Annotated in this window: 97 protein-coding genes and 1 pseudogene (1 of these 98 only partly in view); 50 read left to right on the top strand and 48 right to left on the bottom strand. The window is 61.7% G+C overall.

Annotated features, from left to right (window positions below; translation table 11 throughout):
- From ABX74_RS14475 to ABX74_RS14470, 3 genes are all read right to left on the bottom strand, one after another.
- Positions 1–1,023: ATP-binding protein (locus ABX74_RS14475; protein ID WP_047889065.1), on the bottom strand; the 1,023-nt coding region annotated here is incomplete at its 3' end.
- Positions 1,024–1,141: 118 nt separating this feature from the next.
- Positions 1,142–1,489: a hypothetical protein gene (locus tag ABX74_RS30620; RefSeq protein ID WP_223257914.1), complete on the bottom strand. Its 348-nt coding sequence runs from the start codon at positions 1,487–1,489 to the stop codon at positions 1,142–1,144.
- A complete protein-coding gene (locus ABX74_RS14470; protein ID WP_223257913.1) occupies positions 1,486–2,190 on the bottom strand; it encodes an NAD(P)/FAD-dependent oxidoreductase in 705 nt (234 codons plus the stop codon). The genes ABX74_RS30620 and ABX74_RS14470 overlap by 4 nt, the downstream gene beginning before the upstream one ends.
- Before the next feature lie 123 nt (positions 2,191–2,313).
- Between ABX74_RS14470 and ABX74_RS14465 the strand changes: the two genes are divergently transcribed.
- Positions 2,314–3,168: a hypothetical protein gene (locus ABX74_RS14465; RefSeq protein WP_047889064.1), complete on the top strand. Its 855-nt coding sequence runs from the start codon at positions 2,314–2,316 to the stop codon at positions 3,166–3,168.
- 76 nt (positions 3,169–3,244) lie between these two features.
- Here the strand turns inward: ABX74_RS14465 and ABX74_RS14460 are convergent, their stop codons facing one another.
- Genes ABX74_RS14460 through ABX74_RS14450 form a run of 3 tightly spaced genes read right to left on the bottom strand, consistent with a single transcriptional unit; the run spans position 3,245 to position 4,785 of the window.
- Positions 3,245–3,685 (bottom strand): MaoC/PaaZ C-terminal domain-containing protein, encoded by a 441-nt coding sequence (locus ABX74_RS14460; protein WP_047889063.1) that lies wholly within the window; start codon positions 3,683–3,685, stop codon positions 3,245–3,247.
- The gene (locus ABX74_RS14455; RefSeq protein ID WP_047889062.1) at positions 3,682–4,131 is read right to left on the bottom strand and encodes a MaoC family dehydratase N-terminal domain-containing protein; all 450 of its coding nucleotides are present in this window, start codon (positions 4,129–4,131) and stop codon (positions 3,682–3,684) included. Before ABX74_RS14455 ends, ABX74_RS14460 begins: the two co-directional genes overlap by 4 nt.
- A 9-nt stretch (positions 4,132–4,140) precedes the next feature.
- Positions 4,141–4,785, bottom strand: coding sequence for a TetR/AcrR family transcriptional regulator (locus tag ABX74_RS14450; protein ID WP_047889061.1), 645 nt, complete (start codon positions 4,783–4,785; stop codon positions 4,141–4,143).
- A 112-nt stretch (positions 4,786–4,897) separates the two neighbouring features.
- Between ABX74_RS14450 and ABX74_RS14445 the strand changes: the two genes are divergently transcribed.
- Positions 4,898–5,779 carry an alpha/beta fold hydrolase gene (locus tag ABX74_RS14445; RefSeq protein ID WP_047889060.1) on the top strand — a complete coding sequence of 294 codons (882 nt, stop codon included), beginning with the start codon at positions 4,898–4,900 and terminating at the stop codon, positions 5,777–5,779.
- A gap of 73 nt (positions 5,780–5,852) precedes the next feature.
- Positions 5,853–6,299, top strand: a complete 447-nt coding sequence (locus tag ABX74_RS30615; protein WP_223257912.1) for a hypothetical protein — start codon at positions 5,853–5,855, stop codon at positions 6,297–6,299.
- Positions 6,300–6,333: 34 nt separating this feature from the next.
- On the opposite strand, the gene ABX74_RS14435 is transcribed toward ABX74_RS30615, so the two are convergent.
- Complete coding sequence (locus ABX74_RS14435) at positions 6,334–6,708, bottom strand: hypothetical protein (protein ID WP_003940398.1); 375 nt, start codon at positions 6,706–6,708, stop codon at positions 6,334–6,336.
- A gap of 1,346 nt (positions 6,709–8,054) precedes the next feature.
- Between ABX74_RS14435 and ABX74_RS30400 the strand changes: the two genes are divergently transcribed.
- Positions 8,055–8,192 carry a hypothetical protein gene (locus ABX74_RS30400; RefSeq protein WP_021345701.1) on the top strand — a complete coding sequence of 46 codons (138 nt, stop codon included), beginning with the start codon at positions 8,055–8,057 and terminating at the stop codon, positions 8,190–8,192.
- A 302-nt stretch (positions 8,193–8,494) separates the two neighbouring features.
- Positions 8,495–10,450, top strand: coding sequence for an ABC1 kinase family protein (locus ABX74_RS14425; RefSeq protein ID WP_223257911.1), 1,956 nt, complete (start codon positions 8,495–8,497; stop codon positions 10,448–10,450).
- A 14-nt stretch (positions 10,451–10,464) separates the two neighbouring features.
- On the opposite strand, the gene ABX74_RS14420 is transcribed toward ABX74_RS14425, so the two are convergent.
- The 4 genes from ABX74_RS14420 to ABX74_RS14405 form a co-directional block, all read right to left on the bottom strand.
- On the bottom strand, positions 10,465–11,196 hold the full coding sequence (locus ABX74_RS14420; RefSeq protein ID WP_047889058.1) for a hypothetical protein: 732 nt from the start codon (positions 11,194–11,196) through the stop codon (positions 10,465–10,467).
- A 38-nt stretch (positions 11,197–11,234) separates the two neighbouring features.
- Positions 11,235–11,519: a hypothetical protein gene (locus tag ABX74_RS14415; RefSeq protein ID WP_003939785.1), complete on the bottom strand. Its 285-nt coding sequence runs from the start codon at positions 11,517–11,519 to the stop codon at positions 11,235–11,237.
- 127 nt (positions 11,520–11,646) lie between these two features.
- A complete protein-coding gene (locus ABX74_RS14410) occupies positions 11,647–13,254 on the bottom strand; it encodes an AMP-binding protein (protein WP_047889057.1) in 1,608 nt (535 codons plus the stop codon).
- A gap of 103 nt (positions 13,255–13,357) precedes the next feature.
- Positions 13,358–13,549, bottom strand: a complete 192-nt coding sequence (locus ABX74_RS14405; protein ID WP_047889056.1) for a hypothetical protein — start codon at positions 13,547–13,549, stop codon at positions 13,358–13,360.
- 25 nt (positions 13,550–13,574) lie between these two features.
- Here ABX74_RS14405 and ABX74_RS14400 point away from each other — a divergent pair, with 25 nt between their 5' ends.
- Positions 13,575–14,090, top strand: a complete 516-nt coding sequence (locus tag ABX74_RS14400; protein ID WP_047889055.1) for a CGNR zinc finger domain-containing protein — start codon at positions 13,575–13,577, stop codon at positions 14,088–14,090.
- 10 nt (positions 14,091–14,100) lie between these two features.
- Here the strand turns inward: ABX74_RS14400 and ABX74_RS14395 are convergent, their stop codons facing one another.
- The 3 genes from ABX74_RS14395 to ABX74_RS14385 all read right to left on the bottom strand — a co-directional run bounded on the left by ABX74_RS14395 (position 14,101) and on the right by ABX74_RS14385 (position 16,671).
- Positions 14,101–14,733: a hypothetical protein gene (locus ABX74_RS14395; RefSeq protein WP_047889054.1), complete on the bottom strand. Its 633-nt coding sequence runs from the start codon at positions 14,731–14,733 to the stop codon at positions 14,101–14,103.
- 87 nt (positions 14,734–14,820) lie between these two features.
- Positions 14,821–15,357 carry a hypothetical protein gene (locus ABX74_RS14390; protein ID WP_007729952.1) on the bottom strand — a complete coding sequence of 179 codons (537 nt, stop codon included), beginning with the start codon at positions 15,355–15,357 and terminating at the stop codon, positions 14,821–14,823.
- A 150-nt stretch (positions 15,358–15,507) separates the two neighbouring features.
- On the bottom strand, positions 15,508–16,671 hold the full coding sequence (locus tag ABX74_RS14385) for an LLM class flavin-dependent oxidoreductase (protein WP_003940457.1): 1,164 nt from the start codon (positions 16,669–16,671) through the stop codon (positions 15,508–15,510).
- Positions 16,672–16,828: 157 nt separating this feature from the next.
- On the opposite strand from ABX74_RS14385, the gene ABX74_RS14380 reads away from it, so the two are divergent.
- The 3 genes from ABX74_RS14380 to ABX74_RS14370 all read left to right on the top strand — a co-directional run bounded on the left by ABX74_RS14380 (position 16,829) and on the right by ABX74_RS14370 (position 20,619).
- Positions 16,829–18,160, top strand: coding sequence for an MFS transporter (locus ABX74_RS14380; protein ID WP_047889080.1), 1,332 nt, complete (start codon positions 16,829–16,831; stop codon positions 18,158–18,160).
- Between the two features lie 141 nt (positions 18,161–18,301).
- Positions 18,302–18,967, top strand: coding sequence for a TetR/AcrR family transcriptional regulator (locus ABX74_RS14375; RefSeq protein ID WP_020909325.1), 666 nt, complete (start codon positions 18,302–18,304; stop codon positions 18,965–18,967).
- Entirely contained in the window at positions 18,964–20,619 is a 1,656-nt protein-coding gene (locus tag ABX74_RS14370) for an FAD-binding dehydrogenase (protein WP_019745556.1), read from the top strand. Before ABX74_RS14375 ends, ABX74_RS14370 begins: the two co-directional genes overlap by 4 nt.
- A gap of 193 nt (positions 20,620–20,812) precedes the next feature.
- Here the strand turns inward: ABX74_RS14370 and ABX74_RS14365 are convergent.
- Positions 20,813–23,179, bottom strand: a pseudogene (locus ABX74_RS14365) (arylsulfatase).
- A gap of 117 nt (positions 23,180–23,296) precedes the next feature.
- Between ABX74_RS14365 and ABX74_RS14360 the strand changes: the two are divergent.
- Together ABX74_RS14360 and ABX74_RS14355 are read left to right on the top strand one after the other, a co-directional pair.
- Complete coding sequence (locus ABX74_RS14360; RefSeq protein WP_019745558.1) at positions 23,297–24,508, top strand: DUF2254 family protein; 1,212 nt, start codon at positions 23,297–23,299, stop codon at positions 24,506–24,508.
- Positions 24,509–24,602: 94 nt separating this feature from the next.
- Positions 24,603–26,435 (top strand): APC family permease, encoded by a 1,833-nt coding sequence (locus ABX74_RS14355; RefSeq protein ID WP_047889053.1) that lies wholly within the window; start codon positions 24,603–24,605, stop codon positions 26,433–26,435.
- An 8-nt stretch (positions 26,436–26,443) separates the two neighbouring features.
- Here the strand turns inward: ABX74_RS14355 and ABX74_RS14350 are convergent, their stop codons facing one another.
- Both ABX74_RS14350 and ABX74_RS14345 read right to left on the bottom strand, forming a co-directional pair.
- Entirely contained in the window at positions 26,444–27,517 is a 1,074-nt protein-coding gene (locus ABX74_RS14350; RefSeq protein WP_047889052.1) for a VIT1/CCC1 transporter family protein, read from the bottom strand.
- Positions 27,518–27,541: 24 nt separating this feature from the next.
- The gene (locus ABX74_RS14345; RefSeq protein WP_047889051.1) at positions 27,542–28,387 is read right to left on the bottom strand and encodes an alpha/beta hydrolase; all 846 of its coding nucleotides are present in this window, start codon (positions 28,385–28,387) and stop codon (positions 27,542–27,544) included.
- 191 nt (positions 28,388–28,578) lie between these two features.
- On the opposite strand from ABX74_RS14345, the gene ABX74_RS14340 reads away from it, so the two are divergent.
- On the top strand, positions 28,579–29,220 hold the full coding sequence (locus tag ABX74_RS14340) for a DUF4232 domain-containing protein (RefSeq protein WP_047889050.1): 642 nt from the start codon (positions 28,579–28,581) through the stop codon (positions 29,218–29,220).
- A gap of 1 nt (position 29,221) precedes the next feature.
- Here the strand turns inward: ABX74_RS14340 and ABX74_RS14335 are convergent, their stop codons facing one another.
- Genes ABX74_RS14335 through ABX74_RS14325 form a run of 3 tightly spaced genes read right to left on the bottom strand, consistent with a single transcriptional unit; the run spans position 29,222 to position 31,571 of the window.
- A complete protein-coding gene (locus tag ABX74_RS14335) occupies positions 29,222–30,292 on the bottom strand; it encodes a hypothetical protein (protein WP_047889049.1) in 1,071 nt (356 codons plus the stop codon).
- Positions 30,289–31,158: an ABC transporter ATP-binding protein gene (locus tag ABX74_RS14330; RefSeq protein ID WP_047889048.1), complete on the bottom strand. Its 870-nt coding sequence runs from the start codon at positions 31,156–31,158 to the stop codon at positions 30,289–30,291. Before ABX74_RS14330 ends, ABX74_RS14335 begins: the two co-directional genes overlap by 4 nt.
- The gene (locus ABX74_RS14325) at positions 31,155–31,571 is read right to left on the bottom strand and encodes a GntR family transcriptional regulator (RefSeq protein ID WP_007729675.1); all 417 of its coding nucleotides are present in this window, start codon (positions 31,569–31,571) and stop codon (positions 31,155–31,157) included. The genes ABX74_RS14330 and ABX74_RS14325 overlap by 4 nt, the downstream gene beginning before the upstream one ends.
- Positions 31,572–31,879: 308 nt before the next feature.
- Here ABX74_RS14325 and ABX74_RS14320 point away from each other — a divergent pair, with 308 nt between their 5' ends.
- The 4 genes from ABX74_RS14320 to ABX74_RS14305 are packed head-to-tail and all read left to right on the top strand — an operon-like array spanning position 31,880 to position 35,988.
- A complete protein-coding gene (locus ABX74_RS14320) occupies positions 31,880–32,839 on the top strand; it encodes an ABC transporter substrate-binding protein (RefSeq protein WP_020970983.1) in 960 nt (319 codons plus the stop codon).
- Between the two features lie 7 nt (positions 32,840–32,846).
- Positions 32,847–33,881, top strand: coding sequence for a FecCD family ABC transporter permease (locus ABX74_RS14315; RefSeq protein WP_019745569.1), 1,035 nt, complete (start codon positions 32,847–32,849; stop codon positions 33,879–33,881).
- Positions 33,878–34,666 (top strand): ABC transporter ATP-binding protein, encoded by a 789-nt coding sequence (locus ABX74_RS14310; protein ID WP_020909337.1) that lies wholly within the window; start codon positions 33,878–33,880, stop codon positions 34,664–34,666. Before ABX74_RS14315 ends, ABX74_RS14310 begins: the two co-directional genes overlap by 4 nt.
- A complete protein-coding gene (locus tag ABX74_RS14305) occupies positions 34,666–35,988 on the top strand; it encodes a bifunctional adenosylcobinamide kinase/adenosylcobinamide-phosphate guanylyltransferase (protein WP_020909338.1) in 1,323 nt (440 codons plus the stop codon). The genes ABX74_RS14310 and ABX74_RS14305 overlap by 1 nt, the downstream gene beginning before the upstream one ends.
- A gap of 2 nt (positions 35,989–35,990) precedes the next feature.
- Here the strand turns inward: ABX74_RS14305 and ABX74_RS14300 are convergent, their stop codons facing one another.
- Complete coding sequence (locus tag ABX74_RS14300) at positions 35,991–36,776, bottom strand: IclR family transcriptional regulator (protein ID WP_020909339.1); 786 nt, start codon at positions 36,774–36,776, stop codon at positions 35,991–35,993.
- A complete protein-coding gene (locus ABX74_RS14295; protein WP_020909340.1) occupies positions 36,773–38,311 on the bottom strand; it encodes an APC family permease in 1,539 nt (512 codons plus the stop codon). Before ABX74_RS14295 ends, ABX74_RS14300 begins: the two co-directional genes overlap by 4 nt.
- Positions 38,312–38,659: 348 nt before the next feature.
- Between ABX74_RS14295 and ABX74_RS14290 the strand changes: the two genes are divergently transcribed.
- The 8 genes from ABX74_RS14290 (at position 38,660) to ABX74_RS14255 (ending at position 45,160) form a co-directional block, all read left to right on the top strand.
- Complete coding sequence (locus ABX74_RS14290; protein WP_041815327.1) at positions 38,660–39,250, top strand: MauE/DoxX family redox-associated membrane protein; 591 nt, start codon at positions 38,660–38,662, stop codon at positions 39,248–39,250.
- Positions 39,251–39,293: 43 nt separating this feature from the next.
- Positions 39,294–39,902 (top strand): redoxin domain-containing protein, encoded by a 609-nt coding sequence (locus tag ABX74_RS14285; RefSeq protein ID WP_020909342.1) that lies wholly within the window; start codon positions 39,294–39,296, stop codon positions 39,900–39,902.
- Between the two features lie 75 nt (positions 39,903–39,977).
- Positions 39,978–40,649, top strand: coding sequence for a methylamine dehydrogenase light chain (locus ABX74_RS14280; RefSeq protein WP_029256402.1), 672 nt, complete (start codon positions 39,978–39,980; stop codon positions 40,647–40,649).
- Positions 40,646–41,965 carry a hypothetical protein gene (locus tag ABX74_RS14275; RefSeq protein ID WP_020909344.1) on the top strand — a complete coding sequence of 440 codons (1,320 nt, stop codon included), beginning with the start codon at positions 40,646–40,648 and terminating at the stop codon, positions 41,963–41,965. Before ABX74_RS14280 ends, ABX74_RS14275 begins: the two co-directional genes overlap by 4 nt.
- Positions 41,962–43,551, top strand: a complete 1,590-nt coding sequence (locus ABX74_RS14270) for a multicopper oxidase family protein (protein WP_047889047.1) — start codon at positions 41,962–41,964, stop codon at positions 43,549–43,551. The genes ABX74_RS14275 and ABX74_RS14270 overlap by 4 nt, the downstream gene beginning before the upstream one ends.
- Before the next feature lie 27 nt (positions 43,552–43,578).
- Entirely contained in the window at positions 43,579–43,926 is a 348-nt protein-coding gene (locus tag ABX74_RS14265) for a plastocyanin/azurin family copper-binding protein (RefSeq protein ID WP_003940240.1), read from the top strand.
- A complete protein-coding gene (locus tag ABX74_RS14260; RefSeq protein ID WP_019745578.1) occupies positions 43,926–44,249 on the top strand; it encodes a cupredoxin domain-containing protein in 324 nt (107 codons plus the stop codon). Before ABX74_RS14265 ends, ABX74_RS14260 begins: the two co-directional genes overlap by 1 nt.
- A 74-nt stretch (positions 44,250–44,323) precedes the next feature.
- Positions 44,324–45,160, top strand: coding sequence for a hypothetical protein (locus ABX74_RS14255; RefSeq protein WP_047889046.1), 837 nt, complete (start codon positions 44,324–44,326; stop codon positions 45,158–45,160).
- A 95-nt stretch (positions 45,161–45,255) separates the two neighbouring features.
- Here ABX74_RS14255 and ABX74_RS14250 read toward each other — a convergent pair whose 3' ends face one another.
- Genes ABX74_RS14250 through ABX74_RS14225 form a run of 6 tightly spaced genes read right to left on the bottom strand, consistent with a single transcriptional unit; the run spans position 45,256 to position 52,313 of the window.
- Complete coding sequence (locus ABX74_RS14250) at positions 45,256–45,945, bottom strand: vancomycin high temperature exclusion protein (protein ID WP_047889045.1); 690 nt, start codon at positions 45,943–45,945, stop codon at positions 45,256–45,258.
- A 25-nt stretch (positions 45,946–45,970) separates the two neighbouring features.
- Positions 45,971–47,704 (bottom strand): ABC transporter ATP-binding protein, encoded by a 1,734-nt coding sequence (locus ABX74_RS14245; protein ID WP_020909347.1) that lies wholly within the window; start codon positions 47,702–47,704, stop codon positions 45,971–45,973.
- Positions 47,701–49,515, bottom strand: coding sequence for an ABC transporter ATP-binding protein (locus tag ABX74_RS14240; protein ID WP_223257910.1), 1,815 nt, complete (start codon positions 49,513–49,515; stop codon positions 47,701–47,703). The genes ABX74_RS14245 and ABX74_RS14240 overlap by 4 nt, the downstream gene beginning before the upstream one ends.
- Positions 49,512–49,859, bottom strand: coding sequence for a plastocyanin/azurin family copper-binding protein (locus tag ABX74_RS14235; RefSeq protein ID WP_047889044.1), 348 nt, complete (start codon positions 49,857–49,859; stop codon positions 49,512–49,514). Before ABX74_RS14235 ends, ABX74_RS14240 begins: the two co-directional genes overlap by 4 nt.
- Positions 49,860–49,869: 10 nt before the next feature.
- Positions 49,870–51,432, bottom strand: coding sequence for a multicopper oxidase family protein (locus tag ABX74_RS14230; RefSeq protein WP_047889043.1), 1,563 nt, complete (start codon positions 51,430–51,432; stop codon positions 49,870–49,872).
- Positions 51,429–52,313 (bottom strand): ABC transporter substrate-binding protein, encoded by an 885-nt coding sequence (locus ABX74_RS14225; protein ID WP_223257909.1) that lies wholly within the window; start codon positions 52,311–52,313, stop codon positions 51,429–51,431. The genes ABX74_RS14230 and ABX74_RS14225 overlap by 4 nt, the downstream gene beginning before the upstream one ends.
- Positions 52,314–52,597: 284 nt before the next feature.
- On the opposite strand from ABX74_RS14225, the gene ABX74_RS14220 reads away from it, so the two are divergent.
- The gene (locus ABX74_RS14220; RefSeq protein WP_019745586.1) at positions 52,598–53,329 is read left to right on the top strand and encodes a TetR/AcrR family transcriptional regulator; all 732 of its coding nucleotides are present in this window, start codon (positions 52,598–52,600) and stop codon (positions 53,327–53,329) included.
- A gap of 64 nt (positions 53,330–53,393) precedes the next feature.
- On the opposite strand, the gene ABX74_RS14215 is transcribed toward ABX74_RS14220, so the two are convergent.
- A complete protein-coding gene (locus ABX74_RS14215; RefSeq protein WP_007729711.1) occupies positions 53,394–54,557 on the bottom strand; it encodes an alpha/beta hydrolase family protein in 1,164 nt (387 codons plus the stop codon).
- Positions 54,558–54,732: 175 nt separating this feature from the next.
- Between ABX74_RS14215 and ABX74_RS14210 the strand changes: the two genes are divergently transcribed.
- Positions 54,733–55,173: a VOC family protein gene (locus ABX74_RS14210; protein WP_029256408.1), complete on the top strand. Its 441-nt coding sequence runs from the start codon at positions 54,733–54,735 to the stop codon at positions 55,171–55,173.
- A gap of 21 nt (positions 55,174–55,194) precedes the next feature.
- On the opposite strand, the gene ABX74_RS14205 is transcribed toward ABX74_RS14210, so the two are convergent.
- Both ABX74_RS14205 and ABX74_RS14200 read right to left on the bottom strand, forming a co-directional pair.
- Positions 55,195–55,794, bottom strand: a complete 600-nt coding sequence (locus ABX74_RS14205) for a TetR/AcrR family transcriptional regulator (protein ID WP_029256409.1) — start codon at positions 55,792–55,794, stop codon at positions 55,195–55,197.
- A 75-nt stretch (positions 55,795–55,869) separates the two neighbouring features.
- A complete protein-coding gene (locus ABX74_RS14200; protein ID WP_047889041.1) occupies positions 55,870–57,303 on the bottom strand; it encodes an FUSC family protein in 1,434 nt (477 codons plus the stop codon).
- A gap of 58 nt (positions 57,304–57,361) precedes the next feature.
- On the opposite strand from ABX74_RS14200, the gene ABX74_RS14195 reads away from it, so the two are divergent.
- Positions 57,362–57,877, top strand: coding sequence for a MarR family winged helix-turn-helix transcriptional regulator (locus tag ABX74_RS14195; RefSeq protein ID WP_020909356.1), 516 nt, complete (start codon positions 57,362–57,364; stop codon positions 57,875–57,877).
- A 1-nt stretch (position 57,878) separates the two neighbouring features.
- Here ABX74_RS14195 and ABX74_RS14190 read toward each other — a convergent pair whose 3' ends face one another.
- Positions 57,879–58,283, bottom strand: coding sequence for a PaaI family thioesterase (locus ABX74_RS14190; protein WP_019745591.1), 405 nt, complete (start codon positions 58,281–58,283; stop codon positions 57,879–57,881).
- Positions 58,284–58,400: 117 nt separating this feature from the next.
- Between ABX74_RS14190 and ABX74_RS14185 the strand changes: the two genes are divergently transcribed.
- Complete coding sequence (locus tag ABX74_RS14185) at positions 58,401–58,844, top strand: winged helix-turn-helix transcriptional regulator (protein ID WP_019745592.1); 444 nt, start codon at positions 58,401–58,403, stop codon at positions 58,842–58,844.
- Between the two features lie 2 nt (positions 58,845–58,846).
- On the opposite strand, the gene ABX74_RS14180 is transcribed toward ABX74_RS14185, so the two are convergent.
- The 4 genes from ABX74_RS14180 to ABX74_RS14165 all read right to left on the bottom strand — a co-directional run bounded on the left by ABX74_RS14180 (position 58,847) and on the right by ABX74_RS14165 (position 60,988).
- Positions 58,847–59,302: a PPOX class F420-dependent oxidoreductase gene (locus tag ABX74_RS14180; RefSeq protein ID WP_007729721.1), complete on the bottom strand. Its 456-nt coding sequence runs from the start codon at positions 59,300–59,302 to the stop codon at positions 58,847–58,849.
- Positions 59,303–59,335: 33 nt separating this feature from the next.
- Positions 59,336–59,875: a hypothetical protein gene (locus ABX74_RS14175; protein WP_047889040.1), complete on the bottom strand. Its 540-nt coding sequence runs from the start codon at positions 59,873–59,875 to the stop codon at positions 59,336–59,338.
- A gap of 70 nt (positions 59,876–59,945) precedes the next feature.
- Positions 59,946–60,761, bottom strand: coding sequence for a DUF72 domain-containing protein (locus tag ABX74_RS14170; RefSeq protein ID WP_047889039.1), 816 nt, complete (start codon positions 60,759–60,761; stop codon positions 59,946–59,948).
- A 44-nt stretch (positions 60,762–60,805) separates the two neighbouring features.
- A complete protein-coding gene (locus ABX74_RS14165) occupies positions 60,806–60,988 on the bottom strand; it encodes a hypothetical protein (protein WP_007729726.1) in 183 nt (60 codons plus the stop codon).
- 81 nt (positions 60,989–61,069) lie between these two features.
- Here ABX74_RS14165 and ABX74_RS14160 point away from each other — a divergent pair, with 81 nt between their 5' ends.
- The 5 genes from ABX74_RS14160 (at position 61,070) to ABX74_RS14140 (ending at position 64,896) form a co-directional block, all read left to right on the top strand.
- A complete protein-coding gene (locus tag ABX74_RS14160) occupies positions 61,070–61,390 on the top strand; it encodes a GYD domain-containing protein (RefSeq protein WP_007729728.1) in 321 nt (106 codons plus the stop codon).
- A gap of 44 nt (positions 61,391–61,434) precedes the next feature.
- Positions 61,435–62,283 carry an LLM class F420-dependent oxidoreductase gene (locus ABX74_RS14155; RefSeq protein ID WP_024487511.1) on the top strand — a complete coding sequence of 283 codons (849 nt, stop codon included), beginning with the start codon at positions 61,435–61,437 and terminating at the stop codon, positions 62,281–62,283.
- Positions 62,284–62,358: 75 nt separating this feature from the next.
- Positions 62,359–63,108: an SDR family oxidoreductase gene (locus ABX74_RS14150; RefSeq protein ID WP_019745597.1), complete on the top strand. Its 750-nt coding sequence runs from the start codon at positions 62,359–62,361 to the stop codon at positions 63,106–63,108.
- A gap of 62 nt (positions 63,109–63,170) precedes the next feature.
- Positions 63,171–63,635: an RrF2 family transcriptional regulator gene (locus tag ABX74_RS14145; protein ID WP_020909359.1), complete on the top strand. Its 465-nt coding sequence runs from the start codon at positions 63,171–63,173 to the stop codon at positions 63,633–63,635.
- A 118-nt stretch (positions 63,636–63,753) separates the two neighbouring features.
- A complete protein-coding gene (locus ABX74_RS14140; RefSeq protein WP_020909360.1) occupies positions 63,754–64,896 on the top strand; it encodes a sensor domain-containing diguanylate cyclase in 1,143 nt (380 codons plus the stop codon).
- A gap of 26 nt (positions 64,897–64,922) precedes the next feature.
- On the opposite strand, the gene ABX74_RS14135 is transcribed toward ABX74_RS14140, so the two are convergent.
- Positions 64,923–65,807 (bottom strand): helix-turn-helix transcriptional regulator, encoded by an 885-nt coding sequence (locus tag ABX74_RS14135; RefSeq protein ID WP_029256416.1) that lies wholly within the window; start codon positions 65,805–65,807, stop codon positions 64,923–64,925.
- A gap of 167 nt (positions 65,808–65,974) precedes the next feature.
- Here ABX74_RS14135 and ABX74_RS14130 point away from each other — a divergent pair, with 167 nt between their 5' ends.
- From ABX74_RS14130 to ABX74_RS14115, 4 genes are read left to right on the top strand one after another with little or no spacing between them, the layout of a single operon-like run.
- Positions 65,975–67,012, top strand: coding sequence for a zinc-dependent alcohol dehydrogenase family protein (locus ABX74_RS14130; RefSeq protein WP_020971006.1), 1,038 nt, complete (start codon positions 65,975–65,977; stop codon positions 67,010–67,012).
- Between the two features lie 42 nt (positions 67,013–67,054).
- Positions 67,055–68,527, top strand: coding sequence for an MFS transporter (locus ABX74_RS14125; protein ID WP_029256418.1), 1,473 nt, complete (start codon positions 67,055–67,057; stop codon positions 68,525–68,527).
- Positions 68,502–68,888, top strand: a complete 387-nt coding sequence (locus tag ABX74_RS14120) for a DUF2255 family protein (RefSeq protein ID WP_029256419.1) — start codon at positions 68,502–68,504, stop codon at positions 68,886–68,888. Before ABX74_RS14125 ends, ABX74_RS14120 begins: the two co-directional genes overlap by 26 nt.
- Before the next feature lie 29 nt (positions 68,889–68,917).
- Positions 68,918–69,331 carry a cupin domain-containing protein gene (locus tag ABX74_RS14115; RefSeq protein WP_020971009.1) on the top strand — a complete coding sequence of 138 codons (414 nt, stop codon included), beginning with the start codon at positions 68,918–68,920 and terminating at the stop codon, positions 69,329–69,331.
- Between the two features lie 13 nt (positions 69,332–69,344).
- On the opposite strand, the gene lexA is transcribed toward ABX74_RS14115, so the two are convergent.
- Positions 69,345–70,034: a transcriptional repressor LexA gene (gene lexA, locus ABX74_RS14110; protein WP_020909365.1), complete on the bottom strand. Its 690-nt coding sequence runs from the start codon at positions 70,032–70,034 to the stop codon at positions 69,345–69,347.
- A gap of 77 nt (positions 70,035–70,111) precedes the next feature.
- Between lexA and ABX74_RS14105 the strand changes: the two genes are divergently transcribed.
- The gene (locus ABX74_RS14105; protein WP_047889038.1) at positions 70,112–70,582 is read left to right on the top strand and encodes a hypothetical protein; all 471 of its coding nucleotides are present in this window, start codon (positions 70,112–70,114) and stop codon (positions 70,580–70,582) included.
- An 83-nt stretch (positions 70,583–70,665) separates the two neighbouring features.
- Here ABX74_RS14105 and ABX74_RS14100 read toward each other — a convergent pair whose 3' ends face one another.
- Positions 70,666–72,165: a flavin-containing monooxygenase gene (locus ABX74_RS14100; RefSeq protein ID WP_047889037.1), complete on the bottom strand. Its 1,500-nt coding sequence runs from the start codon at positions 72,163–72,165 to the stop codon at positions 70,666–70,668.
- 771 nt (positions 72,166–72,936) lie between these two features.
- On the opposite strand from ABX74_RS14100, the gene ABX74_RS14095 reads away from it, so the two are divergent.
- Both ABX74_RS14095 and ABX74_RS14090 read left to right on the top strand, forming a co-directional pair.
- Complete coding sequence (locus tag ABX74_RS14095) at positions 72,937–73,404, top strand: helix-turn-helix transcriptional regulator (RefSeq protein WP_019745607.1); 468 nt, start codon at positions 72,937–72,939, stop codon at positions 73,402–73,404.
- Between the two features lie 167 nt (positions 73,405–73,571).
- Complete coding sequence (locus tag ABX74_RS14090) at positions 73,572–74,459, top strand: ScbA/BarX family gamma-butyrolactone biosynthesis protein (protein ID WP_020909369.1); 888 nt, start codon at positions 73,572–73,574, stop codon at positions 74,457–74,459.
- 38 nt (positions 74,460–74,497) lie between these two features.
- On the opposite strand, the gene ABX74_RS14085 is transcribed toward ABX74_RS14090, so the two are convergent.
- Positions 74,498–75,142 carry a ScbR family autoregulator-binding transcription factor gene (locus tag ABX74_RS14085; protein ID WP_019745609.1) on the bottom strand — a complete coding sequence of 215 codons (645 nt, stop codon included), beginning with the start codon at positions 75,140–75,142 and terminating at the stop codon, positions 74,498–74,500.
- 86 nt (positions 75,143–75,228) lie between these two features.
- Here ABX74_RS14085 and ABX74_RS14080 point away from each other — a divergent pair, with 86 nt between their 5' ends.
- The 3 genes from ABX74_RS14080 to ABX74_RS30395 all read left to right on the top strand — a co-directional run bounded on the left by ABX74_RS14080 (position 75,229) and on the right by ABX74_RS30395 (position 77,846).
- Entirely contained in the window at positions 75,229–76,071 is an 843-nt protein-coding gene (locus ABX74_RS14080) for an NAD-dependent epimerase/dehydratase family protein (protein ID WP_047889035.1), read from the top strand.
- A gap of 361 nt (positions 76,072–76,432) precedes the next feature.
- Positions 76,433–77,551, top strand: coding sequence for a hypothetical protein (locus ABX74_RS14075; RefSeq protein ID WP_053062031.1), 1,119 nt, complete (start codon positions 76,433–76,435; stop codon positions 77,549–77,551).
- 148 nt (positions 77,552–77,699) lie between these two features.
- Positions 77,700–77,846, top strand: a complete 147-nt coding sequence (locus ABX74_RS30395; protein WP_189637336.1) for a hypothetical protein — start codon at positions 77,700–77,702, stop codon at positions 77,844–77,846.
- A gap of 5 nt (positions 77,847–77,851) precedes the next feature.
- Here the strand turns inward: ABX74_RS30395 and ABX74_RS14065 are convergent, their stop codons facing one another.
- Positions 77,852–78,508, bottom strand: a complete 657-nt coding sequence (locus ABX74_RS14065; protein WP_047889076.1) for an alpha-ketoglutarate-dependent dioxygenase AlkB family protein — start codon at positions 78,506–78,508, stop codon at positions 77,852–77,854.
- A gap of 94 nt (positions 78,509–78,602) precedes the next feature.
- Between ABX74_RS14065 and ABX74_RS14060 the strand changes: the two genes are divergently transcribed.
- From ABX74_RS14060 to ABX74_RS14050, 3 genes are read left to right on the top strand one after another with little or no spacing between them, the layout of a single operon-like run.
- Positions 78,603–78,947, top strand: a complete 345-nt coding sequence (locus ABX74_RS14060) for an ArsR/SmtB family transcription factor (RefSeq protein ID WP_019745614.1) — start codon at positions 78,603–78,605, stop codon at positions 78,945–78,947.
- Positions 78,948–78,949: 2 nt separating this feature from the next.
- Complete coding sequence (locus ABX74_RS14055) at positions 78,950–79,432, top strand: SRPBCC family protein (RefSeq protein ID WP_019745615.1); 483 nt, start codon at positions 78,950–78,952, stop codon at positions 79,430–79,432.
- 40 nt (positions 79,433–79,472) lie between these two features.
- Positions 79,473–79,901, top strand: coding sequence for a VOC family protein (locus ABX74_RS14050; RefSeq protein ID WP_019745616.1), 429 nt, complete (start codon positions 79,473–79,475; stop codon positions 79,899–79,901).
- On the opposite strand, the gene ABX74_RS14045 is transcribed toward ABX74_RS14050, so the two are convergent.
- Genes ABX74_RS14045 through ABX74_RS14025 form a run of 5 tightly spaced genes read right to left on the bottom strand, consistent with a single transcriptional unit; the run spans position 79,864 to position 83,746 of the window.
- Positions 79,864–80,157, bottom strand: a complete 294-nt coding sequence (locus ABX74_RS14045) for an Ada metal-binding domain-containing protein (RefSeq protein ID WP_020971022.1) — start codon at positions 80,155–80,157, stop codon at positions 79,864–79,866. The genes ABX74_RS14050 and ABX74_RS14045 overlap by 38 nt on opposite strands.
- A complete protein-coding gene (locus tag ABX74_RS14040) occupies positions 80,147–80,866 on the bottom strand; it encodes a 2OG-Fe(II) oxygenase (protein WP_020909375.1) in 720 nt (239 codons plus the stop codon). The genes ABX74_RS14045 and ABX74_RS14040 overlap by 11 nt, the downstream gene beginning before the upstream one ends.
- Before the next feature lie 21 nt (positions 80,867–80,887).
- Positions 80,888–81,907, bottom strand: coding sequence for an ABC transporter substrate-binding protein (locus ABX74_RS14035; RefSeq protein WP_020909376.1), 1,020 nt, complete (start codon positions 81,905–81,907; stop codon positions 80,888–80,890).
- Positions 81,904–83,280, bottom strand: coding sequence for an MFS transporter (locus tag ABX74_RS14030; RefSeq protein ID WP_020909377.1), 1,377 nt, complete (start codon positions 83,278–83,280; stop codon positions 81,904–81,906). Before ABX74_RS14030 ends, ABX74_RS14035 begins: the two co-directional genes overlap by 4 nt.
- A gap of 46 nt (positions 83,281–83,326) precedes the next feature.
- Positions 83,327–83,746, bottom strand: a complete 420-nt coding sequence (locus ABX74_RS14025; RefSeq protein WP_007729752.1) for a MerR family transcriptional regulator — start codon at positions 83,744–83,746, stop codon at positions 83,327–83,329.
- Positions 83,747–83,878: 132 nt separating this feature from the next.
- Between ABX74_RS14025 and ABX74_RS14020 the strand changes: the two genes are divergently transcribed.
- From ABX74_RS14020 to ABX74_RS14010, 3 genes are all read left to right on the top strand, one after another.
- Entirely contained in the window at positions 83,879–85,288 is a 1,410-nt protein-coding gene (locus ABX74_RS14020) for an ABC1 kinase family protein (protein WP_019745620.1), read from the top strand.
- A gap of 77 nt (positions 85,289–85,365) precedes the next feature.
- A complete protein-coding gene (locus ABX74_RS14015; protein ID WP_223257908.1) occupies positions 85,366–87,093 on the top strand; it encodes a PucR family transcriptional regulator in 1,728 nt (575 codons plus the stop codon).
- A gap of 79 nt (positions 87,094–87,172) precedes the next feature.
- Positions 87,173–88,288, top strand: a complete 1,116-nt coding sequence (locus ABX74_RS14010; protein ID WP_019745622.1) for an NDMA-dependent alcohol dehydrogenase — start codon at positions 87,173–87,175, stop codon at positions 88,286–88,288.
- A 57-nt stretch (positions 88,289–88,345) separates the two neighbouring features.
- Here the strand turns inward: ABX74_RS14010 and ABX74_RS14005 are convergent, their stop codons facing one another.
- Positions 88,346–89,341 (bottom strand): alpha/beta hydrolase, encoded by a 996-nt coding sequence (locus tag ABX74_RS14005; protein WP_047889032.1) that lies wholly within the window; start codon positions 89,339–89,341, stop codon positions 88,346–88,348.
- 201 nt (positions 89,342–89,542) lie between these two features.
- A complete protein-coding gene (locus tag ABX74_RS14000) occupies positions 89,543–90,133 on the bottom strand; it encodes a GlcG/HbpS family heme-binding protein (protein WP_042953101.1) in 591 nt (196 codons plus the stop codon).
- Between the two features lie 184 nt (positions 90,134–90,317).
- On the opposite strand from ABX74_RS14000, the gene ABX74_RS13995 reads away from it, so the two are divergent.
- Positions 90,318–90,992: the 5' portion of a sensor histidine kinase gene (locus tag ABX74_RS13995; RefSeq protein ID WP_020971031.1), read on the top strand. It continues 495 nt past the right edge of the window; only the first 675 of its 1,170 coding nucleotides appear in the window; the start codon lies at positions 90,318–90,320; its stop codon lies off the right edge, out of view.

Below are 90,992 nucleotides of genomic sequence, written 5' to 3'. Positions count from 1 at the left end.
GGGTCCGTCGTCACCGGCGAGATCGGCCATGGCGCGCATGTACTCACGCTCCGCGGGCGTTGCTCGCTCGTACCGTGATCCGAAGAAGCCGACAGCGAGTTCTTCCTCAGCCGTCGGCGCGCCGACGCGCACGTCTTCCGACGTGATCGGACTCGACGCCGCCACATCCCACGTGGCCTTTCCGTAGGCCTGAACGAAGTACGGGTACCCGTCAGCCGCTTCGTACAGAGCGTCGAGCGCAGATTCGGTGAACTCGACGTCCTCACGCTCAGCAGGCGCAATCAGTGCCTGATCTGCAGCTTCCCGCTCGAGCCGATCGATCCGGTGGTAGCTGAACAGGCGCTCCGAGTAGCTTTTCGACGCCGACAGCACAGCAGGCAGATGCGGAAGCCCCGCCCCGACGACGATCAACGGTGCCGCGTCCTGACTCAACTCGTGGCAGGCCCCGCAGATCGCCGAGACATCCGCGGCACCGAGGTCCTGCATCTCGTCGATGAAGATGGCGATCCCGACGCCGACATCCCTGGCCAGCGACGACGCGTCGAGCAGCAACTCGACGAGGTCGATCTCGATGTCGCCGCTGTCTGCCCGACCCTTGATCGCGGGTGCATCGATGCCTGGCTGCCAGCGCTCGCGCATTCCCTTGTCCGCAGTGGCGCGTAGGGCAAACGATTTGAGGACTCCGAGGAACTGCTCGACCCGCTCGGGATCGCGATGGGAGACCGCGATCTCTCGGACTGCCATGTGCAGCGCCGACGAGAGTGGGCGTCGTAAATCCTGATCGGGGCGCGCCTCGATCTTGCCGGTCCCCCAACTTCGGGAGATCGCGGCCGAACGCAACTGATTGAGCAGGACGGTCTTGCCGACGCCACGCAAGCCGGTGAGGACAACACTTCGTTCCGGGCGGCCACGCGCAATTCGCTCGAGAACGACGTCGAAGGCGTCGATCTGCTTGTCGCGCCCGGCGAGTTCCGGCGGGCGTTGACCGGCACCGGGGGCATACGGATTGCGCACGGGGTCCATGCCCATCGACGGTACAAGCCGAGTAGACGAATATCCCGCTCTCTAGCGCGTGTCCTAGAGAGAACTAGGAACCGCAATATCGGCTCGACCTTGTCGAACCGGGCTCCGGCATCGTCGTCTAACCGTCCAGGCTCGACGCTCGGGCGAAGTCCCCGGCCACGTGGGCTCCAATTGCTCCGGCCAGAATGATCGCCGGATGCGTCGCGGCCAGATAGAGCCCCGACACGCCTTCGGCGAAGCCCAGCAGCGGGCGGCCACCACGCGGGATGGGACGGTCAGCGACTACCGCCTCGATCAGTTCCACTTGGTCACCGTCCTCGAGCTGACTGCGGATCGCGTGCAGCGTCGGCCCCGCAAGCTCACGAGCATCTCCGGAGAACCCGGCCGGAACATCTTCAGCCGCAATCAGTGTCGTGTCGTCCAATTGCCGGATCTCGAAATCCGGAGAGGACAGTATTCCGTTCACCAATGGGTGGGGCGTCGAGAATCTGATGAGGCAACACGGGGAGGCGTCGACCTCGACGTCGCCGCGAGTCCAGGGATCGCGGTACCCGCAGCGAGCACGGTGGCCGATCCGTAGACAGGACCGTCGGCAGTCATTACTCCGCACACTCTCATGCCCTTCGTGAGCACCCCGCGCGCACTGACATCGGAATACACTGTGGCACCGTACTCTTCGGCACCTCGCAGGAGCGATCGAGCGAACGCAACCGGGTCAACTCCACCGTCATCAGGCGCGTACGCTGCCACCACCGGGGCCGTCCGCAATCCCGGCTCACGAGCAAGGATTTCCTCTTTACCGATGAGGTCGACGGGATGGCCGAGTGCTCGATGAGCATCTACGAACGCTCGGGTCTCCGCTTCCGTCTCTTCCCAGGTGATCGCGCCTCTGCGGCGCACACCGATTGGCTCGACGAGTTCGCGCTCCAGGCGGTCGAATTCGACTGCAGCGCCTCGCCGGAACGGATCTGAGTAAGTTTCTGCGGCACTCTTCGAGAGGCCGACCCAGGCAAAGGAGTTGCCGGTCACCCCTCCTGCCACCGAGCCGTGCTCCAGCACGGTGACTCGGAGACCAATGCGCGCGAGGTGATACGCGATCGACGCGCCGACGACACCGGCACCAATCACCAGGATCGGACTGTCGTTTCGACCATTCGGATGCGTCACCATTGGACCATATCTGCGAGCCGCGACCTGGATCCACTCAATTTGGATGCGAGGACTTCGGCGGTTAACGGAGGACTAGGCCTGTTCCCGCTCGGCGTACATCGGGAACGATACGGTGTGCTCATGCTCTGGCGTTGGTTCGCAGTCGTGATCGTCATCCTCGCTGTTGCCGGCCTTTGGCATGTGACCATCCCCGATCGACCAGTTGCCGTAATAGTCGACGCCGAGACGCTGGGGTGCGCGACCCCGTATCCGATCGGCCCGCTCCAGACGACATCAACGGCGACGGTTCCAGACGATTTCGTACCCGTCGCCGCAGTCACGTGCGACCCGTTTGTCAGCGACAACGTGGCAGCCGACCGAACCGTCAGCTTCTCTGCTCATCGTTGGGAGGGCGATTTCAGTCGGGCGGTGGAAATGCTGAACCGCTCGTCCGCGCACAAGACTTGGTTCCCCGAAGGCTGCGGTGACAACTACAGCCTGGCTGTCCTGGACCAATTCTGGTTGGTCGACGATCGAGGCCGAGCAACTCGGCCGGGGTATCCCTCCGATTCGTGTGGACTGCCGAAACCCGGTGGCCTGGCCGCCATCAAGGAACTGACACCGGTCGGCAGTACCGAACACCGAATAGCGTTGTCCGACGACCAGATCTACGAACTGTCGCATTGTCGGCCGGCCTACCGACCAGCCACAACAGGTACCGCGGCGCTGACGTCGCTGTCGGCGGGCAGCGTTTTCTGCCGATTCTCCGCCACCGAATTCGTAGGCACATCGTCTACGACGGAAACCTTCGACGGACTTTCACCCGCTCCCGACTGTGACGCGGTGGCCACCGAGGTGGCGTCGACGATCTACGTGGACCGTCCTACGAACGAGGAACGATTACTCACCGTCGAACTCGACGGCTGTCGGCGCGTCATCGCCGACGGATACGCACCGATGCAAGCGTCGGACGAGCTGTTGGTGTCTTTCCGGTAGTGCTGCGCCACAATGCAGTTGATCTCCCGCCCGGATGCGTAGGTCCCGATGTGACCAGTAGCAGCCCGCGATCCTGTCAGGCGCCCGGGAACTGAAGGTGCGCCTGGGTCTTTCCCAGAACCGTCTGGCCCTTATGCATGACGGTGACATCGATACGCACAGTCCGCGTTGTGGAGTCGATCCGCGCGATCTTCGCAGCGAGGGAGAGATCAGCACCATCGACGGCATCGACTACGACGGGCCGAGTAAAGCGAGTTTCATACGAGATCACACCGCTCGGGTCACCAACCCAGTCGACGATGGCCTGCAAAGCAATTCCGGCAGTGAGCATTCCGTGCGCCAGAACTCCCGGTAGCCCAGCCGCAGTAGCGATTGCGTCGTTGAAATGGATCGGGTTCATGTCGCCGGAGGCACCGGCGTAGCGAACTAGGTCATCACGAGTGAGGACCAGATCAACCTTCGCGACGATGTCACCAAGGACGAGGTTTTCGAAAACCGGCACGGCGGGTACGGTCATGCGCCTTCTCCTCGCGCCAGCAGGGTCGAGGTGACCGTCGCAACCAAAGCGTCGGTCACGTCGTGGATCTCGGAAACTGTCGACAGGATCGCACTGCCTGCTCGCACTGTCACCCCTGTAATCGTCAGTGTCGTAGACAGGTCATCGCCGGCGACTATAGGACGCTGATGCTCGATCTTCTCGGAAGTATGGACCACACGAGTCGGATCGAGCCCAGTATCCGGCGTGCGCAACAGTGCCATGATCGCTCGCTGCTGGACAACGGTTGTGAACGTTGTCGGAGCGATGACATCGACGAACCCGGCCTCCCTGGCGACACCGACATCATGGTGCAAGGGATTGCTCGAACGCACCGCCAGAGCGAACTCGCGAATCTTCTCGCGCCCGACAAGGTACGAAGGCGAGGGAAACACCCGGCCGGCGAGCGCTGGGTTCACAGGAGACATCCCGGAATACTAACGGCGGCCGACTTCGGGTTCATTCGTGGCCTGAGGTCTCGTCGGCCCGAGAATGCGATCGAGGAGACGCTCAACCAACTGGACCGCCAATTCTGCTGTGGCGTAGCCGGGAAGCATCCCCTGGGCGAGCCCGGCGACTGCCGCCAGAATGAGCTCGGCGTCGAGGTCGGGATCCATTGACGGCGCAACCGCGTCCCGATTGGTCACTCGTTGAAGCTGGCCGGAAATGAGCGCTGTCAACTCTCTTGGGGCAGTGAGGGTTTCCTCGGCGGCGATTCCTTGTCCGGTCAGTGCGGCAGCGTGGAAGGCACCGAGAACAATCGCTTCCTCCCGACGTTGTCGATCGAGTGGGAGCATGCCGACAAGGAACGCTGAAATAACCTCGCGGGGTGTCGCTTCCGCGCCAAGAACAGACAACTCCTGCATCAAGCGAGCACCCGCATCCTGACGCACAGCTTGATGCGTCGAGAGAAGGAACTCCCGCTTCGTGCCGAAGTAGTACTGCACAAGTCGCACCGAAATCCCGGCCTCGGCAGCAACGGACTGAAATGTCACCGCCGCGAGCCCACCGTCGACAATCACTCGCCGCACCGCATCGGTGATCTCCCGTTGCCTCACTTCATGGTCGACCAGTCGCGGCATGAGGCTGTCCTTCCCCTTTCGAATGGATGACTTTGACTCGTTAATGATACGCACGTATCGCATTAGTGATACGGTCATACCACCAAAATTGAATGCAGCGAGAGGGAGGCTCATGCCGAAGATCGGACGATTCAAGAACGAAGCATCAAAGCAGGCGTACGACCGCATCTACCGAGAACTGGAAGGCACCTGGCCGGTTCCGTCGACACAACTCGACGTGCCGACATCGTTCGGAACCACCCATGTCCGTAGGTCGGGGACCGGCACGGAAACGCCGATCGTCCTGGTGCACTCTCTCGGGGCCAACTGTCTGCAATGGCACATCGTCATCGAGGACCTGTGCCGAGACCGAGTCGTGTACGCAATGGACACGATCGGCACACCAGGCCGCAGTGTCCAGACTTCTCCATTGACCGGGGAATCCGACTTCGCCACCTGGATCAGCGAGGTATTGAACGAACTCAAGGTCGATCGCGTCCACCTGGTCGGCTACTCGCAGGGCGCGTGGCACGCCGTTCTCGTAGCACTGCACGCCCCTGAACGACTGGCGAGTGTGACGCTCATCGAGCCGGGCGGAGTCTTCGACAAGCCCTCGTGGCGCGTACTGCTGAAGATGGTCCGCGCCGGTATACGCCGCACCGACAAAAATATTCGCAAGCTCAACGATTGGCTGTCCCCCGGATACGTTCTCCGCGACCTCGAGTTCGCCCTCGCCAAGGAAGCGCTGAACTACCGGCCCGGTGTCGGGTGGGCACGAATGCTCAAAGATGCAGAAGTGCAGTCGATCTCGGTTCCAATGCTCGTAATCTCCGGCGCTGAGACGGTGGTCTCCAGCCCCGAGCAGGTGGCCGCGAGGTTAGCTGATCTTGTACCTGAAGCCGAAGTGGAGATTTATGCCGGAACCGGCCACGGAATCCTGGGACACATACCTGATCGGGTAATTCCCCGACTCATGAAGTTCGTCCGCAATCATGACGACGCGAAGCGGACGTGATCTCGCGGACCAGCCGCCGACAAGGTAGTGATGAAGCCGGTCAATCAGCTGGCCAAGGCGGTACAACTGACAGATGAGAACATTCCTCTCCGACCGCCGCGGTCAGGTAATGGTGGCCGTTGCCGCCGCCATTTTGGTCGTAGTGGGAGGTCTGTGGTGGACGAAGACCATCTCCTTCACCGAAACTGCAGTAGTTCAGTTCAGTAGTAATCGAACCGGACTCTACGACGGGTCCCCGCGCGATGCGTACATCGGCGATCGGGAAGCCTCCAACGGCATGTCTGTTCCTGCTGAAAAACTCGCGCAGATACTCGGTGGCAGCGCTTCCGACTACGAGTCCGATCTCACGATCACAGATGCGGACGTACCTGGGCTCGCGGTGACTGCCCGAGGTCGAACCCCCAGCGCTGCCCGAGCATTGGCGACCGACGCCGCCGAAGCTCTCTGTTCGATGTTCGAAGAAGCCAACGCAATGACTTCCGGAGGGTTCACGTTCACCGTCGTTCCACCGGGGTACTGACGGATCTATGGTCAGTTGCGCGGCCGCACCAGGTTTATGCCTGTTCGCGCTCGGCTGCGAGGGCGACCGCCTGTTCGAAGGTATGGACGAGCACTGCACGTCGAGCGACCTTGTGATCCTCGTCCGGTTCGAGTTCGTCAATGTAGCCATCCCACACGCGCAGATATCGATCGCGCCAGTCGATCAGCACTTGCGTCGATGGAAAGGTCACACCGACTCGTTTCGTCTGGGCAATATCGGTGAGGATCTCGAGCCACGCCGGCACCATCTCCCCGCCCCATTCATCCGGCTCCAGACTCGAATCGTCTTCGAACTCGGCAGTGATGTCGTCCACGATTCGACCGGTCAGGGCCCCCAACCCATCCGCGACGGTGTCACTGTCGAAGTTTCCCGGACCCCAGACTCCCACAAGCCCTCCCATATCGATTGCGGATAAATTCAGGTCGACAGTCGCGTTCCCGTCGCAGCAGGCCGTGAGCGTGCTCGCAGTCGCAGGTCGGCAATTGCAAATTGGAGAATCTGCCGCCCGCTCAGTCAGAGCTTGCGGTCATTGGCGCCCGCCCAAATCGGACTGTCGACTATCTTCCGAAACTTCGGCGACCCACCGATTGCTGAAATTTTGAGCATCAACCAGTTCCAGATTCTCACAGCCACCTCCGCGTCGTATTTCACCGTCAACACTAACCGACCGACGGGACTCTTTTGGCTACCGGTACACCACTATGCGTCGACCAGTTAGATCAGGTGTGAACTCGAACTGGTGCAACAGATCGCCGGGAACTGAAGGAGCGCTTGGGTCTTTCCCAGAACCGTCTGGCCCTTTGTGCGTGACGGCGATTGGTTCTGGGTGCATCGATCCGGTCGGAAGCACTGCGATGTTGTCGGCACACGGAATTGCGCTCGGTGGAGATCGAGGATCCGTATCCACGGGTGTCGCAGGCAATTCCTGAAGATTCGTAGGGGAATTAGCTGCGCATCGCCACCCCCAACAGCGATTCCGTCGATCGTGTAACAACCACACGAAGAACAGCCATCGATCTCCGAAAGGAAGACTGATCCGGCGAAACCGCAAGGTAGTGTCACATCTGCCCAGCAAAACTCGCCACGATCTCGAGAAGACGGTCGGCTCTGCCAACTGCCACCGCTGACGTTACGACGTTGCTGGGCAGGTGTTTACGAAGAAGGATTTCGCACGCGGAGTACCGATCGCTGATGGGACTGATCACCCCTTCTCTGAAAGATGTTGGTAACGAATCGAACTCCGAGCATAGAGGTGCAACGATTGGGCGAGTTGATTCAACGCCCCCGGTGTGCGATCTATCTATTTGCGCCAATCATCCTCGGTAACGGTTTAATTCGCCGAACGGGGCCGGGTACTGCAATAGCTGGTCGAGTATTCGATCACGCGTCTTACGCTAAGGAAGGACCGAGAACATGACTGAAGTAATTTCGTGGATTGTCCAGAATCCGATTGGTGCCGTCGTCGCGTTTGTTGCCGACATCGTAATATTGACGATGTCGTCTGTCGCGGGATACTCGTAACCGAATCCGCCCGTCCTTCACGGTATTCCTAAGTCGAGGAACTACATTCGAAACGCAGAGGGCAACCAACCGCAGCGTACCGTCGGCGCTCGTCACTGACCTTTCGTGGCCTCATATGCCCAACTGCGCCGGGTCCGTACTGACGTCCCTCGTGTCGAGTGTCATACCACCAGTTTCAATCAATCACGCCATCACTACTCAGGAGGAATCACAATGGGTTCGATCAACGCATTCAACGAATGGGTCAACCAAGCTACGTATGCGGGCGACCCGTTTGCCACCGCCATAGCGATCGTCCAGTTCTTCGCGGTGAGTCTCGTCAACCTGTTCACCGGCGGCCCCATTCTTTAAAGGAGCCCACTCGGTTCCACTTCTGCTCGGCGTCCATCGCAGCCTGTTCTTCGGCTGTACAGCTCCGCGCGAAGGGGGCCGGGACATCGCTGACGAGCATGATGCGTAGTTCGGCCTCGCGGATGGTCAGTGAACGCAGTTTTGGACGGTCGATCAGGACGAGTCGCCATCGGAGCGAATGAACACCGAAGTGCCCAAGCATGTTCGACGCTTGGGCACTGTCGGGCTTGTTACCCGTCAGTCGGGGTGGGCTCGGGGTTTTCCTGGATGTATCGCAGATTGCGAACCCGTACGCTATCGCAATGGACTTGATGGTCTGGATCGTCACGACGCCATTTCTTGCAGCAGCACTGGCAGGCGTGATGCGACGAACGCTGGGGACGAGAGTCGGATGGCCGCGAACCCTCGCGGTCGCGGTGATAGCGCTCTCGGTGGGTGTCCCCCTGTCTGGCTACGCCGCGACATTCGCAGGAATTGCCAGCCAGGACGATCAACTTCTGGTGAGCGTGGGAGTAGCGCTCACGTTCTTCGGAGTTGTCGCACTCTGGGTATTCGCGGCGTGCCTGGCAGTACTGGTCTTCCTCGAAGTTGTCCTTCCAACGGGGTCCATACCCGGCCCGCCAGAAGCATTGCAGCGCAGCCGCAAATCCTGGCGACGAACCAAGCGGTACGTCCAGATCATGGGCATCGTCGTGCGAGCGGGAGGCGGGCCAGCTCTCCGTGCTGGGCCATCAGCGCCTCAGTTCGGGGACGCACTGGTGGAAGTAATCAACCGGTGCGGTGTCACTTTCGTCAAGTTGGGACAGATCCTCGGCACGCGAGACGACCTCATACCACCCGAGTTGGCTCGCACCCTCTCTTCTCTGCAAAGTTCGGCACGCCCGGCTGATCCCGACCGTATCGCGGAGCTACTGGCATCGGAACTCGGCGACGCACCAGAGTCGGTGTTCGCGTGGTTCGATGTGGAGCCGTTCGCCGCCGCCTCTGTCGCACAGGTACATTCCGCGCGCACCGTTGAAGGCGTCGACGTTGTGGTGAAGGTTCAACGCCCCGAGGCGAGCGCACAAGTGAGCGTGGATTGCGATATCTTCCTTCGCGTTTCCGCGCTCGCGGAGACCCGTTTTCCCTGGGCACGCGATATCGGAGTTCATCGACTCGCTGGGGGCCTCGTCACGTCACTACTCGAGGAACTCGACTACCGCACCGAAGCAGCGAATACCGGCGCGATTTCTTCCACCATGTCGAACCGCCCGGATATCGTCGTTCCGCACATCTACCCCAACCTCAGTAGCGGACGGGTGCTTGTGATGGAACGGCTTCACGGCACACCGCTCTCCGACGGTGAGGCCGCGCTCACCGGCCTCGACCGCGACACCCGCAGCAGCGTCGCCAACGAACTTCTTGCGTCGTTGCTCGACGGGATCTTTGTCCACGGGGTGTTTCACGCGGACCTGCACCCCGGCAACATCATGATCCTCGATGACGGCCGGGTCGGGCTCCTCGACTTCGGCGCAGTAGGGGTTCTGGACGGCGAGACACGGATCTTGTTCGCCGTGCTCCTCAACGCTGCCCTCGCAGGTGATCCGGTGGCGACAGTCGACGCGATGCTGATGGCATTCGACGTACCGCCCGAAGTGGATCGCGGAGCACTACGTCACCAGGTGGGCCGAGAGATCACCCTGCTCAGTGTCCAACCCAATGTTTCCATGGCATCGTTCGCGAGAATGTTCACCGTGCTTCGAGAACACCGAATCGGAGTGCCGGGAGACGTCGCCGCCGCTTTCCGTTCGCTCGCGTCTTTGGAGCGCGCCCTCCGGCTCCTGGATCCGCAGATCGACCTCGTCGCTGCTGTTCGGGCCGAAGTACCCCGACTGTTGACCCAGGTCGCCAGCCCGACTGCAGCCGCGCAGGCAATCCTGTCGACGACGGCGGTCACAACCGCGGTGGTCAGGCGCCTGCCTGGTCAGCTCGACCAGATCGCGACCTCGATCGCGTCGGGAAGCTTCACACTTCGCACTCGCTCGGTCGCACACCCCGACGACAGGCGATGGCTACGACGGTCGGCGAACAACGCCCTGGGTATGGCGGCGGGAGTGACCGCGCTGATTGTCGCGGCGATCCTGCTGTTCGTGCCTGGTGGACCACAACTCACACCTCAGCTGTCGGGCTATGCACTCGTGAGTGCTGTACTGGGCTTCGTCGGCGTCGTTCTGTGCATGCGGACCGTGTTCCGTTTGTTCACACTCGACAACCGGTAACCGAGAACCGATGTTCATCGCTTGATCTCGATGTCGTCGAAGTCGAGCGCCAGGAGCGTCGGCCGCGAGAGAACGCGGCCGCCTGGGCCTCTCGGGAGCACACGTCGTCGAGTGGGAAAGGTGAGACCGTCGAACTGACGGTGATGGTCGCAGTAGAGAGCAGCTTTCGCCCAGCTGCCTACCGGTTCGGCGACGAAGTCGTGACGGCGGATGAGGCCGCCGTTGTCGACATAGAAGGTCTGCTGCCGGCAATGAGTATCGATCGCCGGCGCGAACGTTGCCTGAAGTCGTCGCCATTGCTGCCCGGATTCCTGCCAAGGTTCGGCTTCGGTGACAGTGATGTCGTCGCGGGCGAGCAGCAGCGGTGCCGTCAGATAGTTCCAAAAGGCGTAGCCGGCGAAGTAAGCGGTGTCGAGTGCGTCCCAGTGAAGATTGCGTCGGAGTCCGCTCATCCCGAAAAACTCTGGACGTGGGTCGGTTCGACTCCCGAGTTCTTCGCCGTCACGAGTTTCGATCCGCACGACGCCCTTGTCGAACACAGCGCACTCGCCGACACGCGGAAAGTCTTGGAGGACAGTGCGTTGCTCGGCGACTTCAACCTCGACCGTGTACTTCGCCAACTTGTTGCCTGGGAAGCGCTGAGGCAGCAGACCGCCCAAACGTCCCCGCGCCGTGATCGCTGAAACGGACTGCCAACATTCGACTCCGCCATGTGCGGTGAGGACTTCATCGAGTAGTTCGTTCATATGTCGACGCTCTCCGTCCCCTGACGGAACTGTGGAAATCAGCGATCAGACGGACGCGTAGTTGTTGTTGCGTTCCTCCCGCGGTACCACTGCCACCCCGCGGTGATGATGACAGCGCCGGCAAGGGACCCGAGGATGCCGCTCGGGCGCAACGATAATCCGTCGCCTGCAATCAAACTCACAAGCAATCCGCCGACCAGCGAACCACCAATTCCCGCGATGAACGCGAAGGTCCAGTCCACTCGTGCGGTCGTTTTCCCCAGAATCAGCTGGGCTCCCGCTCCGATGACGATCCCGAACAGGAGTATTCCGATGATGAGCATGAGACAAGGCCCTTTCGTGGTGTGACGACGCAAGGCGCGAACGACTTACTCTGCACCATCTTTCCGGTATGTCTCTTATGTCGTGGTGAAATCCGTGTGAAAGATCGTCGTCGCCCACTCCACGCCGCTAGGACGACGCCAGTGTCGTCGCCCAGCGGTAGTCCGCCTTACCGGCCGGGGTTCGCTTGACTTCATCGACAAGCACGATCGTGCGCGGCACCTTGTATCCGGCCAACGTCTTTCGGCAATGTTCCTGTACCGCTTCGAGAGTCAGCTCGTCGGATCCGGGGTAGGTCGCGATCACCGCTGCGACCTGCTGCCCCATGCGCGCATCGGGTGCGGGAACAACGAGCGCGTCGGAGATCGCCGGATGTGCGTGAAGGGCAGCCTCGACCTCTTCGGCGAAGACCTTCTCACCACCGGTGTTGATGCACTGCGAGCCACGGCCGAGGAAGACAATGGTGCCGTCTGCTTCCACCTTGCCCATGTCGCCGAGCACCGAAAGGCGGGTGCCGTCGGCGCGGGTCGGGAACGTGCGGGCGGTCTTCTCTTCGTCCTTGTAGTACCCGAGCGGGACGTTTCCGATGCGCGCGATGTAGCCCACGTCGTCGGAGCCCGCTGGAATCTCTTCGAGGCGCTCGTCGACCAGAATCATGTTCGGCGAGGGCGGCATTCGCAGATTGCCCGCCTCGTCGATGGAGAAGGCGCCGTCGTTACCGGACTCGGAGGCTCCGAAGTTGTCCCGCAGCAGCAGGTCCGGCTTCACCGCCAGCATGCGATCCCGCACACTGGTGGACCAGATCGCGCCACCCGAGGTGATCGAGAACAGGGTGCTGAAATCGACCTCGTCTTTGCGTCGTTCCATCTCGTCGACCAACGGCAGTCCCATGCCGTCGCCGACGATCAAGATCACCTGTACCGAATCCTTCTCGATCGCTTCGACGACCTTCTCCGCGTCGAACTCGCGTCGTAGAACAACTCGCGCACCGAGGGTGAGGAAGGTGAACAGCGAGTACAACGCGGCGCCATGCATCAGCGGGGCTGCAATGAGGAACGAAAGTTCCGGAAATTCCTTTGCAGCACTGGCAATCTCGGCGAGGTCCTGCCGCGCTCCCTCACCGTACGGATTGCCGCCGGAGAGCGGCTTACGGAAGAAGTCGTCATGACGCCACATGACACCCTTCGGGTATCCGGTGGTCCCGCCGGTGTAGAGGAGGTACACGTCGTCGCCAGAACGAGCGTCGAACTCCCCGACTGGCGACTGTTCACGAGCGTCGTCGAACGAAACCACAGAAACTTCATGCGCTTTTCCTGCTGCGACCAGTTCGGCGTCGATCTCGCCGATCACGATCACCGTCTTCACCTTCGGGCATGCACCGAAGAGGGAAGCAAGGACACGCTGATGCTCGGGGAGTTCCACGACCACTGCGACCGAGTCGGAGTTGGTGAAGATGTACTCGAGCTCCGCGGGTGTGTACCGGTAGTTCACGTTGATCGGGACCGCACGGATCTTGATCAACCCGAGGATCGACGTGACATGTTCGACGCTGTTCTTCAGGAACAGGGCTACATGATCGCCTCGCGAGATGCCGGCTTTCGCGAACAGGTTGGCCGTTCGGTTAGCCTCCGCGTCCAACTGAGAGTAGGAGAAGTTCTCTCCCTCGTAAGTCAATGCAACGCGATCAGGGACTGAGCCGGCAACGGTCTCGAATATGTCAGCAAGATTGAACTGCATTGTCTTTCCTTTCAGAGTCCGCGCCGCGACATCGAGGCAGATAACCCTGAATCTAGAACACGTTCCATGTCGCCGGAGGTAAAACGGAACGATTAGCTGATCATTACCTGGACCTGACCTTTATCAGTGCGGCGACGGCCGAGGCTGCCCCACCCGACATCCACTCGGCGAGCAAGGTCTGCCACGACCCGCAATGGCAGCGCAGGTAGGTGACCGTCCCCTCGCTGGTTCGGTGCCGGGATTCGACCTCCCAGCGATGGATGCAACCGATCGGCGTGATCTCTGTTTTCTTCATGCAACGAGCATGATGTAATGGCATTGTGCATCTCAACCCTTACGGCGAATATGCGGTGACGCTGGCCGCCGACCTGGCCAATCGAAACCCCGAGACCTTGGCCGAACTCGTCGAACGCTGCGTCGATGCAGGCATCATTCTCGATTTCCCCATCGCCGAGAAGGACCTCGACGAGACCCTCGACCTTCTGATCGAGTGGTCGAAAATCGTCGACATCACGGAGGAGGCAGCCCGCGCCGAACTTGTGAACGTCATGCTCGAGCAAGCGTCGGCGTATCCGCGCATGACCAACCACGCGAACGACGGCTGGCATCTGCACTACCGCGATCCCCAACAGTCGCTCGCCGAGGTCCTCAAGGCACTCTTCTCGGTAGGCACGGCGCTGCACCTCGTCGGCCGCGGTATGCACCGATTAGGTCGATGCACCCTGGACGAGTGCACCAACATCTACGCGGACACCTCCCGCAACGGCAATCAGCGGTACTGCTCCCCCACGTGCGCGAACCGCGACGCGGTGCGGCGTCATCGTGCACGCAAGTGAGCTGCACCTACTACGACGTGGGACCCACTACCTCGAAATCCCAGCCACCTTGGTACTCGAATTGAAAGCTACCGCCGCTGCTTCCCGAGCTGATCCGATTCCACGCGTCGATCAAGTCCTGAACCGTGTTGTATCCCAGATCCTCCAAAGATCCTGAGAGACTTCCGGTTCCCGCGCCCTCGAACCAGCCGCCGACCACAACTGCCTGCGGAATCGCGATAGTCGGGTTGGTCGGATCGAGCAGTCGAACGCACGCTCCCGCAACGGCGTAAACCCCGGCCGGCAGATTACCGACGGTCCGCGTGATCGTCTGCCCAGGCGAAACGGCAAACAGATCGAGGATGTTACTGACGGTCGGGTACACCAACACGCCAGGCTGGAGCAGCTTTGCCGGATCACGAATCACGTCGGGGACATCCCTGGCATTGAGGATCGCCACCGTGCAGTTGATGAAGCTGAACCGCGGGTTCGGGTTGGTGATGGTGAAGGTGATCGCATTGTCCGCTGCGCTCACCGATACCGGAGGCGGAAGAATCGCCGGTGCTGCCGACGCCGTCGCCGGAGTCATGACAACCAGTCCCACGACGGCGGCGGACGCCGCGACAATGCTTCCGAGAGCGCGTTTGAATCCACGACTTCGCATTTCCGAACCTCCAGGCAAGTCGGTCAGATCACCAGATGCATGAAGAATAGACCGCTCAGTCGGAAAATTGGGGACACAGGCAGCGAGCTACCCGAAAAGTCCTTCGAGGCTGCCGCTACCGAACAGGTCGCTCAGGCTCCCGGTATTGATGCCGCTGAACGGTCCACCGATGACAACGAGGCTCGGCACGCCAGGAACGGGCTTACCCAACGTCTCCAGATCGAGAAGATCGGAGCAGGCACCGAGCACGGCGTAGGTTCCGTCCGGAACATCGGTCACGGTGTTGGTGACCGTCTGCCCCTTACCGACGGCGAACAATGAGGACGGGTCGGTGATCTTGGGGTACACCACAAGGTTCGGATCAAGCAGTTTCAGCGGATCATCAAGCACAGCAGCAGAATCCGCGGCGTTGACGACAAACGCCTGGCACAACGGGGCAATTCCCGTGTTGTTGTTCGTGATCGTCAGTGCCAGATCGTTTCCGGTCACCTTGTACGAGACGACCGGCGGGACCACCTCGGCCGACGCAGTCGCAGGATTGACCATCGCGACGCCTGCCGCGGTTGCAGCGGCGACTGCCACGGTTCCCACTACGCGACGTACTCCACTCGTGCCCAGCTTCATCGAGGATCCTTTCGTACTGCGCCTTGAGTTCGGCAACAGTGCGCAGCCTAGATCGGATCTAGCGCCCGAAATGGCCCAATTGCCCCGCCGGGAGGGCATGCCCGAAAGATCGGGACAAACGTCCCCTTCTCGAAGAGCTAGCTTTTCGACTCAGTTCCCACTGGAGACGAAGGGCGTTCGCACCGGTCCGCCGACCGAACCGTGCGGTGCTACCAATCCACGCTTTTCGAGGATCGGACGCACACCCTCACCGAACTGATACGCCTCTTCGAGATGCGGATAGCCCGACAATACGAAGTGATCCAGTCCGATCGCCGCGTACTCGGCAATCCGATCAGCCACTTCTTGGTGCGAACCGACCAATGCAGTACCTGCTCCCCCTCGCACCAATCCGACGCCGGTCCACAGGTTCGGCGCAATCTCCAGCGACCTCGCTCCGACGCCCTCCTTGTAAGCCGAACCACCGCCGTGCAATTCGAGCATCCGACGCTGACCTTCGGAGCCGGATCGCGCAAGACTCGCCTGAGCCTGCTCGACGGTCGCCGGATCGAGCGCACTGAGCAGCCGATCCGCTTCTGCCCATGCCTGTTCCGAGGTGTCCCGGCTGATGACGTGCAAACGGATTCCGTAGTCGAGGTGACGACCTTGGACTTCCGCGAGGTCGCGGATCCAGGCGATCTTGGCGGCAACAGCGGACGGCGTCTCACCCCAGGTGAGGTAGGTATCCGCGTAGCGCGATGCGACGGTGCCGGCCGCCGGCGAGGATCCGCCGAAGAAGATGGGCGGTACCGGATCCGGAATACGCTGCAGCGTAGCTTTTTCCACGTTGACGTACTCGCCGGAGAAATCAACCGGACCGTTACCGGACCACAACTGGCGGATCACGTCGAGGAACTCGCCGCATCGTGCGTACCGTTGGTTCTTGTCGAGGAAGTCACCGAACGTGCGCTGCTCGTGGTCCTCCCCGCCGGTCACGACGTTGAGCAGCAGACGACCGCCCGACTGCCATTGGAAGGTTGCGGCCATCTGAGCGGCAAGCGTGGGGCTGAGCAATCCCGGGCGCAGAGCAACCAGAAACTTGAGTGTCTCGGTGGTCTCGAGCATCATCGCCGTCGTCAGCCATGCGTCTTCGCACCACGCGCCGGTGGGCGTGAGGACGGCTTCGAAGCCGTTCGTCTCGGCGGCCGCGCCGATCTGATTGAGGTATTTCAGCGTCGCCGGACGATCACCGGACATCGAGCTGCCGTGCCCACCCGCCATCAGATTCCGGGAATCACCGTAAGTAGGCAAGAACCAGTGGAAGCGCAGTGACACGGTGATTCCTTTCGTCGACGTACAGGCAGAACTCTTCTGTCATTACAACCACAGTCCACCTCGAAGAACAGGGTTGAAATCACCCTGATCGCTAGGGGTGCCCACTTTCGGCGCCGGCGATACCTTCGTGAATTTGCACCGCGACCCGGGGGCTCCGATGACCACGTTTGCCGAAGTCGAGCACAATTCACCGTTCTCGAACGAGACCGACGACGAGCGGCGATCCAGATTGAGAACCGTCGTCGCCGCGAGCCTGCTCGGCACGACGGTCGAGTGGTACGACTTCTTCCTCTACGCAACGGCAGCGAGTCTGGTCTTCAACCAACTGTTCTTCCCGAACCAGAGTTCGTTCGTCGGGACCATGCTCTCTTTTGCGACCTTCGCAGTCGGCTTTCTCGTTCGCCCCATCGGTGGAGTGGTGTTCGGTCACATCGGCGATCGCATCGGGCGCAAGAAGACGCTTGCTCTCACGATGTTCATCATGGGTATCGCGACGGCGCTGATGGGCGTTCTTCCGACCGCCGCTCAGATCGGAGTCGTTGCACCGATTCTGCTTCTGCTGCTTCGTATCCTGCAGGGATTCGCTCTCGGTGGCGAGTGGGCCGGAGCTGTTCTCTTGGCAGTCGAACACAGTCCGGAGAAGAAGCGTGGACTGTTCGGCAGCATCCCGCAGATCGGATTGGCTCTCGGGTTGGCATTGGGCACAGGAATGTTCGCGCTGCTTCAAACAGTCTTCGACGACGACCAGTTTCTCCGTTTCGGCTGGCGCATCGCCTTCGTCCTGAGCCTGGTGCTCGTGATCGTGGGGTTGGTGGTCCGCTTGAAGGTGGACGAGACGCCCGCCTTTCAGGCCGTTCGCGACCTCGAACAGCGCTCGTCCGCCCCGCTCAGGGAAGTCTTTCAAGGAAAAGCCGCGCGAAACACCGTACTGGGCATGTTGTCTCGCTGGGGCGAGGGCGCCGCGTTCAACACCTGGGGCGTCTTTGCAATCACGTATGCAACCAAGACTCTGCATTTCGAAAAGGTTCCTGTACTTCTTGTGGTCACCGTGGCCGCAATAGTGATGGCGATCTTGCTGCCGTTTTCCGGTTTACTCACTGATCGGTTCGGCCCGCAACGGGTCTACATCGTGGGCATCGCCGCGTACGGCCTCGCGATCTTCCCCGCCTTCGCACTGTTCGGTACCGAGAATCTCCTGCTCTTCGGAGTCGCGATGGTCGTGGTCTTCGGAGTGATTCATGCCTTGTTCTACGGCGCCCAGGGAACGCTGTATGCGAGCCTCTACCCCACAGAAATCCGGTACACCGGGTTGTCGGTCGTCTACCAGTTCTCTGGTATCTACGCCTCCGGCGTCACACCTCTGATTCTGACGGCACTGATCGGCGCCAGTGGCGGTTCACCGTGGCTGGCATGTGGATATCTCGTGGCCACCTCGGCGATCAGCGTCGTCGCCACTGCGGCGATCAGGAAGCGTGATCTGCACTTGTAGCTGTCGTCATACAAATATCTTCCTATCTTGCATATTTGCTAGATATAGATAGAAACACCTGCCAAGAAGATCTAATCGAGATACGTCTTCGCATCGGATACATCGGTGTATCGTTTGGGTTCCACCCCGACGGAGGCGCCGATGACGACTGGAACGGACAACTCGCCGGCCAAGCGTGTCACCAAACGCCGTGGTCAAACCAGGCAGCGCCTGCTCGACGCGGCTGCGGACGCCTTCTCTGAATCGGGGTTCGGGCACGCCACGGTCGAGCAGATCTGCGAACGCGGCGGTTACTCCCGAGGCGCGTTCTACTCCAACTTCGATTCACTCGACGAACTGTTCTTCGCGATGTGGGAGCAACGATCTGCAGCTATGCTCGCCGATCTGCGGTTGGCGACGGAGTCGATCACCGCCGGCAACACCGTCGACATCCATGCCGCTGTCGCCCGGATCGTGGCGGTGGTTCCGGTCGACCCGCAGTGGTACCGGATCAACGCGGAATTCACAGCCCACGCGCTCCGCAACCCGGCACTTCGCAAAGCCCTTGCCGACCGTGAAGACGCGATCCTTCGCACCCTGTTGCCCATTGTGGAGTCCGCACTCAGCGACGTCGGGCGAACAATCGTCGGCGACCCGACTGCGTTGGGACGGGCATTGGTCGCAGTGCACGACGGCACCAGCGTGCAGTGTCTCGTCGACACCGACACCAACGCCGCCTTCGCACTGCGCCGCGATATCTTCACTCGAATCCTGCTGTCCTACAGCGAAATAATCCAGAACAACCAATCGAAAGAGGAGCTGTCGTGAGCGAACAAGCTGACGTCATCGTTGTCGGGGCAGGGCTGGCGGGACTGGTCGCCACCTACGAACTGACACGCGCCGGCCGCAAAGTCCTTGTCGTGGAACAGGAGAACGCAGCCAACCTCGGCGCGCAGGCATTCTGGTCGCTCGGCGGACTCTTCCTCGTGAACAGCCCCGAGCAACGCCGACTCGGCATCAAGGACTCTCTCGAGTTGGCAATGCAGGACTGGATGGGCACTGCCGGATTCGACCGTGAGCGCGAAGATCACTGGCCTCGCCAGTGGGCCAAGGCGTACGTCGAGTTCGCGGCCGGCGACAAGCGTCAGTACCTGCACGACCTGGGGCTTCGCCTGATGCCGAATGTCGGTTGGGCCGAACGCGGCCGCGGAATGGCTCTTGGACACGGCAATTCGGTACCGCGATTCCACCTCACCTGGGGAACCGGCCCCGGCGTGGTCGATGTCTTCCTGACCAAGGTGATCGCCGCCCAGAAGCGCGGACTGGTCACGTTCAAGCACCGCCACCAAGTCGATCAACTCGTCGTCACCGATGGTGCGGTCACCGGTGTACGCGGAACCGTCCTCGAACCTTCCAGTGATCTACGCGGCGTGAAGAGTTCGCGCACCCCCATCGGCGAATTCGAGTTCGCCGCACAGGCAGTCGTGGTCACCTCCGGTGGAATCGGCGGCAACTACGAACTGGTGAAGAAGAACTGGCCCGAGCGACTCGGCAAGGCACCGAAGCACATGCTGACGGGAGTACCTGCACACGTCGACGGACGGATGCTCGAAATCACCGAATCCGCGGGCGGAAACATCGTGAACCGCGACCGCATGTGGCACTACACCGAAGGCATCCAGAACTGGAATCCCATCTGGCCCAACCACGGAATCCGAATCATCCCCGGACCGTCCTCGATGTGGTTCGACGCCACCGGCAAGCGTCTGCCCGTCCCCAACTTCCCCGGCTTCGACACGATGGGAACTTTCAAGTACATCCTCGACAGCGGCCACGAGTACACGTGGTTCATCCTCGACCAGAAGATCATCGAGAAGGAGTTCGCACTCTCGGGATCGGAACAGAACCCGGACTTCACCAACCGCGACTTCAAGCTCCTCCTCGAACGAATCAAGAAGGGCGCGCCGGGACCGGTCGAGGCATTCAAGCAGAAGGGCGCAGACTTCGTGGTGCGCAACAACCTTCGTGATCTGGTCGACGGCATGAACGCCCTCACCGACGAACCGCTCCTCGACTACGAGGACATCGAGCGCGAGATGATCGCCCGCGACCGCGAAGTCGACAACAAGTACAGCAAGGACTTCCAGGTCACCGCTATCCACGGTGCTCGTAATCTGTTGGCAGACAAGATCGTGCGCGTCGTTGCACCGCACAAGATCCTGGACCCCAAGAACGGCCCACTGATCGCGGTCCGGTTGCACCTGCTCACCCGCAAGACCCTCGGCGGCTTGGAAACCAACCTGGATTCACAGGTCATCAAGGCCGACGGCAGTGTCTTCGACGGCCTGTACGCAGCCGGTGAGGTCGCCGGCTTCGGCGGCGGCGGAGTCCACGGTTACAGCGCGCTCGAAGGGACCTTCCTCGGTGGCTGCATCTTCTCGGGCCGCGCAGCCGGACGAGCACTGGCGCGCGACCTGTAGCCCCGAAATCAGGCGAGCGAATGCGTGACCAGTATGTGGTGGGCGCGCATTCGCCTTGCCTCGTGCATGGATTGATGGTGGTGATGGTGCGACGGCCCGCGCGCGTGGCGGACCAGATCGTGAACAGTACGGATGACGGTCGGCATTGCGACCCTCCCTCAGGAGATTGTGACTGCTGCTCTTGTCAGTGGAATCACTGTCTGGACAACGCCACTCGCGCCACCTCCTCCGGGTCGATCAGGTGGGTATGGTCATCGTCGCCGACGTCGATCTGCACTACCTCGATACGGCCGTTGAATGTGGTTGCGCCACTGTAGTCGACACTGACAGGCATGCCGTAATCGTCACCGATGTCGGTGGTCTCGTCCGCGGAGAAGACCATCGGTTGGGTCTGCTCGACGCGACCCGAGCCCACCTCGCGACCGTCATGATAGATCGTGACACCGCCGCCCCTCGCGAGACCACCGCCGTCGTAGGCGAACTCAACTCTGATCTGATGTGATCCTGCCGGAATGTCAACGTCGGACCCGACGACGAACTCGGTCATGCCGAGCAGGTTGTAGACGAATTTGGCGCGACCTTCCCGCGCGTAAAGTGCCCAGCCGCCGAACCTGCCGCCCTGCGCGATCATCACACCGTTGGCAGTAATGCCATCCGCGATGTCGACTGCTGCTGTGACACTGAACGATCGATTCTTGATACTCAGCACGCTGTGCTCGCTCAGCCGTTTCATTCCGGGAAACAGAACCTGTCGGTTCCCGGACACCAACTGCGGACGCCCCGCGATGTGAGGGTTGAACCTCTCGAATCTTCGGTCGTCGATCGGAAGCACGTTGTACTTGACTGCTTCGATCAACCACAAGCGTTGCAGTGCAGCGAGTTTCTCCGGCAACTCGGCCGCCAAATCCTTGGACTGCGTCCAATCCTGCGACCCGTCGTAGAGCTCCCACACGTCGTCGTCGAGAGCGGGGAGTGCCTCCGCGAACAGCCACGGAGTGCTGTGTCTGGTGACCGCACTCCAACCCTTGTAATAGATACCGCGATTGCCGGCCATCTCGAAGTACTGCAGATCGTGACGTTCGGCGGCTTCGGCGTCGTCGAAGGTGTAGACCATGCTGGTCCCCTCGATCGGTGATTGTTGGACGCCGTTGACGAAGGTCGGTTCCGGCAGTTTCGCGACCTCGAGGATCGTTGGTGCGACGTCGATGACGTGGGTGAATTGCGACCGCGTCTCACCCTTGGTCCGAATCCCCGCCGGCCAGTGCACGATCGTTCCGTTGCGAGTGCCACCCCAATGCGAGGCAACCTGTTTCGTCCACTGGTACGGCGTACACATTGCCCATGCCCACCCTACGGAGTAGTGGTTGTACGCGTCCTTGGTACCGAACTTGTCTTTCACTTCCGCCATGAACTCGGGTGTTTCGATGGCGGCGAGTCCGTTGAAGTTGGCCATCTCGTTGAAGGCTCCGTTGATCGTCCCCTCTGCAGACGCTCCGTTGTCGCCGATGATGTAGTACACGAGGGTGTTGTCGAGGGCTCCGAGTTCCTCGATCGCATCGACAAGCCGGCCGACATGGAAATCGGTGTGTTCGAGAAACCCTGCATAAACTTCCATTTGGCGTTCGAGGACAGGCTTCATCTCCTCACTCATGTCCTCCCACGCCGGAATGGCCTCGGGGCGCGGGGTGAGGACCGCATCCGCGGGGACGACTCCCCGCTACTTCTGCTGCTCGAGAATCGATTCGCGTTGCGCATCCCAACCTCCTGCGAACCGGCCCTCGTACTTGTCTGCCCACTCCTTCGGAACATGGTGCGGTGCATGTGTGGCGCCGGGTGCAAAGTAGACGAAGAACGGCTTGTCCGGAGCCAAGGACTTCTGCATCCGAACCCAGTCGATCGCGTGGTCGGCAAGGTCCTCGGTGAGGTGATAACCCTCCTCCGGTGTCTTGTCCGCCTCCACGGGCGCGACACCCTCGTACAGCGCCGGGTAGTACTGGTTGTTCTCCCCGCCGATGAATCCGTAGAAGTGCTCGAATCCGCCTTCTCCCGTCGGCCACGATGTGAACGGCCCCACCGGGGATGTCTGCCACGGCGGTACCTCGTGACACTTGCCGAACTGCGCCGTCGAGTATCCGTTCAGTTTCAACGTCATCGGCAGTGCGGCTTTGGTATTCGGGCGCAGACCGGAAAGTCCAGGAGCTGAGGTCGCGGTTTCGGTGACCGAGCCCATACCGACCGAATGGTGGTTGCGCCCACTCAGCAGTGCGGCGCGGGTCGGTGCACACAGCGCAGTCGTGTGAAACCGCGTGTACGTGAGCCCATTACTTTGCAATCGCTCAGCAGTCGGTGTGTCCGCTGGTCCGCCGAAGGCACTGCTCGCGCCATATCCCACGTCGTCCAACAGGACCACCAGAACATTGGGTGCCCCGGCCGGCGGCAGTAGCGGAGTGATCGGCGGAAACTCCGTGTCCGGATCCTTCGCGTCGTACGTCACCAGACCAAGATGTTGTCGATCCGGAATCGGTAGTACAGCGCGGCTCTGGCCTGTCGGATCCGTCATGACGTCTCGCCTTCTGTCTCTCACATGGCTCTTTCAAGCGTTTCAGGATCACGACGGCGTCGACATCATCCGTTTCGGGTGAAGGCGCACCATTGCCGCAGCGTGGAGGCTTGAAGGGTGGATCAGCCCGGACGTTTCGCTCCCACCCCGATCGGGCATGCCTTCCTCGTCCCCCGGCGCCGTGTGCGTGCCGGCCTGACCCAGATCCTGTGCGTCGTCGTAGGACTGGCTGCCGGACTGGCGATGCCATATTTACGTAGCGGCCCAATGATTCCCGCCCGTCAGGTCAGCGAGATGCTCGTTGCACTCGGGCTGGGGTTACTGGGTGTAGTCGCAGTGATCTTCTCGCTACTGTTCCTCGTCGTCCAGTGGGCCGCGACCACCTTCACTCCTCGCTTGTTGTTGTTCCGCGACGACCCCATCGTGTGGCGGACGTTTGCCTTCGCCATAGGCCAGTCGGTTTTCGACATCACGGCAGCGCTCGCCATCAGCAACGAAACGGATGTGTCCGTGGTCGTGCCAAGTCTCGCAGTGCTGGCGCTCTTAGCCACGCTGACGCTGATCAGGCTGCTCCAGCTGCGCGCATTCTCGGCCATCCAGTTGGCTCCTGTACTGACCTCGATCTCGAGTCGTGGCCGAGCAGTCTTCGCCGCCGTGTACCCCACCACCGATCGGGAGTTGCCTCCTCTACCAACACTTCCGGTGATCACGACTATCGAGTGGCATCGACCGCCGGCCGTTCTGCAACAGATCCTCGTCGAAGATCTCCTGCAGAGCACTCGGAACTGCCGATCCATGGTGGTCCTCCGAGTGTCGCCGGGTAGCACGCTGCGAGACGGATTGCCGCTCGCCGACGTCTACGGCGGACCCATGCCCGCCAACACGATCCTTGACGCCTTGGTCAGTGGGAGTGAGCGGACCTTCACCCAGGACCCCCTACTCGCGATTCGGTTGTTGGCTGACATCGCGCTCAGAGCGCTCTCACCCGCTATCAACGATCCTGCGACGGCCGTGCAGGCTCTGGACGAGATCGAAGACCTCCTCTCTCTGGTGGCCTCCGTGCGCGCAGATTCGATCCGGGTCGTCGACGAGCGTGGTGATCTGCGTGTGGTGATTCCGCTACCCGACTTCACGACCTTCGTCAGAACCGGACTGGACGACGTCATAGCCTCGGCATCGAACTCACCACTCGTTCTGGGCCGACTTCGCGACCTACTTTCGCACGTCGCCGCCCAATCGGAGTCTCGGAACCGCGATATTCTCGCCATGCGCGCCCGCTGGATTGATCAGCTGTCACAAGGCTTCCCGCGACTCGAACCGCCGTTGTGAACCCGTACAGATTTGTTGGTGATCGCGTCAAGGCATCGTCAAGATCGGTCTCAGCTCAACGGGAAGTATCGATACTGACTCGGTGAGACATGCAGTGATACTCGGACACCGTGGAGTCATATCGTCGACCACCCGCGCCGGCGGCGAACCTGAGAAGCAAAAGCTCTCCGTCGCAACCGGACTGGCGGGTCTGTCGCTCGACGCGATGGCCTCGGTGTCGTACGGTCCAGAGGCCATCGTGTTGGTGTTGGCCCTCGCCGGCGGCGCGGGGATCGGCTTCACCGTGCCGGTGACGATCGCCATCGCCGTGCTGCTTGTGGTCCTGGTGGCGTCGTATCGCCAGGTGATCGCCGCATTTCCCGAAGGCGGTGGCGCATACGCCGTCGCAAAGAAGCATCTGAGTCCTCGCGCAAGCCTGACTGCCGCCGCATCGTTGATCGTCGACTACACCCTCAACGTCGCGGTGTCGATCGCAGCCGGTGTCGCGGCTCTGACCTCCGCCTTCCCTGCGCTTCTTCCCTATACGGTCTGGATCGCACTGGCGATACTCGGCGGCATCACGGCACTGAATCTGCGGGGCATCGCAGATTCCGCGCGGGTATTCATGTTGCCCACCGTGGTTTTTGTCGTCAGCATCTTCACGGTGATCGGTGCCGGACTGCTTCGGGAAAACCCTGCCGCCGCCACGGCTCCCTTTGTCGTCGACAACGCACACACGATCGGCATTCTCCTTCTGCTCAAAGCCTTTTCGAGTGGTTGCGCCGCATTGACCGGAGTCGAAGCCATCGCCAACGCGGTACCCAGCTTCAAGAAGCCTCGCGTGCGTAGCGCTCAGCGTGCCGAAGTAGCTCTGGGAATCCTGTTGGGCACCATGCTGATCGGCCTTGCCGTGTTGATCGAGAAGTTCTCACTCGCACCGGTCCCTGGAACAACGGTCCTGTCGCAACTCACTTCCGCTGCCCTCGGAAATGGTGTGGGCTACTACGTCGTCCAATTCTCCACCGTGATTCTGTTGGCGTTGGCCGCGAACACCTCGTACGGCGGACTTCCCAACCTGATGCGAATCCTCGCCGACGACAACGTGCTCCCGCACCGCTTCAGCCGGAAGTCGACGCGCGACGTCTTCACGTACGGCGTTTTGTCGCTCGGTGGCGTCGGTGCTCTCCTGCTCATCGGATCGGGCGGAAACATGAACACCTTGGTGCCGCTGTTCGCCATCGGTGTGTTCATCGGATTTACGCTCGCGCAGTTCGGCATGGTGCGCCACTGGCTCGCCGAACGGACACCGGGCTGGAAGTGGCGATTGGCGCTCAACGGTTTCGGGGCTGCGTTGACTTCGATCGCAGCAGTGGTGACTACCGCCATGAAGTTCACCGAGGGCGCCTGGCTGATCGCTCTCGCGCTCCCTGCGCTCGTCCTCGGCATGGAACGCATCCGCGGTGCGTACACACATATCGGTACGCGGTTAACCGTTCAGGGTGAGAACGATTCTCTGTCTATCGGATACAAACCAGCGGTCCTAGTACCCGTGTCCGAAATTACGTCGCTCTCCACCCGCGCGATGGCCGCGGCAACGGCAATGTCTTCGCAGCCCATCGCAATTCGAGTCTGCCTGGCCCACGAATCGACGACGGACTTCACCCGCCGATGGCAAGCCCGACACCCGAATTCGCGTTTGATCGTCATCGAGGACACCGAGAATTCCGTGGGGAACAGCCTCGCTCGATACATCCGCACACACTTCCCCCACCGGGAAACCTTTGTTGTCGTCGCCACCATCGACCCGGCGACCAGATGGCATCGGATACTCCCGAGCCAACGGACCGATGAGATCGCTCATGCACTGCGCAAACACACCGAGGCCGTGGTGTGCCAAATTCCGGTCCGGATCGATCCCGCTCACCGCGATCCAGCCCTGCGCGCGTGAGCAGACGCTCAGAGCGAGGTCCCGAACAACATGCCGAGCAGATACGTCGCGCCGGCAGCGCCATAGCCGATCGCAAGTTGGCGTAGGGCCCTCTTGAACGGCGGCCCGCCCGACAGCAACCCGACCACAACGCCGGTGGTCAGCAACGCGATCCCCACGAGAACAGATGCGACGATCAGGGCCGTCATGCCTTCCAGGCCGAACAGATACGGCAACACCGGAATGATTGCGCCCGAGGCGAAGAAGCAGAAACTTGCCGCCGCTGCGCCCAATCCGGTTCCGACGGCTTCATGGTCGTCGACAACGTCAGCGACGCCGAAGGTGCTGTTCGCGAGGACCTCGGCGGCGCGCTGGTCCGCTTCCTCGGCGGACATGCCACGGGCCCGGTAGACCAGCGCCAATTCGTTGGCGTCGACGTCGAGCAGTCCGACGGCTTCGCTGGCCGCGGGACCAGGATTGGACGCTTCCAACAACTCTCGCTGCGAGCGGACGGAAACGTACTCGCCGGCTCCCATCGACAGGGCGCCGGCCAGAAGCCCGGCCATGCCGGTGATGAGCACGATTTGGTTGGAGACGCCGCTACCACTGATGCCGAGCACGAGAGCGAGGTTGCTGACCAGGCCGTCGTTGGCTCCGAAGACGGCGGCACGAAACGTCCCCGAAAGTCTGTTCCGACCCCGAGTGGCCAAGGCTCGCACCACTTCTTCGTGGATCTTCTCGTCCGCGCCCATCGATGCGGTCGCGTCGGCGTCGTTCGGATACGGGGATCGCGTCTCCGCGCGCTGGGCAAGAGCGAGCACGAACACGGAACCGAAACGCCTGGCCAGAAAGCCCAGTATCCGAGTGCGGATATCGCCGCGTAGTGGTTTGCCGACGTGATCGCCGAGAAGCGCTCGCCAGTGCGCCTCGTGTCGGCCCTCCGCGTCGGCCAGGGCGAGAAGGATTTCGCGTTCCTCGCCGCTGCGCCTACTCGCGAGGTCGCGGTAGACGGCGGCCTCGGCTTGTTCGTCGGCGAGGTATCGTCTCCAGCGCTTGACATCTCGCGGGTCTGGATCGGGTCGTGCGGCCGGAACTGTGGACATCGTGTTCCCCTTCCGGTGAGGCGGTCACGCTTCGAGTACGCGGTCCATCCACGTCGTCAGATCATTGATGACGTCGTCGCGGTTGGTCTCGTTGAAGATCTCGTGCCTGGCGCCCGGATAGGTGTAATAGGTGACGTCTTCGATCCCCGCCGAGTTGTACCGTTCGACTGCGACGTCGGTACGGCTCAGCGCGGCGTTGAGAGGATCCGAGGTGCCGACGAAGACCAGGATCGGAAGGTCTTGTCGCACACCCTCGACGTCGACGAACCTCGGTCCCGCTGCGATAAGTCCGCCCATGCCTGCGTCGTCCAGGCTGAAACCGCACAGCGGATCGTTGATGTACAAATCCACCTGCGCTTCGTCACGGCTGAGCCAGTCGTGCGGAGTACGGGCCGGTTCGAATTCCGCGTTGAACTGGGCGAGGACGTCCGGGCCGTCGTTGACGAGGCTCTCGATCAGTTGATCGACCGCGGTAGTCCCCGACAGTGCGACGGCGTCGATCAGGTGCGAATGATCGAGGATGTACTGCTGCGAAGCGAACGAACCGAGGCTGTGGCTGAGCAGTACGACGGGCAGGCCGGGGTGTTTGTCGCGGATGATGCCCGTGAGGGTCACCATGTCTGCCACCAAGCGGTTCCAGCCGTCGTCGCCGATGTTGCCTGGGCCGGCGTGCATGCTCTCACCGTGGCCGCGGTGGTCCGCCGCGTAGACGTGGAAACCGCGAGCATTCAGGGCTTCGGCGACCTGTGCGTAGCGTTTTGCGTGCTCACCCATACCGTGCGCGAGTTGAACAACCCCTCGAGGTTCCTGCTCGGTGGGCCATTCGTGGACATGAATGACCACTCCGTCGTCGCTGGTGAAGGTGAACATGCGCTACTCCCGGTGGTCGCGATCCGGACAGGTCATTTCTCATGCTAGATCCGCAGCGGCAATCCATCCGGGAAGTAGGTCCTGATCACCGGCGAGCCTGATTCGTTTCTGCACATCCGGGCTCGGATTCGGATATACCGGACACGGATGTTCCGGAGCCAGTTGTCGACCAACTTGAGGAGTACAGAGCGATGAATCCCAACCGCATGCGCAACGTCGGCTTGTTGGCGGCTCCACTTGCTGCTCTCGCCCTTCTCAGCGGTTGCGGCTCGGACGAAACGGGAACGGCCGAGAGTTCACCGGCACCCGCCTCAACCACGACCGCCTCTGCGCCGACGACCCAGACCGGTACTGCCGCACCTTCGACGACCCATACCGATCACACCCAAACCACAACCTCGACGGCCCCCAATCCCGAAGGCTGCGCGATCGGGGAACTGAACGTCACCCTCGGAGAGTCGAGTGGCGCCGCCGGTTCGGTGGAGCTTCCGGTGGTCTTCACCAACACGGGCGGCCGCACGTGCACGCTCGACGGTTTCCCCGGCGTCTCGTATGTCACGGGAGCGTCCGGAAGCGAAGTGGGTGCTGCAGCCGGCCGCTCCGGATCCGGTTCACTCGTATCCCTTGCCCCTGGCTCTGCCGCAACGTCTTTGGTGCGAGCTACGAACGTCGAGAACTACCCGGCAGATCAGTGCGGCGTGACTGACGTTGCGGGACTGAGGGTTTACCCGCCCAACAGCTACGACTCGGTCTTCCTTGCCTACCCCACCAAGGGTTGCTCGATGACCGGCGCGAACATCAACCAGCTGACGGTCGCGCCGGTCGCCCGCTGAGTCACGGCTTGAGGCGTCGTAGGCCCCAGAGCGCCGGGAGGAGGAACAATCCCGAAAGGATCAGGACGAGTGCAGCTTCCGTGAACTGGAAACGCCAGAACCGATCAGCTGAGTGGTAGCGAACTTCGTAGTGGTCGACGCCGTGTTCCCGCAAACAGATCTCCATCTCTCTGTTCTGATGCGCTGAGAGCACATCCATGCGGAGGCTGTACTCGGCGCCGGTCTCCTCCGGGCGCTGGTCGTACGGGTTCTCGCCGCCTGATCCACCCCACGTGCACTCGTCGTATTTGATGTCGACCCAGTTACCTCGGAGGTCGACATATCCCTGCGCGAGTTCCCAATTGACCGCGGGAATACTGGTATCGCTCGAATAGTAGGAACTGAATCCGGCGACGGGTGACGTTCGGACACTCGGCTCGGCGTAATCGGGTCGTGCAACCAACTGAAATGCTGCCAGGATCGCAACAACACCGACCATCGTGATCGCCATTGCGCCGATCGAACTACGCACCAGCAAAGCCAGAGCTGCTCCGAGCATGAGTGCCATGAATGTGTATGCACCCAAGACCAGTCCGCTGGATTGAAAGAGCGGATACGACAGGTTCGATATCTCGACGAAAGTCGAACGCCCGGCAACAAATGCATACCGGGAGTTGTCCGGGAGAGATCGAGCCCATTGCAGTGCAAATCCGAGCAATGCCGAAGCCACAGAAATCGGCAGGAAGACGATCAACACCCGGGTCCAGAACCAACGAGTCCGACTGACCGATTGAGTAAGCCCCAATACGTGCGTTCCCTGTTCGATATCCCGCGAAAACACGGTGACACCGATCAACACGCCGAGGAACACCGGCAGAGCCGTCGCAACCACTGTCGTCAGGGTGAGAGCAGTCTCTGCCGTGCAGATAGCGGTGATGTCATCGAAGCAACTGAGAGGCGATCCGAAGAGTTGGGCTTGTCCGCCGCTCTTGATGATCGCACCACTCGACAAGACAATGACTGCTAATGCCGCGAGGAATCCCAACGACACAACGAGCGATGTCCGGTGGTGCCGCCACGTAACCCAGATCATGCCGCCACCATCGTTTCTGCGCTCAGGTGCCCGAGCACCACGTCGTCGAGAGTTGCGTCGTCGATCACCCAGCCGGCCCGAGGGCTCGGACGGACTCCCTCCACCACATGAGAATTCGACCGCATCCCCTTGTCGGTATGAATGACCGCACCGGCGCCGACCACGTCCGAAGGATCGCCGTCCCCGATCAATACGTAATGGGCAGCGATCAATTCATCCAACGGACCGGACAATCTCGCGTTTCCGCCGCCCAGCAGAAGAAGTCGATCCGAGACGTCTGCCAATTCGGAGACGATGTGTGACGACAACAGAACCGTGGTGCCGTACTCGGCAACGTCTTCGAGCAGAGTGGTCGCGACGGACCGCCGCGCCACGGGATCAAGATCCGCCAAGGGCTCGTCGAGAAGAAGCAACTGCGGTCTGCGCCCGAGCGCCAAAGCCAGTGCAACCCTTGTTCGTTGACCTGGTGACAGAGTCTTCGCCTTTGCACCGAGAGCAATCCCAGCGCGCTCCACCAGATCCAGAGCGTACTTCGCATCCCACTCGTCGTTGGTGTATGCGCCGAATCGAAGAAGTTCTGCAACAGTGAATTTGGGATACAGCGGCTTGTGCTGAGCGAGGTACGACAGGCCTGGGCAGATGCCGTCCTGATCCGGCGTGCTGCCCAGGACGGAGATCGAACCGTGGTCAGGCATCGTCAACCCGACCGCCAAGGACATCAGAGTGGACTTGCCCGCTCCGTTCACCCCGACCAGGGCAGTGATGCTTCCCGTTGCGACCTCGAAAGTGCAGGCGTCGAGCACCTTCTTCTTGCCGAAGCGCTTGTCCACGTCCTGCATCGTCAGTGCCGATTCTTGCGCAGTCATGATGTCTCCCCCTGCTTTCCGGACGGATCCGATTCGATGAACGTCTTCTCGAGCTCCAAACTCACCAATGCTTCGATGTCCGTGCGCTCGAGTCCGGCGGCCACGGCATCTGCAACCCAACGCGCCAACTCACGACGTAGCGCAGAGCTTTCCGCCATACCGGGCTTGGCCAGGGACTTCACGACGAACGTGCCCAATCCGGGCCTCGGGGCAACAAGTCCGTCGCGCTCGAGTTCCTTGTAGGCCTTCAGGACTGTGTTCGGGTTGATCGCGAGCGCTCCCACGACGTCCTTGGCTGTGGGCAGCCGATCCCCGACTTGGAGATCACCGAGCCTGAGCGCCTGCTTCACCTGAAGGACCAATTGCACGTAAGTGGGAATGCCGGATCGGCGGTCGATACGGAAGTCGATCATCCGAACCCTTTCACTAGTTCATTAGTGGAATAGATATTTACCCTGCCTTGACCTCCCGGGTCAAGCCAGACGACCCCTGTAAAGTGCAGATGCCCCGGTTCACCGGGGTGCCACGCTGCTCGTGTGAAGTTCGGTGAAACCCCGGCACTGTCGACGCAACTGTGAATTCGCCCGTCACTACTCGAGGCGAACGAGTCAGGTCACCGGCCTCGTGGCGACACGATGGTTCTCGGACGAAGGACCGCTCGTGGCGCTTCGCCTCGCGGCCGCGCTGCTCGCGACCCTTCACCACTAGCGGAGGGGTGGCTGTGAGTACTCGGCCGACACGTAGATTCAGATCTGTACTTGCAGCACTGACGGTGAGCACCGCACTGCTTGCCGGTGCCTGCAGTAGCTCGACGTCCGATGCACCCGCAACCACAGCCGCCTCGGACGGCTCGTTCCCGGTGACTGTTGTTTCCGGTCCCACGGATTCCGGCACGGACATCACCATCGAGTCACGTCCGCAGTCGATCGTGTCACTCAGTCCCAGCGCCACCGAGACCCTGTGGGCCGTCGGCGCGGGCGATCAGGTGAAGGCCGTCGACAATCAGTCCGACTACCCGGCCGGTATCCCGGTCACCGATCTCTCGGGCTTTCAACCGAACGTCGAAGCCATCCTCGGCTACGCACCGGATCTGGTGATCGCATCGGATGACATGAACGATCTTGTCTCCGGGCTGCAAAAGGCGAAGGTGCCGACACTCCTGCTACCGGCAGCCACAAGCATCGACGACGTCTACGCCCAGATCGAGCGCGTCGCGAAGGCCACCGGCCACGAGGACAAGGGCACCGAAGTTGTCGACACCATGCGCTCGGACATCGACGCCGCTGTCGCCAGTGTTCCTGCGCGCCAACAGCCGCTGACGTACTTCCACGAACTCGACTCCTCGCTCTACACCGTCACGAGTTCGAGCTTCGTCGGGCAGATCTACTCGCTGTTCGGAATGAAGAGCATCGCCGACGCCGCGGGGCAGGGCGACTATCCGCAGCTGTCCGCCGAATTCGTGGTGCAGGCCAATCCCGATCTCATCTTTCTCGCAGACTCCCAATGCTGCGGAGTGACAGCAGAATCCGTCGCCGCCCGACCCGGGTGGAGCGGCATGAAAGCGGTTACCGGCAACCAGATCCATGTGCTCGACGAAGACCTCTCCAGCCGCTGGGGACCTCGTGTCGCCGATCAGGTGAAGGCCGTCGCGGCCATCGTTGCCCAAGTTCCCGCGGCCTGAGCACTCGATGATCAAAGCCGGTATCTCCCAACATCGGACCGCCGTTCTGCTCGGCGCCGCGCTGATTCTGTGCGCTGCCTTGCTGATCGGTGTTCTGGTGGGGCCGGCCGGTTTGACGCCTGATCGAACCATTCTCGAACTTCTGGACGGAATACCCGGCATCCACCTCGATTCCGGTCTCACCGCGACACAGCAGGCGATTCTCTGGCAGATCCGGCTTCCGCGAGTAGTACTGGGCGCGTTGGTCGGAGCAATGTTGGCCGTTGCCGGTGCCGCCTACCAGGGCGTGTTCCGAAATCCCTTGGCAGATCCGTATCTCCTCGGCGTTTCCAGCGGAGCCGGACTGGGCGCAACCCTCGCCATCGTTTCGGGTGGAGCGCTGGGCATGTTCGGAATTCCCATGGCCGCCTTCGTCGGTGGTGTGCTGGCCGTGTTCGCAACTTATTCGCTCGGCCGCAGCATTGGCGGGCCGCAGAACGCGGTAGTCATCATCCTCGCCGGTGTCGCAGTCGCGGCGTTCACGAATGCAGCGCAGACTTTTGTCCAGCAGCGGTTCGACGATTCACTCCGCGAGGTCTATTCCTGGCTGCTCGGCGGACTATCCACCGACGGTTGGTCGGAAGTTCTGGTTGTCCTGCCGTACGTCGCGCTGGCATCTGCCGTCATCCTGGTACACCGACGCGTACTCGACGTGATGGCCGTAGGTGACGTCGAAGCCGCCAGCCTCGGCGTCGACCCGGCCAGATCACGCCTGGTACTGGTGCTCGCCGCAACTCTGGGAACGGCGGCGGTCGTGAGTGCAAGTGGACTCATCGGCTTTGTCGGAATCGTTGTTCCCCATGCGGTTCGACTGGTCGTCGGCCCGTCGCATCGACTGCTTCTCCCCCTGTCACTCATGCTCGGAGCGGCGTTTCTCGTCCTCACCGACGTTGCCGCCCGCACGGTCATGGCACCGGCCGAACTCCCCATCGGGGTTGTGACCGCGATGATCGGCGCTCCGTTCTTCCTTCTGGTTCTGCGCCGCAGCCGGGTCTCGGCATGACCGACAGCGCAGTGCGGTGCCGCGACCTCCGAGTCAACCTCGGCGGCAAAGACGTCGTCGACGGCATCGATCTCGATGTGGCACCCGGCGATTGGGTTGCCGTGGTCGGGCCGAACGGCGCCGGCAAGACAACCTTGATGCATGCCCTCGCTGGATTGATTCCGTCTACCGGTGAGCTCTCGGTCGGGGGACTGAGTCCTCGCAATTCCAGCCGCAAGGCGATGTCCGCCGTAGTCGCGTTGATGCCTCAGCGTCCGGTAGTACCCGAGGGCTCAACGGTTAAGGAACTGGTTGCGCTCGGCCGCACTCCCTATCTACGACGCTTCGGAACCGAAACCGCTACTGACCGTTCGGTGATCTCTTCGGTGATCGAGAGGCTCGACCTCACCGAGTTCGCAGATCGACGAGCCACCGAACTTTCCGGCGGCGAATTGCAGCGCGTGGTCCTGGCTCGGGCATTGGCTCAAGAACCTCAGGTACTGCTCCTGGACGAACCCACCAGCGCGCTCGACATCGGTCACCAGCAGCAGGTTCTCGACTTGGTGGAGGAACTGCGTGAGGCGGACAACATCACGGTCATCGCCGCGATGCACGACCTCACTCTCGCGGGTCAGTACGGTCGACGAATCGTGCTGCTGGACAAGGGCAGCGTGGTTGCCGACGGCACTCCCTCAGCGGTGCTGGAGGCAGACCTCCTCGGCCGCGTGTACGGCGCCCGGGTCGAAATCCTGGACCGGCCCAGCGGTCCCATTGTTGTTCCGATTCGGCAGGAAGGCACCCGCTGATGGAATTGGTGATGCTCGGCACCGGTGCTGCCGACGGTTGGCCGAACCCGTTCTGCACTTGCCCTTCCTGCCTGGCCGCCCTGTCGCGTGAAACCATCCGCGGGCACACTGCTGCCCTGGTGGACAACAGAATCCTGTTGGACTGTGGTCCGGAAGTACCGCGTGCCGCGTCGCGATTCGGTCGCACGCTGGCACACGTGGAACACATCCTGTTGACGCACTCTCATCCCGATCACCTCGGCCCGATGGCATTGCTGTTCCGGTCCTGGGCCTCGCGCACCGAACCACTACAGGTTCTCGGACCACCCGACGCGCTCGCTCTCTGCCGAGACTGGGTGGGCCCGGATGACCCGGTGACCTTCACACCGCTCGAGACCGGCCAGTCGATCATGTTGGGCACCTATCGTGTTCGCGCACTCGAAGCCGCGCACGAAGTACCCACCCTTCTCTACGACATCACCGACGCATCCGGAACCCGAATCTTCTGGGCCACCGACACCGGGCCTCTGCCCGAATCCACTGTCGACGCACTTGCCGACGCCCGTTTCGACGCCGTCTTTCTCGAAGAGACCTTCGGCTACAAGACCGACCACGGCACCGGGCACCACGATCTGTCGAGTTTCGCGGAGACGGTGTTGCGGCTCCGCAACTGCGACGCGATCACCGATCGAACCGATGTGGTCGCCGTACACCTCGGGCACCACAACCCCGTCGAAAACGAACTCTCGGAAGCACTTCGTGTGTCAGGGGCGCGAGCGGTTCCGGATGGAGCTGTGCTCGAGATCGGGGTAGGACAGAGCCATCGAACTCTGGTCACCGGTGGCGCCCGCTCGGGCAAGTCCACTTACGCGGAGGGCCTGCTTGCCGGCTACCGGCACGTCACGTACATCGCCACCGGGGATCCGCAGGACGACGATCCCGACTGGATCGAACGAATTGCGTCGCATCGCGCGCGGAGGCCGTCGACGTGGACGACGGTAGAGACCTCCGACGTGACCGAGATTTTCGCGGCCGCAACAACACCGATCCTGCTCGATTGCCTCGGCACGTGGTTGACCGCACGTCTGGACCGACATCAGGCGTGGGCGACAGAAGATCTCAGCGCCGTCCACGCAGATATCGACCGGTTGGCCGACGCCTGGACCGCCTGTCCGGTTCCGATTGTCGCCGTCACGAACGAAGTGGGAAGCGGCGTCGTCCCGGACACGAAGTCCGGGAGGCTGTTCCGCGATCTACTCGGTCTGGTGAACAGCCGCATCGCCAGTGAATCGGAGTCCGTGGTCCTGATGACCGCCGGACTCCCACTGAGCCTGCGCGTGTGACGTCAGAGCAATCCGGTGAGCTGACGCGCACAATCGAGTAGAAAACCGACCAACTCTCGATCCTCATCCGTCACTCGCCCGCTCGCTCCCTGAACACACAACCCGCCTGCCACCTGGTCTGCGTGATCTCGAACCGGTACTGCCACCGCGGATCGACCCAGGCGGCATTCCTGGTTCTCGAATGCAAAACCCTGCAGGCGAACAGACCTCAGCTGCTCATACAACGCATCGAAATCACCGAGGGTGAACTCCGTGACCCGGCGAAGTTCCAAACCCGAAAGCAACCGCTCGTCGTGCGCCAACAGAACCTTCCCCAGCGCATTCGCGTGAAGGTTCTTGGCCAGTGCCGCTATTCCGATGATCTCGTGATCCGGATCCTTGTCGACGAACCGCAAGCGCCCACCGGCGAATGACGCGACGTGCAATCCGAACCTCGTGTGTGTCCGCATGTCCTCGACGCGCTCGTGCAGCGTCGGCGCCGGACCACTCGACGACGCCGCATGCGAGAGCTCGGCAGTCCGACGCCCCAACGCGAACCCTGACAGGTCCGGCACCCGCACGAGAAAGCCCTCCGCCACCAGCAGATTCAGCATCCGGTACGCCGTGGCCGATGGAACGCCTGCAAAAGTGGCGATCTCCTTCGCGGTTGTTCCCGGTCCCAGATGAGCCACCGCCTCGAGCATCCCCAGCGCCTTCTGAACCGCACGCGGTTGTTGTCCACTGAAGTGGGTCTCGTCGCCGATCTGTTTGCCTGATCGTGGACCAGCGGTTGCACGGTCCGCGGTCACCGCCCATGCTCCGGCGAGTCACCCTCGGCGGTCCCACGATCCGGAACGAGTCGCCTTCGCCCGTCACCGTCGATCAGCAGAGTGCCAGCACCGGGCAACAGGTCCGCCGTCTCGACGCTGTCGAAAGCGCCGACCATCAGAAGGCTTTCCGGTCTGGCTCTTCGAAGCAATGAACTCCACACTGTCCCCGACACCGCAACAGCAAGAGCAGCGATCGGCAGTGCCCACATCCCGTGAACCGCACCGTCGAGAACGATGTAGACCAGTAGACCAGCACCGGCGGTACTCACGGACAGGGTGCATATCCGGGTCAGCGACGTATGTTCCCCGATTCGGCGCAAGAACTTCCACGAAGCAAAGGCCACCAGCGTGTAAGCGCAGACCAACGCGGTCTCCACCACGCCGTCGAAGGATCCCGAATCGTCGCGAACCGTATCCGAATAGATGAATACGCCTGCCGCACTTACCGCGACGAACGCAAGTACCGCAACGTACGGGGTGCGGAACCGTCTGTGCACGCGAGCGAGCGGCGCAGGCAGTACCCGTTCGATCCCCATCGAGTACAACAACCGCGAACCCGCCTGCGCACAACCGAGAGTGGATGCGAACCAGGAACACGTCATTCCGATCTTGACTGCCAGAACCACCTCCGCGCTGGCCCCGGATGCCGTTCCCTCGAAGTACGCTCCGACGATCGTCGCGCCGTGGCCGGTCATCGCCGCCCAGGCCGCAAAAACGAAGAGGACCCCGCAGATGATCGGCGAAATGAGAACCGTGCGTGTGACGCTGATGAGTGGTCGCTTCGCTTCCGGGCCGAAGAAGGCCGAACTTTCGAAGCCCGCCATGCTGAGCACCGTCAGCATCGCGAGAAACGGAACTGCACTCAGCGACGGATTCGGCAGGGCAACAGCAGTTGTCGTGTCACTGTGCGTCGCCAGCATGACCACGACGATGAGAATCAACGAGCACGCTTCGACGACCAGGATCGCTCGGGTGGCGAACCGGACGCCGCGCACTGCAATCCACGCGACGGCCAGGGCAATCGCCACCGTCGTGATCACCGTCGCGGCAGTTCCTCGCACGTCGGGGCCGACAATGGCGATGGTATCGAGCAGACTCGGAACCGCCTGCGAGAAAACCGAAACCGAGATTCCGAGATACCCGAGTACCAGTGCGGCGCCCGCCGTCAGTGTCGCCCGGATACCGGAGCCTTGGAAGACGAAGCTGTACAACGATCCTGCTGCGGCCAGTCTCCGCGTGAATTGAGTGATGCAGAACGCAACGAGAAACACCGCCGAAGTTGTCGCAGCAATCGCAGCCAACCCGACGTAGCCGGGACTGTAGGTGATCATCCACAGGGCGATGAACACCATTCCCGTTGCCGGAGCGATCGTGGAGAGTGATTGCCCCAACAGGTCGATCGGGGTCAAACGTCCTCGTCCGAGACCACGGAGCGGGGAGAACACGGGCTCACTGTGTTGATCCGCATTCTGCGCTCGCGTGATCGCTGCACGCAGTGCCGCACTCACGGCCATGTGTCACCGTCCGTCGCGTCCAGGCCCGAACCTACGAGCGAATTGTCAGAATTCGGTCAAGTTAGTCCGCTTATGTTTCCGCGCAGTTTCCACGATGGCGCGCACAGAACTTTCAAGTGAGAATCCGACTCTGTTTCCCACCCAGCGTCATGCCGGATCAAGGGCGGCCGACGGTATCCGTCCCCTCCGGGAGCACCTTGACCTGCTAGTTCTCCGATTCTCACACGACAACTGCTCTCTCAGTTGCACCTCGTCCAGGCGTAGCGCGGTCGACGCGGGTTCGCAGCATCGCCCGTACAGGATGTGTCCCACACACCACCGGCACTACCCGAGAGGAACGGAGGAAGCATGGACTTGGTCAGCGCCACCACTTCGACGATCATCGGATTTGTTCTCCTGCTCGCCGGCATTCCCAAGCTGAACGACCACGACGGGGTCCTTCGTTCGGTGCGCGGATACAAAGTGTTGCCTGTGCGACTCGAAGTACCGATCGCTCGCATCCTTCCCGTCGCGGAAACCGTCGTAGGCATCCTTCTGGTTCTCGGCGTGGCCCATCGCCTCGCCGCCTTGGTTGCTGCCATCATGTTCGCGTCGTTCTTCACGGGCCTCACGATCAACCTCCTGCGTGGGCGACGCGATCTGGACTGCGGATGTTTTGCATTCGGAGTCGGCGAGATTCCGCGTATCGGATGGTTCCACGCCGTTCGCGCCGGAACACTCGCGGTGATCGCTGTGGCACTGTCGGTCACCGCCGGACAGGCTGAGATCGGCGTCCAGGTCGTGGCGGCGACCTTCGGATTCCTCCTCGTTCTGGCGGGAGTTGCTCTCGCACAGATTCGTTCGGTGGTCCACCTCGGACGACGCCCGGTCGACGACTACCTGTCGAGCGCCTCCATCCGCCTCCGAACCGCCGAAACCGCGTCCCGGTACGGCTCGTGACTCACATCCCCACCACTGAAAACTCGAAGGCAGGACTACCACGATGACCACTTTCCTCCTTGTCGCGACAGTGATCCTGGTGATCGCCGTAGCCGTACTGTTCTTGATGGTTCTTGCTCTGGCTCGTGAAATCGGCCGCGTACAAGTACGTCTCGGACCTCTCGGTGCCCGGATGATGGATACCGGGCCCAAGGTCGAACAGGCCGGCCCGTCGTTTGCCGGTCTCATCGATCAGGACGGACGGACCGTCGGAGTCGGTGGTCACCGCGACAAGCCGCAACTCCTGCTGTTCACCGCTCCGAGTTGCTCGACGTGCAAGAGCCTTCTTCCCGGCGTAAGGGCAATGGCCCGAGCCGAATCGGATCTCGACGTGATCATCATCTCCGACGGAACACCCGAAGAGCATCGCGAGTTCCTGGCCGGCAGCGGGATCGGTTCCGAGCTCAGTTACATCGACGCTCGAGACGTCGGTATCGCGTACCAGGTGGGCACCACTCCGTACGGCGTGATTCTCGACGAGCACGGCAAGATCCGAGGAAAGGGCCTGTGCAATCACATGGCTCAGGTGGAAAGCCTGCTCAATGCGCTCGAATCCGGCACTCCCTCACTCCAGCACCTTCATGCCCAGGCGAAATCCGGCAGCGCGGCCTGATCTTCCTGCACAGTTCGATCCTCTTCACGAATCAGGAGAAAATCGTTGGACGACAATGAATTCCCGCAGCACAACATGACGGAGAATCGATATCCCGTCGACGAGGCGACAGTTCAGGCCCAGGCCGAATGGATGGCGGGCCAGGGCGGTTCGCTCACCAGTCGAACCGGACGCAAACTCTCCGAACGAGTTTCGCGGCGCTCCATGATCAGTCGGATCGGCAAGTGGACCATGGGTGTGTCAGGAGTGGCGCTGATCAGCACACTTCCTGTGACACGTAGTGCCTTCGCCCAAGAGCCCGAGGTTCCTGCGCCGGCACCTGGCCCCGAACCTCTTGTCCCTGTCTACGACGGTAAAGATCCGGCCGAGTGCGAGTACTGGCGCTGGTGCAACATGGACGGAACGTCCTGTGCCGCATGCAACGGCGGCGGTGTCACCACCTGCGCCCCCGGCAGCAAGCCCGGCGCAGAGTTCTGGGTCGGATGCTGCACCAACCCTGATACCGGCAAGACCTATCTGATCGCCTACTACGACTGCTGCGGTGCACCTTCGTGTTCCAACGCATTCTGCGGCGAACCGGACATGCAGGCCGTGATGTACAACCCGGTCTCCGGAAGCTACGACCAGGAAATCATCTGGTGTGTCTCCGACGAGTCTCAGGCATACACCTGCACGATGGCGCCCATCATCGGTGAGGACTGCCAGACTCGACCGGCCGAGCGCCCCAAGGTCGGTGCCGGATCATGAGCAGTTCGCGAACCCGAAAACTGGCGCGCCCCGCCGTTGCCGTCATCCCACTCACCGTCGTACTCGCGCTGGCCGGTTGCAGTTCGTCCGACAACGACGAACCTTCCAGCGCAGGCGATGTCACCTATCCGACAGTTCCGTTCACTGCTCCGGGCGAGGGGATCTCCCTCGGTCACGACGACCAGGAAATCGGCGATACCATTCCCGAGCCATTGCACGTCGGTTCGATCACCCCGATCGCAGCTGACCGCTTGCTGGGCGTCGAAGGTGGATTCGGCCAACTCGAGCTCAGCGTCAACGTCATCGATCCGAAAACCGGTGTGGCCGAGAGCCGAATCACCGTCGGCCCGGGTATCTGGGATCCGGTCATTCACGGATTCGTCGGGGATTCCGCCGAGGATCCTGCGGTGCTCGCTGCCGAGGTGTGGCGCCCCCGAGGTTCACGCGGCGCAGCAGATTTCACGGTCAGCACCTACTCCGGAAACCTGCTGGAACCAGCCGAGGTCATGCTTCCGGACGTCGCACGCGTACATTCCCGTCCCGGCTCGAACGCCGTGACGTCCGACGGCAAGTTCTTCGTCACGTGGGACGACGGTTTGTACGGCATCAGAGTGGTCGACCTCGAGAAGAAGGAAGCGACCGGTGCACTCCAGATAGTCGGCTGCGGTCCGTTCACGTGGATGGTCGATCACGAGCTGTACAGCGTCTGCGAGGACACCCGGGAACTGCTGCACGTCACGATCGGTGACGACGGTGTTCCGAAGGAAACCGCCCGAAGCAAGGTCCTACCCGAGGATTTTGTCTCCACCCGCAAGGTCACGTGGGCATCGGAAGCGAATAAAGCCTTGCTGGTCAGTGAGAACGGCGATGTGTACGTCTTCGACTTCTCCAACGGACTGCCTCAGGAAGGTGTCAAGCCGATCGGAAACGCCGGGCAGGACTCCGGTCGATTCTCGGAGAACGTCATCAATGCCGACGCAACCCGGCTCGCAATCGCGTACACGGACACGGCTATTCATCCGGACTCTGCTCGGGGAGGCTCACTGGTCAAGATCGACTTGTCCGACGCAACGACCTTCGCCCCGGTGAAGAGCTTGACGCTGGCAGACCTCGGCTTGACAGACATCAAGAGCATGACCTTTTCCGTCGACGGCGCCACGTTCTACGTGCTCGGTTCGGGACCTGAGGTCGAAGGCTCCGCTCCGCAGAAGATCGTGGGTTACAACGCGAGCACCGGCGAGCAGGTCAGTTCCGTCGATGTCTCGGGCAACGTCGGTGATGTCAGCGGGTTGATCACACCAGAAGTACTCCGATGAGTCGTCCCGGATCCGGTGTGGTGATGGGCCGGCGCCGCTTCCTGAGTTTGGGAGCACTCGGCGCCGGAGCACTCGGGCTCGGCGCAATGGGGACAATTGCCGGATGCAGTTCCACTGCAGCATCTCCGACGCCCACAACCGATCTCGACTACATCCTGCCCGCCGACCCCGAAGTTGCCGCCGCAGAATCGGCGCGAGCCTGGAACGGGACCACCGCTGCGTTTGCCCTTGCCGCCGGATTCTCGACGGTAGATCTTGGCGGACGCCTCGTGGACACGTGGACGTACGGAGGCGCTGCGGTGGCTCCGGAACTTCGACTGAAGTCCGGTGACCGGGTGAACGTCAGCGTCCAGAACGGCCTCGATGCCGAAACAACACTGCACTGGCACGGAATTCGAATCCGCAACGACATGGACGGCGCGGCACCCACCACGCAGGCCCCCATCGGCGCCGGTTCGAGTTTCGAGTACAACTTCATCGCACCGGATCCGGGAACGTACTGGTACCACTCGCACAGCGGATTACAAGCCGATCGGGGGCTCTTCGGCGCCATGATCGTCGAGGATCCGAACGACATCACCGGGGCCGACGCCGATGCCGTTCTGGTGCTCGACGACTGGCTCGACGGATTGGGTACCACACCGGATTCCGTCCTGATGGCCCTGAACCCGGCAATTTCGGGCGGGCACGGCGGACACGGCGGTGGGGCAACGACTCCGGCGGAACACTCGGAAGCCGACATGTCCGTCGCGCAACAGTTGGTGAGCGGCGGACACGGTTCTTCCGAACCACTCGGCGGGATGACTCAACACATCGCGTATCCACTGCACTTGATCAACGGGCGGCCACCCAACGATCCTGCTGTCGTCACTGCAGCGCCCGGTTCGACCCTTCGACTGCGAATCATCAACGCAGCGGCCGAAACTCCGTACCGGTTTGCGGTGGCCGGTCACGAGATGACAATCGTCGCTACCGATGGCTACGACGTGGAACCAACTCCCGCCGACACCATCATCGTCGGAATGGCCCAACGCTACGACGTACTGGTGACGGTGAAGTCGGGAACATGGCCGGTGGTGGCGAAGGTCGAGGGCCGAGATGGTTATGCGTCGACCGTCCTACGCAGCACCGACGCGTTGGCGCTGGCGAATCCGGATGTGGGCGGAAACCTCTCGGAACTGGCCGGCCGACTGGTCACCGAAAGCGAACTCCGGCCCACGGAATCCGCACGGCTCGAGACGAAGTCGCCTGATCGCGACTACCACATCGAATTGATCCAGGCCGGCAATCGGTACGTCTGGGGAATGGCGGGAGCCGATGCGGGCAAGCTCGTCATGAAACAGGGCGAACGGGTCCGGATCACGATGAAGAACACGTCCACGATGTGGCACCCCATGCACACCCACGGCCACACGTTTGCGGTACCGGATTACGGCGGACTTCGCCGCGACACCGTCAACGTCCTACCCGGCACCGAGCTTGCCATCGAGTTCGACGCCGACAATCCCGGCGAGTGGATGTTCCACTGCCACAACGCCTACCACTTCGAGGCCGGCATGACGGCAAATCTGCGTTACGTCCGCTGACAAGTCGAAGAATGGAGAGAACACCTCATGAAGAAACTCGTTCCCGCTTTCCTGGCCGCGTGCGCTGCCCTGAGCCTCACCGCCTGCAGTAGTGATGCCGGTGCGTCGTCGGACGAACCTGCAGTCGTGATCGAGGTGAAGAACATGGCGTACACACCGGCATCGGTCACCATCGAGAAGGGACAGACCGTCGAATGGAAGTTCGACGACAGCGGACTCCCCCACGACGTGGTCGGCAACGGTGATCTCGACGGGAAACTGAAGAGCGAGTTGCTCACCGAGGGAACCTTCTCGTACACGTTCGACGACGCCGGCACCTTCACCTACCACTGCACGCCCCATCCGATGATGGTGGGCACCGTGATCGTTCAATAGTGAGGAGGTGGATCGTCGGCTTCGGCCTCGCTGTCGCGGCGACGTGTGTCCCAGCTTGCGGCACAGAAGATCCCGTCCCCGACGTGGTGGTCGAGATCAGCAATGTTCAGTTCAGCCCGATGGACGTCACCGTGGAACACGGCGGCACCGTCGAGTGGCGCTTCGACGACGGTGGACTCCTGCATCATGTGGAATCACCCGGCCTGTTCGACAGTGGTATCACCGGAGACGGAACGTTCCGGCACACGTTCGAGAGCGTCGGCGTCTACGAGTATTCGTGCTCCGTCCACCCGTACATGATCGGCGTCATCACAGTGCTGTGAAACCTGGCTCATCACTTTTCGCTGCGACTTCGGCTCAACACTTTTCCTGAACCACAAACACTTCGGAGGATCTGATGACTACTGTTCTCTCACACGGCCCACTGCAGACCGATGTCCCTGACATCCGGCCGACCCTTCAAGGCTCGGTCGGCACCGCGACCCGTGTCAGCCTCGTCGCGGCGGGCGCCGCTGCGGGTGCCGGCCTCGCACTCGTGGCCACGCCATCTGCGACAACAGCTTTGACCACAGCTGTTATCGGCGCCGGACTGGTTACGTCGCTGGCTGCGAACTGGTCGACCTGCGGAATGTCCGTCGCCGGAGTTGTTGCCGCGCCGAAGCAGGTAGATCGGAAGGGATCCTCGACTCCCGTCCGCCGACTCGGCTGGCACGCTCTGGGTTCGGTCACGACGGGAGCCGTCACCGGGGCATTGATCGGCGCTCTCGGTGCGGCGATGTCCGGGTACGTCCCGATCAGCTGGGCACTGGGCATCTGGGCCGTCGTCGCGGTTGCGTACGGGCTGCACGAGTTGGGTGCAGTGAGGATGCCGACTCCGATGCGGCGCCAACAGCTTCCGCGCCATCTGCGCCGCACAATGGCGCCCTGGAAGGTCTCGCTGATCTTCGGCGCGATCATCGGTCCGGGATTTCTGATCTTCATCCGCTCGAGTGCGTACTACCTCCTGGCACTCGGCGTCATGGCTTCGGGTTCACCGACTCTCGGGGCGGCGCTGTTCACGGTCGTATCCCTTGGCCGCTGCATGCCCAGCCTCGCGGCAATCGTGCACACCAAGCGTGGTGGCTCGATGCCGGGATTCCTCTCGATCATGTGCGTCGTGGACCGTCGCGTGCAGAGCGTCACCGGCGCGTCATTGATCGCACTGGGAGCATTCGCCGCCGCAGCACTGATCTGACTGTCGAGCTAGCACCCTTCACCTCGAGTGAACACACGCTCCGACTCTCCGGAGCGTGTGTTCACTCGACAGAAACCGTGCGCACTCACCCCGCGTCAGGGAATCGACAGCGCCACCTGGACCGAGTCCTCCGACGGCGACGTCACCTTTGCGTCCCGACTCCAGAGCATGTCCAGCGCTGCCTTGGGCTTGGCAAGAACCCACTCCCGCGCGGCGTTCTTGATCAGCGTCGGAGTTGCGCACCCGCAATCGCTGTTCACACCGTCTGCGTCGATGCCGACGTCTCGGCACAACGCAACAGCGCGGGGCACGTGATACCCCTGAGTGACGATCAACGCCTCGGTTACCCCATACGTATGTATGGCCCGAAAGCAGGTGTCATAGGTGTCGAGGCCGTACGGATCCCCCACGATGCGACGCTCATCTATTCCCTGCTCCACCAGGTAGTTCGTCATCGCCGCGATCTCGTCACCCGAGCCGCCGTTCGCGTCGCCGGAGACCAGGACCGCTTTAGCCTTTCCCGCTTCCACCAGTTCGACTGCTGCGTCCAGCCGCCCTTTCAGGAAAGCCATCGGCTTACCGTCCTTGATCTGCGCGCCCAGCACGATCACAACCGGAGCGTCGGGAGCATCGGCGGCGTCTGACGTATGTCCGGCCGACGCCACGGAGATCCACACGATCGAGCCCGCGTAGACAACTGCTCCGAGCACCGCAATGCCTGCGACCCAACGAGGCCACCTGCGCTTGCGCGGCGGTTTCACTGGATCTGCAGCAGCTTCGTCCATTCGTCGATCAAACCACACGGTTTGCTCATGGCTCGAGTGCTCGGTCGATCCTCCATCCCTCCGCGCCACTGCGCTCGGCCCACAGACCCGAGTACTTTCCACCTCGCGCGATCAGGTCTTCGTGGGAACCGACCTCCTCCACCCCTCCGGCTTCGAGGTAGACGATGCGATCTGCTCCCTGAATAGTCGACAGGCGATGAGCGATGATCACCACCGTTCGACCACGGGCCAATCGGTGAATTGCCTCGGTGATGGCGACTTCGTTCTCTCCGTCGAGGGCGGAGGTCGCTTCATCGAGAAGAACAATCGGAGTGTCCTTGAGGAATGCCCGCGCAATCGAGACCCGCTGACGTTCACCGCCGGACAGCAGTGATCCGCCTTCACCTACCCTGGTCTCCTCACCGCTCGGCAAACGGTCGATCACTTCGCCTAGCCTGGAATCCACCACTGCTTGACGGACCTCCGACTCGGTGGCATCCGGTCTCGCCAACCGAACGTTCTCCAGGATGGTTCCGTCGAACAGGTAAACCTGCTGTGAGACAGTCGATATCCGAGACATCAATGCTCTCGTTCCGATGTCGCGAACATCGGCTCCCCCGATGGATACCGCACCTTCGTCGACGTCCCAGAATCTGGAGATCAGCCGAACCAGAGTTGTCTTTCCGGAACCGGAAGGACCGACCAGAGCAGTGACCGAGCAGTCCGGGAATTCGAGGCTCACGTTACGAATCACGCGATCCGGGCCGTAGCCGAAGGAGACCGAATCGAACCGAATATCATACGAGGTAGGCTCTTTCGGCACCTCAGGCTCCGCCAGCACCGGTACATCGATCATCTCTCGGACAGATCCGAGCGACACCCGGGCCAGTGAGATACCTTCACCGAATCCTGCGAGCATTTGCATCGGCTCCACAAACCTCACGGCCAACACGAGAACAACGATCACGCTTGCTGTGTCGATGGACCCGGTGGTGACCAGCAGTGCCGCCAGAACCAGGACGGTGAGAAAGGCAACCTGAACGACGATCATGAAGCGCAGCAGATACTTGTCGACCGATCCGATTTCCTGCAGGTGTGCGTCCCGGTTGGACACAAGAGCTTCGTCCAACCGAGTCCAGCCTTCGCCACTCTTACCGGCCGAACGTAGAACTTGCTGCGCCTGTGCATATTCGACGACGCGCGATGCCAACTCGGATTCGCTCTTGCCGATCGCCTCGTATTCGGGAACAACCGCCCGTTGCACGTTGCGGTAAGCCCGAATCCCCAGTGGAACGAAGACGACCATCGCGAGAGACAGTCGCCAGTCCACAAACAAGACAGCGATCGCCACTGTCGCTGGAGTCACCGTGACGGTGACGAGTTGCGCGATGATCATTCCCGGGATGCTCATCAAGATAGCCGTGCCCTCGGTGACCAGGCGAGTGAACGCCCCACGGTTTGCCTTGCTGAACCACCCGAGCGGAACCTGCACCAAGTGCTCACCGAGGCGATGCATGATTCCACCGGCAAAACCCTCGATTCCGATGCGGTATGCCCGATTCTCGGCGATCCACCGTACGGCGCCACAGGCCACCGCCACGAGAGCAGCCGTGACAACCCACGGAACTGCGGCGTCGTAATCGCCGCGAACCACCGCTTTCAGGATCGGAATCATCAGTGCAAAGACGACACCCTCGAGTATCCCGGCGAGCGTGAAACCTGCTATCTGACCTCGCATCCCATTGTCGCGCCCGAGGATTTCGTCCAGGTCTCGAATCATTGCAGCGCCTTTCGCGGAGATGCGTCTTCCACGAGGGGGTTCTGGAGCGCCCACATCCGCGCGTAGGTTCCGCCGAGCGCCGACAACTGTTCGTGCGTACCTTTTTCCACGATCCGTCCGGCGTCGAGAACGAGTATCTGATCGGCGTATCGGACGGTGTGCAGTCGATGAGCGATCACCATCAGGGTGCCGCCGTCTGCACTGATCTCGCCCAGTGCGCGTTGAACGGCCGATTCACTGTGGGGATCGGCCTGCGAAGTCGCCTCGTCCAGGATGACGATCGGCGGGTTCTGAAGGATGGCGCGGGCGATCGTCAGGCGTTGCTTCTCCCCACCCGACAGCTCACCGCCCGAACCACCACCGATCTCGGTGTCATACCCGTCCGGCAGTCGCATGATCACGTCGTGAATCTGCGCCCGCCTCGCCGCTGTCTCCACTTCCAGATCCGTTGCATCCGGTCGACCGAGCCGAATATTCTCGCGCACGCTGTCCCGCAGGAGCACAACATCTTGGAAGACGATGGCCATCGATCTCAAGACTTCACGACTGGACTGATCTCGTAAATCGCTTCCGCCCAGTCGAATAGACCCGTCCGTCACGTCCCAGAACCGCGGAAGTAGACGCGCCAAAGTGGTCTTGCCGGAGCCGGAGGGGCCAACGATCGCGGTCACGGTGCCCGGTTGCATCTCGAAGGAGATGTTCTCGAGGACGCGCTGCCCAGTGGTGTATTCGAAGCCGACGCTGTCGAATTCGACCAAAGTGCTGCGAGCAGGCACTGCATCCTGAGGTTCGGCCAGCTCTGGTTCGCCGAGGATGCTCTCGACGTGAGTCGCTCCCAGTTGACCTTCGCGGTAGAGGTTGGCCATCGTTCCCATGTGCAGAACCGACGACGGAACACCGATTCCGACGACCAGAAAGGCAACAAGAGCTACCGGGGTAATCCAACCCCCGGACAACATTGCGGTTCCCGTCGCCGTGATGACCACGATGAGTACCGCCGGTGAGAGGAGGATCGACATCGCGACCACCGGCCTTCCCATCCCCGACATCCATCGCACGCACACCGCAACCATCGAATCGACAGCGCTCGAGTAGCGCGCGAATGCGCGACTCCCACTCCCGTACGTCTTGACGACCTCGATACCGTCGCCCAGTTCTACTGTCGCAGAGGTCAATGTCGACATTGCAAGATTCCAGGAGTCGACGTTCGTTCGATAGGCTCTGCGCATCGACGGCGCGGCAAGAGCGAGACACACTCCGATGTAGCCGACCAGGACCAGGCTGAACTTCCAGTCCATCGCCACCAGATAGATCAGGGCCACTATCGGCGACAGGATCGCGGGTACCACGTCGGCGGGAAGGTGAGCGACGAGAAGATGCATCCGCTTCACGTCGTCGGTCATCGCCTGCTTCACTTCACCGGTGCCACCATTTGCAAACCACCCCAGAGGAACTCGGGACAGATGCCGAGCGATACGCGAGCGGATCGAGTATTTGAAATGCGCGTCGGCGGTGTGGCACACGGTCAGCGCTGCGTTGTAGACGACAAAACCGAGAATTGTGCCCGCTGCACCGATTGCGGCCCACAGCCAGACCAGGTTCAACGACGAGTCGGTCAGGAGCACCCGCGCGATCTCGACCACCGAAACGTAGGGCAGGAATCGTAGCGGCACCGACAGCGCCGACAAACCCGCACCCAGGAGCAGGCGATTTCTCACGGGAGCGATCATGCGACCCAAAGCGTCTCGGTCGACCAGACCAGGCGAGTCTTCGAAGGCCACAGTCTCCTTCACTGTCATCGAGTTACTCACTCTTCGACGATGATCGTGCCGGTCATGTTCGGATGTGGTGTGCACGTGTAGGTGAACGTTCCGGCTTTGTCGAAGGTCTGACTGTAGGTTCCGCTTCCTTGGAGATCGCTCTTGATCCCCAGCTCGGCGAACACGACATCGTGCGGCATTCCCTGGTCCTCGAAAATCCACGTGACCGTCTGTCCTGTGTGCACAGTGACGGAGTTCGGTGAGTACGCAAGGTTCTTCACCGAGATCTCGACCGGCGCGTGCTCGGTGGAACCCTGTGATTCACCTCCGCACGACGTCAGCGTGAACACCGCTGCAACAGCGATCAATGTGGTCAACCCGGCGCGAACTGACATTCTGCTCTCCTCATCGAACGTAGTGGAGGTCGGCAGTCATCCCGGCCTCGAAGTGGTACGCGTTGTGACAGTGGAACATCCACCGTCCTGGATTGTCGGCGTCGAAGTCGATCGCCAATTGTGCACGCGGAAGTACGATCACGGTGTCTCGGCGAAGCCCGCCGTACGAGGGAACCGAGAAGGTGTGCCCGTGGGTGTGCATCGGATGCCACATATCGGTGTTGTTGTTCATGACGATTCGTATTCGCTCGCCCTGCTTCATGATCAACCGACCCACATCGGTGCCCGCCATTCCCCAGACGTATCGATCCCCGGCCTGGATGAGATCAACCGAATACTCACGATCCGGCACCCGCTGTTCCCACGCGCCCGACGGTCGAAGCGTCGGTTCCAGAACGAGTCGGCCGCCGGACCCTGACAGCACTGCAGGGGAAGTCAGGTCGACGCTCGCTACCGAATCCGGTGTCCGAAGCAGGCACGCGGCGCCACCTGGCTTCCCTTCCACCTTCGCGGCGATAGGCCACGAACCGGACTGCACCGTCACCAATACGTCGTATCGCTGCGCGGGTGCGATCAGAATCTCGTCTCCGGCTGTGTAGGCGATGTCCTGCCCGTCAGCACTGACAACGGTCAACTCGTGCCCGGCGACCGAGAAACGGTACGGAGTCTCCGCCCCGGCATTGATCACACGCAATCGAAGCCGTGTTCCGGCCGCTGCACTGACGACGAAGGGATCTTCCACAGGCCGTCCGTTGATCAGGTGCAGTGGATACGTGATGTGCGTTGCCATTCCACCGAGCGCCTCGGAATTACCGTGACCGCTGGCGAGAAATTCTGCGGCAGAATCAATCTCTGCATCATCGACTTCCGGTGGAGCTCCGCCGTGCCCATGGTGTCCTCCCTGCACGTCCGGTGACAATGCGCGAAGCACTGCATCCGGGGTTGTTCCCAGCCCGTCGAGCCAGTCGTCGATCACGATGACGACGTCCTCGTCGGCTCCGGTCCGGTCGTTCGGGTCCTCGACCACTAGTGCACCGAATAGCCCTCGATCGGCCTGCAATCCTGAATGGGAGTGGTACCAATATGTTCCGTGATCCGGGGCCACGAAGTCGTAGGTGAACTCGGCACCTGGTCGGATTCGTTCCTGGGTGACCGGTGGGACACCGTCCATGTCGTTGCGGATCGCAATGCCGTGCCAGTGCACCGAGGTCTCCGCCGGAAGGTCGTTCTGCAACCGAACGTTGAGCCGGTCTCCCTTGTAGATTCGAATCTCCGGACCCACCGCTTCTGCACCGTACGACCATGTGTCCACCCCTCTGGCGCCCAGACTCACCCGAGCCGGTGCAGCTGTCAGATTCCGTTGGACTGTGTGCCCGCTACGAAATCTCGCCTGTTCGGCAGCACGAACTTCGTCGTCGAACGGTGAAATCTCAGAACTGGTTTCGTTCGCCGAGCCACGGCTGCACGCACTCAGTGCCACAGAACCCAAAGCCGCAGAACCCACAGCCGCGGAGCCAAGAGTCACCGCTCCCCATCGCAGAGCCAGGCGCCGACTCAACGCACTCGAACTCATGCCGTCAGCGCCGTGAATTCCTGATAGCGTGTCGCGGCAACAGCTTCGGTTCCGGTGCCGGTCAGATTGCCGGCAGCCATGGCATCCATGTCCTCGATCATCCAGAAAGTGGCGAAGGGATGAGTGGCGAGCCACATGTCTCCGTTGACCTTGGCCACTCGGTTCTCCTGCACCGCTGAAAGACTCGAGAACCCGGGAACACCGGCAACCTTGCCGAACTCGTACACGCCCTCGTCGAACATGGCTACGATCCGAGCATCCTGCGCCGGGATTGCCTCGTCGGACAGGGGCGCATACGGCAGTCCTCCAGCGGCATTCGCTCGCTGGGATTCCGGACGCCCGAAGCCGCTCTCCGCCAACAGCAACGACGGCGGCGCCTGCTCGGTGGTGGTGGCAAGGATTCCAGAACTGCTCATCAACACCGACACGGTGTTCGCTTCACCACCGGACCGAGCAGAGACGTCAGCGATCTTGCCTTCCAAAGCGACAGTCAACTTGTCGGCAACCGACTGACGATCAAAAGCGCGTCCGAAGAAGGCAAGATTCTCACGCCACGGAGTTGTGACGGCCGGGACCGGCACTGTGGGGACGGTCGACGCGAGGGAGTCGTAGTAGCTCCGATCGCCCATCGACGTGAAGATGACCAGTCCAGGATCCTGGGCGAGGACCTGCTCGATCGGGGGTGCACCGAGCGGCGGCACCGTGACCACCTCGGTACCCGCTGACGCCAAGATGTCCTGGCCGATCTCCGATCCCCACGACGTGAAGACCACGTCAGGGGTGATGCCGACGGCAAGGAGACCGAGTGCGGCGTATTCGTCGAGGGAAACAATTCGCCCGAGGTCGCCCGGAACCGACGTCTCACCGAATTCGTGGGACACAACACGCGTTCCCTCGGCAGGTTCCGTCGTCGGTCCCGCCTCACTCGAGCTACAGGCGGCCGCAGTCAGGGCAACGACACTGACCAGCAGCGAAGCACCCAGCCTCGATAGGTAACCGGGTCGCGTTTTCAACTTCATGGTGTCCTTCAGCTTCGAATAATCGGGGGTTCGCTACAAATCGGAGCACTGCTCGGATTTGGCAAGTAAACCTCACCTAAGTTCATCCGTCAATCGGTTGCGTCGACTACGCGACCCGATCCGACGCCGCTAAGCTCGGTCGGACCATGACTGCGCCATCACCTGACAAGAAGTCCGCCGCGAAATCACAGCGCCGCCGGAGTTACAACACCGGGATCACTGCGGACGCCGTGCTGACCGTGGCGCTCGGGCTCAGTCGCGAGCACGGAGTCGAGGGCTGGTCGCTGCGGCAGCTGCTCAGCGAACTCGATACGTCGTTCTCCGTCGTCTATCGACTCGTCGGAGATCGGGACGCGCTCTCGGCTGCGGTGGTCGACAGTGCGGTGTCGGCCGTGAACGTGCCATCCGCACAAGAAGATTGGCGTCAATGGCTGACGCATCTACTCTTGCAGATGCGAGAGGCCTTGATCGAGTGTCCAGGCGCGGCACAGTGGCTGCTGATGAACGGAGTTGCCACCCAGCGCAGCCGGGAACTCATGGAGGCCGGATTGGCTTCACTGACCGCCGCCGGGTTCGGGGAAGAAGCCGCTCAGGCTTACACCGTCGCCTTCACTTCGACAACCACACTGATTGCCATGAACGACGCCAGGCGCATTCCCAGCGGACAGCCTTCACCCGATCACAGCGCGATGCTGGAACGCCTGAGCAACGACGGACCCTCAGATCCCCGTTCATCGATGGAGACACTGATCGGGAAATTTGCCGGTCCACCGGATGCTGCGGAAGCAACACGGGCAGAACACTATCGCTACACACTCGACCGTGTCCTCGACGGTCTAGAGGCGCGACTGGACGCAATCAAAGAGTCACAGAAATGACCTCGGGGTCGCTGTCGCACTTGTGCGACAGCGACCCCGCGGATGATCTGGATTCTCGGTATGCCTAGCGGAACAGGTTCGCGACGAACGGAATCGTGTCGGCCTGCGATTCGACCAAAGCGCCGCTGTGATCGGTGTTGTAGGTCTTGAACGTGACCGGTTCACCGTTGGCGACCAACGCTGCAACCAGCGAAAGTGCAGACGGTGCAGGGACATCCACGTCAAGCAGGCCCTGGCCGATAAAGATAGGGCGGTCGTATCCACTGGTCGGTACACCCATGTAATCGTTCAGCAGACCCTGGAAGTTCGGGATCTGACTGAGCGGGCGGGAGAAGATGTCACCGAGGACCAGATCCTTGGATGCCTCGTCCAGATCTGCGGCGCAGAGCTTTTCGGCCGAGTCGACCTTTTCCCTCCCCAAGTCGTTCAGGTAGGAATTCAAGTCGATCTCGGGGTGCGCTTCCCGCAAGCCCGCGAGGATGTAGAGCGCGTACGACGTCAACCCGCCGCCGAGGGCGATGGGAGGGAAGCCCGGACCGGCAGGCAGGAGGGTCAACTCGATGTTGGCCGGCACTCCGGTACCCACGCCACCGCGGTAGTCGAGCGAATCCCCTCCGTACTCGGTTGCGTAGCGGGCCGTCGTGATGGCCGCACCGCCGCCCTGCGACTGTCCGACCACTGCCCAACGATTCGAGATGGAGGAGTCGATGACCCGGGCCGCCTTGACCGAGTCGACTACGCTGTGCGCCTCCACCTTTCCGTCGAGGTACGGCATCAGCCCTGGTGTACCCAGACCGACGTAGTCGGTGGCGACGACGGCGTAGCCCTCCGAGAGCCAGCGCCCCAGGTACGGGTAGTCACGTTCGGGCAGGCCGGGACCGACCAGCGAAGGGGCACAGGAATCGTCGAGTCCGGTGGTGCCGTGCGCCCAGGCGATGACGGGCCAACCACCTTCCGGTGCCGGGCCGGCCGGGACGTAGTACGCGCCACTGCTCAGCGCGGGCCCGCCGTTGGAACCGATGGTCCAGTACGTGAATCGCTTGGCGTCGGCGGTACCCGGAATCCACAGATCCTTCGGTAGCGGCTCACTCGACACCACAGTGCCGGTGGCTTGCGACGCGCTCGGCGCCTGCGCGGACGCGATGGGCGCAGCAACGGCGGAGCCGATCGTTGCAGCACAGAGGGCTGCGATGGATATACGGGCAAACGACTTCGACTGGAATTTCACGTCTGACGACTCCGGTTCGTGCGGTGGGCGACCTCGTTGGACGTTATCGTAGATTTTGTTTAACCGATCGGTCAAGCAAAATCTTGCAGCTTTGCGACACGTACATGTCGAGATCCCGGCCCCGACTCCGACCCAGTATCGAACCGGCACGAAGAAACAGTAGGAGGATGTGTCCATGGCACACGTACAGCGTTTCGACCACATCGGCATCACCGTCGCGGACCTCGAATCAGCGACGGCGTTCTTCGTCGGTCTGGGTCTCGAGGTGGAGGGCACCGGATCCGTGGAGGGCGAGTTCGTGGAAACCGTCTGCGGTATCCCTGGAGCAAAGTGTGAAATCGCCATGCTGCGCCCTCCGGGCGAAGGGTCACGGCTCGAGCTCTCGTCCTTCGTCACGCCCGACCACGTACCCGGATCGCCTGCTCCGATGGCCAACGAGATCGGTCTGCGCAACGTGTCTTTCGAGGTGGGCGATCTCCAGGCGGCGGTCGACGCGGTGGCTGCGGATGGTTACGGGCTCATCGGCGGGATCGGCGAGTACGAGAACAGCGTGCGCATGGCCTACGTGCGTGGGCCGGAAGGGATCATTGTGTCCCTGTTCGAGCAGATCGCCTGAAGCGTCACGGCAATCGGACCGTCAGATCGCCTTCCACGAGCTGACCAGAGCGCCCATCGCGGCCGCGAATTCGGCAAACGCCGCGTCGATTCTGACGCGGTCACCGGTCGTCACGAGATCGAGCGTCAACCCCCGAATCTGCGCCAACACGATCGTCGCGTAGCGATCAGCGCGATCGGGCGGACATCCATGCGCGAGCGCAGCTTCCGTCAAACCACCCAACCAGTCCCCCACCACATGATCGAGAAACTCGCGATACCGCTCCGGATGCAACAACGCCTGTCCGTAGATCTCGAACATCAAGCGAAAGTTCGGCAACGATTCCGCTGATGTGCGCCTATTCCAGTAACTCGTCAACATCTCGACGATGTCGGTCCCGGAAGAGATGTCGAGAGAAGAGCTGTCTCGCAGGGTGGCGACTACTTCAGTGAGTAGTTGTTCCTTCGAACCGAAATGGTGGATGAGTGTCGCATGGCTGATCCCCAGGTCCTTGGCCAACGGCCGCATGGACAGTTCACCGACGCCGTTCGCCGTGACATACGCGGTTACCTGCGCGAGCAATTCGGCACGGCGATGCTGGTAACGCAGTTTCCGGCCGTCGATCGGCGTGCTGTCCTCCACCTGCAGGAGCCTACGCAGTACCGGAAACAGAGCAGTACCGGAAACACAGCAGTACCGGAAGCACAGCAATAACGGTTACACGGTGACGTGGTGGCGATCCGATCGACTGATCGTGACAGCGGCGACGACGATACCGATCACCACGCCGATGAGAGTGTCTGCGACGCGAGCCACTGCCGCTTCGGTCCCGATCGGGGCACTGAAACCGATGAGAAGCAGTGCCATCGGAGTGACGGCGAGTGACGTCAGCGCATAGTTCTTGATGACGAGCAGCTCCGCAGCAGTCTGCAGAATCACGATCACGGCAACGGCTTGCCAGTAGCCGAGTGTCAAAGCGATGAGCCCAGCGGCCACGACGGCGCCACCGACATTTCCCACCAACCGCTGAATCCCGCGCTGGACGGTCTGCTTGTAGTTCAGTCCCTGCATCGCGGCGATGGCACCCATCGACGCCCACAGCGGATGCTCCAACCCGGCTCCTGCCGCGAGCCAACCGGCCAGAGCCGAGGCCGCCACGATGCGGAGAGCATTCATCCGCACCGGGCGCGAATACAGTCGGCGCAATCCTTCGAGAAAATAGCCCTCGGGGGCGGCAAGCGTGGGCGCCGGCGCGAGGTCGTGTTCGATCATGCTGGAGCGCTTGAGCTTCCGAAGTTCCTTCTCGTGCTGAGCAATACTCCGGATCAAAGTCGCGTCGCCGTGCAACTGCCATTGCTGTACTGCCGCTTCTGCTTCGTCGAGCACTGCCACCAGTTCGCGTCCGTGATCGACGGTCCACTTGATCCGACCGCTCGACGCAATGACCAAGCGGGCGTTGGCAATCGATCCGAGCGCCGGTTCCACTCCGCCTGTGCCGGACTGTTCGAGACGCCCCACCGCGGAGACTGCACGAGCCACGGCCAGGCGCGCAGGGCCCATCGGCAAGACGAGCGCCGGGAGCATCGCGGCCACCCAACCGACCACAACTCCGAGCGCACCGGCAGTCACCAGCCTCGCCAGATCATCGACACTGGAGGCATATCCGGCTGCACCGGTCGCCGCGAAGACGAGGATGACGGGCCCTGGTCCGGTGATCCGGAAGCCCGACATGAAGCAGTACGACGCACCGGCCAGCAACGACAGGATGCCGATCTGCAACCACATCGGAACGCCCACAACACCCATTGCGCTGCCGAAAGCGATGGAAACCACCAATGCGGCACCGACCATCGCCAGCTTGCCCGCCAACCGGGGATACGGCTCGTACCTACCGAACGCGGCGCACAGCGCACCCAAGGCCGCGAAGCCGGCCAACTCCCGATGCCCGAGCAGTCCGCCGACCACGAGGACTACGGCGGTGGCGAGCCCGACCCTGATCGCGGGGGCGATGGTCGCGTCGGCGGATCCGACGCGAAAAGCCGCTCGCCACGTCGCCCCGGAGACCGTATGTGCAATGGCCTCACTCGAATGAGTGAGACGGCTGGGCGTCCTGGCTGCGGTTTCGGTTCGGGTCACCGACTCAGCATACATTTATTTCACCAGTAAATTACTTGTGAAGTAATGTGAATTCTGTCGCTAAGATGGGGCCATGGGTGCGACTGACAGATCCGAAGACGACTTCATCGACAAAGTCCGTCGCGAATGGAAGCGCGCCTACCCGGAGTTCGACACCGCTCCCGTCGAAGTGATGGGCCGGATCGCCCGCATCAACGCGCAGTCTCTTCACCAGCTCGACCGCGCCCTGGCGTCCAGCGGGGTCTCTCGCGCCGAATTCGACGTGATGAGTGCACTCGCTCGCAGTGACCGCCCCCTGCGAGCGAGCGAAGTCACCGCCGTCACGATGGTCAGCGGCGCCGCCACCACAAAACACGCAGACCGTCTGGCCAAGCTGGGCTTTGTCGAGCGTCAGCGTTTCGAACACGACGGACGGGTGGTTCTGCTTCAACTCACCGATGCCGGTCGCGCATTGGTCGAGGCAGAGTTTCCCCGACGCGTCGAGCGAGACCGTCAAGTACTGACCGGACTCGACGAGGACGAACGCACCCAGTTGACGGCACTGCTCAAACGAATCTCACGCAACATCGACTCTGGAATCTGGGACTGACCTACTTCGGCAGCGGTACGTTCTGCAATCGCACCTGACCTCGCGCCACCTCTTTGCCCGATTCCGGATCGGTGATGACCACCGACCACAACTGCTGAACGCGTCCCTGCTGAATCGGCACAGCCACGACGTCCACGCGCCCACCCGTACGCGCCCGCAGGAAATCCGTTCCGTTGTGGACGCCGACGGCGAATTCGCCACGATCCGCCACTGCAGTGCTGGCTCCGATGCTCGCGGCCGACTCGACGGCGGTCGTGTAGACACCGCCGTGAACTACACCCCACGGAGTGTGATGCGCCTCGGACAGATCGATGTGCCCGACGACCTTCGTGCCGGACACCTCGTCCAGTTGCAATCCGGCAGCGCTGACAAATCCGCTTGCTGCCTCGAGATTCAATTCCGTCATGACGACCCCTCATCTGCTCCGTTGGATTTCTCGACCTACCTTCCGCCCTCGAATACATACCTTCAAGTGCTAAGTTGGAATTCCCAACTAACTTCTCCAACTAACAGGGGCCCAGAGATGACGGCGACAAAAGGACGCAACTGCTCCATCGCCAACGCCTTGGAGGTCGTCGGCGAGAAGTGGTCACTGTTGGTGCTCCGAGAAATCGTCCTCGGACAACGACGGTTCGACGAGATCGCCGCGGGCACGGGTGCGAGCCGCGACATCCTCGCCGCGCGTCTGCGCACCCTCGTCGAGGCCGACGTCCTCACGAAGCGTCGCTACGAAGACCATCCACCGCGCTACGAATACGTCGCCACCGAATCAGGGAAGGCGCTCTACCCGATCCTGATGGCACTCATGGAATGGGGAGATACCTTCGCGACGACGGGTCCGCCGCCTACCGTCGTCGAGCATCGTTGCGGTGAGATCCTGCACGCCCAAGTTGTCTGCGCACACTGCAAAGAACCGCTGGCCGCCAGAGATGCGCACGTAGTCGAACTCTCGCCACCCGCTCGATAGCGTCAGCGTCCGGGCGGAAACCCGCCTGTTGCGATCGGACCCCAGGAGTCGACGGTGACGCGGATCAGGCTCTTACCCTGCTTGCGCATGGCTTCGCGGTACTCGTCCCAGTCGGGATGATCACCGGCGATGGATCGGTAGTAGTCGACCAACGGTTCCACCGAGTCCGGGAGGTCGATCAACTCCGCGGTTCCGTTCACCTGGACGTACGGACCGTTCCACTCGTCGGAGTGGATACACAGAGACACCGCCGGGGTGCGGCGAACGTTCGCGGCCTTGGCCCGTTCCGGGTACGTGGAGATGACGATCCGACCCTCGTCGTCGACCCCGCACGTCACCGGAGAGATCTGCAACTCGCCGGATTTCTTCACCGTGACGAACGTGGCCCGATGACGCGGCCTGATGAACTCGAGGAGTTCGGCAAACGAAACACGATCTGCGCTGGCGATCTTGGACATGACCTCAGCCTAATTCGATTTACGAGCTGACGCTCAGGGCATCTCGATGGTCTGAGCACGTGCGATTTCGTCGATTGCACGAATGACGTACGCGCTCTGAGCTTTCTTCACTCCGGTCGACAGACTTCCGATGACCAGAACCGCCGAACGCAGGTACGCGCCGTGCCCGATGCGGAACGAATCGTCCTCCAAATCCGAAATCCCGAGCGCCCCGGTGTAGACCGCAGCGAGCGCCTGCACGTCCAGATCCGGCAGCCACACGATTGTGGACTTGGCGCAGGCAGTAAGCGCATCCTGCACGTCCTCGCTGGACAAGCCGTCCGGATGCGTGTCCTCGAGCAATTCGCGCACGATCGCCGCGTGAACCGAGCTGACCTGCTCGAACGAGAGCCCGCGCAGTTCCTCGACAGCCACGAGCAGTCCGTCACGATTTGCCGCCCGCACCGCGGCGAGTGCGTCGGCCGTGGCATCAGCGATGTCACGGGCGACCTTCGGCCAATGCGTCGGCCAGCTCTGTTCCGGCGTCCGCTGTTCCGGCGTCCGCTGTTCCGGCGTCCGCTGTTCTGGCGTCATCGTGGTATCTCCTCGGTCCTCGCGTTCATGCGGAAGCCTTCCACATCCCACCGACAGGCCAGGCGATCCGTCAGCGCAGCCGCTCCAACAAGGACATTGCGTTGTGCGGCGCAAAGCCTTTCATGTCGTTGTCGAAGTAGACGTACACGTCGAGGCCTTCGTCCATCCAATCCCGAAAGCGCTTGGACCACTTGTCCAGAGCTTCGTCGGTGTACCCACTCGCATACAGTTCCTTGTCCCCGTGCATCCGCACGTAGACAAAATCGGTAGTCGGAGTGGTGATGCGGGGATATCTGCCGGCGGTGTCTGCGACGACAAAACCGATGGAGTGCTCGCGCATCAGGTCCACGGCTTCGTCGGTCTCGAAGCTGGCGTGCCGCGCTTCCACCGCGTAGCGAATCGGCACATCCCTCTCGGTCTGGGCGAACACTCGGTCTTCGGTGAGCTTGTCGTCGTGCTGTGCTGCCAGATCGGCTGCAGCCTGGGTGGTGCGGGGAAGACCGTCGAAGAAGTCGGTCAACCGCTGCGGTTCGAACTGCAGCGTCGGAGGTAGTTGCCACAGGATCGGTCCGAGTTTGGGGCCGAGGGCGAGTGTTCCGGCGGCGAAGAAGTTGGCGAGTCCGTCACGGGCGTCGAGCAGTCGTTTCATGTGCGTGATGTACCGGCCGCCCTTGATCGCGAACACAAAATCTTCGGGAGTTTCACTGCGCCATTTGGTGTAGCTTTCCGGCTTCTGCAGGGCATAGAACGAGCCATTGATCTCGATCGACGTCAATCTCTCTGCGGCATAAGATAATTCTTTGCGGTGAGGAAGACCTTTCGGATAGAAATCTCCGCGCCACGCGGGATACGTCCACCCGGAGATACCTACCCGAATATCTGCCATCGATTCAGACTAAGCGGCACTCGAGCGTTTTGACACTCCGTGTTTCACACTCCGGCACTGAGCGCGACGGATACCGGTACGACGGTCAGGCACACCACCGCACCGACGAACAACGCGATCACGAGGCGACGGTCCCACTTTCCGCGTGCACCACTGGCAGCCAGCATGAAGATCACAAAACCTACACACACGGACACGATAGTCACGATCACCGGAGTTCCAACCATGCCGTGATTGTCCCCTACCCATTGCCACCGAGCGCCCTACGGGTACACGATCGAAGTACCCATCCCGAGCAAGGAGTGGAAATGCCGAAATACCTCTGGCAAGTGACGTACTCACCCTCCGGCGCCGCCGGCCTACAGCAGGAGGGAGGCACTGCGCGGCGCGACGCGATAACGCGAATGGTCGAAAGCATCGGTGGCACAGTCGAATCCTGCCACTTCGCGCTGGGCGGTCACGACATGTTCGTCATCGGCAACCTGCCGGACGACGTCGCGGCAGCCGCATTGAGCATTCGCACGGCTGCGGCAGGTGCAGCACGCTCGGAGTCGATCACGCTGCTCACGCCGGAGCAGATCGACGAGGCAGTCAAGCGACCGACCGACTACCGCGCGCCGGGCAAATGACGACGGAAGGAATAGATCCCGGCAGCAGCCGAGTTGCACCCGCTGTGACGGAGACTACGAAAACACCTGACCTGGGCACCTACGGAATCTGGCGAGGAGCGGCTGGTTTGCCGCCCGAACTGGGAACAGCGATCGAGAAACTCGGTTTCGGCACCATCTGGATCGGCGGCTCACCACGCGCCGATCTACGGATCGCCGAGAAACTTCTCGACGCGACCGAGCACATCACCGTGGCGACCGGAATCGTCAACATCTGGTCCTCACCTGCGGCCGAGGTGGCGGAGTCCTATCACCGACTCGAAGCCGCGCATCCGGGGCGATTCCTGCTCGGCGTAGGCGTCGGACATCCGGAGGCGACCGGCGACTACACCAAGCCGTACGCCTCGCTCGTGTCGTACCTCGACGAACTCGACGAGGCCCAGGTCCCGGAATCGCGGCGCGTCCTCGCCGCACTGGGACCGAAGGTGTTGAAACTGTCCGCAGATCGCGCTGCCGGCGCGCATCCGTACCTGACCATCCCCGAACACACCGCCGAAGCTCGTGAAATCCTCGGTCCTTCGAAGATTCTTGCCCCCGAGCACAAGGTTGTTCTGGAAACCGATCCGGAGAAGGCCAGAGCAATCGGTCGCCCCGCCGTCGCCAACCCGTATCTGTATCTGCGCAACTACACGAGCAATCTCGAGCGCCTCGGTTTTGCGCCCGAAGAGTTGGCGAACGAAGGAAACGATCGCGTCATCGACGCTCTGGTTGCGCGCGGTACCGCGAAGTCCATCGCGGATCGACTTCGGGAGCATGTCGCGGCAGGTGCCGATCACGTTGCGATCCAAGCACTTCCCGCCGAGGGTGATCCGCTCGCGACCTACGAAGCACTGGCAGCCGAACTCTTCGGCTGATCAGACAACCCTTGACTTGGATAAGTTGTGTCCGAGTATACTTGGACACGACTTATCCGAGTAAAGGAGAAAATCATGAAGATCGTCATTTTCGGAAGCGGACTGATCGGAAGCCAGGTCGCCGCCAAGCTCGCTCACGCCGGGCACGAGGTGAAGGCACTCGGCCGCGCAGACGGGATCGACATCACCACCGGCGCAGGAATCGCCGAAGCAGTCGATGGTGCCGACGTCGTCGTGGATCTGACCAATTCTCCGTCGTGGTCGGACGAAGACGTCTTGGCCTTCTTCCGTGACGGAACCAGCCATATCCTCGCCGCAGAAGAGAAGGCGGGCGTCGGTCACCACGTCATCCTGTCCATCGTCGGCGCCGATCGACTGCCCGATTCCGGGTACATGCGAGCCAAAGTCGCCCAGGAAGACCTGGTCAAAGCCGGCCCGACCCCATATACGATCGTGCGATCGACCCAGTTCTTCGAGTTCGTCGCCGGAATCGCCGACGCCGGAACCACCGACGGCACGGTCCATGCAACACAGGCACATCTGCAGCCCATCGCATCACGGGACGTCGTTTCTCACGTCGCCGAGGTAGTGACCGGTGCGCCGCGTAACGGCACGGTCGAGATCGCCGGGCCCGAACCGCTGGGTATCGACGAACTGGTCCGGCGTCTGTTCGTCGTCACCGGCGACAAGCGCTCGGTGATTTCCGATCCCGAGGCCGGGTACTTCGGCGCGAAACTCGACAACTCGGCACTCACCCCGACACCCGGCGCCGACGCATGGATTGCGCCGACAACGTACGACGCGTGGCTTGCCGAGAAGGCCTGACGTCGACCACTCGAGCGACGTCCGGCCCGCATCACGTTCCACCGCGTCGATAGAGTTCAACCATGAAGCTTTCCGGAGGCGTGGAGTGGTCACTCCACTGCTGTGTGGTTCTCAGCCAGGCCGAGGGGCCGGTACCCACAGCCAGACTCGCCGAACTTCACGGGGTGTCGAAGACATACCTGGCGAAGCATCTGCGAGCGCTCGCGCACGCCGGTCTGGTCAATCCGACCGAGGGCCGAGACGGTGGGTACGTCCTCACCCGGGCTCCCGAGAAAATCACCGTTCTCGACGTCGTCCAGGCCGTTGACGGCACCGAACCTGCGTTCCGGTGCACGGAGATTCGACAGCAAGGAATCCTCGCCGCTCCACCGGAGCAGTGCCGTTCCGCCTGCGGAATTGCCAAAGTCATGGCCGACGCCGAAAAAGCCTGGCGCGCATCGCTGTCGGGAGTCACGATTGCAGATCTTGCTGCAACCCTGGATCTTCCGGCACTCAGAAAGATCCTGACCACACCGATCGCACCTTAGAGCGGCCCACACCTCACGAGGCATCAATCCATCGTTCAACTATCGGGTACCTTGTTCGGGGATCAAATCTTGACGAAGAATCTTCCGGGAATTTTCGCAAGATCTCGGAGGGGGTTTCATGGGAGTCAGTGGCGCTGCGGGGTTGGGGCAGAACATTCGTCAAACAACTGGACTGTTGCGTCGCTGGTGGTCTCTTGCGTACGACGGTGAATGGTTCCCTCGGTTTCTGGCTGCTCGATCGATGTTGGGGACAGCCAGAGTGGTCGTCACCTTTTGGTGCGCTGTGTTCGTGGCACTCGCCGTACTGGCTCAATTCGTGAAGGGTGGCGCAACCGACCTCCCTGAACGGCTCGCGGCGGGCACAGCATGCATGATCGCGCTCTACTGCATGATTCGCTGGTCACTCGGACGGTCTTGGCCGAGCCACCACCAATCCGTTCGTTTCATTTCGCTCACCAATATCTGCTTGTCCTTGATACTTCTCGCCGGAATCCATTCGAGCTTCCTGGCGTTGACCGGCGCCGTTCTGTTCGTGGTCGTCGCGAACTATTCGTCGGTATTCCACAGCCCTCGAATAGTCACGGCACAGATCGTCGGCGCGCTGTTCGTCGTTGCCCTACTGACAATTCGCGCTGTAACCGATCCGGATACCGATTCTTCGCTGTCGGTGTCCACTGGATTCGTCATCGGGTGTGTTATCGCGTCCGCCGCGATGACCGTGCATTTCCTCGTCTTGTACCTGACCGACGATGCACGACACTCTTGGCGCGATCCACTCACCGCTGCTCTGAACCGACGTGGGCTGCACAACGTCTGGCAACAACTGTTCGGTGTCGGCGAACTCCAAGGACACGTTGTCCTCGCGGTGGTGATCGATGTCGATTCGTTCAAGAGCGTCAACGACAAACTGGGTCACGCAGAAGGTGATCGGATGCTGGTGACAGTCGGTCGGCGTCTGAACTCAGCGGTCGGAGAGGTCGGGCTGGTTGCCCGGACAGGCGGCGACGAGTTCGTGATTCTCATGCCCGTGGAGCCACGTCGCATCGAACAAACCGTGGTCGACATTCACAATTCGATATCGCGGCCCGCCGGTCGGCAGTCGATTTCCGTGAGCGTCGGAGCCAGCGTGTGGCTGTCCTCGACAATCCCGGACGCTTCAGGAACCATCGATCGGATACTTGCCGACGCCGACAACGCGATGTATCGAGCCAAGCGACGGGGTGGAGACCAGGTGGCCTGGGCGGTAACGCATCTGAGCTGATCGACAGGTCTACTTGCCGACCGAACTCAGAGCGCCGCTTCGCTGTCGTTCGCCGGATCCAACTGATCCTGGGTTGCCGCCCAACTCGCCAAGAGTTTGAGTGCGTCAGCCGTGGGCGTCCCCGGCGCCGCGGTGTAGACCAGCAGTGTCAGCCCGGGATTGGACGGCAGTTCCATCGCCTCGAAGTTCAGCTCCAGGTCGCCGACGACGGGGTGACGAACCTTCTTGAATCCCGTCCGATGAAAGCGCACATTGTGTTTCGCCCACCGGGTGCGGAATACCTCACTGCGAGTGGCAAGTTCACCGATGAGCTCGGTCAGCGCCTTGTCATGGGGATTGCGCCCCGCTTCCGAACGGAGCATCGCGGCGATGTCGTCTGCCGCGCGCTCCCAATCTACGAAGAAGTCCTGCGACGCCGGGTCCAGGTACACGAAGCGGGCGTTGTTCGCCGGCCTACGCGGATCAGCCAAGACTGGCGAATACAACGCGCGCGCCATGCGATTGGCCGCCAGCATGTCGTGCCTGGCATTGCGTACCCACGCCGGCGCGTCGGTGATGGCGTCGAGTATCTGCTGAATCGCCGGGCTCACGCCCTTGGGGGCGGGGCGCTTTCTACTCGGTGCGCCTGCACTGGCGGACTTCGCGAGGTCGTACAAATGGGCAGTTTCGGCTTCGTCGAGTTGCAATGCCCGCGAAAGGCTTTCGAGTACCGAGTCCGACGCTCCCGCCAGATTTCCGCGTTCCATGCGCACGTAGTAGTCGATGCTCACACCGGCGAGCAGAGCGACTTCCTCACGGCGCAACCCCTTGACGCGACGGTTTCCGCCGTAAGCCGGGAGCCCTGCCTGCTCGGGTGTGATGCGAGCACGACGGGAGCTGAGGAATTCGCGGATCTCGGCTCGGTTGTCCATGCAGTTCACGTTACTCGAGCGGCGAAGACCGAGGGAGGTACTGCCGTTACCTGGAACAACAGACACTCCCGCGCTCGCGAGGCGCCGCGTTGACTGATTGCAGTCGACCGGTTCACGCAGAAACGTCGACTTCCAAGCACGCGACACCAGAAGCAAGAGGGGACACCATGCGAGCAACCATCATGTACGGCGCCGGAGACGTTCGGGTCGAGACCGTGCCCGATCCGGTACTGCAGCAGCCGACGGACGTGATCGTGCGGGTCGTCAGGGCCTGCGTTTGCGGCTCTGACCTGCACCCTTACCACAACATGCCGGCAACACCCGGTGGTTCCCCGATGGGCCACGAATTTGTCGGAGTGGTCGAAGAGACCGGTCGCGAGGTGTCCACGTTGAAGAAGGGCGACTTCGTCATCGCCCCCTTCGCCTGGTCCGACGGGACGTGCGACTTCTGCCGCGAAGGCTTGCAGACGTCTTGCCGCCACGGCGGCTTCTGGGCCGGAAACGGGATCGGAGGCGGGCAGGCGGAGGCCATCCGAGTGCCGTTGGCAGACGGCACCCTGGTCAAGGCGCCGGTCGGTGAGGACTCCGAACTCCTGCCGTCACTGCTCACGCTCTCCGACGTCTTCGGCACCGGCTATCACGCGGCGGTCAAGGGTGGCGTCAACCAACGCACGACGGTCACGGTCATCGGCGATGGAGCCGTGGGGCTGATGGCAGTGCTCTCCGCCAAACGCCTCGGCGCCGAGCGCATCATCCTCATGGGGCGCCACAAGACCCGCACGGACCTCGGCCTCGAGTTCGGAGCCACCGATGTAGTTGCCGAACGTGGGGACGAGGGCATCGAGAAAGTCCGCGAACTGACCGGAGGCGACGGCACTCATGTCGTCCTCGAAGCGGTAGGTCACATGCCTGCCTACGAGCAGTCACTCGGAGTTGTCCGACCGGGCGGCGTCATCAGCCGAGTCGGAGTACCCCAATACGAAGAAGCCCCAATCGGATTCGGGACGCTCTTCGGACCCAACATCACGCTCACCGGTGGACCGGCTCCGGTGCGCGCGTACATCGAAGAGCTGATGCCGGATGTGCTCGACGGAAAGATCGAGCCGGGCAAGGTCTTCGACCACACCGTCGGGCTCGACGACGTAGCGGAAGGCTATCGAGCCATGGACTCCCGTGAATCGTTGAAGGTCCTCGTCCGCCCGTAATCCACCACTTGCGAACGTCCACCACTTGCGAAGAAGAAGCGCGTGACCCACACTGCCAACCGTCCCGTTGCCGGTCGCATCAATTCCACCGCGATCCTGGCGATCATTCTGATCAGCTATTTCATGATCCTGCTAGACAATTCGATCATCTTCACCGGGCTACCCAGCATCCAAAGCAGCATGGGTTACTCGGCAACCGGGCTGTCCTGGGTCCAGGACGCCTACACCCTGGTGTTCGGCGGCCTTCTCCTGCTGGGCGCTCGTCTCGGGGATATCTTCGGCCGTCGTCGCGTATTCGTCTCCGGTCTCGCAATTTTCGCGATTGCGTCGTTTCTCGTCGGGGTCGCGCCGAACGGCTGGTGGCTCATCGCGGCGCGCGCTCTCCAAGGCGTCGGAGCCGCAGTGGTGGCCCCGGCGTCGCTGTCACTGCTGACTGCCAGTTTCCCGCCCGGCCCGGAGCGAACGCGCGCTGTTGCCTGGTACGGCGCTGCGGCGGGAATAGGCGCCAGCCTCGGCCTCGTGATCGGCGGCGCCCTTGCCGACTGGGTGTCATGGCGCGCAGGCTTTTTCATCAACGTTCCGATCGGAATCGCGATGATCGCGCTCGCTCCCCGGTTCATTCCGGAAACCGAACCCAACTCCGGACGTTTCGATGTGGCGGGCGCTGTTCTCGCCACACTCGGCATGACCGCACTCGTCTTCGGCACCGTCGACTCGGCCGAAGCGGGGTGGACCTCACCGATCACTGTTGCGACACTGGCGGCCGGGGCGATACTACTGACCTTGCTCTTCCTCAACGAAGCTAGAGCGGAGCAGCCGATCATGCCACTGCGGTTGTTCCGCAGCCGGGAGCGATCCGGGGCGTACGCCGCCCGAATGCTCTATCTGGGTGCCATGATCGGATTTTTCTACTTCACGACTCAGCTACTCCAAGGCGTCATGGGCTTCAGCGCGTTCCAAGCTGGCATCGCCTTCTTCCCGATGACGATCGTCAATTTTGCTGTGGCGATGCTGATTCCGCGACTGACACCACGATTCGGAAATTCCGCAATTCTGTCGGTTGGCATTGCCGTCACCCTCGCCGGGATGGCGTGGCTCAGTCTGGTCCATCCCGGTAGCACGTATCTCACTGCGATAGCACTTCCGATGATATTGATCGGCGCCGGGCAGGGGTTGGCTTTCGCTCCGCTGACTTCTGCCGGTATCTCCGGGGTAGAGGCCGAGGATGCCGGTGCCGCATCAGGATTGGTCAACACTGCACACCAACTGGGCAGTGCTCTCGGACTCGGCATCCTCGTCGCAGTTTCCGCGGGCGCCGGAGCCTCTGCCGACGACGCTACAACGGCACTCACCGATCACGTATCAACGGCTCTCACCGCAGGCACCGCCCTGCTGGCCGCTTGTCTCGTCATCGTCCTCGCACTGATCGTCCCGGCTACGAGAACGCGAAGTACCACAAAGCAATTCGAACAGGAGAAAGGAAGCCGAGATGTCGCACTCGTGGACCGAGGCTGAACTGACCAAGATCGGTGGTGCCGAGGAATTGCAGATCTCCTCTAACCGCCGCGACGGCACCGCAAGGCCGTGCGTCACGATTTGGGTCGTCCGTGCCGACAACCAACTGTACGTGCGCTCGGCATACGGAACCGACAACCCGTGGTTCGTCCGAGCAACGGCAAGTGGAAGGGGCCGAATCCGCGCAGGAGGAATTGAGCGGGACGTGGTGTTCGAGTCCGCCGCACCGGATGCGCACTCGGCGATCGACTCCGCCTACCACACCAAGTACGACCGCTACGGCCCGCAGATCGTCGGCTCCGTCACCGGCCGCGCCGCCGCACCCAACACCATTCGACTTGTTCCGCTGACGCAGAACTGAACCGCCCCTTTCGATTCCGAGGAGACCTCATGGAACTCTTGAAGCCCCAGCCCACCAGCAAAGCACCCAGCGACTGGTTCACCGGCGACGTCTGGTGGGACGTCATCTACGCCGGCCAGGAGCCGTCGAGGATGCGCGCCAACATGGTTCGCTTTGCACCTTGTGCGCGAACCGACTGGCATTCCCATGTCCTCGGGCAGACCCTCCACATCGTCTCCGGGACCGCGCTGGTTCAAGCTCGCGGCGGCGAGATCGTCGAAGTTCACCCGGGCGAGACCATCTATACCCCGGCAGGAGAGGAACACTGGCACGGCGCGGCACCCGACCGTTTCATGACCCACCTTGCGCTGTGGGAAGGACCCGGCGACGGAAGCACCGAAACTACATGGGGCGACAAAGTCACCGATGAGGAATACAACGGTCCCCGCGCCAACCATCGCTGAGACCGGACACCACTCAGATACGTCGCATCACCGAAACAACCTTGCCCAAGATGGCCGCGCGATCGCCGTCGATGACGCTGTATGCGGGATTACGAGGCTCGAGGTACACGTGACCGTCGCGGCGCCGGAGCACCTTCACGGTGGCCTCGCCGTCGATCATCGCGGCGACGATCTCGCCGGAATGGGCCTCGTCCTGGCGCCGCACCACGACGACGTCGCCATCGCAGATTGCTGCGTCGACCATCGACTCACCGCGCACCCGAAGTCCGAACACCGTGCCGGAGCCGACGAGCTCGCGAGGAAGCGCCAGCACTTCGTCGGCGTGCTCCTCCGCGAGGATCGGCGCGCCGGCCGCAATGTCACCGACGACCGGAACCGTCACGGTGTTCGACGACGACTGTTCCTTCGCTCCCACGAGGAACGGCCGCACGTCCAACTGCCGAGCCATGGCCGCTCCTCGGCGGAGGAAGCCCTTCTCTTCGAGGCTCTTGAGGTGCTTGGATACCGTCGACGTCGAGCGCAGACCAACCGCGTCTCCAATCTGCCGTGTGCTCGGCGTGCACCCGTTGGCAGCCACGAGATCCCGGATGGTCATCAGAATCTGCTGCTGGCGGAGCGGCAGGGAGGAGGCGTCGAGGCCACCGAACATGTCGAGATCGTCGTAATCGGTCACGACGAGAATCGTAGTGAGGGGTCCCGACATCCAATCCAGGCAGCCGCAGCCTGCCAGAAACGGCACAGGCAGTTTGTTTCCCGAGTGGCGCATGGCACGCTGAGCTCATGGAGCCTCTCGAACCGATGCGCTCGGTGAGCGTTCCCGCCGACACTTATGCGTCGACGCCGATCTGGAAGTCGGCGCCGGTCACCTTGGCAACGGTGGGCGTGTTTGCCTACGCATTGATGTCCACGAGAACCGGCGTCGTCGAAGTTGCACTTGGTGCGGTGATCGCGATCGCCGGCGCCGCCCTCTACTGCATGTCAGTGATGCGCACGATCAGAGAAAACTCGGGCAGCCGCGTACCTCTGCTCGGAACCCCACCCGTCTCGCCCCGTGACGTCGACCTGCTCGCCGCGGCCGGGATGCCCTTGATCATGGGCGGATCGTTGCTGGTCATTCGAGCAGCGGGCTGGACCTGGCCCTATCTCTACCTCGGACTGCTTGCCGTGATCATGGTTGCTGTCTTTGTTCTTCCCGTGGTTGTGCACAACCGACGAACGCGGAAGCGAACTCACCGATCACAAACCCCGTGACGCTTGGGGACGTCGACGCAACATCACCAGCCCATTCACCGACGTCTGGGTGGTGCGACCGGTTCACCCCCCGGTGGAGTCGACTATGCGCTGGCGACCTTGCTATCAGGCACGACAGGAATGTCTACCTTGCTGAACTGCAGCACACCGTCTTCGATCTCGGCGTCGTGCATCAGCTTGCGGTCGCGGTAGTAATTGTTGACCACTTTCCACGCGCCGCGGGCACCCTGACGCGGCATTTCTCCGTCGCCGCGCTGGATGTAGCCCGAGGTCAGGGCTCCGCCCATGAGAGATTCTTCGGCGAAGTCCTCGGGTTCGGCGTGAACCTCGAAAGTCGTGTAGCTGCGATCGCGCATGATCTTGAGCACGCGACACAGATAGGACGCGGCCAGGTCAGCCTTGAGCGTCCACGACGCGTTGGTGTAGCCGAGAATCATCAGAAAGTTGGGAATGTCGGAGTAGAGCACGCTCTTGTAGGCCACAGTCTCGTTGAGCTTGACCGGCTCGCCGTCGATGCTCATGGTCGCGCCGCCCAGAATCTGTACGTTCAAGCCGGTCGCCGTGACGATGACGTCGGCCTCGATTTCGCGGCCCGACTCGGTCACGATGCCCTTCTCGGTGAACGTGGCGATACGGTCGGTGACGATGTCGGCCTTGCCGCTCTTGAGCACCTTGAACAGGTCCCCGTTGGGAACCACGCACAGGCGCTGATCCCACGGGTTGTAACTGGGTGTGAAGTGACGCAGGTCCACGTTCTTGCCGAGCTGCAGGCGGATCTGGGCGAGGAACAGCTTCTTGGCCAGCTTCGGGTTGGTGCGAGAAAGCTGAAAGCTGGCGCGTTGCAGTGCGATATTGCGGGCTCGACCAATCTTGTAAGCAATCTGGTCGGGAACGCGTGCGAGCTTGAGCCCCTTGGCAACAGGGTCCTCGGACGGAAGCGCCTGGATCCACGTGGGCGAGCGCTGCAGCATGGTGACGTGACCGGCGGTGGGGGCCATCGACGGGATCAGCGTGATCGCGGTGGCACCGGAACCGATGACCACTACCTTCTTTCCGGTGTAATCGAGATCCTCCGGCCAGTGCTGCGGGTGCACGATCTGACCGCGGAAGTCGTCCTCACCGGGGAAGGCGGGGCGATAGCCCTTGTCGTAGTTGTAGTAACCACAGGCGCCGACGAGGACGTTCGCGGTCCACGTCTCGGTCTCCCCCGTCGACTCGACCAGGACGGTCACGGACCACTGCGCGGCGGTACGGTCGAAGTCCATAGACACGACCTTGCGGCCGAAGTTGATGTGGTCGGTGACGCCGTATTCCTTGGCGGTTTCCTCGACGTAGTCACGGATACTGGCGCCGTCTGCGAGCACTTTGGTGCCGATCCAAGGACGGAAACCGAATCCGAAGGTGAGCATGTCGGAGTCCGAACGGATGCCCGGGTACTTGAACAGGTCCCAGGTGCCACCGATGTTCTCGCGACGCTCGAGGATCGCGAAAGTGCTTCCGGTCTTCTCACGAATGAGGTGGCAAGCCGCGCCGATTCCGGACAAGCCAGCGCCGATGATCAGTACGTCGACATGCTTTGTCATGGAGGAAACTCGTTTCGTAGGTCGTCGCGAAGCTACATCTGGCGTCGGCAGTGGCCGAGAACGATCGGCCGGTTCAGGCCGGGTTCCCTAAGGTCAGCGCCAATGTACAGGGTATGTGCAACTGACGGTAACAGTCAATATCTCGACCCGACTGGGTACAGAACATTGAGAGTGCGACGCACCGGCCTCGCGGAAACTCGATCGAGACGCCTGAATGCCTCGAGCCATTGGAGAGTCGTTCACATCGTCGACGGAACGTCCCATGGCTCGTCTACGCGGGATACTCGTCGCCCAAATATTCAGCGCCCTAGCATAATTCGCGGGCACACCATCAGGTGTCTACGGGAGCTTTTATGTGGCACCGGAGGCGCCACACTCTATTCGCCTGGATAACGCGTCGAACGCACGAGTCTCCATGGGCGGACGGACAACTGCGCTATCGCTGTCACCCTTCGTGCGCATCAGTGGAGAGGTCACTCCGATAACGAGCCCGCTGACGAAACCACGCTGAAACCAACGGTTTTGGATTCGCAACGCGGAAAACGGGCGGACTGGACCTCCGCCGGTGATGTAGTCGCTATGACACACTCCAGCACAGTCACGGTGTACACCACTCATAGCGATCGAGGGTTCGCCAATGCAATCGCTGCCGGAATAAGCGCCGGGGCTTATTCCGCGCCACAAACCGCAGACATGAGCCTGTTAAGGCAACACACCAGCGATCACGGTAGAGCGCTTGTTCTCCTACCCAGCGGGGGCGTCGATTGGCACGTGAAGGAGCTTTCCGCACTCGAGGGATCGGTCCTGGTCGGCGATCTCAGTAGCGGCCGCTCCATGATTCGGGGGCTTGCTGCGGGCGCCCACTCCGCGCTCAACTCTCAACTCCCGTTCGCATCGCTGCTCGATGAGCTGCAGGCCGCACTCAACCCCAATTCCACTCAACCTGCACACGAGAAGTCCTCGCTCGTACAACGCATCCGGTTGCGCACCGAAGAATCCGCACGAATCGGCAGTCTCACCGATCGCGAATTCGAGATCGTGGGTCTTCTCTACGGCGGTTCGAATGTCGACTCGATTGCTCGAACCGCCCACATCGCACCGACCACGGTTCGCGCCCACGTCCGAAGCATCCTGCAGAAACTGGGGGTGCACTCCCAACTGGAGGCATGCGCGATGCTCCGCCGCTCTGGTCACGACGCACGCAGACACCCGCTGGAACTTCGGATCGGACGCTTCTAGCAGGAAGTGCCCCAGACACACTCGTTGAGATGGGTGCTACCCCTGATCGAACTCGACCTTCGCAAAGATCGTCAATTTTGACGATTCGACGACGTGTCCGGACGTCGAAAATTGGTTCCTACACGACACCGAAGACACGAGCGAACATCGAAAGGTGCATTCAATCAATGGAATACACACGCACAGTGCCGCGGCATCTCGTCCACAGACATGCTGTTGCCGAGGTTTTCTTGACGGACTACCGGATCGAATCGGACTCGGCGTACCAGGTTGCTGTGCAACTCCCGGTCTCGCACCGGATATTCGACGTATCGAGCGAGCAACACGATCCACTCGGGGTGGCAGAAGCATTTCGACAGGCAGTGGTGCTTCTCTGCCACACCCGATACGAGATTCCACTGCACTACAAGTTCCTCATGGAAACATTCAGCTTCGAGATGTTGGATGCGCTCGACGTGCAACCAGTCGCGGAGCCGTTGAGTTTCTCGATGACAGCGGACAACCTCACTCATCGCGACGGAGCGGTCTCGGGGGTCGAAGTGTCGGGGATCCTCAGAGAGGGCAACCGGCACGTCGCCAGATGCAAAGCTGTTGCGCGAGGAGTCAGCCCCGAGGGATACCGTCGAATTCGGCAAGGACGAGAAGACCACCGCCCGAGCCGGCGCATCCTTCCTTCCGGAACCGCGGTGGTCGGATCGGAGCGAGTCGGACGCCTAACCGATGGAGATGTGCTCATCAGCACTGATCCTGCTCGGCACACGATGTTCTGCACTCCCGATCCGCGCAACCACTCCCTTTTCGACCACCCCGTCGACCACATCCCAGGAATGATTCTTTTCGAGGCCGCCCGACAAGCGGTCCGATTCCACATCGGCAACCCAGCAACCAAGATCGCCTCACTCTCGGCGGTCTTTCCGAGGTTCACTGAATGGGAAACGCCGTGCGAGGTGTCAACGACCCTCCTTGACGCGTCAGGCCATGTGCACCGAGTTCGGTTCACTCAAGATCTGGAAACCACCGCGGAACTTGAACTTACAGTTGCGGACCAATTATGAGAGGGAACGAACACGTTCTGCTCGTCGCGTCATCCACGTCAAACGCTCGGTGGTTCCCACTCTCTCGGTGCAAGCGCCGCCAGTTGCATGACATGCGCCAACTTGTCCTCGCGGACAATCGTTGGCAGCACCAAGTTCCACATCTGACTCAACCGCTCGTACAGATCGGTTCTGCCCGTAAGCATTTCCGAGAGAATCTGCACTCCGGTGAACGACCCCACCACAAATCGAGCCAACGCGTCGATATCGGTGCCCGGGACGATATCGCCGGCTTCGGCCGCTTGGGTTGCCACCTGCTTGATAGCCTCGATCCAATCGAGATACGGCTGTTCGATGGGACCTTGAATACTGCCGATCTCCATCGTCAACCGCATGCCACCTCGCGCGATGGGCTCGGTCACAAGCTGCCGAGCCATCTCCTGCGAAACGAGCACCAGGGTTTCGACCGCGATGTCGGAATGCGCAGCAACCCTCCGGGTACCCTCCATCGCCATTCCGTGCTGCGCTGCGATGACCGCGTGCGCAAGCTCCTCCTTCGACGCGAAATGAAAATACATCGCACCCTTGGACACGCCCCCGTGTTGCAAGATCGTGCCCAGACTGGCGGAGTACCCGAACTTCTCGAAGCTCTTCGCAGCACCCAAAATAACGGCCTGGCGCGTGAGGACCGCACGCTCCTGCATGATCTACCCAGCTCTCGTTGCCGACGGAATGAATCTCAACGATACGTCGAAAGACCCGGCAGCAACGCCCTCGACACGGACACACCATGACGACTCTGGTACTCGGAGCCACTGGTTTCATCGGCTCAGCAGTGATGAACCAGCTGGTTTCCCGGGACGGAAACGCTGCAATCGGTTTCGTTCGCACGGACAGCGCAGCCAAACAACTCAGCCGCAACGGAATTGCCGCCACTATCGGCGACATCAGCGAAAGCGCCTCTCTACGAGTTGCTATGAGCCAGGCGTCCACCGTCATCTGCTGCGTGTCGTACGTGGGCGACGACGAACAACAGTGTGTTCACGTCAACGAACACGGCATACGAAACGTTGCGTCGATCGCCGCCGCCGTCGGCGTCGAACGGCTGCTCTACGTCAGCACCGCCGCGGTGTACGGGCCAGGCCCGTTTCGAGACCTGCCCGTCAACGGCGCACCTCTCAAACCCCTCTCACCTGCCAGCCGCACGCGCGCCCTCGCCGAGGAGTTCGTGCGCGACGCCGGAGGCCTCGTCGTCCGGCCCCATCTCGTGTACGGACCCGGCGACAGATGGTTTCTGCCGACACTGACGCGAATTGTCTCTCGACTCGACTCGATCATCGACGACGGTAACGCAGTCCTGTCAGTTGTCGACGTAGACCTACTCGCCCGATCTATCCACGAGCTGTCGATAGAACAGCAATTTCGCTACGGCTCAACACTTCACATCAACGAACCTGTCCCGCGGGCAGTCATCGACCTTCTCGAGCATCATGCGCGGGAGACCAATTGGACTCTGCCCCAAAGCTCTATCCCCCGCGCCGACGCAGTGAAAGTTGCCGCCCAGCTGGGTCTCGACATGCACAAGATAGACATGATCAGTCTCGATCACTGGTTCCGGTCGAGACTGTACTGATGACACAAAGGTTGCTCTCGCCAAAACAACTGCCTCCCAAACTTTTCAGTTCTCATTCGGGATCTTCCTGCGCAATGAACAGGACCTATTGCGCTGTCACTACAGACGAACAGTGCGAGCACTGATGGACGAAACAATGGCTGCACAATGACGGCAGTGGTCGCGCCCACCAACAATGGCCGCGTTCAAGCGACTGGCAGCAGCCGGGGGTTCCCTTCCGTCCACCTTCGCCGCCGAATGCAGCGTGTGACGATCTACGTCGTGCGCGACGAACCGGCCAGGAGCTCTGACATCACGGGAGAAACCTCTCCATCTCGCCGACCTCGGCTACCGTCATCTGAACCAGAAAACGGGAGAACAGATGCTCACTGCGGATATTTTGCTGTCGGGACCGCGCGGGCGCCGGATGCTGCTCGCGTACGCGATCGACGCCGAACGCGCCCTGCGGCCCGAGCCAGGCGACGGCATGTTCCGCATCAGCGCTCACCGGGCGGCTTATCACCTCGACGTCGGGCAAGGCACCTCCCGAGTGTTGTTCGGCCCGGGCGCCGAAGAGGCCCGGCGGACAATAGTCACCGCCGAGGATGTGGCGCGTAGCCTCTCGGAAATCTCGCTCCCCGACGTCACCGCCGTCGATCTACGTTCCGCCCTCGCAGAAGCCGTCGATGCGGCACGCTACTGGCAGGAACCCGACGGAGAAGACGTCCTCGTCGCCACCGAGGTTATGCAAGATGAGCTTCGACGCGTCGCGGAGCACGTTGCCGGATCCGAACAGGCGCAATGGTGGAGCAGCCCGCTTGCCGCGCCCGACCAATGGTCGATCATGAGCCGAGGCGACTACTCTCCGGACACACGCGAGGTGCCTGCTGCGCAACAACTCCTCAGCGAGTGGCGCACGAGCACCCTGGAATCGGAAGCGAGAGCTGAACGTGACCGCCCGGTGGATCCCGCGGCGAACTGGTCAGGTTATTGGTGGTCGAATCCACCCACGCAGGGTTCGACGAGGGCGCTGTTCGACGGGACTGCGGCGGGCTTGTGGTTCGTCGAAGACAGCATGGGATGGGAACGGGCCGTCGTGCGAGCATTGCGGCCACCGAATGGCGCACGTATCTACGAGATCGACAGTGCACAAGCCTGGTCGGAGCTGTGCAGACGGTTCCCACTCGAGGTCACCGCAGAAACGCGGCAGGTTTGGTACCGGACTACCGGCCGATCAGGCAGGTGGGTCATCCCGGACTGGGTGCAGGTCGCGGAAAGTTTTGAGGGAGTGCACCTTACCGTGACGGGATACCTGGCGGCGGCAGGAACCGCGATCGAGGTCGATGCCGACACGGCGAGCGTCATCGCGGGCTGGGCACCCGACGAAACATACTGGTTCACCGATGCTGCCACCTACATCTCCGAGCCGTGTGTTTGGGTGCTGCACGACGGCCCGGAAGTGACCGACCAGCCCGCATGGACGCTGGAATCGCAGCAATGACCCACACGTGAGGGTCTGCTAGGCATGAGATTCCGTGAGGAATCGATCGCAGTGGCCCTCCGGGTCGGGGCGCCCTCAACGGTCTACCGAGTTGCACCCGGCCCATCCCCGACTGGTGGATCGGAGCCGGAAGTTCGACAATGAGGGCATGAACGAGACACAACCCCACAACCTCGAACGAGAGCGCTGGCGCACGCTGCCAACTCCACCGTCGACCGAGTTGATCGAGATGGTCGGGGACGGACCTTCGAGCGCAGACTTCGACCCGACTGCACCAGTGGCACAGCAGGGGTGAGACAGTCACGACATTCCGGTATCCCGCAGGGTGATGTTCAGCCGCCCGGACGGCAGACCAATGTCGGGAATTGCACTTCCCGCAATAACTTTCGGCACTCCGTGATACGCGAACCGAGACTCCCCACCGAAGACGAAGAGATCACCCGAATGGAGTTCGACGTCGGTGTACGGCTTGTTCCGATTCTCGGAATTCCCGAACCGAAAGACACAACTCTGCCCGACGCTCAGTGAGACGACGGGAGCGTCGCAGCGCTCGTCCTTGTCCTGGTGCATGCCCATCCGAGCGCCCTCGTCGTAGAAATTGATCAGCGCAGTGTCCGGCGTGTACCGCTCCCCCGCAGTCGGATCATCATAGGCAGCGGCAACTGCGCTACGGCCGAGGCCAACGAGCCAGTCGGGCACAGCGGCAACCGGTTCACCGTTCACGTCGTCGGCGGTGCGCGTGTACTTGTACGGCTGCCAATGCCAACCGAGACAGACTGTTTGCACCGACATCTTGTGCCCACCAGGGACGACGGCCGAGCGCATCGGTACGGGCGCGGTCGCCCACCGTCGGCACTCGGCCACCAAGGTGCGCTGTTGTTCGATGCTGAGCCAATCCGGAACGAGAATCGCCCCTGGCGCCACTTCCATTCGTGGCCGAGGAATCAGAGCGTTCATGAATTCCACGCTAATCGGTTTCGAAGCATTGACACCCTCCGCATGGGCCCGTAGCGTAATCAACAGATTGGTTGATAAAGGAGATGGTTGACAAGTGATCGTGGATCCAGGGGCAGACGAGCGTCTCGACAAAGCGTTCATGGCGCTCGCCGACCCGGTACGACGGCGGATCATCGCCCGCCTGAGCACCGGCCCCCAAACGGTCAACGATTTGGCCGAGCCATTCGAGATCACGAAACAGGCCGTCTCCAAACATATTCAGGTACTCGAAGCCGCGGGTTTGGTCACTCGCAGCCGCGAAGCCCAGAGGCGGCCGGTACATCTCAACGCCGCAACTCTCGAGGCTTTGACCGCCTGGATCGACCGCTATCGACTGATCCACGAACAACAGTTCCGCAAGCTCGATCACCTACTCAGCACCACACAGAAGGAGACTTAGCCATGGCTACCACCAATCCCGTCACCATCACGGCTCCTGAGGGCGTGCCGTACATCGACATCACCCGCGAATTCGACGCACCCGTCAGTGCCGTCTTCGCAGCTCATTCGAATCCCGAACTGGTCAAGCAGTGGCTCGGCCCCAACGGATACGAGATGGAAATCGACGAATACGAGTTCGTGAGCGGCGGTCGATACAAGTACGTCCATCGCAACCCCGAGGGCGAAGAGTTCCGGTTCAACGGTGTATTTCACGTTGTTCGCGAGAACGACTTTGCCATCCAGACTTTCGAATACGAGGGATTTCCCGACGTCGTCAGCATCGAATCGATCACGTTCGAGGACCTGGGCAACGGACGCACCCGTCTCTCCGGCCATTCCGTATATCCGAGCCTCGAAGCGCGAGACGGAATGATCGAGAGCAATATGGAGCTCGGCGTCACCGAAGGTTACGAACGCCTGGACAAGATCGTCGCGCAACTCTGACCACCTGTTTACCCGAGCCTCTTCAGCGAAAGGCAGTTTCATGGACTGGACCCTCGAAGTAGTCATCGTTCCCGTCAGTGACCTCGGCCGCTCCATCGAGTTCTACCGTGACAAGGTCGGTTTCGATCTCGACCACCACACCGTCAACGAACACATGACGGTCGCCCAGCTCACTCCGCGTGGTTCGGGCTGCTCGATCGTCATCGGCAACCTGCCGTCGCAAACCGAGATGGCCCCTGGTTCGTTGAAGGGATTGCAGTTGGTCGTGGCAGACGCTGCAACGGCTCGCCAAGAGCTCATCGACCGCGGCGTCGATGCCAGTGAGGTCACTGTCTTCGACGAGCGTGACGGGGGCACCTTCTTCGGATTCGCCGACCCGGACGGCAATACCTGGGCTGTCCAGCAGCTGAAGGTCCGCGGCGACAAGCCGCTCATTCCGAAGGAGTACCGCGACCGCTTCGGCGCGTAGCAACTGCCTTCCAGGCTGCGTAACCTTCGGGCATGCAGACGGCACAGGGGCGATAGCCGGCCGCAATCGCGGTCGGCTCGTCCGCGAAGAACACTCGACTGGCGACATACCCACCACGCGCGATTGCCTGCGCAGCCCCTCGACAGTCGAGTCGACCGTAGATCTTCGTTTTCCGATGTCCGCCAAGCACACCGGGCGTCGAACTCTCGTAGGGTTTGTTGCGAGCGTCGCGGAGAATGTACGTCTTACTCAGCATCATGAAGCACCAATCCCAATGTTCGACGCGTGCCGGATTGCACCACACTGACACCATGTCGCACAGGGGCTCTCGACCACCCCCGCGAACTCTGCACCGGTCGATCCCGCGTGGTGAAGATCAACGCGTGACCTTGCTCGAGAACTGTCACCGTCCCTTTCGACTGGGCGCGCGGCCGCTGTTCCACGAGCAAGAACTCGCCGCCGGCGTGGTCGATGCGAGGTCTGTCGAGCCCGATCACGACTTGCAAGGGAAACACCAACTCTCCGTACAAGTCCCGATGCAATGCATTCCAGTCACCAGGTCCGTAGGACAGAAGGATCGGGGTAGGGCGATTCTGACCGGCGTCGTGACACTGATCGATCCATTCTTCGAATGAATCCGGCCACGGTGCACCCTCGCCCAGCTTGAACGCCCACTCCCGCGCCACGGGCAGCAGGTGTCGGTAGAAGGCGGATCGCATAGCCGTGATCGACTCCGGTACGGGATCGCCGAAGTACCGGTACTCCCCCTGGCCGAAGCGGTATCGAGCCATGTCGATGGTGCTCCGGAACCGGCCGACGTCCGAGTACCAGGAAGCAATTTCGCGGCACTCCGACTCGTCGAGTATCGGCGCCGTCTGGGCACACCCACTGGAGTTGATTCCCTCGATCAGCGCAGGCCAATCGAGGGAATCAACTCGAGCAGACAGATCGGTGAAGAGGTCCATACGTCGTAGACGACGTGGCGGTCAGGAATGTGAGAATGCCAGCAGCTGGTCAGCCAGATTGTTGTACGTACGGGCGATCCCGGCATAACTGAGCACGGGTTCCGGATTCCAGGTCCCGATCTTTCCCGCCTTCACCGCGGGCAAGTTGGACCACGCAGGATTGGTTCCGAGCGTATCCAGTTGCAAACTGGACGGGCGATCGTCGAGGAAGATCATGTCGGCCGGATAGTGGTCCGCCATCTCCCAAGCCAGTTTCTCGACGTAGACCGACGATCCCTCGGCCGGATCGACGACGGCAAGTCCCAATCCCGCCAGGTCTGCGAGGATCGGGAATCCCGAAAGACTGACACGAATCGTGTCCGGATCTGCGGACGCGAACAAAACCTGTGAATTATTCAGCGAAGAAGCAACTTCGGAGATCCGCGCACGCGCAGCATCGTAGTCTTTTCGCTGAGCCTCCATATCCTGGTCCGCTCCGAGTTCCACGGCCAGTTCCACGATCTCTTGCACGGTTCGGTCGATGGTTCCTGCTGCCGTTTCCACGACCAGTACTGTCGACAAGCCTTTCACCGCATCCAAGTTCGCCTCGTCTAGTAGCGCCGAACCACGCAACTGAGGGACGATGACGACGTCCGGCTCCAGCGCAGCGATCTTCTCGAGTTCCACTTGTCCCCAGAGCTGCCCGACCATGTCGGTCTTCGAGAAATCCAAGTTGCCGGAGATGCTGGTGTCCGTTGATCCCGGTGATCGTGTCAGCGCCCCGAAAACACCGACAGGCACCAGTCCGTAATCCCAGAGAGCACCCGCGATGCCGGTGTAGGTGACAAATGTCCTTGGCGGTGAATCCAATTCGATCAGGTTGCCGCGATCATCGGTGAAGGACCAGCCTGCATCGCCTTCACCCCCGCCGTCTGCGTCCGAACGCGAGCAACCGGCCGCTGCCAGCGCAGCAGCCAATCCTGCTGCAGCGCCGAGGAACCTGCGGCGATTCCAGTCGATCTCGAGACGCCGATGCGGTCGTGGAGTGAACAGCGTGGTCATGTGTGTGCCCTTTCGGCGATTGGTTGAACTGTTGCAGGAGTTGACGAACGAGAAAAGAGAAGGATCGATACCAAACCCGTGAGCATTCCGACGCCGGCGCAGAAGACCAACGGCCACAGCAAGGCGAACTCGTCCGGACCGGCGAAGAGAGAGCCGCACAACGCAATTCCGACAGCAAGCCCGAATTGACGCGACGAGTTGGCTGTCGCCGAAGCCGTCCCGGCGCGCTCTGCCGGGGCGTCCGACATCGCGGCACCCGGCAGCACCGGCGACACCATCGCGGAACCGACACCGGTCAGAATCAGCCCGGCGATCAGCGCGGGCCAGACCGGCTCGGCGAGGACGCACAGCATGGCCACGCAACCGATTCCGCAGAGAACCGTCCCGAATCCGAGCGACAGTCGAAGGTCGACTCGCTGAAGCCGTGATCCACACAGCGCCGACACGAAGACAAAAGCGAGCGGTTGAATCGAGAGCACGAGTGCGGCCGCCGATGCCGACAGTTCCAGCCCGTTCTGCAGCCACAATGAAAGGACTACGAGCGGGCCGTAGGCCGCGAGGTAGTACCCGAACGCAGCGACGAGGACGCCGTCGAATTTCAGGGATCGGAACAATGCCGGATCGAGCATCGGACTGCTGCCTCGACGCTGCCAGGACACAAACGCCGTCAGCGCACCGATTGCGATCAGGAAGGCAAGAACTGTCGACGACGAAGCCCACCCGATGTCGCCGCCCCACGTCACGCCGAGAACCGCGGCAACGGCAGCGAGGGTGAACAAAACGATTCCGGCCCAGTCGATGTTGTCGTCGCCGCGCTCACTGTCGGCGAAACAGAACACAGCCATTGCGAGCGCTACTGCGGCCACGGGGATTCCGAAATAGAAGACCGCACGCCAGTCGAAGAACTGCGTCAGCAGCCCTCCTGCAACGTTCCCGATTCCCGCCGCCAATCCAGCGACGGCGCCCCACGCGGCAAAGGCGACGTGACGATCGCGGCCCGAATATGCGTCGCCGAGCAGAGGCAGGAGCGTCGCGAACATCGCCGCACCGGCAATTCCTTGCGCGCCGCGAGCAACGACCAGAACCGTGACGTCCGGGGCAATCGCGCACACGGCCGTTGCAACCAGGAACACGACCAGTCCGCAGATGTAGAGGCGTTTACGTCCCCACGCATCGCCGAGTGCGCCCATGCCCACCAGAAGCGCGGCAAGAGCCAGCGTGTAGGCGTCGACGACCCAGGACATCGCGCCCGTACTGCCGTCCAAACCGACTGCGATGGCCGGCACTGCGATTGTCGTGATGGTGGCGTACGTCAGTAACAGGAAAGTTCCGATGCATGCGGCGATGAGCGGCAGCCATCGTCGTGCCGACATGGTCAACCTCCGGATAGGGCGGTAAGTGCGCCCTAACTATGAAGGTTCAAGTCAACTTGAAGTCAAGCGCCGCTTCGACGCGTATGTCGAGCTGCTCGAGCAACCACGGGCACTGCATCGGACGCTCTTGCCGACACGTCAGGTGATGCTCGAGGATCAGTTTCGCTCGCGTAGCAGCGGCGATCTGCGCCTCGAGTGTCGACACTTGATCTGCGAGAACCGTCGAGAACTGGTCGGACGTGGTGTCGGTTTCGATGAAGGACCGCACCTGTTCCAAGGACATTCCCGTCTCGGTGTACATCCGGATCAATGCCAGCCGGCGCAGCTCACGCTGCCCGTACCAGCGTTTGCCGCCAGTTCGCGACCGCGCGGACAGCAGTCCTTCGTCCTCGTAATAGCGCAAGGTCGAAGCCGCAATTCCGAACGATTTTGCAACCTCGCCGATCGGGATCAAGTGCTCACGCATTCACCGATCGTAGGCTGAACGCGTAGGCGGTTCCGGCAGTTATGTGTGACTTGGCATACTGACTAACGGAAGGGGTCGCGTAAGTGATCTCACGGCAAAATGCTGGATGCGCTCGTTGAACGAGGGAGAGCTGTGCTGGATCCAACGCGACCTGTCGGGCCGTACTCGTCAGGAGTGCCCGCCACTGCCCTCGAAGTCCACATGCCGGACCTCGAACGCTTCGGCCTCGCCCAGTTGTGGCGTTCCGCGATCATCGCCGTCGTGTTGTCGACGTCGATCATGCTGGCACTGATCGTGTGGCCTTTCCGCAAGCGTGGACGCACGTGGGCTGACGCTGCCTCCGACGGGATGGTCGACGGCTTCATCGCGCTGGGTCCCACCTTCGTCAAGCTCGGTCAACTGGTCGCGTCGTCGTCCGGCCTGTTCCCGGCCCCCGTCGCCAATGCATGCCTACGTTGCCTCGACGACGTTCCGTCATTTCCTGCCGAGCAGGCCAGAAGCGTCGTACACGAGGACCTCGGATACTCCGTAGACGACCTGTTCGCGAAATTCGACGACGTACCTCTCGCGGCCGCGTCGGTAGCGCAGGTACACGCGTGCGTTCTGCACGATGGCCGCGAAGCCGTCATCAAGATCCAGCGTCCGGACATCTATGCGCGGATGCTGATCGACCTGCGGGCGGCGTATTGGGGCGCGAACATCCTCGAGAAGTTTGTCGAGTTCCTTCGAATTGCCAATGCCACCGCCATCATTCGCGATCTGCACAATGCAACGATGACGGAATTGAACAGCGCGGTCGAGGCCGACCGGCAAACCACATTCCGGAACAACATCAGCGCATTCGGTGACAACAAAGGAGTCACGACACCGGAGGTGTACTGGGACTACTGTGGTCCCCGCGTCATCTGTATGGAACGCATGCGCGGCGTTCCACTGGATCGGTTCGTCGCCGGTCCGGACGGCATCGACGAAGCCCGCATGCTGATCCGGCGCGGAGTGAAGGTCTGGCTCGAATCAGTCATCGTTCACGGTCCGTTCCACGGAGATGTCCACGCGGGAAATTTGTGGGTCCTCGACGACGGCCGGATAGCGATGCTCGACTTCGGCATCGTCGGCGTCCTTCCCGAGACATGGAGATCCATCCTTTCCGACATGTTCCGAGCTACCCTCATCGACGGTGATTTCGCCCGTGTCGCCCGCGGAATTCGATCCTTGGGATATGCAACCGACTACGAAGTCGACGACGATCAGCTCGGCATGCAGGTCGCAACGGCCCTGGCCCCGATTCTCGGCCGTGACCTCGGTGAACTCAAGCTCAGTGAATTGATCATGGCACTGATTCAGTTGGGCAAGCAGTGGGGTGTTGCGAGTCCCGAGGAATTGGTTCTTTTCGGTAAACAACTCGGATACTTCGAGCGATATGCGACGGCGTTGGCACCTGGTTGGGTGATCGGACAAGACCTTTATCTGTTCAAGAACGTTTTTCCAGAGGCAGTCGCCGAAAAGGTGCAGGAACTCGGCATCACCATGCCTGACGAATAAATTTGTCCTCTATTTCCTTATTCTGCATTTCGTCTGTCGGGGTTAGCCTGTAATGACCCACCGGCCGAGGAGCAAATGTGCAGCCACTTTCTGTAGCCCTCCCGCAAGCGTCGACAGGTCCGAGGAATAACGGGCCGAGTGTCGGCACCACCCTCGGCGCCCTCATGCATTCCACGGACAAGTCCGTGATCGAACTTCTGGAAAGCCCGGATGGACTCGATGTCGAAATCCGTTCGATCGCCCTCGTCGAGTCCTCCGATATCGACGGCACCGACAGCCGTGGTGCGATCTCCGACATCTACCTCCCCGTGGGGGTTCCCGAATCGACGTTGACGCTGTGGCTGCGAAAGTTCGAAGGCAGGCCGGCGAGGCGTCGTCCGAAGCTTCTGCTCGTCAAGAATGCTCGCGAGGCGACGACGGTTCTCACCACCGCACGTAACATCGGGATCGCAGTGGCCGCGGTACATCCGCAGGCTAGTTCCGGGCACGTCTATTCGCTCGTACTACGGCTTCTGACACAGAGCATGTACCGTTCGCGGGCCGTCGCAGGAGCTGTGGCCGGTGGTGATTCGGATCTGTTCGCGCTCTCGGAAACGATCGCCGAATTGACTGGCGGACTCGTGACGATCGACGACACGGCACTCCATGTCATCGCATATTCCTCTGCTCACGAAGGCGAAGACGAACTCCGTCAGCTCTCCATACTCGGCCGGGAGTGGCCGATCGAATACACCGAATGGATAGAGAGCAGAGGCGTGTTCGAGCATCTCAGGCGATCGGACGAGGTCATCAGTCTGCCCTCCGAGCCGAGCATCGGAGCCGCGCAGAGGCTGGCTGTGAGCATCACCCGCCCGGACCTGTCAGCGCCGACGGGTTCTGTTGCACACCAACACAATCTCGGCAGCATCTGGGTGCAGCGCGCCTCTGGACCTCTTTCCCACGACGCCCAAGCGGTATTGCGGGGTGCAGCGGCGGTCGCCGCACGCATTCTCATGCGTACCTTGGACGCCTCCAGCCGCGAGAATGCCCAAGTGCAAAGGCTGTTCGGTGTTCGCTCCGGTGGGGTCGACATGCACTCGCTGGCCGGTTCTTTCGGCATCAACACCGACGGACCGTCTGCGGTCATCGGATTTGCGACATCACTCTCGCCCGGATCGAATCTCGATCGAATCACCAACGCCTTGCGCCTGCGCGCCAGCGCATTCCGCAGCGACGCGGTCACGACGATCATCGACAACCGGATCTACGTATTGTTCCCTCAGGCCGACCACGAGGTCGCTGTCAGCGACTGGGCTTACGACACCGTGCGAGTAGTCGAGGACCGTGCGGGCATCAGCGTGCGCGCCGCAGTCGCGGTCCCGATCGCGCGGTTGCACGGCGTACCCGAGGCGCGTCGAGAGGTGGACCGCGTGCTCGATACCACCGATGATCACGAAACCTCGAAGGTCACCACACTCGCGGCGTCACGCACCGCGGTATTGCTGGGCGAGATACTCGACCTCGTTGCCGATCACGAGCGATTGCGAGACCCTCGTATCGACAGACTCGTCTCCTACGACGACAAGAACACCTCTGACATGCAGTTCACGCTCACGGCCTACCTGACAGCTTTCGGGGATGTGAAGAAGGCCGCCTCGTCTCTGAAAGTACATCCGAACACGCTGCGCTACCGCATTCGGCGCGCTGAACAGATCATGGGCATTTCGTTGGACGAGCCGGACACGCGACTGCTCACCGAACTGCAACTCGCCATCTTGGGACGAACCCCGGACGAATCCGAAAAATACGAAACGTCCGATCAGTGAGATGGGCCTCGAGCCCGTCCTGAACTCTCGAGTAGACAACTGAGGTAGCCGAAGAACAACTCTCACCTCAGGAGACAACTTGCGCACTCGTGGAGCCGTCATTCGCCAAGCACCAGGCACATACGAGGTGGTCGATCTCGAACTCGATTCACCCCGCAGCGGCGAACTCACTGTCAAGATGGTCGCCTCCGGCCTGTGCCACTCGGACGATCACATCGCCAGCGGCGACCACGGAGTCGGCCGCTATCCCATCTGCGGTGGACACGAAGGCGCCGGAATCGTCGTCGAGGTCGGGCCGAACACCGAAGGATGGTCCGAGGGCGATCATGTCGTGTTCTCGTTCCTCGCCGCCTGCGGCCGCTGCCGTTGGTGCGCAAGCGGAATCCAGAACCTCTGCGACAACGGTGCCGCCATCATGACCGGCAGCAGGCCGGGCGAAACCTCCAGTTACAGAATGTCTCTCGACGGTCATCCAGTCGCACAAACCTGCGGCCTGTCCACCTTCAGTGAATACACCACGGTCAGCACTCTCTCGGCCGTGAAAGTCGACAAGCACCTGCCGCTCGACGCTTTGTGTCTGCTCGGCTGCGGCGTCGGAACCGGTTGGGGCGCCGCGGTCAACTCCGCTCAGGTGTACCCCGGGCAGACCGTCATCGTCATGGGAGTCGGCGGAATCGGAATCAACGCGGTACAGGGCGCCTCGCATGCCGGCGCCGCCCACGTGATCGCGGTGGACCCGGTTGCGTTCAAGCGCGACAGTGCATTGAAATTGGGAGCGACCCATGCCGTGGCCACCATGGAGGAAGCCACGGACATCGCGCGCTCGTTCACCAACGGCCAGGGCGCGGATTCCGCCATCGTCACCGTCGGCGTCACCACCGGAGAACATGTCGCGCAGGCGTTTTCGTCAATCCGCAAGGCAGGAACTTGCGTCGTCACCGGTCTCGGGAAGATGACGGACATCGGCATTCCCGTGAGCCTGATGGAACTCACCTTGTACCAGAAGAGAATTCAAGGATCCTTGTTCGGCGCATCCAATCCCACTGCCGACATTCCCTGGATGATCGATCTCTATACCAGCGGCAAGCTCGAACTCGACGGACTCATCACCAACCGGTACAGCCTCGACCAGATCAACGACGGTTTCGCCGACATGCATGCCGGTCGCAACCTCCGCGGAATCATCACCTTCTGAGCGAGATCTCTCCGGACTTGACGCATACGCCAGTCCGGAGAGATCCTCACATCTGCGTCACCAGGCGTTCATGGTGTCGAGAATTTGTCCTCTGGCCATCCACAATTCAGCAGACCAATACGGCCAGGAGTGAATCCCGGCGGGCGGAAAGCTGTACGTCGCTGGGATTCCCATGGATTTCAGACGAATTTCGAATGCACGCGCATGCACCCACGAGAGCGCCTCCAGCCCCATACCCGTCGCCGTGCGGAAGTAATCGATCGGCGCAGACGGATGATCGTACGGTCCCGGGATGCCGTTGGACGACGAAATGTACATCGACAGTCCGCGAAGCGATTCCGCGTTGACGAACGGGTCGTTGCGAAGCCACCCGGATGACCACGGCGGGCCCCACATCGAATCGACGTTGTACCGGCCGGCGTCGAACATGGCTACGCGGATCGCCTCACGCATACCCGGGCCCGAGATATTGATGTAGCCGGACAGCGAGCCCGCGAACTTGAACTGATCCCGATGATGCCCCGCCAGGTTCAACGCGGCACTGCCGCCCATCGACAACCCGATGATCGCATTGTTGGTTGGTGAAACACCATACCCTGCAAGGAAGTCCGGAAGCTCGCGTGTGAGAAATGTTTCCCACCTGTACGTTATGGGCTGAGCATTGAAATTGGACGGCGCGTACCAGTCCGTGTAGAAACTCGACTCACCGCCGACCGGCATCACCAACGTGATGTTGTCGTTGCGGTACTGATCGAGTGCGTTGGTTTCGAAACTCCAAGCATTCCTGTCGTTTTGCGCGCGAAGACCATCAAGTAGGTACAACGCGGCGTTGCCGCCCCGCGCGGCCCACTGCACCTGAACCTTGATGTTTCCCATCGAAGACGGGACCCACAACTCGTCGTAACCACCCCATGGCGCCGTGTGCGCCGGAGTAGCGCTCGCGGCGGTCGGACCGAACATGCCGCCGAGGAGGAAGATCGACAGCAACGCCGCTACGAGCACCCGCGCCCGCCGTGTATTGCGTTCGGGCAACCTGAATCTGATTCTCTGCAAGGTTGTGTCTTTCCCCGAAACTGCGCATCAAGAAACTCGCTTCGGTAAGTGCATCGTCGGTTCCACTGTCGACGTGTTTGTCCCTTTCCGGGGGCTCCGGTGTTACAAAGTCGAGGTCATCGCAACAATCGGACAACTGTCGTGCCGAGCGAATCCAGGTGGCGAAAAGCACAATTCACGAAGCACGCTGAATGCGCTCACTCAGCCGAGTGACGAAGCGATCGCATCACGACCTGCTGCAGCACACGCTTGGTCCTGCATTCCGTCCGGTGCACCACCGACACCGATGCCGGCGATCGACGCGGATCCAGCCTTCACAGTGACTCCACCTGCAAGGAAGAGAGTGCCGGGGAGGTCGGCGATGGTCGATCCCTCGCCTTTGGTACGCTGCGAGAGGTCACTGGTGTCGGCTCCGAAAGCTGCAGAGGTGTACGCCTTCTCACGTGAGGCCTCCACCGTGTGCTGGGCTGCGTTGTCGCCGCGCACCATGGCGATGACATTTCCCGCACGGTCGACGACGGAGACGGTGACAAATCCGAGCCCGTCCGCCCGGCATTTTGCCAGGGCCGCACCAGCAGCCTTCACTGCTGCGTCGGCGCTGAGTCGATTCTGAGTGACAATCGCCGAATCGCCGGTCGCAGCAGGCTGCTGCGTGGCAGAAATCGACGTCGTGCTCGATGCGTTCGCCACCGGTGTGTCGGTGGTCGAGCACGCGGCGCTGGCAAGGATTGCGACAACCGGAACGGCGACAGCGAGCGTACGGGGAAGTCGTGTGTAAATGCGGTGGTTCATGTCGGGCACACTTTCAGTCGAATGGTTCGAAACCGTCCACTACAGCGTCGCGTCCGAGTGCGGGTGCGCACATCGGGCGCTCGGGTGACGAACCGTGCCCCGTCTGGTTGTGCAGATATCATCCGAATGGTTGATACGACGGCCTGGCACCCTCCGTAATATTCGAGGGATGAGTAACGGAGCCATGAACGCCGACGCCGAACTCGGCCTGCGCGGCCCGTTGGCATATGCGATCCACGCGTCGTTCTTCGTACTGCTGTCCACGTCAGGAGTCCGGTACGTCACAGTCCACGGGACCAGCGGTCGGTTCGGGGTGGTACTCGTCCTGGCCGTGGTCCTCGCCTTGCTCTACGCCGTGATGGCTACGGTGTCTTCGCGAGATGTGGTTCGCCAACGACTGTGGATGTGGCCGGTACTGAGCACCTGGGCAGCGCTGGTCTGGCTTGCGCCGAGTTTCGCGTGGTGTGCGTTCCCCGTTCTCTTCCTCTGTATTCGTCTGTACCCGAGCAAGATCGCCTACCCCCTCGTCGGGATCCTGGGCGTCCTCGCCGGAATCGCGTTCTACCGAGTCACCGGTCGTGCCGAATTGGTGACACTGCTCGGACCTCTGTGCACCGCGGCACTGGTCGCGGCAGCGTACGGGCAGATGGAACGAGATGCCCGAGAACGCCTTCGGCTTCTACGTCAGGTAGCAGAAGCGCAATCTGCATTGGCAGATACCGAACGTGCTGCCGGCGTTGCCGCTGAGCGAGAGCGCCTCGCGCGCGAAATCCACGACACCGTTACTCAGGGACTGGCGAGCGCTCTTCTACGACTCGAGGCAGCCGAACAAACTTGGAATACAACGGGTTCGCCGTCT

Source organism: Rhodococcus sp. ARP2 (genome assembly GCF_001029585.1).
GTDB lineage: Bacteria > Actinomycetota > Actinomycetes > Mycobacteriales > Mycobacteriaceae > Rhodococcus_F > Rhodococcus_F erythropolis.
Note: the sequence above shows the minus strand (reverse complement) of the source record. Positions and strands in the feature narration are given on the sequence as shown.

Bases quoted from the DNA above. Each gene is read 5' to 3' on its own strand.
- ABX74_RS14465 (WP_047889064.1), top strand. From the start codon at position 2,314: ATGCTCTGGCGTTGGTTCGCAGTCGTGATCGTCATCCTCGCTGTTGCC.
- ABX74_RS14460 (WP_047889063.1), bottom strand. From the start codon at position 3,685: ATGACCGTACCCGCCGTGCCGGTTTTCGAAAACCTCGTCCTTGGTGAC.
- ABX74_RS14455 (WP_047889062.1), bottom strand. From the start codon at position 4,131: ATGTCTCCTGTGAACCCAGCGCTCGCCGGCCGGGTGTTTCCCTCGCCT.
- ABX74_RS14450 (WP_047889061.1), bottom strand. From the start codon at position 4,785: ATGCCGCGACTGGTCGACCATGAAGTGAGGCAACGGGAGATCACCGAT.
- ABX74_RS14445 (WP_047889060.1), top strand. From the start codon at position 4,898: ATGCCGAAGATCGGACGATTCAAGAACGAAGCATCAAAGCAGGCGTAC.
- ABX74_RS30615 (WP_223257912.1), top strand. From the start codon at position 5,853: ATGAGAACATTCCTCTCCGACCGCCGCGGTCAGGTAATGGTGGCCGTT.
- ABX74_RS30400 (WP_021345701.1), top strand. From the start codon at position 8,055: ATGGGTTCGATCAACGCATTCAACGAATGGGTCAACCAAGCTACGTAT.
- ABX74_RS14425 (WP_223257911.1), top strand. From the start codon at position 8,495: ATGGACTTGATGGTCTGGATCGTCACGACGCCATTTCTTGCAGCAGCA.
- ABX74_RS14420 (WP_047889058.1), bottom strand. From the start codon at position 11,196: ATGAACGAACTACTCGATGAAGTCCTCACCGCACATGGCGGAGTCGAA.
- ABX74_RS14415 (WP_003939785.1), bottom strand. From the start codon at position 11,519: ATGCTCATCATCGGAATACTCCTGTTCGGGATCGTCATCGGAGCGGGA.
- ABX74_RS14410 (WP_047889057.1), bottom strand. From the start codon at position 13,254: ATGCAGTTCAATCTTGCTGACATATTCGAGACCGTTGCCGGCTCAGTC.
- ABX74_RS14405 (WP_047889056.1), bottom strand. From the start codon at position 13,549: ATGAAGAAAACAGAGATCACGCCGATCGGTTGCATCCATCGCTGGGAG.
- ABX74_RS14395 (WP_047889054.1), bottom strand. From the start codon at position 14,733: ATGCGAAGTCGTGGATTCAAACGCGCTCTCGGAAGCATTGTCGCGGCG.
- ABX74_RS14390 (WP_007729952.1), bottom strand. From the start codon at position 15,357: ATGAAGCTGGGCACGAGTGGAGTACGTCGCGTAGTGGGAACCGTGGCA.
- ABX74_RS14380 (WP_047889080.1), top strand. From the start codon at position 16,829: ATGACCACGTTTGCCGAAGTCGAGCACAATTCACCGTTCTCGAACGAG.
- ABX74_RS14375 (WP_020909325.1), top strand. From the start codon at position 18,302: ATGACGACTGGAACGGACAACTCGCCGGCCAAGCGTGTCACCAAACGC.
- ABX74_RS14350 (WP_047889052.1), bottom strand. From the start codon at position 27,517: ATGTCCACAGTTCCGGCCGCACGACCCGATCCAGACCCGCGAGATGTC.
- ABX74_RS14345 (WP_047889051.1), bottom strand. From the start codon at position 28,387: ATGTTCACCTTCACCAGCGACGACGGAGTGGTCATTCATGTCCACGAA.
- ABX74_RS14340 (WP_047889050.1), top strand. From the start codon at position 28,579: ATGAATCCCAACCGCATGCGCAACGTCGGCTTGTTGGCGGCTCCACTT.
- ABX74_RS14335 (WP_047889049.1), bottom strand. From the start codon at position 30,292: ATGATCTGGGTTACGTGGCGGCACCACCGGACATCGCTCGTTGTGTCG.
- ABX74_RS14330 (WP_047889048.1), bottom strand. From the start codon at position 31,158: ATGACTGCGCAAGAATCGGCACTGACGATGCAGGACGTGGACAAGCGC.
- ABX74_RS14325 (WP_007729675.1), bottom strand. From the start codon at position 31,571: ATGATCGACTTCCGTATCGACCGCCGATCCGGCATTCCCACTTACGTG.
- ABX74_RS14315 (WP_019745569.1), top strand. From the start codon at position 32,847: ATGATCAAAGCCGGTATCTCCCAACATCGGACCGCCGTTCTGCTCGGC.
- ABX74_RS14310 (WP_020909337.1), top strand. From the start codon at position 33,878: ATGACCGACAGCGCAGTGCGGTGCCGCGACCTCCGAGTCAACCTCGGC.
- ABX74_RS14305 (WP_020909338.1), top strand. From the start codon at position 34,666: ATGGAATTGGTGATGCTCGGCACCGGTGCTGCCGACGGTTGGCCGAAC.
- ABX74_RS14295 (WP_020909340.1), bottom strand. From the start codon at position 38,311: ATGGCCGTGAGTGCGGCACTGCGTGCAGCGATCACGCGAGCGCAGAAT.
- ABX74_RS14290 (WP_041815327.1), top strand. From the start codon at position 38,660: ATGGACTTGGTCAGCGCCACCACTTCGACGATCATCGGATTTGTTCTC.
- ABX74_RS14285 (WP_020909342.1), top strand. From the start codon at position 39,294: ATGACCACTTTCCTCCTTGTCGCGACAGTGATCCTGGTGATCGCCGTA.
- ABX74_RS14280 (WP_029256402.1), top strand. From the start codon at position 39,978: ATGACGGAGAATCGATATCCCGTCGACGAGGCGACAGTTCAGGCCCAG.
- ABX74_RS14275 (WP_020909344.1), top strand. From the start codon at position 40,646: ATGAGCAGTTCGCGAACCCGAAAACTGGCGCGCCCCGCCGTTGCCGTC.
- ABX74_RS14270 (WP_047889047.1), top strand. From the start codon at position 41,962: ATGAGTCGTCCCGGATCCGGTGTGGTGATGGGCCGGCGCCGCTTCCTG.
- ABX74_RS14265 (WP_003940240.1), top strand. From the start codon at position 43,579: ATGAAGAAACTCGTTCCCGCTTTCCTGGCCGCGTGCGCTGCCCTGAGC.
- ABX74_RS14255 (WP_047889046.1), top strand. From the start codon at position 44,324: ATGACTACTGTTCTCTCACACGGCCCACTGCAGACCGATGTCCCTGAC.
- ABX74_RS14250 (WP_047889045.1), bottom strand. From the start codon at position 45,945: ATGGACGAAGCTGCTGCAGATCCAGTGAAACCGCCGCGCAAGCGCAGG.
- ABX74_RS14245 (WP_020909347.1), bottom strand. From the start codon at position 47,704: ATGATTCGAGACCTGGACGAAATCCTCGGGCGCGACAATGGGATGCGA.
- ABX74_RS14235 (WP_047889044.1), bottom strand. From the start codon at position 49,859: ATGTCAGTTCGCGCCGGGTTGACCACATTGATCGCTGTTGCAGCGGTG.
- ABX74_RS14230 (WP_047889043.1), bottom strand. From the start codon at position 51,432: ATGAGTTCGAGTGCGTTGAGTCGGCGCCTGGCTCTGCGATGGGGAGCG.
- ABX74_RS14220 (WP_019745586.1), top strand. From the start codon at position 52,598: ATGACTGCGCCATCACCTGACAAGAAGTCCGCCGCGAAATCACAGCGC.
- ABX74_RS14210 (WP_029256408.1), top strand. From the start codon at position 54,733: ATGGCACACGTACAGCGTTTCGACCACATCGGCATCACCGTCGCGGAC.
- ABX74_RS14200 (WP_047889041.1), bottom strand. From the start codon at position 57,303: ATGTATGCTGAGTCGGTGACCCGAACCGAAACCGCAGCCAGGACGCCC.
- ABX74_RS14195 (WP_020909356.1), top strand. From the start codon at position 57,362: ATGGGTGCGACTGACAGATCCGAAGACGACTTCATCGACAAAGTCCGT.
- ABX74_RS14190 (WP_019745591.1), bottom strand. From the start codon at position 58,283: ATGACGGAATTGAATCTCGAGGCAGCAAGCGGATTTGTCAGCGCTGCC.
- ABX74_RS14185 (WP_019745592.1), top strand. From the start codon at position 58,401: ATGACGGCGACAAAAGGACGCAACTGCTCCATCGCCAACGCCTTGGAG.
- ABX74_RS14180 (WP_007729721.1), bottom strand. From the start codon at position 59,302: ATGTCCAAGATCGCCAGCGCAGATCGTGTTTCGTTTGCCGAACTCCTC.
- ABX74_RS14175 (WP_047889040.1), bottom strand. From the start codon at position 59,875: ATGACGCCAGAACAGCGGACGCCGGAACAGCGGACGCCGGAACAGCGG.
- ABX74_RS14170 (WP_047889039.1), bottom strand. From the start codon at position 60,761: ATGGCAGATATTCGGGTAGGTATCTCCGGGTGGACGTATCCCGCGTGG.
- ABX74_RS14165 (WP_007729726.1), bottom strand. From the start codon at position 60,988: ATGGTTGGAACTCCGGTGATCGTGACTATCGTGTCCGTGTGTGTAGGT.
- ABX74_RS14160 (WP_007729728.1), top strand. From the start codon at position 61,070: ATGCCGAAATACCTCTGGCAAGTGACGTACTCACCCTCCGGCGCCGCC.
- ABX74_RS14150 (WP_019745597.1), top strand. From the start codon at position 62,359: ATGAAGATCGTCATTTTCGGAAGCGGACTGATCGGAAGCCAGGTCGCC.
- ABX74_RS14145 (WP_020909359.1), top strand. From the start codon at position 63,171: ATGAAGCTTTCCGGAGGCGTGGAGTGGTCACTCCACTGCTGTGTGGTT.
- ABX74_RS14140 (WP_020909360.1), top strand. From the start codon at position 63,754: ATGGGAGTCAGTGGCGCTGCGGGGTTGGGGCAGAACATTCGTCAAACA.
- ABX74_RS14135 (WP_029256416.1), bottom strand. From the start codon at position 65,807: ATGGACAACCGAGCCGAGATCCGCGAATTCCTCAGCTCCCGTCGTGCT.
- ABX74_RS14130 (WP_020971006.1), top strand. From the start codon at position 65,975: ATGCGAGCAACCATCATGTACGGCGCCGGAGACGTTCGGGTCGAGACC.
- ABX74_RS14120 (WP_029256419.1), top strand. From the start codon at position 68,502: ATGTCGCACTCGTGGACCGAGGCTGAACTGACCAAGATCGGTGGTGCC.
- ABX74_RS14115 (WP_020971009.1), top strand. From the start codon at position 68,918: ATGGAACTCTTGAAGCCCCAGCCCACCAGCAAAGCACCCAGCGACTGG.
- lexA (WP_020909365.1), bottom strand. From the start codon at position 70,034: ATGTCGGGACCCCTCACTACGATTCTCGTCGTGACCGATTACGACGAT.
- ABX74_RS14105 (WP_047889038.1), top strand. From the start codon at position 70,112: ATGGAGCCTCTCGAACCGATGCGCTCGGTGAGCGTTCCCGCCGACACT.
- ABX74_RS14100 (WP_047889037.1), bottom strand. From the start codon at position 72,165: ATGACAAAGCATGTCGACGTACTGATCATCGGCGCTGGCTTGTCCGGA.
- ABX74_RS14090 (WP_020909369.1), top strand. From the start codon at position 73,572: ATGGAATACACACGCACAGTGCCGCGGCATCTCGTCCACAGACATGCT.
- ABX74_RS14085 (WP_019745609.1), bottom strand. From the start codon at position 75,142: ATGCAGGAGCGTGCGGTCCTCACGCGCCAGGCCGTTATTTTGGGTGCT.
- ABX74_RS14080 (WP_047889035.1), top strand. From the start codon at position 75,229: ATGACGACTCTGGTACTCGGAGCCACTGGTTTCATCGGCTCAGCAGTG.
- ABX74_RS14075 (WP_053062031.1), top strand. From the start codon at position 76,433: ATGCTCACTGCGGATATTTTGCTGTCGGGACCGCGCGGGCGCCGGATG.
- ABX74_RS30395 (WP_189637336.1), top strand. From the start codon at position 77,700: ATGAACGAGACACAACCCCACAACCTCGAACGAGAGCGCTGGCGCACG.
- ABX74_RS14065 (WP_047889076.1), bottom strand. From the start codon at position 78,508: ATGAACGCTCTGATTCCTCGGCCACGAATGGAAGTGGCGCCAGGGGCG.
- ABX74_RS14055 (WP_019745615.1), top strand. From the start codon at position 78,950: ATGGCTACCACCAATCCCGTCACCATCACGGCTCCTGAGGGCGTGCCG.
- ABX74_RS14050 (WP_019745616.1), top strand. From the start codon at position 79,473: ATGGACTGGACCCTCGAAGTAGTCATCGTTCCCGTCAGTGACCTCGGC.
- ABX74_RS14045 (WP_020971022.1), bottom strand. From the start codon at position 80,157: ATGCTGAGTAAGACGTACATTCTCCGCGACGCTCGCAACAAACCCTAC.
- ABX74_RS14040 (WP_020909375.1), bottom strand. From the start codon at position 80,866: ATGGACCTCTTCACCGATCTGTCTGCTCGAGTTGATTCCCTCGATTGG.
- ABX74_RS14035 (WP_020909376.1), bottom strand. From the start codon at position 81,907: ATGACCACGCTGTTCACTCCACGACCGCATCGGCGTCTCGAGATCGAC.
- ABX74_RS14030 (WP_020909377.1), bottom strand. From the start codon at position 83,280: ATGTCGGCACGACGATGGCTGCCGCTCATCGCCGCATGCATCGGAACT.
- ABX74_RS14025 (WP_007729752.1), bottom strand. From the start codon at position 83,746: ATGCGTGAGCACTTGATCCCGATCGGCGAGGTTGCAAAATCGTTCGGA.
- ABX74_RS14000 (WP_042953101.1), bottom strand. From the start codon at position 90,133: ATGAACCACCGCATTTACACACGACTTCCCCGTACGCTCGCTGTCGCC.